This window comes from Pseudomonas sp. S12(2018) (assembly GCF_024355235.1).
In the GTDB taxonomy this organism is placed as follows: Bacteria; Pseudomonadota; Gammaproteobacteria; order Pseudomonadales; family Pseudomonadaceae; genus Aquipseudomonas; species Aquipseudomonas palmensis.
The window spans coordinates 455,197-569,548 of the sequence record NZ_QLAD01000002.1 but is presented as its reverse complement, the minus strand read 5'-3'; the positions used below and the strand labels follow the sequence as shown (position 1 = coordinate 569,548).

General features: G+C 65.6%; 95 protein-coding genes and 1 tRNA gene. 63 read left to right on the top strand and 33 right to left on the bottom strand.

Annotated elements, in window-relative coordinates:
* Nucleotides 1–460 precede the first annotated feature (460 nt).
* The 10 genes from DN388_RS06475 to DN388_RS06430 all read left to right on the top strand — a co-directional run bounded on the left by DN388_RS06475 (nucleotide 461) and on the right by DN388_RS06430 (nucleotide 24,416).
* On the top strand, nucleotides 461–1,588 hold the full coding sequence (locus DN388_RS06475; RefSeq protein ID WP_058541385.1) for a hypothetical protein: 1,128 nt from the start codon (nucleotides 461–463) through the stop codon (nucleotides 1,586–1,588).
* Nucleotides 1,589–1,736: 148 nt separating this feature from the next.
* Nucleotides 1,737–2,972: an alanine transaminase gene (alaC, locus tag DN388_RS06470; RefSeq protein ID WP_043864411.1), complete on the top strand. Its 1,236-nt coding sequence runs from the start codon at nucleotides 1,737–1,739 to the stop codon at nucleotides 2,970–2,972.
* Between the two features lie 179 nt (nucleotides 2,973–3,151).
* Nucleotides 3,152–3,526 carry a YkgJ family cysteine cluster protein gene (locus DN388_RS06465; RefSeq protein ID WP_043864412.1) on the top strand — a complete coding sequence of 125 codons (375 nt, stop codon included), beginning with the start codon at nucleotides 3,152–3,154 and terminating at the stop codon, nucleotides 3,524–3,526.
* A 247-nt stretch (nucleotides 3,527–3,773) separates the two neighbouring features.
* Nucleotides 3,774–18,782: an autotransporter-associated beta strand repeat-containing protein gene (locus DN388_RS06460; protein ID WP_254997786.1), complete on the top strand. Its 15,009-nt coding sequence runs from the start codon at nucleotides 3,774–3,776 to the stop codon at nucleotides 18,780–18,782.
* A 95-nt stretch (nucleotides 18,783–18,877) separates the two neighbouring features.
* Nucleotides 18,878–20,572: a molecular chaperone HscC gene (locus DN388_RS06455; RefSeq protein ID WP_254997782.1), complete on the top strand. Its 1,695-nt coding sequence runs from the start codon at nucleotides 18,878–18,880 to the stop codon at nucleotides 20,570–20,572.
* A gap of 10 nt (nucleotides 20,573–20,582) precedes the next feature.
* Complete coding sequence (locus tag DN388_RS06450) at nucleotides 20,583–22,175, top strand: J domain-containing protein (RefSeq protein WP_078479915.1); 1,593 nt, start codon at nucleotides 20,583–20,585, stop codon at nucleotides 22,173–22,175.
* On the top strand, nucleotides 22,172–22,729 hold the full coding sequence (locus tag DN388_RS06445; RefSeq protein ID WP_043864414.1) for a GNAT family N-acetyltransferase: 558 nt from the start codon (nucleotides 22,172–22,174) through the stop codon (nucleotides 22,727–22,729). Before DN388_RS06450 ends, DN388_RS06445 begins: the two co-directional genes overlap by 4 nt.
* A 73-nt stretch (nucleotides 22,730–22,802) precedes the next feature.
* Nucleotides 22,803–23,351 (top strand): hypothetical protein, encoded by a 549-nt coding sequence (locus DN388_RS06440; RefSeq protein WP_054916297.1) that lies wholly within the window; start codon nucleotides 22,803–22,805, stop codon nucleotides 23,349–23,351.
* Nucleotides 23,352–23,879: a hypothetical protein gene (locus DN388_RS06435; protein ID WP_078479916.1), complete on the top strand. Its 528-nt coding sequence runs from the start codon at nucleotides 23,352–23,354 to the stop codon at nucleotides 23,877–23,879.
* Between the two features lie 15 nt (nucleotides 23,880–23,894).
* Entirely contained in the window at nucleotides 23,895–24,416 is a 522-nt protein-coding gene (locus tag DN388_RS06430) for a hypothetical protein (protein WP_254997775.1), read from the top strand.
* 4 nt (nucleotides 24,417–24,420) lie between these two features.
* On the opposite strand, the gene DN388_RS06425 is transcribed toward DN388_RS06430, so the two are convergent.
* Nucleotides 24,421–24,894 carry a DMT family transporter gene (locus DN388_RS06425; RefSeq protein WP_054916300.1) on the bottom strand — a complete coding sequence of 158 codons (474 nt, stop codon included), beginning with the start codon at nucleotides 24,892–24,894 and terminating at the stop codon, nucleotides 24,421–24,423.
* Between the two features lie 94 nt (nucleotides 24,895–24,988).
* Here DN388_RS06425 and DN388_RS06420 point away from each other — a divergent pair, with 94 nt between their 5' ends.
* Both DN388_RS06420 and DN388_RS06415 read left to right on the top strand, forming a co-directional pair.
* Nucleotides 24,989–25,891, top strand: coding sequence for a LysR family transcriptional regulator (locus tag DN388_RS06420; RefSeq protein ID WP_123752904.1), 903 nt, complete (start codon nucleotides 24,989–24,991; stop codon nucleotides 25,889–25,891).
* Nucleotides 25,892–25,916: 25 nt separating this feature from the next.
* Nucleotides 25,917–26,309: a lysozyme inhibitor LprI family protein gene (locus tag DN388_RS06415; protein WP_043864420.1), complete on the top strand. Its 393-nt coding sequence runs from the start codon at nucleotides 25,917–25,919 to the stop codon at nucleotides 26,307–26,309.
* Nucleotides 26,310–26,382: 73 nt separating this feature from the next.
* On the opposite strand, the gene DN388_RS06410 is transcribed toward DN388_RS06415, so the two are convergent.
* Entirely contained in the window at nucleotides 26,383–27,225 is an 843-nt protein-coding gene (locus DN388_RS06410) for an alpha/beta fold hydrolase (protein WP_058541389.1), read from the bottom strand.
* Nucleotides 27,222–28,304, bottom strand: a complete 1,083-nt coding sequence (locus tag DN388_RS06405; protein ID WP_196932714.1) for a sugar phosphate isomerase/epimerase — start codon at nucleotides 28,302–28,304, stop codon at nucleotides 27,222–27,224. Before DN388_RS06405 ends, DN388_RS06410 begins: the two co-directional genes overlap by 4 nt.
* A gap of 128 nt (nucleotides 28,305–28,432) precedes the next feature.
* On the opposite strand from DN388_RS06405, the gene DN388_RS06400 reads away from it, so the two are divergent.
* A complete protein-coding gene (locus DN388_RS06400; RefSeq protein ID WP_043864423.1) occupies nucleotides 28,433–29,062 on the top strand; it encodes a TetR/AcrR family transcriptional regulator in 630 nt (209 codons plus the stop codon).
* A 29-nt stretch (nucleotides 29,063–29,091) separates the two neighbouring features.
* Nucleotides 29,092–29,637: a sterol desaturase family protein gene (locus DN388_RS06395; RefSeq protein ID WP_254997754.1), complete on the top strand. Its 546-nt coding sequence runs from the start codon at nucleotides 29,092–29,094 to the stop codon at nucleotides 29,635–29,637.
* Here DN388_RS06395 and DN388_RS06390 read toward each other — a convergent pair.
* The gene (locus DN388_RS06390) at nucleotides 29,549–30,472 is read right to left on the bottom strand and encodes a DMT family transporter (protein WP_054916306.1); all 924 of its coding nucleotides are present in this window, start codon (nucleotides 30,470–30,472) and stop codon (nucleotides 29,549–29,551) included. The two genes, DN388_RS06395 and DN388_RS06390, sit on opposite strands and share 89 nt — an antisense overlap.
* A gap of 82 nt (nucleotides 30,473–30,554) precedes the next feature.
* On the opposite strand from DN388_RS06390, the gene DN388_RS06385 reads away from it, so the two are divergent.
* From DN388_RS06385 to DN388_RS06365, 5 genes are all read left to right on the top strand, one after another.
* The gene (locus tag DN388_RS06385) at nucleotides 30,555–31,364 is read left to right on the top strand and encodes an AraC family transcriptional regulator (RefSeq protein WP_058541391.1); all 810 of its coding nucleotides are present in this window, start codon (nucleotides 30,555–30,557) and stop codon (nucleotides 31,362–31,364) included.
* A gap of 70 nt (nucleotides 31,365–31,434) precedes the next feature.
* Entirely contained in the window at nucleotides 31,435–32,022 is a 588-nt protein-coding gene (locus tag DN388_RS06380) for a hypothetical protein (RefSeq protein ID WP_196932716.1), read from the top strand.
* Nucleotides 32,023–32,089: 67 nt separating this feature from the next.
* Nucleotides 32,090–32,608 (top strand): sigma-70 family RNA polymerase sigma factor, encoded by a 519-nt coding sequence (locus DN388_RS06375; RefSeq protein WP_043864428.1) that lies wholly within the window; start codon nucleotides 32,090–32,092, stop codon nucleotides 32,606–32,608.
* On the top strand, nucleotides 32,605–33,579 hold the full coding sequence (locus DN388_RS06370) for a FecR domain-containing protein (protein WP_058541394.1): 975 nt from the start codon (nucleotides 32,605–32,607) through the stop codon (nucleotides 33,577–33,579). The genes DN388_RS06375 and DN388_RS06370 overlap by 4 nt, the downstream gene beginning before the upstream one ends.
* Before the next feature lie 89 nt (nucleotides 33,580–33,668).
* The gene (locus tag DN388_RS06365) at nucleotides 33,669–36,071 is read left to right on the top strand and encodes a TonB-dependent receptor (RefSeq protein ID WP_254997746.1); all 2,403 of its coding nucleotides are present in this window, start codon (nucleotides 33,669–33,671) and stop codon (nucleotides 36,069–36,071) included.
* On the opposite strand, the gene DN388_RS06360 is transcribed toward DN388_RS06365, so the two are convergent.
* The 3 genes from DN388_RS06360 to DN388_RS06350 form a co-directional block, all read right to left on the bottom strand.
* Nucleotides 36,049–36,573 carry a hypothetical protein gene (locus tag DN388_RS06360; RefSeq protein WP_043864430.1) on the bottom strand — a complete coding sequence of 175 codons (525 nt, stop codon included), beginning with the start codon at nucleotides 36,571–36,573 and terminating at the stop codon, nucleotides 36,049–36,051. The genes DN388_RS06365 and DN388_RS06360 overlap by 23 nt on opposite strands.
* A gap of 123 nt (nucleotides 36,574–36,696) precedes the next feature.
* Nucleotides 36,697–37,224: a UPF0149 family protein gene (locus tag DN388_RS06355; protein WP_054916311.1), complete on the bottom strand. Its 528-nt coding sequence runs from the start codon at nucleotides 37,222–37,224 to the stop codon at nucleotides 36,697–36,699.
* Between the two features lie 101 nt (nucleotides 37,225–37,325).
* Nucleotides 37,326–38,045 carry an SDR family oxidoreductase gene (locus DN388_RS06350; RefSeq protein ID WP_043864432.1) on the bottom strand — a complete coding sequence of 240 codons (720 nt, stop codon included), beginning with the start codon at nucleotides 38,043–38,045 and terminating at the stop codon, nucleotides 37,326–37,328.
* 217 nt (nucleotides 38,046–38,262) lie between these two features.
* On the opposite strand from DN388_RS06350, the gene DN388_RS25400 reads away from it, so the two are divergent.
* The 7 genes from DN388_RS25400 to DN388_RS06315 all read left to right on the top strand — a co-directional run bounded on the left by DN388_RS25400 (nucleotide 38,263) and on the right by DN388_RS06315 (nucleotide 45,746).
* Nucleotides 38,263–38,952, top strand: a complete 690-nt coding sequence (locus DN388_RS25400) for a CPBP family intramembrane glutamic endopeptidase (protein ID WP_052504326.1) — start codon at nucleotides 38,263–38,265, stop codon at nucleotides 38,950–38,952.
* Between the two features lie 62 nt (nucleotides 38,953–39,014).
* Nucleotides 39,015–40,226 carry a YeeE/YedE family protein gene (locus DN388_RS06340; protein WP_254997740.1) on the top strand — a complete coding sequence of 404 codons (1,212 nt, stop codon included), beginning with the start codon at nucleotides 39,015–39,017 and terminating at the stop codon, nucleotides 40,224–40,226.
* A gap of 262 nt (nucleotides 40,227–40,488) precedes the next feature.
* Nucleotides 40,489–41,712 (top strand): SfnB family sulfur acquisition oxidoreductase, encoded by a 1,224-nt coding sequence (locus DN388_RS06335; RefSeq protein WP_254997738.1) that lies wholly within the window; start codon nucleotides 40,489–40,491, stop codon nucleotides 41,710–41,712.
* Between the two features lie 9 nt (nucleotides 41,713–41,721).
* Entirely contained in the window at nucleotides 41,722–43,095 is a 1,374-nt protein-coding gene (locus DN388_RS06330) for an LLM class flavin-dependent oxidoreductase (RefSeq protein ID WP_058541399.1), read from the top strand.
* A complete protein-coding gene (locus DN388_RS06325) occupies nucleotides 43,092–43,757 on the top strand; it encodes a methionine ABC transporter permease (protein ID WP_254997735.1) in 666 nt (221 codons plus the stop codon). Before DN388_RS06330 ends, DN388_RS06325 begins: the two co-directional genes overlap by 4 nt.
* Before the next feature lie 92 nt (nucleotides 43,758–43,849).
* Entirely contained in the window at nucleotides 43,850–44,620 is a 771-nt protein-coding gene (locus DN388_RS06320) for a MetQ/NlpA family ABC transporter substrate-binding protein (protein ID WP_043864437.1), read from the top strand.
* A 73-nt stretch (nucleotides 44,621–44,693) separates the two neighbouring features.
* On the top strand, nucleotides 44,694–45,746 hold the full coding sequence (locus DN388_RS06315; RefSeq protein WP_058541401.1) for a methionine ABC transporter ATP-binding protein: 1,053 nt from the start codon (nucleotides 44,694–44,696) through the stop codon (nucleotides 45,744–45,746).
* 38 nt (nucleotides 45,747–45,784) lie between these two features.
* Here the strand turns inward: DN388_RS06315 and ssuD (DN388_RS06310) are convergent, their stop codons facing one another.
* The 6 genes from ssuD (DN388_RS06310) to DN388_RS06285 form a co-directional block, all read right to left on the bottom strand.
* Entirely contained in the window at nucleotides 45,785–46,924 is a 1,140-nt protein-coding gene (gene ssuD, locus DN388_RS06310; protein ID WP_254997733.1) for an FMNH2-dependent alkanesulfonate monooxygenase, read from the bottom strand.
* A 99-nt stretch (nucleotides 46,925–47,023) separates the two neighbouring features.
* The gene (locus DN388_RS06305; RefSeq protein WP_254997731.1) at nucleotides 47,024–48,124 is read right to left on the bottom strand and encodes a sigma-54-dependent Fis family transcriptional regulator; all 1,101 of its coding nucleotides are present in this window, start codon (nucleotides 48,122–48,124) and stop codon (nucleotides 47,024–47,026) included.
* A gap of 9 nt (nucleotides 48,125–48,133) precedes the next feature.
* A complete protein-coding gene (locus DN388_RS06300; protein WP_043864441.1) occupies nucleotides 48,134–49,324 on the bottom strand; it encodes an acyl-CoA dehydrogenase family protein in 1,191 nt (396 codons plus the stop codon).
* The gene (gene ssuD, locus DN388_RS06295; RefSeq protein ID WP_043864442.1) at nucleotides 49,321–50,466 is read right to left on the bottom strand and encodes an FMNH2-dependent alkanesulfonate monooxygenase; all 1,146 of its coding nucleotides are present in this window, start codon (nucleotides 50,464–50,466) and stop codon (nucleotides 49,321–49,323) included. Before ssuD (DN388_RS06295) ends, DN388_RS06300 begins: the two co-directional genes overlap by 4 nt.
* Nucleotides 50,463–51,041 (bottom strand): FMN reductase, encoded by a 579-nt coding sequence (msuE, locus tag DN388_RS06290; protein WP_043864443.1) that lies wholly within the window; start codon nucleotides 51,039–51,041, stop codon nucleotides 50,463–50,465. The genes ssuD (DN388_RS06295) and msuE overlap by 4 nt, the downstream gene beginning before the upstream one ends.
* Nucleotides 51,042–51,279: 238 nt before the next feature.
* On the bottom strand, nucleotides 51,280–52,062 hold the full coding sequence (locus DN388_RS06285; RefSeq protein WP_213606962.1) for a helix-turn-helix domain-containing protein: 783 nt from the start codon (nucleotides 52,060–52,062) through the stop codon (nucleotides 51,280–51,282).
* Nucleotides 52,063–52,155: 93 nt separating this feature from the next.
* On the opposite strand from DN388_RS06285, the gene DN388_RS06280 reads away from it, so the two are divergent.
* Nucleotides 52,156–53,064 carry an EamA family transporter gene (locus DN388_RS06280; protein ID WP_254997730.1) on the top strand — a complete coding sequence of 303 codons (909 nt, stop codon included), beginning with the start codon at nucleotides 52,156–52,158 and terminating at the stop codon, nucleotides 53,062–53,064.
* A gap of 38 nt (nucleotides 53,065–53,102) precedes the next feature.
* Here the strand turns inward: DN388_RS06280 and DN388_RS06275 are convergent, their stop codons facing one another.
* The 3 genes from DN388_RS06275 to DN388_RS06265 are packed head-to-tail and all read right to left on the bottom strand — an operon-like array spanning nucleotide 53,103 to nucleotide 55,698.
* Complete coding sequence (locus tag DN388_RS06275) at nucleotides 53,103–54,005, bottom strand: transporter substrate-binding domain-containing protein (RefSeq protein WP_043864448.1); 903 nt, start codon at nucleotides 54,003–54,005, stop codon at nucleotides 53,103–53,105.
* A gap of 30 nt (nucleotides 54,006–54,035) precedes the next feature.
* Nucleotides 54,036–54,386 (bottom strand): RidA family protein, encoded by a 351-nt coding sequence (locus DN388_RS06270; RefSeq protein WP_254997729.1) that lies wholly within the window; start codon nucleotides 54,384–54,386, stop codon nucleotides 54,036–54,038.
* Between the two features lie 25 nt (nucleotides 54,387–54,411).
* Nucleotides 54,412–55,698, bottom strand: a complete 1,287-nt coding sequence (locus DN388_RS06265; RefSeq protein ID WP_254998171.1) for a D-amino acid dehydrogenase — start codon at nucleotides 55,696–55,698, stop codon at nucleotides 54,412–54,414.
* A gap of 62 nt (nucleotides 55,699–55,760) precedes the next feature.
* Between DN388_RS06265 and DN388_RS06260 the strand changes: the two genes are divergently transcribed.
* A complete protein-coding gene (locus tag DN388_RS06260; protein ID WP_254997728.1) occupies nucleotides 55,761–56,666 on the top strand; it encodes a LysR family transcriptional regulator in 906 nt (301 codons plus the stop codon).
* A 455-nt stretch (nucleotides 56,667–57,121) separates the two neighbouring features.
* Nucleotides 57,122–57,682, top strand: a complete 561-nt coding sequence (locus tag DN388_RS06255; RefSeq protein WP_143516664.1) for a hypothetical protein — start codon at nucleotides 57,122–57,124, stop codon at nucleotides 57,680–57,682.
* A gap of 578 nt (nucleotides 57,683–58,260) precedes the next feature.
* Here the strand turns inward: DN388_RS06255 and DN388_RS06250 are convergent.
* Nucleotides 58,261–58,345: transfer RNA gene (locus DN388_RS06250), tRNA-Leu, on the bottom strand.
* 108 nt (nucleotides 58,346–58,453) lie between these two features.
* Here DN388_RS06250 and queA point away from each other — a divergent pair.
* The 6 genes from queA to DN388_RS06220 all read left to right on the top strand — a co-directional run bounded on the left by queA (nucleotide 58,454) and on the right by DN388_RS06220 (nucleotide 64,549).
* On the top strand, nucleotides 58,454–59,503 hold the full coding sequence (gene queA, locus DN388_RS06245) for a tRNA preQ1(34) S-adenosylmethionine ribosyltransferase-isomerase QueA (protein WP_043864453.1): 1,050 nt from the start codon (nucleotides 58,454–58,456) through the stop codon (nucleotides 59,501–59,503).
* 14 nt (nucleotides 59,504–59,517) lie between these two features.
* Entirely contained in the window at nucleotides 59,518–60,633 is a 1,116-nt protein-coding gene (tgt, locus tag DN388_RS06240; RefSeq protein ID WP_162484886.1) for a tRNA guanosine(34) transglycosylase Tgt, read from the top strand.
* A 51-nt stretch (nucleotides 60,634–60,684) separates the two neighbouring features.
* A complete protein-coding gene (yajC, locus tag DN388_RS06235) occupies nucleotides 60,685–61,026 on the top strand; it encodes a preprotein translocase subunit YajC (RefSeq protein WP_043864455.1) in 342 nt (113 codons plus the stop codon).
* 63 nt (nucleotides 61,027–61,089) lie between these two features.
* Nucleotides 61,090–62,958, top strand: a complete 1,869-nt coding sequence (secD, locus tag DN388_RS06230) for a protein translocase subunit SecD (RefSeq protein ID WP_254997727.1) — start codon at nucleotides 61,090–61,092, stop codon at nucleotides 62,956–62,958.
* Nucleotides 62,959–62,967: 9 nt separating this feature from the next.
* Complete coding sequence (gene secF, locus DN388_RS06225; protein WP_043864457.1) at nucleotides 62,968–63,879, top strand: protein translocase subunit SecF; 912 nt, start codon at nucleotides 62,968–62,970, stop codon at nucleotides 63,877–63,879.
* A 121-nt stretch (nucleotides 63,880–64,000) separates the two neighbouring features.
* Nucleotides 64,001–64,549 carry a glycine zipper 2TM domain-containing protein gene (locus tag DN388_RS06220; protein WP_254997726.1) on the top strand — a complete coding sequence of 183 codons (549 nt, stop codon included), beginning with the start codon at nucleotides 64,001–64,003 and terminating at the stop codon, nucleotides 64,547–64,549.
* Between the two features lie 92 nt (nucleotides 64,550–64,641).
* On the opposite strand, the gene suhB is transcribed toward DN388_RS06220, so the two are convergent.
* The gene (gene suhB / locus DN388_RS06215) at nucleotides 64,642–65,460 is read right to left on the bottom strand and encodes an inositol-phosphate phosphatase (protein WP_043864459.1); all 819 of its coding nucleotides are present in this window, start codon (nucleotides 65,458–65,460) and stop codon (nucleotides 64,642–64,644) included.
* Nucleotides 65,461–65,605: 145 nt separating this feature from the next.
* Between suhB and trmJ the strand changes: the two genes are divergently transcribed.
* The 21 genes from trmJ (at nucleotide 65,606) to DN388_RS06110 (ending at nucleotide 84,216) form a co-directional block, all read left to right on the top strand.
* The gene (gene trmJ, locus DN388_RS06210; RefSeq protein ID WP_043864460.1) at nucleotides 65,606–66,379 is read left to right on the top strand and encodes a tRNA (cytosine(32)/uridine(32)-2'-O)-methyltransferase TrmJ; all 774 of its coding nucleotides are present in this window, start codon (nucleotides 65,606–65,608) and stop codon (nucleotides 66,377–66,379) included.
* A complete protein-coding gene (gene cysE, locus DN388_RS06205) occupies nucleotides 66,380–67,162 on the top strand; it encodes a serine O-acetyltransferase (protein WP_054916605.1) in 783 nt (260 codons plus the stop codon).
* A 154-nt stretch (nucleotides 67,163–67,316) separates the two neighbouring features.
* Nucleotides 67,317–67,808 (top strand): Fe-S cluster assembly transcriptional regulator IscR, encoded by a 492-nt coding sequence (gene iscR, locus DN388_RS06200; RefSeq protein WP_043864462.1) that lies wholly within the window; start codon nucleotides 67,317–67,319, stop codon nucleotides 67,806–67,808.
* A gap of 43 nt (nucleotides 67,809–67,851) precedes the next feature.
* On the top strand, nucleotides 67,852–69,066 hold the full coding sequence (locus DN388_RS06195; RefSeq protein ID WP_043864463.1) for an IscS subfamily cysteine desulfurase: 1,215 nt from the start codon (nucleotides 67,852–67,854) through the stop codon (nucleotides 69,064–69,066).
* Nucleotides 69,067–69,112: 46 nt separating this feature from the next.
* Nucleotides 69,113–69,499 (top strand): Fe-S cluster assembly scaffold IscU, encoded by a 387-nt coding sequence (gene iscU, locus DN388_RS06190; protein ID WP_002552476.1) that lies wholly within the window; start codon nucleotides 69,113–69,115, stop codon nucleotides 69,497–69,499.
* Nucleotides 69,500–69,527: 28 nt separating this feature from the next.
* Nucleotides 69,528–69,851: an iron-sulfur cluster assembly protein IscA gene (gene iscA / locus DN388_RS06185; protein WP_043864464.1), complete on the top strand. Its 324-nt coding sequence runs from the start codon at nucleotides 69,528–69,530 to the stop codon at nucleotides 69,849–69,851.
* Between the two features lie 8 nt (nucleotides 69,852–69,859).
* Complete coding sequence (hscB, locus tag DN388_RS06180; RefSeq protein ID WP_043864465.1) at nucleotides 69,860–70,381, top strand: co-chaperone HscB; 522 nt, start codon at nucleotides 69,860–69,862, stop codon at nucleotides 70,379–70,381.
* Nucleotides 70,382–70,422: 41 nt separating this feature from the next.
* Nucleotides 70,423–72,285, top strand: coding sequence for a Fe-S protein assembly chaperone HscA (gene hscA / locus DN388_RS06175; RefSeq protein WP_254997725.1), 1,863 nt, complete (start codon nucleotides 70,423–70,425; stop codon nucleotides 72,283–72,285).
* Nucleotides 72,286–72,288: 3 nt separating this feature from the next.
* Nucleotides 72,289–72,630: an ISC system 2Fe-2S type ferredoxin gene (gene fdx, locus DN388_RS06170; RefSeq protein WP_043864467.1), complete on the top strand. Its 342-nt coding sequence runs from the start codon at nucleotides 72,289–72,291 to the stop codon at nucleotides 72,628–72,630.
* Nucleotides 72,631–72,644: 14 nt separating this feature from the next.
* Nucleotides 72,645–72,845, top strand: a complete 201-nt coding sequence (gene iscX / locus DN388_RS06165) for a Fe-S cluster assembly protein IscX (protein WP_054916604.1) — start codon at nucleotides 72,645–72,647, stop codon at nucleotides 72,843–72,845.
* 91 nt (nucleotides 72,846–72,936) lie between these two features.
* Nucleotides 72,937–73,362 (top strand): nucleoside-diphosphate kinase, encoded by a 426-nt coding sequence (ndk, locus tag DN388_RS06160; RefSeq protein WP_043864469.1) that lies wholly within the window; start codon nucleotides 72,937–72,939, stop codon nucleotides 73,360–73,362.
* Nucleotides 73,363–73,390: 28 nt separating this feature from the next.
* Nucleotides 73,391–74,539 carry a 23S rRNA (adenine(2503)-C(2))-methyltransferase RlmN gene (gene rlmN / locus DN388_RS06155; RefSeq protein WP_054916603.1) on the top strand — a complete coding sequence of 383 codons (1,149 nt, stop codon included), beginning with the start codon at nucleotides 73,391–73,393 and terminating at the stop codon, nucleotides 74,537–74,539.
* 7 nt (nucleotides 74,540–74,546) lie between these two features.
* The gene (gene pilW, locus DN388_RS06150; RefSeq protein WP_254997716.1) at nucleotides 74,547–75,305 is read left to right on the top strand and encodes a type IV pilus biogenesis/stability protein PilW; all 759 of its coding nucleotides are present in this window, start codon (nucleotides 74,547–74,549) and stop codon (nucleotides 75,303–75,305) included.
* Nucleotides 75,305–76,306 (top strand): RodZ domain-containing protein, encoded by a 1,002-nt coding sequence (locus DN388_RS06145; RefSeq protein WP_253087164.1) that lies wholly within the window; start codon nucleotides 75,305–75,307, stop codon nucleotides 76,304–76,306. The genes pilW and DN388_RS06145 overlap by 1 nt, the downstream gene beginning before the upstream one ends.
* A gap of 3 nt (nucleotides 76,307–76,309) precedes the next feature.
* On the top strand, nucleotides 76,310–77,419 hold the full coding sequence (gene ispG, locus DN388_RS06140) for a flavodoxin-dependent (E)-4-hydroxy-3-methylbut-2-enyl-diphosphate synthase (RefSeq protein WP_043862521.1): 1,110 nt from the start codon (nucleotides 76,310–76,312) through the stop codon (nucleotides 77,417–77,419).
* Nucleotides 77,420–77,447: 28 nt separating this feature from the next.
* Complete coding sequence (hisS, locus tag DN388_RS06135; protein ID WP_054916601.1) at nucleotides 77,448–78,737, top strand: histidine--tRNA ligase; 1,290 nt, start codon at nucleotides 77,448–77,450, stop codon at nucleotides 78,735–78,737.
* Between the two features lie 39 nt (nucleotides 78,738–78,776).
* Nucleotides 78,777–79,418, top strand: a complete 642-nt coding sequence (locus tag DN388_RS06130; protein ID WP_043862519.1) for a tetratricopeptide repeat protein — start codon at nucleotides 78,777–78,779, stop codon at nucleotides 79,416–79,418.
* Entirely contained in the window at nucleotides 79,411–80,562 is a 1,152-nt protein-coding gene (bamB, locus tag DN388_RS06125; protein WP_054916600.1) for an outer membrane protein assembly factor BamB, read from the top strand. Before DN388_RS06130 ends, bamB begins: the two co-directional genes overlap by 8 nt.
* 117 nt (nucleotides 80,563–80,679) lie before the next feature.
* A complete protein-coding gene (der, locus tag DN388_RS06120) occupies nucleotides 80,680–82,143 on the top strand; it encodes a ribosome biogenesis GTPase Der (RefSeq protein WP_043862517.1) in 1,464 nt (487 codons plus the stop codon).
* 145 nt (nucleotides 82,144–82,288) lie between these two features.
* Nucleotides 82,289–83,437, top strand: coding sequence for a pyridoxal phosphate-dependent aminotransferase (locus tag DN388_RS06115; protein ID WP_043862516.1), 1,149 nt, complete (start codon nucleotides 82,289–82,291; stop codon nucleotides 83,435–83,437).
* Nucleotides 83,425–84,216 carry an amidohydrolase gene (locus DN388_RS06110; protein ID WP_043862515.1) on the top strand — a complete coding sequence of 264 codons (792 nt, stop codon included), beginning with the start codon at nucleotides 83,425–83,427 and terminating at the stop codon, nucleotides 84,214–84,216. The genes DN388_RS06115 and DN388_RS06110 overlap by 13 nt, the downstream gene beginning before the upstream one ends.
* Before the next feature lie 78 nt (nucleotides 84,217–84,294).
* Here DN388_RS06110 and DN388_RS06105 read toward each other — a convergent pair whose 3' ends face one another.
* Nucleotides 84,295–86,844, bottom strand: a complete 2,550-nt coding sequence (locus tag DN388_RS06105) for a sulfite reductase flavoprotein subunit alpha (RefSeq protein ID WP_254997684.1) — start codon at nucleotides 86,842–86,844, stop codon at nucleotides 84,295–84,297.
* Nucleotides 86,845–86,950: 106 nt separating this feature from the next.
* Nucleotides 86,951–89,242 (bottom strand): TonB-dependent siderophore receptor, encoded by a 2,292-nt coding sequence (locus DN388_RS06100; protein ID WP_254997681.1) that lies wholly within the window; start codon nucleotides 89,240–89,242, stop codon nucleotides 86,951–86,953.
* 217 nt (nucleotides 89,243–89,459) lie between these two features.
* Between DN388_RS06100 and DN388_RS06095 the strand changes: the two genes are divergently transcribed.
* The 3 genes from DN388_RS06095 (at nucleotide 89,460) to DN388_RS06085 (ending at nucleotide 91,517) form a co-directional block, all read left to right on the top strand.
* On the top strand, nucleotides 89,460–90,140 hold the full coding sequence (locus DN388_RS06095) for a Fe2+-dependent dioxygenase (protein WP_043862512.1): 681 nt from the start codon (nucleotides 89,460–89,462) through the stop codon (nucleotides 90,138–90,140).
* Between the two features lie 3 nt (nucleotides 90,141–90,143).
* On the top strand, nucleotides 90,144–90,926 hold the full coding sequence (locus DN388_RS06090) for a tetratricopeptide repeat protein (protein ID WP_254997677.1): 783 nt from the start codon (nucleotides 90,144–90,146) through the stop codon (nucleotides 90,924–90,926).
* Nucleotides 90,927–91,037: 111 nt separating this feature from the next.
* Nucleotides 91,038–91,517 carry a hypothetical protein gene (locus DN388_RS06085; protein ID WP_043862510.1) on the top strand — a complete coding sequence of 160 codons (480 nt, stop codon included), beginning with the start codon at nucleotides 91,038–91,040 and terminating at the stop codon, nucleotides 91,515–91,517.
* A gap of 66 nt (nucleotides 91,518–91,583) precedes the next feature.
* On the opposite strand, the gene DN388_RS06080 is transcribed toward DN388_RS06085, so the two are convergent.
* A complete protein-coding gene (locus DN388_RS06080) occupies nucleotides 91,584–92,747 on the bottom strand; it encodes a type III PLP-dependent enzyme (RefSeq protein ID WP_254997673.1) in 1,164 nt (387 codons plus the stop codon).
* 620 nt (nucleotides 92,748–93,367) lie between these two features.
* On the opposite strand from DN388_RS06080, the gene DN388_RS06075 reads away from it, so the two are divergent.
* The 3 genes from DN388_RS06075 (at nucleotide 93,368) to DN388_RS06065 (ending at nucleotide 97,382) form a co-directional block, all read left to right on the top strand.
* Nucleotides 93,368–93,856 carry a sigma-70 family RNA polymerase sigma factor gene (locus DN388_RS06075; RefSeq protein ID WP_254997670.1) on the top strand — a complete coding sequence of 163 codons (489 nt, stop codon included), beginning with the start codon at nucleotides 93,368–93,370 and terminating at the stop codon, nucleotides 93,854–93,856.
* 17 nt (nucleotides 93,857–93,873) lie between these two features.
* Complete coding sequence (locus DN388_RS06070) at nucleotides 93,874–94,848, top strand: FecR family protein (RefSeq protein ID WP_054916402.1); 975 nt, start codon at nucleotides 93,874–93,876, stop codon at nucleotides 94,846–94,848.
* Between the two features lie 107 nt (nucleotides 94,849–94,955).
* Nucleotides 94,956–97,382 (top strand): TonB-dependent receptor, encoded by a 2,427-nt coding sequence (locus DN388_RS06065; protein ID WP_043862506.1) that lies wholly within the window; start codon nucleotides 94,956–94,958, stop codon nucleotides 97,380–97,382.
* A gap of 93 nt (nucleotides 97,383–97,475) precedes the next feature.
* Here DN388_RS06065 and DN388_RS06060 read toward each other — a convergent pair whose 3' ends face one another.
* Genes DN388_RS06060 through DN388_RS06045 form a run of 4 tightly spaced genes read right to left on the bottom strand, consistent with a single transcriptional unit; the run spans nucleotide 97,476 to nucleotide 100,913 of the window.
* Nucleotides 97,476–98,630, bottom strand: a complete 1,155-nt coding sequence (locus tag DN388_RS06060; protein ID WP_043862505.1) for a betaine/proline/choline family ABC transporter ATP-binding protein — start codon at nucleotides 98,628–98,630, stop codon at nucleotides 97,476–97,478.
* The gene (locus tag DN388_RS06055; protein WP_043862504.1) at nucleotides 98,627–99,280 is read right to left on the bottom strand and encodes an ABC transporter permease; all 654 of its coding nucleotides are present in this window, start codon (nucleotides 99,278–99,280) and stop codon (nucleotides 98,627–98,629) included. The genes DN388_RS06060 and DN388_RS06055 overlap by 4 nt, the downstream gene beginning before the upstream one ends.
* Complete coding sequence (locus tag DN388_RS06050) at nucleotides 99,277–100,185, bottom strand: glycine betaine ABC transporter substrate-binding protein (RefSeq protein WP_088515319.1); 909 nt, start codon at nucleotides 100,183–100,185, stop codon at nucleotides 99,277–99,279. Before DN388_RS06050 ends, DN388_RS06055 begins: the two co-directional genes overlap by 4 nt.
* A 14-nt stretch (nucleotides 100,186–100,199) precedes the next feature.
* A complete protein-coding gene (locus DN388_RS06045) occupies nucleotides 100,200–100,913 on the bottom strand; it encodes an ABC transporter permease (RefSeq protein WP_054916398.1) in 714 nt (237 codons plus the stop codon).
* A gap of 343 nt (nucleotides 100,914–101,256) precedes the next feature.
* Between DN388_RS06045 and DN388_RS06040 the strand changes: the two genes are divergently transcribed.
* Nucleotides 101,257–102,840 carry a peptide chain release factor 3 gene (locus DN388_RS06040; protein ID WP_043862501.1) on the top strand — a complete coding sequence of 528 codons (1,584 nt, stop codon included), beginning with the start codon at nucleotides 101,257–101,259 and terminating at the stop codon, nucleotides 102,838–102,840.
* A 55-nt stretch (nucleotides 102,841–102,895) separates the two neighbouring features.
* Here the strand turns inward: DN388_RS06040 and DN388_RS06035 are convergent, their stop codons facing one another.
* The 8 genes from DN388_RS06035 to DN388_RS06000 all read right to left on the bottom strand — a co-directional run.
* Entirely contained in the window at nucleotides 102,896–107,659 is a 4,764-nt protein-coding gene (locus tag DN388_RS06035) for a DUF6543 domain-containing protein (RefSeq protein WP_254997645.1), read from the bottom strand.
* Nucleotides 107,660–107,776: 117 nt separating this feature from the next.
* Complete coding sequence (locus DN388_RS06030; protein ID WP_054916396.1) at nucleotides 107,777–108,856, bottom strand: polyamine ABC transporter substrate-binding protein; 1,080 nt, start codon at nucleotides 108,854–108,856, stop codon at nucleotides 107,777–107,779.
* 54 nt (nucleotides 108,857–108,910) lie between these two features.
* On the bottom strand, nucleotides 108,911–109,252 hold the full coding sequence (locus tag DN388_RS06025) for a cupin domain-containing protein (RefSeq protein ID WP_043862498.1): 342 nt from the start codon (nucleotides 109,250–109,252) through the stop codon (nucleotides 108,911–108,913).
* 25 nt (nucleotides 109,253–109,277) lie between these two features.
* Complete coding sequence (locus DN388_RS06020; RefSeq protein WP_054916395.1) at nucleotides 109,278–110,684, bottom strand: FAD-binding oxidoreductase; 1,407 nt, start codon at nucleotides 110,682–110,684, stop codon at nucleotides 109,278–109,280.
* Nucleotides 110,685–110,722: 38 nt separating this feature from the next.
* A complete protein-coding gene (locus DN388_RS06015) occupies nucleotides 110,723–111,556 on the bottom strand; it encodes a nuclear transport factor 2 family protein (protein WP_043862496.1) in 834 nt (277 codons plus the stop codon).
* A 130-nt stretch (nucleotides 111,557–111,686) separates the two neighbouring features.
* Nucleotides 111,687–112,655, bottom strand: coding sequence for a peptide ABC transporter ATP-binding protein (locus DN388_RS06010; protein ID WP_043862495.1), 969 nt, complete (start codon nucleotides 112,653–112,655; stop codon nucleotides 111,687–111,689).
* Nucleotides 112,655–113,623, bottom strand: coding sequence for an ABC transporter ATP-binding protein (locus DN388_RS06005; protein WP_054916393.1), 969 nt, complete (start codon nucleotides 113,621–113,623; stop codon nucleotides 112,655–112,657). The genes DN388_RS06010 and DN388_RS06005 overlap by 1 nt, the downstream gene beginning before the upstream one ends.
* Nucleotides 113,624–113,633: 10 nt before the next feature.
* Nucleotides 113,634–114,352 (bottom strand): ABC transporter permease subunit (locus DN388_RS06000; protein WP_254997636.1); only part of this gene is annotated, 719 nt, incomplete at its 5' end.

Sequence of the window (114,352 nt, the reverse complement as noted above, 5' to 3'; positions counted from 1 at the left end):
AAGTGTCGATATCCATGCTGGATAAGCACATGATTGTCGATTTTCATGTCGGTGTGATTATCCGACATGGATAGCGCTGCGAGCGGCGCCTTCCGCTCTTACAGCGGGTCACTTTTGGCAAACGCCCCAAAAGTAACCAAAAAGGCTGGGCCCTGCATACGGCCCTACGCTTCGCTCCGGGTCCCCTCGCTCCGCACCTGCTCCGGGGGCCGCGCCGCACGGGCGTCCCTGCCCGTCGGCACTTTCCGGGCCATCCATGGCCCTACACCCCACTACGCAGGCGCTCCACTCGGCCTCCTGAAGGGCCAGAAGATCAAAAGCAGATCAAAAGCCTGAGCGCCTCTGGATCGGTGTATGCCAACGGCCGGCAATCCCTCCCACCCGGGCACCACTCCCCGCTGAACACGCAACCCCCGGCATTGCTAGCGTGACGGCTCCCCACCCCAAGGAGCACACCGCCATGAGCATTCTGACCGTTTACTTCTGCGGCACCGGATCGCACCGTTTCGATGACCAGAACCCCAATTTCTGGAACGGCGAACTGGTCGCCACCCTTGCTTCCAACGACCAGAGCCGCGAGTTCGCCAACTGGATCGCCATCGACGGCCCGGGCAGCGGCAACCTGCAGGCCGATGACCTGTTCATCGAAAACAAGGAATACGGCCTCACCGGCACCCTGTTCGGCGCCGGCTGGGAGCAGAACGTGGCCCACGCCCTGCAGGTCATCAAGGGCTCCTGCACCTGGCAGCGCGAAAAACTCACCGAGCAGGACTACAACCGCCTGAAGTCAGCCGGCGTGCCGATCGAGGACGTGAAGAAGGAGGGTTCCTGGTTCTGGCGCCAGTACGACTATGGCGACCGCGGCGTGACCCCGCAGCAACTCCAGGAAGGCATCATCCGCATGCACCGCAAGGACGGCCTGATTCCCGATCAGGTCAACATCGTGGGCTGGAGCCGCGGCGGCATCAGTGCCCACATGCTCGCCAACGCCATGGCCGACGACCCGCAACTGGCCCACGTGCCGGTGAACATCTTTGCCATCGACCCCGTGCCCGGGATCAACAACCTGCAGCCACACCGCCTGCACCTGCGCACCAACGTGAAGGAGTACGTGGGTTTCTTTTCTCGCGACGAGCGCTCCAAGGGCTTCGCCTGCGTCATCCCGTCCACCTACCCCGATACCCGTGTCCACATCTTTCCGCTGCCAGGACGCCACGCCACGCTGGTGGGCAATGCCTCGGCCGATGGCGCCAGTGCCGGCAACGAGCTGCCCGACCCGGGCCTGATCGTGCGCCATTTTGCCGAAACCTGCCTGACCCGCTGGGGCGTGACGCTGCAAAAACGCCTTGAGCTGAGCGAAGGGCAGGTGGCCGACTACCTGGATGCCATGGACCGCGACGATGCCCGCTACAGGGCCATGCGCAAGCACTCCTACACGCTGCTGAGCGAGTCCGAAGGGGAGCATCGGCTGGTCCACCAGGGCGATATGCGCAAGGCTTTCAGCTTCGTGCGCGGGGCCCACATGGCGCCGGAGGAGGGCCTGGATGTGGGGAGCTGGCGCTCGCTGTCGTTCGAGCGTCTGTGCTGACACCCCGGCATCGGTCGCGGCCGCGCTGCGCGGCCCGCGATCGAATCCACTTTACAGGCATTGCCTGCAGGCACTATCTTCTGCCTCGGCCACCGCAGTGGCCAACGTCGCTCGGACGGTTCCGGGCGCTTACGTCCTCGAGGTAACCATGGCTGACCAAGGTTCGCCGCGCCGCTTTGCGCGCATAGATCGTCTCCCCCCCTACGTATTCAACATCACCGCCGAACTCAAGATGGCCGCGCGCCGTCGTGGCGAAGACATCATCGACCTGAGCATGGGCAACCCTGACGGGGCCACGCCGCCGCACATCGTCGAGAAGCTGGTACAGGTCGCCCAGCGCGAAGACACCCACGGCTACTCCACCTCGCGCGGTATCCCGCGCCTGCGCCGGGCCATCTCGCACTGGTACAAGGACCGCTACGACGTCGAGATCGACCCCGAGTCCGAAGCCATTGTCACCATCGGCTCCAAGGAGGGCCTGGCCCACCTGATGCTGGCCACCCTGGACCACGGCGATACCGTGCTGGTGCCCAACCCCAGCTACCCGATCCACATCTACGGCGCGGTGATCGCCGGGGCCCAGGTGCGTTCGGTGCCGCTGGTGCCCGGCGTGGACTTCTTCAACGAGCTGGAGCGGGCGATCCGCGAGTCGATCCCCAAGCCCAAGATGATGATCCTGGGGTTCCCCTCCAACCCCACCGCGCAGTGCGTGGAGCTGGACTTCTTCGAGCGTGTGGTGGCGCTGGCCAAGCAGTACGACGTGCTGGTGATCCACGACCTGGCCTATGCCGACATCGTCTACGACGGCTGGAAGGCCCCGTCGATCATGCAGGTGCCAGGTGCCAAGGACATCGCCGTGGAGTTCTTCACGCTGTCCAAGAGCTACAACATGGCCGGCTGGCGGATCGGCTTCATGGTCGGCAACCCGGAGCTGGTCAACGCCCTGGCGCGAATCAAGAGCTACCACGACTACGGCACCTTCACCCCGTTGCAGGTGGCGGCGATCGCGGCGCTCGAAGGCGACCAGCAGTGCGTGCGCGACATCGCCGAGCAGTACCGCCAGCGGCGCAACGTGCTGGTCAAGGGGCTGCACGAGACCGGCTGGATGGTCGAGAACCCCAAGGCCTCGATGTACGTGTGGGCCAAGATCCCCGAGCAGTACGCGCACCTGGGTTCGCTGGAGTTCGCCAAGAAGCTGCTGGCCGAAGCCAAGGTATGCGTGTCGCCGGGCATCGGCTTTGGCGACTATGGCGATGACCATGTGCGCTTTGCCCTGATCGAGAACCAGGACCGCATTCGCCAGGCGGTGCGCGGCATCCGCCAGATGTTCCGTGCCGATGGCATCGAGGCGCCGAAGGCGGCCAGGGCTTCACGCACGTCGTGATGCACCTCGCCGGCAAGGCCTGCTCCCGTAGGAGCCGGCCTTGCCGACGAAGGGCGCGACACCGCCTTCCGTCGGCCGCCCATATTTCTTTCACTGCCCCCCTTTTCAACGCCACGCCGAAGCATAGAATGATCGTCGGGTTTCTCCCTCCAACGATACTTCTCCCCCCCTCCCAAATCATGTCCGAAAACAATCCTTGTTTGACTTGCGGTGCCTGCTGCGCGTATTTCCGTGTGTCCTTTTTCTGGGGTGAATGCACCTCGGCCGGGGGTGTCGTGCCTGATGAACTGGTGGTGCAGATCAACCCGACCCGGGTGGCGATGATCGGCACCGACGCCAAGCCGTGTCGCTGCATAGGGCTTGAAGGCGAGATCGGCAAGAGCGTCAGCTGTTCGCTCTATGCCCAGCGCTCCAGCCCCTGCCGCGAGTTCGATGCCGCCTGGGTCAATGGCCAGCCCAACGACGACTGCAACGCGGCGCGGGCCGCCCACGGCCTGCCCCCTCTGGAAGCCAACGAGCCGTTCTGGCCCGCCGAAGACCCGGAGGTGGCCTGACCGTTCGTCGGTTGGCTGACGCTGTAAGTTTGACGAGGCCCTGTATTCACGGGGCCCATTGCCAAAGTATTAACACCATTTGACGTAACGCCTTTGCGCAAGGGCTCCGGGAAAGCGGCTACATATTCCAGCACTGGAATCGTAGTCGCCAAGGTCAGGCATTTCGACGTTAGTGTGTGTAGTTTCCACGGCGTACCCGTCGCACGCATTCAAGGAACGAACTGCCTGATCCACGAAGGAGTCGCCCGTGGACAGACGTGCCGTCAAGCTTGCCCCCGCCCGTATTCGCCCCTTGTCGCTGGCCGTGAGCCTGGCCACCGCGGGAATCGCTTTCGGCCTGTTCAGTGCAACGGCCAGTGCCGCCTGTACCCCGCTGATCCCCGGTGCGGGCGCGACGGTCACCTGCACCCCGGGGTTGAACGGCAACGTCAGTTCCTCCGCCAGCAACCTGACCCTTAACCTGAGCAATGGCTCGCAGATCAACGCGCCGTTGCTCGGCACGGCAGTCAACCTGACCGGCAACAACGTCACCCTGAACAACTCGGGCACCATCGACCCCGCATTCCTCGGGATCCTGAGCGGGCTCAGCTCCGGGATCAAGGTTGGCAACTCGGCAGCCAGCACGGTCAGCATCACCAACTTCAGCGGTGGCGTTATCAAGGGCACCACCGGTGTGCTCAGTGCCAGCCTGCTCAACCTCAACGGCCTGGCTCTGAGCGTGCAGAACGGCAACGGTGGCGTTACCACGCTGGTCAACGACGGCACCATCGGTTCATCGAACATTGTCGGCGTCAGCGTGCTGGCCCCAGACGCCCCGGTGGTGGCGGTGTATGGCGGCGGCAGCGTGAACATGACCAACACCGGCACCATCATCGGTCGCGTGGCGTTCCAGGCATCAGGCACTGCCACCGGCAATACCTTTACCAACAGTGGCGCGATCAGTGGCGGCGTGTCGATGGGGGCGAACTCCACCAACCGCTTCAACGCAATCACAGGTTCCAGTGTCAGTAGCGGGGGAGGTGTAGGCGTCGACCTGGGCATCGCCGGCATCAACCTGCTGTATGCGCCTAGCGGCAAGGTCGACGGCGGTGCCGGCGGCAGCAACACCCTGGCCCTGCAGAACGCCATCGGCGGGGGCACCGGTACCGGCGGCACGGGCACGCTTTCGGCCAGCAACTACATCAACTTCAACAACCTGCTCGTGCAGAGCGGCACCTGGACACTCTCCGGCGCGTTGCTCGGGGTCACCAGCACCAGCCTCAACGGCGGCTCGCTGGTGTTCGACGACGCCTCGACCTTCGGCACCGGCACCATCGCGGCCAACGGTGGCGCGCTGGGTGCGGGCGCGGCCAACCTGTCGCTGGCCAACGCCGTCACCCTCGGTGCCGGCGGGCTCGGCATCATCGGCGACAACAACCTGACCCTCACCGGCATCGTCAGCGGTAGCGGCCCCTTGACCAAGACAGGCGCCGGCACCCTGGGCCTGAGCGGGGCCAATACCTATACCGGCGGCACGTTCCTCAATGCTGGCGTACTGTCGCTCGCCAACGCCGCGGCCCTGGGCACCGGCAGTTTGAGCGTTACCGGGGCCGGCAGCCTGCAGGGCTCGGTACCGCTGGTGCTGAGCAACGCTGTGCAGCTGTCGGCAGCGCTGAGCCTGCCCGGCAGCAATGCGCTGACCCTGGGCGGTGTGGTCAGCGGCACCGGTTCGCTGAACAAGACCGGCAGCGGCGACCTGACCCTGGCCGCCAGCAACACCTACAGCGGCGGTACCACGCTGGGCGCCGGCAAGCTGATCCTCGGCAATGCCGCCGCGCTGGGGGGCGGTACATTGACTGCGGCCGCCGGCACCAGCCTGGACACCAGCAGTGCGCTGACCCTGGCCAACGCCATCAGCCTGGGCGGTGCGCTGACCCTCACCGGCAGCAACAACCTGACCCTCGGCGGCGTCATCGGCGGCAACGGCAGCCTGGTCAAGAACGGCACCACCAACCTCAACCTCACGGGCACCAACACCTTCACCGGCGGCCTGCTGCTCAACGGCGGCAGCCTGACCGTAGGCAACGGTGCGGCGCTGGGTACCGGCGCGCTGACCCTGGGCGCCAATGCCAGCCTGGACGCCAGCAGCGCAGTCAACCTCAACAACGCCGTGGTGCTCGGCGCCAACACGCTGAGCCTGCTGGGCACCAGCGCGACCACCCTGGGGGGCGTGGTCAGCGGTACGGGCGGGCTGATCAAGAGCGGTGCGGCCGACCTCACCCTGGGCGCGGCTAATACCTTCGGCGGCGGCGTGCAGTTGCAGGCCGGCAAGCTGATCGTCGGCAACAACACGGCGCTGGGTACCGGCACGCTGGCCGTGGCCGATGGCACCACGCTGGACAGCACCACCTCGGTTGCACTGGCCAATGCCATCAGCCTGGGCGGCAACCTGACCCTGGCCGGCAGCAATGCCCTCACGCTCGGCGGCGTGGTGTCGGGCAGCGGCGGGCTGGTCAAGAACGGCGCCGCGTTGCTCACGCTCAACGGCAACAACAGCTTCCAGGGCGGTGTGACGCTCAATGCCGGCGGCCTGATGGTGGGCGCGGCCAACGCCCTGGGCAGCGGCGCCCTGAACACCACGGGCACCGCCAGCCTGGATGCGAGCGTGGCACTCACCCTGGCCAACGCGGTCAACCTTGGCGCCGACCTGACCGTCGGCGGCACGGCCAATCTTGGCCTGGGCGGCCCGATCAGTGGCGCGGGCGGCGTGATCAAGAACGGCGCGGCCGACCTGACCCTTGCCGGCAACAACACCTACGTGGGCAACACCCGGCTCAACGCCGGCAAGCTGGTGCTCGGCAGCAGCACGGCGCTGGGGCAGGGCGCACTGATCGCGGCGGACGGTACCCGCCTTGACGCCGCCCCGGGCGTGACCCTGGGCAACGCCCTCACGCTCAACGGCGCGCTGACCCTCGACGGTAGCAACGACCTGGCCTTGCAAGGCCTGATCAGCGGCAATGGCAGCCTGATCAAGAACGGCACCACCAACCTGACCCTCAGCGGCAACAACACCTTCCTCGGCGGTACCACCCTGAACGCCGGTACCCTGACCCTGGCCAGTGCCGCAGCGCTGGGCACCGGCGCCCTGACTGTCGGCGGCGCGGCGAGCCTTGCCAACAGTTCACCGCTGGTACTGGCCAATGCCGTGGTCCTCAATGGCGTGCTGACCCTGCCGGGCACCAGCAACCTGACCCTGAACGGCGTTATCAGCGGCGCCTCGGGCCTGAGCAAGAACGGTGCGGCCAACCTGACGCTGGGCGCTGCCAATACCTTCGGTGGCGGCGTGGCGCTCAATGCCGGCACGCTGATCCTGGGCAACAACACCGCACTGGGCACCGGTACGCTGGCTGCTGCCGGCAACACCTCGCTGGACGCCACCAACGCCCTGACGGTGGGCAATGCCGTGACCCTGGCCGGCAACCTCAACCTGCTGGGCAGCAACGCCCTCAACCTCGGCGGCGTGATCAGCGGCGCAGGCGGCCTGACCAAGGCCGGCGGTGCCGACCTGACCCTGAGCGGTGCCAACACCTTCAGCGGCGCCACCAACCTGAACGCCGGCAAATTGATCGTCGGCAGCAACACCGCGCTGGGCACCGGCGTGCTGAACGCAGCCGGCAACACCCAACTGGAGGCCAGCACGGCGGTCAGCCTGGCCAACCTGGTCAACCTGGCCGGCAACCTGGGCATCGGCGGGGCCGCGAACCTGACGCTCAACGGCGTGGTGGGCGGCACCGGCAGCCTGACCAAGACGGGCACGGCCACCCTCGGCCTGAACGCGGCCAATACCTATCAAGGCGGTACCAACCTCAATGGCGGCGGCCTCAGCCTGGGCAACAACCAGGCACTGGGCAGCGGCGCACTGAACGTGGGCGGCGCTGCCACGCTCGACAACAGCGTGGCGCTCAACCTGGCCAACCAGGTGAACCTGAACGCCAACCTGAGCGTTGTCGGCAGCAATGACCTGACCCTGGGCGGTGTGATCGCCGGGGCCGGTCAATTGATCAAGAATGGTGCCGCCACCCTGACCCTCAATGGCCTCAACACCTTCACCGGCGGGACCTTGCTCAATGCCGGCGCGCTGGTGCTGGGCAATGCCTCGGCGCTGGGCAATGGCGCACTGAACGTGACCGGTGCGGCCAGCCTCGACAACAGCGCCAGCTTCGCCTTGGCCAACGCGATCAACCTGGGTGCCAACCTGACCCTGGCCGGCAGCAACGACCTGACCCTGGGCGGCGTGATCAGCGGCGCCGCCGGGCTGGTCAAGAACGGGGCGAGCAACCTGACCCTCAATGGCGTCAACACCTTCCAGGGCGGCACCGTGCTCAATGCCGGCGGCCTGACCCTGGGCAATGCCAATGCCCTGGGCACCGGCGCGTTGACCGTGGCCGGCAACGCCAGCCTGGACAACAGCGCCAGCTTCGCACTGGGCAACAACCTGATACTCAATGCCGACCTGAGCCTGGCGGGCAACAACGACCTGAGCCTGGGCGGGGTGATCAGCGGCACCGGTGGCCTGATCAAGAATGGCCTGGCCGACCTGACCCTGAGTGGCAACAACACTTTCAGCGGCGCGGTCAACGTGCTCAATGGCAGCCTGACCACGGTCGGTGCCGGCGCACTGGGCAATGCCTCGGCGGTGAACGTGGGGCTGGGCGCCAGCCTCAACCTGGGTAACAGCAGCAGCCTTGCCAGCCTCACCGGCAGCGGCAGCGTGAACCTGGGGGCCGGTACCAACCTGAGCGTGGGCGCGGGGGATGCCAGCAGCGTATTCACCGGCGGCCTGGCCGGGGCCGGTGGCCTGATCAAGGTCGGCGGCGGCAGCCTGGAACTGGCCGGCAACAACGGCCTGCTCACTGGCACCACCCAGGTCAATGGCGGCACCCTGAACGTCACCGGTTCGCTGGGCAGCAACCTGGTGCAGGTCAATACCGGCGCCACCCTCACCAGTACCGGCACCGGCAGCGTGCTGGGCGCGGTGACCATCGCCGATGGCGGCCACCTGGCGGCCAACAGCGGCAGCAGCCTGACCCTGGGCTCGCTGGTGCTCAACGCCAACTCCAATCTCGACGTGGGCCTTGGTTCGCCGGCTACCGGCGGCAATGCGCTGATCAAGGTCAACGGCAACCTGACCCTGGACGGCACCCTCAATGTCAGCGACATCGGCGGCTTTGGCACCGGTATCTACAGCCTGATCAACTACACCGGCCAGCTCACCGACAACGGCCTGGTGATCGGCAGCATTCCCGGCAGCGTGCAGCTCGGCGACCTGCAGGTACAGACCTCGATCGGCAGCCAGGTCAACCTGCTGGTCGGTGGCGCCAATGGCAGCGTGCTGTTCTGGGACGGCACCGGCCTGGTCGGCAACGGCGTGATCCAGGGCGGCAACGGCACCTGGGATGCCCTGAGTACCAACTGGACCACGGTCAACGGCACCGGCAACCGTGACTGGAGCAGCAACTTCGCGGTATTCCAGGGCGCCGCAGGCGACGTGCTGGTCAATGGCGCGCAGTCGATCACCGGCCTGCAGTTCGTCACCGATGGCTACCGCCTGCTCAATGGCGTGACCGGCCAGCTGAACCTGGTCAATGGCAGCAATGGCGCCACTACGGTGCGTGTCGATCCGGGTGTGACCGCCACGGTTGGTGTCGCCCTGGGCGGCAGCGGCCTGCTGAGCAAGGTCGACAGCGGCACGCTGGTGCTAAACGCCAGCAACAGCTACAGCGGCGGCACCGCCCTCAATGGCGGCACCCTGGTGGTAGGCAACAACCTGGCGCTGGGCAGCGGTGCGCTGACTGCTGCCAACGGCACCACGCTGGACAGCAACGCCAGCATCGCCCTGGGCAACAGCGTCAACCTGCTCGGCGGCCTGACGGTGGCCGGCAGCAACGATCTGGCCCTGAACGGCAGCATCAACGGCGCCGGCAACCTGACCAAGAACGGCGCTGCCACGCTCACCCTGGGCGGCGCCAACAGCTACACCGGTGGCACCACCCTGGCCGCTGGCCGGCTGCTGCTGGGCAATGACCTGGCCCTGGGCACGGGCGCGCTGCACGTGACCGCTGCCAGCAGCCTGGCAGGCACTACCACGACCAACCTGGCCAACGCCATCGACCTGGGCGCCAACCTGACCCTCGACGGCCTCAACGCCATGACCCTCAACGGCATCGTCAGCGGCAGCGGTGCCCTGAACAAGACCGGCACGGGCAACCTGACCCTCAATGGTGCCAACACCTACCAGGGCGGCACCAGCGTCGGCGGCGGCACCCTCACCCTGGGCAATGGTACGGCACTGGGCAGTGGTGCGCTGAACGTCACCGGCGCGTCCAGCCTGGCGACCAGCACCCCGCTGAGCCTGGCCAACGCGATCAACCTGGGCGCCGACCTGACCCTGCCGGGCACCAGCAACCTGGTGCTCAATGGCGTGATCGGCGGCAGCAGCGGGCTGGTCAAGAACGGTTCGGCCAGCCTGACCCTCAATGGCAACAACACCTATCAGGGCAGCACCAGCCTCGCCGGCGGCACCCTGATCGTCGGCAGCAACACCGCACTGGGCACCAGCACGCTCACTGCACAGGCCGGCACGTCACTGGACGCCAGCAGCGCCGTGACCCTGGGCAATGCCATCGGCCTGCTCGGCGGCCTGACGGTGGTCGGCAGCAACGACCTGACCCTTGCCGGCAACCTCACCGGCAGCGGCGGGCTGAGCAAGAATGGTGGCGCGACGCTCACCCTGTCGGGCAACAACACCCACCTGGGCAACACCTTGCTCAATGGCGGCCGCCTGGTCCTGGGCAGTGACCAGGCGCTGGGCCTGGGTAACCTGGTGGCAGCAGGCGGCACCACGCTGGACAGCAGCCTGGATGTCACCGTGCTCAACGCCGTATCGCTGGCCGGCAACCTGACCGTTGGCGGCACCCACGACATCACCCTGGGCGGCCAGGTCAACGGTGCCGGCAGCCTCACCAAGAATGGCGCGGGCAACCTGACCCTGACCGGTGCCAACGCCTGGCAGGGCGGCACCACCCTGAACGCCGGCACCCTCACCGTGGGCAATGCGCTGGCGCTGGGCAACGGCGGCCTCAGCGTGGGCGGGGCGTCCACCCTGGCCAGCAGCGCTGCGGTGAACCTGGCCAACGCGGTCAACCTGGGCGCCAACCTGACGGTCGCCGGCAACACCGACCTGGGCCTGACGGGCGTGGTCAGCGGCACTGGCGGGCTGATCAAGACCGGTGGCGGCAACCTCGCCCTCACCGGTGCCAACACCTACAGCGGCGGCACCACCCTGAATGCCGGCACCCTCACCGTAGGCAACGCCACCGCACTGGGCAGCGGCGCGCTGACGGTCAGCGGCGCCTCCACCCTGGCCAGCAACACCGCGCTGAACCTGGGCAACGCCATCGGCCTGAATGCCGACCTGACCGTCGCCAACAGCGCCGGCCTGACCCTGGGCGGCGACATCAGCGATGCGGGCGGCCTGATCAAGACCGGCACCGGGGTGCTGACCCTGGGCGGCAACAATACCTACCAGGGCGGTACCGCGCTCAATGCCGGCGGCTTGCTGCTGACCTCGGCCACGGCGCTGGGCAGTGGCACCCTGACCGCCGCCGGCGCCACCACGCTGGACACCAGCACCGCGCTGACCCTGGACAATGCCCTGGTACTGACCGGCAACCTGACCCTGCTCGGCGCGCAGAACCTGGCCCTGACGGGCGCGATCAGCGGCGCGGGCGGCCTGGTCAAGACCGGCGCCAGCGACCTGACCCTGAGCGGCGCCAACACCTACAGCGGCGACACCCTGCTGGGCGCCGGCCGCTTGATCGTGGGCAGCGACAGCGCACTGGGCGTCGGTACCCTGCGCACCAGCAACAACACCATCCTCGATGCCAGCACGGCGGTGACGCTGGGCAATGCGCTGAACATCGTCGGCAACCTGAACGTCGGCGGCAGCAACGACCTGACCCTGAACGGCGTGATCGACGGCCCCGGCGACCTGACCAAGAACGGCGCTGCGACCCTCACCCTCAACGGCAGCAACACCTACAGCGGCGAGACCATCCTCACCGCCGGCACCCTGGTGCTGGGCAATAACAATGCGCTGGGCACCGGGGTGCTGTCGGTCACCGGCAACTCGAGCCTGAACAGCGGCAACAGCGCCGTGGTGGTGAACAACGGCATCGGCCTCAATGCCAACCTCACCGTCAACGGCAGCAACGACTTCGGCCTGGGCGGCGTGATCAGCGGCAACAGCCAACTGATCAAGACCGGTAGCGGCAACCTGACCCTGAGCGGTACCAACACCTATTCCGGTGGTACCAGCCTGGGCGGCGGCACCCTGACCGTCACCAATGGCGCTGCGCTGGGCAGCGGCGCACTGAGCGCGACGGGCACCAGCACCCTGGGCAATACCCAGGCTGTCACGCTGCTGAATGCCATCGCGGTCAATGGCGACCTGACCCTGGACACGGCCGCCAACCTGACCCTGGGTGGGGTTATCAGTGGCTCGGGCAACCTGATCAAGAGCGGCGCCCAGGAACTGGTGGTGTTCGGCAACAACACCTTCAGCGGCACACTCGATATCACCCAGGGCATGCTGACCACCTTGAATAGCAACGCCCTGGGCAATGTCGCCAGTGTCAACCTGGGCAGCGGCACCGACCTGAACCTGAACGGCAACACCAGCATCGGTGCACTCACCGGCAGCGGCACCACCAATATCGGCCTGGGCAGCACGCTGAGCCTGGGCAGTACCAACCTGGACAGCGTCTTCGCCGGTGCCCTGGTCGGCAGCGGCGGCTTGAACAAGGTCGGCACCGGCGTGCTGGAACTTGCCGGCATCAGCAACCTGGGCGGCGCCAGCCAGGTCAGCGGCGGTACCTTGAACGTGTCGGGCGCCCTGAACGGGGGGAACCTGACGGTCAATTCCGGCGCGACCCTGACCGGCAGCGGCAGCGTGGGCGGGCTGACCACCATCGTCAACGGCGGCCACCTGGCCGGCACCAGCGGCACCCAGCTCAGCTTCGGCTCGCTGGCGCTGGCGCCAAACGCCAGCATCGACGTCGCACTCGGCTCGCCCGTCACCGGCGGTACCTCGTTGTTCAGTGTTGCCGGCAACCTGACCCTGGGTGGCACGCTCAACATCACCGATGACGGCGGCTTCGGCAATGGTATCTATCGCCTGTTCGATTACGGCTCGGTGACCAACAACGGGTTGGTGCTGGGCAGCCTGCCGGGCAGCGTCACGCCCGGCGAGCTGCAACTGCAAACCGCGATTACCGGCCAGGTCAACGTGCTGGTCAACTCGCCCAACCTGATCGTGCAGTTCTGGGATGGGGCGGGCACTGTCCCCGATGGCGTGGTGCAGGGCGGCAGCGGCACCTGGAACAGCACCACCACCAACTGGACCGACCTCAACGGCACCGTCAACGACGTCTGGCAGGGGCAGTTCGCGGTGTTCCAGGGCGCTGCGGGCGGCGTGGTCACGGTCGAAGGTGGCCAGGCCGTCAATGCCCTGCAGTTCATCACCGACGGCTACCAGCTGGTCGCCGGCAGCGGCGGCGTGCTCAACGCCGTCAACGGCAACAGTGGCAGCTTTGCGGTACGTGTCGACCCGAACGTGACCGCCACCCTGGGCCTGCCGGTCAATGGCAGCGCGACCCTGGCCAAGCTCGACAGCGGCACGCTGGTGCTCAACGGCGCCAACGGCTACACCGGCGGCACGCAGCTCAATGGCGGCACCCTGGTGGTCGGCAATGACGGCGCGCTGGGCAGTGGCACGCTGACTGCGGCCAATGGCACCACCCTGGACAGCAACAAGGCGGTGAGCCTGGCCAACACCATTGGCCTGCTCGGCCAACTGAGCATTGCCGGCAGCAACGCACTGACGCTGGACGGTGACATCAGCGGCAACGGCGGCCTGCTCAAGGCGGGCGGCGCCAGCCTGACGCTCAACGGCGACAACAGCTACACCGGCCCTACCGCCCTGAATGCCGGCACGCTGGTACTGGGCAGTGACACCGCACTGGGCGTCGGCGCCCTCAACGCGGCCGCGGGCACGCAACTGGACAGCAGCAGCGCGCTGGCGCTGGCCAACACCTTCAACCTGAGCGGCAACCTGACGCTGCTCGGCAGCAACGACCTGACCCTCAATGGCCTGGTCAACGGCGCCGGCAGCCTCACCAAGCAGGGCAGCGGCAGCCTCACGCTCAACGGTGCCAACGGTTTCACGGGCGGTACCGTACTGCAGAGCGGCACCCTGAATGTCGGCAACGCCGGGGCGCTGGGCAGTGGTGCGCTCACCGTCAGTGGCGCCTCCAGCCTGGTCAATGGCAGTGCGCTGTCGCTGGCCAATGCCATCGTGCTCAACGCCGGCCTGACCCTGCCGGGCAGCAACAACCTCACCCTGGGCGGCGTCATCAGTGGCACGGGCAGCCTGAACCACACCGGCAGCGGCGGCCTGACCCTCACCGGGGTGAACACCTACAGCGGCGGCACCCAGCTGGGTGCCGGCAACCTGACGCTGGGCAACGGCTCGGCGCTGGGTAGCGGTGCCCTGAGTGTCAGCGGCACCTCCACCCTGACCACCACCAGCGCCATGACACTGGCCAACGCGGTGGATGTGGGCGGCACGCTCAACGTGGCGGGTACCAACGACCTGACCCTGGCCGGCGTGCTCAGCGGTGCGGGCACCCTGAACAAGAACGGTGCAGCCAACCTCACCCTCAGCGGCAACAACAGCTTCAGCGGCATCCTCAACATTCTCTCCGGCAGCCTCAGCATGGTGGGCAGCGGTGCACTCGGCAACCCGGCCGAGCTCAACCTGGGCAACGGCGCCAGCCTCAACCTGGGCGGCACCACCAACCTGGGCGAGCTCAGCGGCAGCGGCACCGTGAACGTGGGCGCCGGTACCGGCCTGCAAGTGGGCGAGGGCACGTTCGGCGGGGTGCTCAGCGGCACCGGTACGCTGGACAAGACCGGCACCGGCACGCTGACCCTGGGCGGTGGCAATACCCTGAGCGGGGCCACCACCGTCAGCGGCGGCAGCCTCATCGTCAATGGCAGCCTGGCCAGCAGTACCGTCACGGTGAACAGCGGCAGCACCCTGGGCGGCACCGGCAGCCTCGGCGGCGCGCTGACCGTCGCCGACGGCGGGCACCTGTCGCTGCGCAGCGGCGATACCCTGAGCGTCGGCTCGCTGGTACTGGGCGCGGACGCCAACCTGGATGCGGCCCTGGGCGCCCCTGTGGTGGGTACCCCGGCGCTGATCAATGTGGGCGGCAACCTGACCCTGGACGGCAAGCTCAATGTCACCGACCTGGGCGGGTTCGGTGCGGGCGTGTATCGCCTGATCGACTACAGCGGCGCGCTGACCAACAACGGCCTGGCCATCGGCAGCGTGCCCAATGGGGTCATCGCGGGCGATCTGGATGTGCAGACCGCCGTCAACAACCAGGTCAACCTGGTGGTGGGCGGCAGCAACAACAATGTGCTGTTCTGGGACGGCAGCCAGACCGTCGGCAATGGATCGGTCGACGGCGGCGCCGGTGTCTGGAGCGTTGGCGGCACCAACTGGACCGATGCCAACGGAGCGCTCAACCAGGCCTGGAACGGCACCTTCGCGGTGTTCCAGGGCACGGGCGGCGCGGTGACCGTCGATGGTGTGCAGACCGTCAACGGCCTGCAGTTCCTCGACAACGGCTACGTGCTGAGCGGTGACGCGCTGAACCTCACCAACGGTGCCCAGGGCACCGGCAACGTGCGTATCGGCAACGGCGTGAGCGCCACGCTGAACGTGGACATCAACGGCAGCGGCACCCTGGCCAAGCTCGAAGGCGGCACCCTGGTGCTCAACGGCAACAACGGCTATACCGGCGGCACCCAGCTCAACGGCGGCACGTTGGTGGTGGGCAGCAACACCGCCCTGGGCAGCGGCGCGCTGACGGCTGCCGACGGCACCACGCTGGATGCCAACCAGGCCGTGACCCTGGGCAACGCCGTGACGCTCGGCGGTGCGCTGACCATCGCGGGCAGCAATGACCTTGATCTCACCAACCTCGTCAGCGGCAGCGGCAGCCTGGTGAAGAACGGTACGGCCGACCTGACCCTGGCCGGCGCCAACACCTACCAGGGCGGCACGCGCCTCAATGCCGGCAGCCTGACCCTGGGCGACAACGCTGCACTGGGCAGCGGCGCGCTTACGGTGGGTGGCACTGCGCAGCTCGACGGCACGCTTGACCTGCAACTGGGCAACGCCGTCAGCCTGGCCTCGCAACTGACCCTGGGCGGCAGCCACGACCTGGCCCTGAACGGGGTGATCAGCGGCAACGGCAGCCTGGTGAAAAACGGCAATGGCGCACTGCTGCTGAGCGGTGCCAACACCTACAGCGGCGGCAGCACCTTCAACGCCGGCAGCGTGCAGGGCAATACCAGCAGCCTGCAGGGCGCGATCCTCAACAACGCCGCGCTGACCTTCGAACAGGCCAGCAACGGTACCTACACCGGCAACCTCACCGGCAGCGGCACGTTGATCAAGAACGGCAGCGGGCAACTGCTGATGACCGGCAACAGCGGCTTCACCGGCGCCACCACGGTCAACGCCGGCAGCCTGCTGGTCAACGGCAGCCTGGCCAGTGCCACGGTGCAGGTCAACAACGGGGCGACCCTGGGCGGCAGTGGCAACTACGCCGGCACGGTCAACCTGGCCAGCGGTGCGACCCTGGCGGCGGGCAGCGGCGCCACGCCACTCAAGGTCGGTGCGCTCAACCTGGATGCCGGCAGCAATGTCGACCTGGCGCTCGGGCAGGCATCGGCCTCGACCACCGTGGTCAAGGTGGCGGGCGACCTCACCCTTGATGGCACGCTCAACATCAGCAATGCCGGTGGCTTCGGCAGCGGCGTTTACCAGCTGTTCAGCTACGGAGGCAACCTGACCGACAACGGCCTGCTGTTCGGCCTGCTGCCAGGCGGCACCTTGCCAGGCCAACTGACCCTGCAGACGGCCATCGCCCAGCAGATCAACCTGGTGGTACAGGGCGCAGGTGGCGCACTGCAGTTCTGGAACGGCGGCAAGACCAATGCCGACGGCACCATCGGTGGCGGCAGCGGTACCTGGGGCAACGGCACCAACTGGACCGACGTCAACGGCAACCTGAGCGAAACCTGGGATGCGCAGTTCGGCGTGTTCGGTGGTCAGGCGGGGACCGTCACCGTGGCCGGCAACCAGTCCTTCACCGGCCTGCAGTTCCTCACCGGCGGCTACCAGCTGGTGGCCGGCAGCGGCGGCAGCCTGACACCGGTCAATGCAGCCAATGGCGACCTGGCCGCCGTGCGCGTGAACACCGGCGACAGCACGCAGATCTCGGCGCCGCTGGTGGGCGCGGGCGGTATCGAAAAACTCGACGCAGGCACGCTGATCCTGAGCGGCGCCAACACCTACACCGGCGGCACCAGGGTCAGCGGCGGTACGCTGGTGGGCAACACCACCAGCCTGCAGGGCAACATCGTCGACAACGCCAGCCTGGTGTTCCAGCAGGACACCGACGGCCGCTTCAACGGTGTGCTCAGCGGCACCGGCAACACCGTCAAGCAGGGTAGCGGCAGCCTGCTGCTGACCGGCAACCAGCCGTTCAGCGGCAACCTGGCGGTCAACCAGGGCCTGCTGCTGGTGGGCAATGCGGCCAACCCGGGCACGGTGCTCGGGGCCAAGGTCACGGTGGGGGCCGGTGCCGCACTGAGCGGCAACGGCAGCGTGGGCTCGCTGGTCAACAACGGTGTGGTGCAGCCTGACCCGGCCAGTGGGCTCAAGGTCGGCGGCAACTTCACCAACGCCCCGGGCGGCACCCTGCAGGTGGTGGTCGGCAACCCCGCCAGCAGCGGCCTGACCGTGGGCGGCACGGCCAACCTGGGCGGCAGCCTGGTGGTGCTGAACTCGGCACCGGCCTCGGGCAACGCGCAGTACACCGTGGTGACTGCCGGCGGCGGGGTGAACGGCACCTTCACCACCGTGCAGTTGCCGGATACGCCGTTCTACGACACCACGCTCAACTACGGCAGCAACCAGGTCGGCGTCACCATCAGCCGCAACGGCACCAGCCTCGGCGATGTGGCTTCGACCCCCAACCAGCAGGCCGTGGCCGGCGCACTGGGCAGCAGCGGGGCACCGGCGGCGGTACTGGGCGCGGTCATGGCGCAGAACCGTGGTGGCGTTCAGGCGGCGCTGGACAGCCTGTCGGGCGAGATCCATGCCAGTACCGCCAGTGCGCTGATCGAAGACTCGCGCTACGTGCGCGAAGCGGTCAACGACCGCCTGCGCCAGCCAGGCTGCATGCGCGAGGAGGATCCGCGTCGGGCCCTGGCACCGAACGCCAACCAGCTCACCAGCGACGGTTGCCACGACGAGGCCGTGGGCTGGGCGCAGGCACTGGGCACCTGGGGCAAGATGGACGGCAACAGCAACAGCGCCAGCATCGACCGCAACGTGCAGGGCTTCCTGCTCGGGGTGGACCGCAGCCTGAACAGCGACTGGCGCGTGGGCGTGGCCGCCGGCTATACCCGCAGCGACCTGGATGCCAGCGGCCGCCGTTCCGATGCGAGCATCGACAGCTACCACCTGGCCACCTACCTGGGCTACCAGCTCGATGCCTTCTCGGCCCGCGTGGGTGCGGCGTACAGCTGGCACGACATCGAGAGCAAGCGTGACGTCGCCATCGGCAGCTACGACGACCGCCTCAAGGCCAAGTACAAGGCGCGCACCGCGCAGGTGTTCGGCGAGGTGAGCTACGCCATCGAGGCAGGCGGTGTGGCGCTGGAACCGTTCGCGGGCCTGGCCTACGTCAACTACGACAGCGACACTGCACGCGAGAAGGGCGGCGCGGCGCGGCTCAAGGCCAGTGCCGACCAGGACATCACCTTCTCCACCGTGGGCCTGCGGGCGGGCAAGGCGTTCAAGCTGGCCAACGGCAGTACCCTGACCCCGCGTGGCAGCCTGGGCTGGCGGCATGCCTACGGCGACACCAAGCCCGATGCCGACCTGCGCTTCATCGAGGGCGGCGCCGGCTTCACCACCCAGGGCGTGCCGATCGCCCGCGATGCGGCGGTGGTCGAGGCGGGGCTGGACCTGTCGATCGGGCAGGCCGGCAAACTGGGCCTGGGCTATTCGGGGCAGCTGTCCAGCGACACCCGCGACCATGCGGTAACGGTGAGTTTCAGCATGGGGTTCTAGGCGGCGAACGACGATCACGGCGCGTGAAGGCGGTGGCTTGAGCGCAGGTACCTCAAGTACCATCGCCCTCTGATTTGATGAGAGGGAAGTCGCTGATGATCGTCGGTATCGACCTGGGCACGACCCACAGCCTGGTGGCGGTGTGGCGCGATGGCGCCACTGAACTGGTGGCCAACGCACTCGGCCACACGCTCACCCCCAGCGTGGTGGGGCTCGACGACCAGGGCCGGGTGCTGGTCGGGCAGGCGGCGCGCGAGCGCCTGCACACCCATCCGCACCTGACCACCGCATTGTTCAAGCGCTACATGGGCAGCAACCAGCAGGTCACCCTGGGTGGGCGTGCCTACCGCCCCGAAGAACTCTCGGCACTGGTGCTCAAGAGCCTCAAGGAAGATGTCGAGCGTGCCTATGGCGAGCCGGTCACCGAGGCGGTCATCAGCGTGCCGGCCTACTTCAGCGATGCCCAGCGCAAGGCCACCCGCGTGGCCGGCGAACTGGCCGGGCTGCGCGTCGACAAACTGATCAACGAACCCACCGCCGCCGCACTCGCCTACGGCCTGCACCAGCGCGACAAGGAAACCTCGTTTCTGGTCTTCGACCTGGGCGGCGGCACCTTCGACGTGTCGATTCTGGAGCTGTTCGAAGGGGTGATGGAGGTGCGCGCCAGCGCCGGCGACAACTACCTGGGCGGTGAAGACTTCGACCAGTTGCTGCTGGAGCATTTCGTGCAGGCCCAGCAGGGCAACGACTTCCCCGGCGCGACCACGCTGCTGCAGCCGCTGCGCCGCGAGGCCGAGCGTGTACGCCGGCAGCTGGGTCAGGCCCAGCAGGCCGACTTCGTGGTGCGCGTGGAGGGCCGCGAATGGCGCCACGTGTACACCCAGGACGCCCTGGCCGACCTGTTCGCACCGCTGCTGGCACGCCTGCGCACCCCCATCGAACGCGCCCTGCGCGATGCGCGCATCCGCGCCTCGGACCTGGACGAAGTGCTGCTGGTGGGCGGTACCACGCGCATGCCGCTGGTGCGCAAGCTGGCGGCCGGGCTGTTCGGGCGCTTCCCTTCGATCAGCCTCAACCCCGATGAAGTGGTGGCCCACGGCGCCGCCGTGCAGGCCGCGCTCAAGGCCCGGGATGCCGCGCTCGAAGAGGTGGTGCTGACCGACGTGTGCTCCTACACCCTGGGCATGGAAACCGTGCGCCAGGTCGGTGACCGCCACGAGAGCGGGCACTACCTGCCGATCATCGAGCGCAACAGCGTGGTGCCGGTGAGCCGGGTGCAGACGGTGTACACCGTCGGCGACCAGCAGGAGCAGGTGCTGGTCAAGGTGTTCCAGGGCGAGAGCCGCCTGGTGCGCGACAACGTGCTGCTGGGCGTGCTGGAGATTCCGGTGCCACGGCGCAAGGCCGGCGAGGTGGCCCTGGACGTGCGCTTCACCTACGACATCAACGGCATTCTCGAAGCCCAGGTGAGCATCCCGCTGACCGGCGAGCAGCATGCCCTGGTGATCGAGAACAACCCCGGCGTACTCAGCCCCGAAGAGGTACGCGAACGCCTGGCGGCGCTGGCCGAGCTCAAGACCCACCCGCGTGACCAGCAACCCAACACCCTGTTGCTGGCGCGCCTGGAACGCCTGTATCAGGAAAGCCTGGGCGAGGTACGTGAGCTGATCGGGGCCTGGGCCGCGCAGTTCCAGCGCGTGCTGGAAATCCAGGACGAGCGCCAGATCCGCGAGGTGCGCCACGAGCTCGAACAGCGCGTGAATGAACTGGGCCAGGACAGCTGGCGCTGAAGGAGCGGCAATGAGTGACGTGATCGAAGACTGCTGGAGCGTGCTGGCCCTGGCCCCGGGCGCTGATGAACGCAGTATCAGGCGCCAGTATGCGCGCCTGCTCAAGGTGCACCGCCCCGACGAGGACCCCGAGGCCTTCCAGCGCCTGCGCGAGGCCTATGAACAGGCGCTGGCGCGCAGCCGCTGGGCACACGAGGACGATGCAGCGCCAGCGCTGGAATCGGCCGATGTGCCAGCCCCGCAGGCCGCGGCGGTGCACGTCGACGTCGAACCCGCACCCGCCAGGGAGCAACAGGCCCGCGCGCTGCTCGAAGGGCTGGACCCTGCGCAGCTCGACAACCTGTGGCGCCAGGCCGGTGAACTGGGGTGCGAGGCGGCCTTCGAGCAGCAGTTGCTGCAGCGCAGCCTGGATGACGAAACCCTGCGCCTGCCCATCCTGCACTGGGCGGTGCCGAGGCGCGGCTGGTTCACCCCCTGGCAGGCGGTGCCGATCGGCGCGTACCAGGGCGACGAACTGCTGGGCAGCCTCTGGCAAGCCTGCCACGCGCAGTTGCAGCACTATTTGCAGGCGGGCGACGAACAGGCGTTTTTCGCCAGCCTGCAGCACTGGGGCGGGCAGGCCTGGCTGGAGCCCTTCGACCGCCGCGAGCAGTTCCAGGCCATGCTGCTGGAGCTGCTGCACGATCACCCCGGCAGCAGCACCGCGCTGTTCGAACGCGTGTGCGGCTACTTCAACTGGAGCGACGATGACGGTGGCCCCCGGCCCGCGCACCTGTGGCAGGGCCTGAACGAGCGCTGCCGGCGCGATACCTGGTTCGCCCGCCAGCAGGCCCTGGCCGAGCAGTGGCACTGGCACACCAACCCCGAGGGCAATGCGGCCTACCTGCTGCTGCGCAACCTCGAGTTCAAGCAGCAGGTGGCGCTGGCCCAGGGCTTCAGCGAGGCCGACTGGGAAGCCTGTGAGCACCTGACGCAAACCCTGCTCTACCACTACCCCGAACTGCTCGACCAGGTGCCGCACCGCGACCTGTACTTCTGGCGCAGGCTGGCGCCGCGCCCGCTGCATCCGCGCAGCTACCTGCGGGTGATGAGCTGCATGGTGCTGGTGATCGTGCTGTGGCTGGCGGGGCCGGATTTCTTCGCGCACCCCTCCAATGTACTGATTGCCGCCGTGGTGGGCTCGCTGCTGACGGTGCAACTGTCGGCGGTGTTCATGCGTTTCTGGCTGTGGACCGCGCCGAACCTGCTGGCGCTGGACCTGCGCCTGAGCGAATGGCTGATCCCGCGTCGGTTCAACCCCGATGGCGAGCGTCTGCTGCTGCGCCATGGCGTGCCGCGCCTGCTGCTGGCACTGCCGATCTACCCGATGCTGGCCGGTACCCACCCGTGGACCGGTATCGTCGCGCTGACGGGCTACTTCGCTGTCGGGCTGCTTGGACTGTTGCCGTATCAGCCACCACAGGAAGGCGGCCCGGCGTGGCGCCAGCCGTGGGTGACGCTGCACCGGCTCTACGAATTCAACCTGGCCCAGGCCGCGGTGCTGCTGGTAACGGTGGGCGTGGTGGCGTGGTGGCAGGTTCACCCACCAGGAGTAATTTCATGAGTTTGCCTGAAGCTTTCGACACCGCGCTGTGCCTGAACGGGCCGCGCCTGCAACTGCGGCCCATGCAGGCCCGCGATGCCGAGCAGTGGCTGGGGATCATGGCCGACCCCGAGGTGATGCGTTACTGGCACCACGGGCCGTGGCAGACCCTGGACGAAGCCGAAGTGGCCTTGCTGGCCGACCGCGCCGCCTACCTGGCCGGGCGCAGCCTCAAGCTGGGTATCTACCCCCAGGGCAGCGACCTGCTGCTGGGCATGTGCCAGTTCTTCAACATCGACGCCGAGTCGCGCCGCGGCGAAATCGGCTACTGCCTGGCCAGCAGCGCCCAGGGCCAGGGCTACATGGGCGAGGCGCTGGAGCTGTTCGTCGAGTACCTTGCCATCGGCCTGAACATGCGCCGCCTCGAGGCCGAGATCGACCCGCGCAACGGTGCCTCGGCGCGCACCCTCGAACGCATGGGCTTCGAGCGTGAAGGGCTGCTGCGCGAGCGCTGGTGCATCGCCGGCGAGGTGTCGGATTCGGCGTTGTACGGGCTGCTGCTCGAATCGGCCTGAATGACTTGGACAGCGGGGCAGGCGATGGGCTATCGTCGCGCCCCGCTTCCCACCCGGCTGAATGGACTTACTGGTGCGCTTCGATTTCCGCTTGCTGAGCCTGCTGCTGTACCTCGCCTGCCTGTACCCGGAGGCCTGCGCCTGGGGGCACGATTCGGTGCTGCGCGGCATGCACGCGCTGTCGATGGGCTGGCTGGCCGGCGGCCTGTGGTTCGCCAACCCGCTGCTGCTGGGCGCCTTCGCAACCCACCGCAAAGACCCCAAAACCGCTTACCGCCTGGGCTGGTGCGCACTGCTGCTGGCGGGCTCGGCCCTGGCGCTGGGCTGGACCGACTGGTCGCCGATCCCGCCGGCGCCCCACGGCGGGCCTGACGTGCGCACCGGCTACTACCTGTGGCTGGCCTCGATGCTGGCATTCGTGATCGGCCAGCACCGCTACCGGCGCCAGCCCAGGCTTACCCAGCCAGCGCTGGGCTGGCTGCACTGGGTGCTGGTGGCGGGTATCGTGCTGACCATTCCACTGTCGTTCGTCAAGGCCACCGTCGCGCCGGCGCGACCGGTCTACATGAACCTCGGCGAGCCGCCAGCGGCCTGCGACGACTGCGAACTCGGGGTCAACTAGATGCTGGCACTGTTCAAGCGGCATTACGTGGTACTGAGCCTGGCGCTGTACCTGGGCAGCCTGTTTCTGGATGCCGTGCCGGTCAGCGAGGTGACCATGCGCGGCATGCATGTGCTGACCCTCGGCTGGCTGGGTGGCAGCGCCTGGTGGGCCAACCCGCTGCTGTGCCTGGCACTGATGCTGCGGCGCAACCGGCCGCTGCTGTCGCTGTTGGCGGCGGTCGCGGCACTGGTGCTGGCGGCGCAGTGGCTGCCAGTGATCGGCTGGGGCGACAGCGCGCTGGTGCCGCGCAAGGCCAATGGCCAGGCCAACCTGCTCGGCGCCTACTACCTGTGGTTGCTGGCGTTGGCGGCATACGTGGCCGGCCAGTTTCTCAACCGCCGGCAGGCGCCGGGCGGGCCGGGCCAGGGTTGGCTGGCCTGGGTGCTGGTGGCGGCGATCTATGCCACGGCGGCGTTCTCGTTCAGCGTGGGCAGCGGCGCCAATGTCACGCCCCCGGCCCCGGCAATACCCTCCAATTCCATCTGACCTGCGGACATTCCTGTGAAACGTCATTACCTCACGCTCAGCCTGGTGCTGTACGTGGCCTGCCTGTATTTCAATGCCTACTACACCGACAACGGTGCCCACATGAGTTCGGTATGGTTGCTGGTGTACGGGCTGTGGGGCATCCCGTTCCAGATCTATGGCTGGTTTGCCAACCCGGTATTCGGCCTGGCGCTGCTGGCCCATCGCTGGTGGCCGCGGGTGGGGTTGGGCCTGTCGGTGCTGGCGCTGCTGCTGGGGCTGTCGTTCCTGGTGGCGAGCACGGTGCCGGACAACACGCCGCAGTCCTATGATTTCGTGCAACTCACCGCGCTGGGCGTGGGGTACTACCTGTGGATCGGCGCCTTCGTACTGATGACCCTGGGGCAGGCGCTGCACTGTCGTGACCGGCGCGAGGTGCGCCAGGTGCCGCGTCTGCGCGTTGTCGACTGGCTGCTGTTGCTGGTGGTGCTGGGGGTGATCCTGTTCAATGCGTTCCCCCAGCACGGCTACGTGTTCGAGCGCACCCACCCCTGGTGAGCCCTCAACGGTTGGCGCGGGTGCCCCATTGCACCACCAGCATGCCGACGATGATCAGCGCCACCCCGGCGATGCGCAGGCCGTTGACCGGGCGCGATGGCAGGCCCATCAGCCCCCACTGGTCGATGATCAGCGACGAGAGTACCTGGCCGGCGATCACGCACACGATGAAGCCGGCCGCGCCCAGGCGCGGGGTGAGGATCAGCGCCGCGGTGATGTAGGCCACCCCGGCCACGCCACCCAGCCACGCCCACCACGGCGCCTGGCCGAGGTTGGCCAGTTGCGGCAGCGGTGCGCGCATCAGCAGCAGGGCCGGCAGCACCATCAGCACGCTCACCGCCAGCGAGATCAGCGTGGCCCACAGCGGGTGCCCGAGCAGGCGCCCGAGCGCGGCGTTGGCGCCGGCCTGGAACGGCACGGCGGCACCGGCCAGCAGGGCGACAAGCAGCGGTATGGCGACAGCGAGGTTGAGGTTCATGGTGGTTTCCTTCTGGCTATGGAGGGCTTGGTACAGTCTTGGTTATCTGTTTCACTGATGGAAATTCGAATTGTGCACAGGGGCTATTCGCCACATGGATGATCTGCGCCGTATCGACCTCAACCTGCTGCTGACCCTGCATGCACTGCTGGCCGAGCAGCACGTCTCGCGCGCGGCCTTGCGCCTGCACCGCAGCCAGCCGGCGGTGAGCCATGCGCTGGCGCAGTTGCGCGAGATCTTCCAGGACCCGCTGCTGGTGCGCCGTGCGGGCCGCCTGCAGCCCACGTTGCGTGCGCTGGAACTGGCGGCGCCGTTGCAGGATGCCCTGCAGCAACTGGATGCGCTGCTGGGCAGCCCCGGTTTCGAGCCGGCGCGGGCGCGGCGCAGCTTTCGCCTGGCGATGTCGGACTATGGCGCGCGGGTGGTGCTGCCGGGCCTGATGCGCTGCCTGCGCGAGACCGCACCGGGCATCGACCTGGTGGTCAGCCAGGGCAGCCGCGAGGCGATGCTCGGCCAGTTGCTCGATGGCGAGGTGGACCTGGCGCTGGGCGTATTCCCCACCCTGGCCGAGCCGTTGCAGGCCGCCACGCTGTTCGAGGAGGGGTTCGTGTGTGTGGCCGACCGCGCCACGCTGCCGGCCCGTGGCGGGCTGACACTGCCCGCCTGGCTGGCGCGCCCCCATGTGCTGGTGGCGATGCGGCCCGGGGCCGACAACGAGATCGACCAGGCCCTGGCGGCGCTGGGGCAGCAGCGCCGGGTGGTGCTGGCGTTGCCGCACTGGGCGGCGGCCAGCGACGTGCTGGTGGGTACCGACCTGGTGCTGACCGTGGCGCGGCGCAGCGTGCAGAACCTCAAGGCGCTGCGGGGGTTGCGCTGTTTCGAGCCGCCGCTGGCGATTCGCGCGTTCGCCTTTCAGCAGGTGTGGCACGAGCGACGCAAAAAGGAAGCGGCGCACCATTGGTTGCGCGAGCAGGTCATGCGAGCCTGTGCGCCCTAGGCAGTCAGAACAGGAGAGGCAAGCCATGAGTATCAAGCGGATGATGGGGGTTGCGGTGCTGTCGCTGGCGGCAGTTGCGCCGCTGGCGCTGGCGCAGGACAAGACTTCGGCGGCCTACAAGGCCTGCATGGACACCGCGAACACCACGGTGAGCATGAACGAATGCAACAACGCCGAGATCGCCCGCCAGGACAAACGCCTGAACCAGGTCTACAAGAAGGCCATGGCCGCGTTTGGGCCGGTGCAGCAGGGCAAGCTCCGGGATGCGCAGCGGGCGTGGATCAAGTACATCGACAGCAACTGCGATTTCTACTTCACGCAGACCGGCGGCACCATGGACATCCTCAATGGCGGTGGCTGCCGCCTGCGCATGACCTCCGAACGCGCGGATGAGCTGGAGGCATTGCAGGCGCCTTGAACGCCCTTCGCGGGCAATGGCATGCGCTCGATGACAGGCGCGCGCCTTGCTGGCGAAGGCCGCGCCGCAACCCTCAGCGCAGAAACGGCAGCAGGTGCCCGACAAACGCCTCGGGCGCCTCTTCGGTCACAAAGTGCCCGCAGCCCTCGATGATCGCGCCCTGCAACGTGGTGGCGCGCCCCTCCAGGGTTACCCGCGGCGCATCATTGGTTGCCAGTTGCGCCCCGATCGCCAGCACCGGCATGCCCAGTGGCACCTGCCCGCGCTGCTGGTTCTGGCGAATCGTTTCGGGTATCGCGCGGTAGTAGGCAAACCCGCCACGCAAGCCCCCCGGCGCCGAGTACGCCTGCACATAGGTATCCACCGCCACCCGATCCAGGCGCACAGCCCATTTCTCGAACATGAACCTCAGGTACTGCGCTTCGCGCCCGGTAATCAACGCCTCGGGCAGGTCCTGCAACTGGTTGAACATGAAGTGCCACAGGAAGATGTTCTGCTCCGGCGGCGCGAAGATCGACGGCGCCGGCGCCAGGCCCGGAATCACCGCTTCGCTCAGGCACAGCCGGTTCACCACCCCCGGAAAATCGCTGGCCAGGGCATACCCCACCCACATGCCCACATCGTGGCCCACCACGGCATAGCGTTCGTGCCCCAGTTGCCCCATCAGCGCGTGCAGGCGGGCGGCGCAGGTGCCGGTGTCGTAGCCGTCCAGCGGCTTGTCGGAAAGCCCCATGCCGGGAAGGTCCACGGCAATCGCCTGGTAACCGTTGTCGGCCAGGGCCGCCATGACGTGCCGCCAGGTGTACCAGGTCTGTGGCCAGCCGGGGATCAGCAGTACCGGTGCCCCTTCGCCCTGGGTGACGTAGTGCAGGCGCAGGCCGTGCACATGGGCGTAATGGTGAGTGTGCGTGCTCATCGTTGCAGCTCCCCGACAGGGTTGCCTTCAAGGCCGAGCATCCTGGCGATGACCGCCGGCGCCACCGGGGTACCGGCGAAGTCGTCGAACACCGTGTCGGTGACCTGGATGATGTGCCGGTTGATGAACGCCACGCCTTCACGTGCCCCATCGTGCTGGTTTTTCAGGCAGCACTCCCACTCCAGCGTGGCCCAGCCGCTGTAGTCGTATTCGGCCAGCTTGCTGAAGATGCCCTTGAAGTCGACCTGCCCGTCCCCCAGCGAACGGAAGCGTGCGGCGCGCTTGAGCCAGGGTTGATAACCGCCGAACAGGCCCTGCTTGCCGGTGGGCAGGAACTCGGCGTCCTTGACGTGGAACATGCGGATGTAGTCCCGGTAGTGGTCGATGAACGCCAGGTAGTCGAGTTGCTGCAGGATCAGGTGGCTGGGATCGAACAGCATCTTGCAGCGCGGGTGGTGGCCGACGTGTTCGAGAAACAGCTCGAAGCTTGCGCCGTCGTGCAGGTCTTCGGCGGGGTGAATTTCGAAGCACAGGTTGATGCCCTGTTCGGCGCAGGTATCGAGCACCGGCAGCCAGCGCCTGGCCAACTCGGCGAAGGCTGTTTCAACAAGGCCGTCGGGGCGTTGCGGGAAGGGAAAGACGTACGGCCACGCCAGTGCACCGGAAAAAGTCCCCATGTCGCTCAGGCCCAGGCGCCGCGACGCGATGGCCGCGCAGGTGAGCTGGTGCACCGCCCAGGCACTGCGGGCAGCCGGGTCGCCCTGCAGGTGGGCCGGTGCAAAACTGTCGCACAAGGCGTCGTATGCCGGGTGTACCGCCACCAGCTGGCCAAAGAGATGCGTGGTCAGCTCGCTGATCACCAGCCCGTGTTCGGCCAGCATGGCGGTGATGTCGTCGCAGTAGGCCTGGCTGCTTGCGGCTAGCTCGACATCGAACAGACGCTTGTCCCAGGCCGGTATCTGCAACGCCTTGAAGCCCATGTGCGCAGCCCACCGGGCGATGTTGGGCAGTGAGTCGAACGGTGGCTGGTCGGCACTGAATTGCGCCAGATGCAGGCTGGGGCCTTTCAACGTGATCATGTGGAACTCCTATTGTTTGTTGATCGACAAACAATAAGGATGCAGCTTGCGCGTCGTCAAGTATTCTTTGTCTTTCGACAAACAATTGCGGATAATGCCGCCTTCATTCCTGGTTGGAGACTATCGAGATGGCAGGCCGACCACGCCAGTTCGACCGTGAAGCCGCGTTGCGCACCGCCCGGGATGTGTTCTGGGCGCGCGGTTTCGAAGCCACGTCCATGAGCGACCTGGTGGCTGCGCTGGGTATCGCTTCGGCGCGCATCTATGCCGCGTTCGGCTCCAAGGAGCGCTTGTTCAAGGAGGCCATCGAGCTGTATGAGCGCGAAGAGGGCGCATTTTCGACCCAGGCGCTGAGCGAGCAACCCACGGCCTACCAGGCCATCGAGCGGCTGTTGCTCGATGCCGTCGACCTGTACACCCGCCCAGCGGGTCCACTGGGATGCATGGTGGTGTCGGCAGCCACCAACTGCTCGGCCGACAACGACGCCGTGCGTGAATGGCTGGCCGACCACCGCCGCGAAAAAACCTTGTCGATCATTCAGCGCTTGCAGCAGGCGGCCGAGGCGGGCGAGTTGAAACCCGAGGTCGATGTGCAATCGCTGGGCGATTTTTTTGCCACGCTGCTGCATGGGTTGTCGGTGCAGGCCCGCGACGGGATCGCACGTGAGCGCCTGCTCAAGGCAGTGGCGCCGGCCATGCAGATGCTGGCCCTGGCTACCGGTGGGCATGGACCATCGGCCGCCGATCAAATACCCTGACACCGTCATTTCCCAACCCCGTACCGACCATGATTGCCCACTTCGCGATTTTTCTCTGCACCCTGGTCGCCATGGAAGGTGTCGGTTATCTGGCGCACAGGTACGTGATGCACGGCTGGGGCTGGTTTCTGCATCGCTCGCACCACGAACCGCACCTGGGCACGCTTGAAACCAACGATATCTACCTGCTGATCCTGGCCCTGGCCGCGATCACCCTGATCGTGCTGGGCAATGCCGGCCACGACCCGTTGCAGTGGATGGGCGCCGGGGTGGCGGGGTTCGGGTTGATCTACGTGTTGGTGCACGACGGCATCGTGCACCGCCACTGGCCCGCGCGCCCCAGGCCGCGCCACCCCTATCTGCGTCGGCTGTACCACGCACACCTGATGCACCACGCGGTGAAGGGACGCAGGCACAGCGTGTCGTTCGGCTTCCTCTACGCACCGCCCCTGCATGTGCTCAGGCAGCAGCTGCGCGAGCGCCGTGTCAGGCCGGCTCGCTCAGCGCCGGGGCCTTGCTCGGCGGCTTTATCGAGCCAATGTACACCGCCAGCACCGTCACCAGCGCCCCGGTGATCTGCATGGCCGAACTGGCCTTGTCCAGAAACGCCACGTCGATGAAGTAGGTGATCACCGGCTCCAGCAGCAGGATCAGCCCTGCCAGCCCGAGGCTGATGGCACCAATCGAGCGGTTGACCAGCAACCAGCCGACGAACTGCACCAGCACGCCATAGATCACCAGCATGTAGAAGGTCTGCTGGTCGGCGATGGCCAGGCTCTCGCCCCGCAACAGCGCGTACCCCAGCATCACCCCGGCCGCCCACAGGCTCAGGTGCAGCATCTGCGCGATCTTGTCGCCGCCGCCCTGGGGCAGTTGAGTGGTGACTTTCAGGTAGTACACGCACACGGCATAGGCCAGCCCCGACAGCACGCCATAGACCACGCCCTGGATACCCAGCGCGCTGCCCATCTCCGGCAGCAGCAACAGGTACAGGCCGACGAAGGCCAGGCTGATGGAGGCGACGAAATACAGCGACGGTTTCTCTTTGAGCAGGCACAGCCCGAGCAAGGTCATGAAGAACACCTGGCAGTTGGTCAGGATCGAGCCGATGCCCGGCCCGACGATGTAGATGCTGTGGTGCCACAGGATCAGGTCGATGGCCAGGAACACGCCGGCCAGGGCGGTGTAGCGTCGAGCCCTGGGGTGGGCCAGGCGAGCAGGTTGCCTTCTCACCCGCAGCAGCAGGTAGAACAGCACCGAGGCGATCAGCATCCGGTAGAAACCCGCGCCCCCGGCGCCGATATGGGCGAAGGCCACCGCCAGCGCCGACAGGCTGAGCATCAGCCCGCCCAGTGTCAGTTCGACGATGGCCCGGTTGCTGGAGAGGGTGACCCCGTTGGATGACTGCATGGTTTTCTCTGGTCTGTTGCGAAGAAGTCGGGCAAATTTATCCACCCGCCCTGCGCGCGTATTGCACAAAACTGGACAGGCCATGGAGCAACAGGACTTCTCGCGCTTCTGGCGCGTCCCCGAAGGAGGCTGTGAATTGCTGGCGGCGCGCTACAGCGCACGGGCCTTCGGCCGCCATTCCCATGAGCGCTACGCGGTGGGGGTGATCGGTGCGGGCGTGGAGAAGCTCTTCTACCGTGGCACCCAGCACCTGGGCACCGCCGGCAGCATCGTCACCCTGACCCCGGGCGAGATGCACGACGGCGTGCCGGGCAGCGCCGAGGGTTGGAGCTACCGCATGCTCTACCTCGACCCACAGTGGCTCAACCGTGCGGTATTCGAGGGGCGTTTCGGCGACGGGCATATCCACCTGTTCCAGCAGGCGCTGACCCACGACATGGGCTTTGCCCAGGCCTTCCTGCACCAGCATCAGGTGATCGAGCAGTCGTGTTCGAGCCTTGAGCGCGAGAGCGTGCTGCTGCACCTGGTCAGCCAGCTGTTCGAGCGGTGCGGCGGGCCGCAGCCCCGGGCGGTGGCCGACGAACGCGAAGTGGTGCGACGGGTGCGGCAGATGCTCGACGAGCAGTACGCGCAGAACATCGCGCTGAACGACCTGGCGCAGTGGGTGGGGCTCGATCCGCTGTACCTGATACGGGTGTTCAAGAAGAGCGTGGGCGTATCGCCGCACAGCTATCAGATCCAGACGCGGGTGGCGCGGGTGCAGCAGTTGCTGCGCAGTGGCGTGGGCATCGCCGAGGCGTCGCTGCGTTGCGGGTTCTTCGACCAGAGCCACATGACCCGGGCCTTCAAGAAAGTGGTCGGCATCACCCCGGGCTGCTTCCAGCGCGGCTGACTCGTGCAGGAGCCGGCGTTCAGGAGCCGGCCTTGCCGGCGAGACGCCTGGCCCCGACAATGTGTTCCCGATGGATGCTCCACCAAGGAAGGACTTCACCGTGCACCGTATCGCCACGCTGTTGTGCTTGCTGCTCACCCTGGGCGGCTGTACCGAATACAAATGGGGCCATGACTGGAAGCCCGACCGCCTGGGCGGCTGGCAGGACCACACCGACCCCAAGCTGCGCTACGGCGCGTCGCTGGGCGCCACCTGCAACGCCAGCCCGTTGTGGCTCAAGGTGGTGAATCACGGTCAGTCGACCTACCAGTCGCTGTTGTTCATTCCGTTGTTCCCTGACCGCACAGGCGGCGATTACCCCCTGTGGATAACCGTCAACCATCCGGCCCTCAAGGCGTGCAGCTCATCGGCACCGAGCCCGCTGCGGGTGAAGATGGGCGATCAGGTGGTACAGGGCCTGCGCTTTCCCGAGCGGGCGCAGGAGGACGGCACCTGCGTGATCGAATTCGATGACGATCGCTACGCGGCCGATGAGATGTCGATCGAGATCGACCCGGCGGTGCTGCCTTGCACGATCGCCCCCGTGACCCTGAAAAAGGACCGCTACTTCTGCATTCGCAACATGCGCTGGGGCGGCTCGCCCAGTTGCCGCGAGTAGGGCACGGCTTGCAAATCCCAGGGCGAGGGATAAGAATGCGAACAATTACCATTAGTGTGCCCCTCGCATGTCCAACCCGCGCCCGTCCGCCCAGCACCCGTTGCACCTGCTGTACGCCGAACACCATCACTGGTTGCGCGGCTGGCTGGCCCGTCGGCTCAATTCCCACGCCGATGCCGCGGACCTCACCCACGACACCTTCCTGCGTACCCTGACTTCGCCGCACCTGGGCCAGCTGGACGAGCCGCGGGCGTTCCTGTGCATGGTCGCCAAGCGGGTGCTGTACACCTTCTGGCGTCGCGGCGAGCTGGAGCGCGCCTACCTTGAAGCGCTGGCCAACCTGCCCGAGCCGGTGGCGCCGTGCGAGGAAACCCTGGCGGTGCTGCGCGAGGCGCTGGAGGCGGTGGATGCCTTGCTGGCCGGGTTGCCGGCCAAGGTGCGCCATGCCTTTCTGCTCAACCGCCTGGAGGGCCTGACCCACCAGCAGATCGCCGACCAGATGCAGGTGTCGTTGAGCAGCGTCGAGCGCTGGGTGCGGCGCGCCGTGACCCATTGCTACCTGGCGCAACTGGGCGCGGGCACGTGAGCGGCCGCAGCCTGGCAGCGCTGACCCCGGCGGTGCGCGAAGCCATCGAATGGAGCGTGCGCCTGGGCTCGGGGGCGGCGACGGCAGCCGACCGCGACGCTTTCGAGCAGTGGCAGGCGCTGGACGCAAGCCATCGCCAGGCCTGGCAGGCGGTTACCCAGGCCACCCACACACCCTTGAACCCCTTGCTGGAAGTGCCCGGCAGCGCCAGTGCGGCCACCCGCGCCCTGCGCAGCAGCGGGTTGTCGCTGCAGCGGCGCCGGTTGCTGCGCGGCGGCAGCGCCTTGCTGCTGATGCTGGGCCTGCCGGCGTTGTTGACGGTGCAACGGCGCATGCCGCTGGACGCCGTGTTCAGCGACCACTACAGCGGCACCGGCGAGCGCAGGCGCATTCAACTGGCCGACGGCAGCGTGCTGTTGCTCAATGCGCGCACCACCGTGGAGGTGGCGTTCAGTGCCGAAGCCCGGGTGATCCATCTGCGCCACGGCGAGCTGAACATCCAGGTGGCCCGCGACCCGCACCGCCCCCTCGAGGTGGTCACTGCGCAAGGCCGAGTGCGGGCCCTGGGCACGCGCTTCAGTGTCGCCACGCTGGATCAGCGCAGTGCTGTCAGCGTGCAGCAGCACAGCGTGCAGGTGCGTAACCGCGCCGGGCAGAGCATCGTGGTGGACAGCGGGCAGACCCTGCGCTTTGCCGACGATGCACTCTCACCCTTGGGCAATGAGCAAGGCCGCCTGGACGCCTGGATGGAAGGTCGCCTGGAGGTGGACGACGCGTCGCTGGGCAGCGTGATCGATGCCTTGCGCCCTTACCGCTACGGCGTGCTGCGGGTTTCCCCGGCGGCAGCGCAACTGCGCGTGTTCGGGGTGTTCCCGCTGGACGACAGCGACCGCGCCCTGCAATCGCTGGCGCAGGTGCTGCCGATCAGTGTCGAGGCGTTCGGGCCGATCACCCTGATCGACCTGCGCTGAAAAAACATTCCGCCAGGGTGAAGGCTTTTTTCGGCTCGCTGGACATAGCAGGAAACGCCCATTCACTTCCTGCGAGGAAAGCCCTTCACATGCGTCCCCAACTCCTGAGCCCCGCGCGCCTGGCACTGGCTGTCGCGGTTGCCGTTTCTGCCTGCTCCCTCGACCTGAACCGCGCCTGGGCGGACCCAGCCATGCAGCGCTATGCGTTGCCGGCGCAACCGCTGGACCAGGCCCTGCGCCAGATCGCCCGGCAAAGCGCCAGCACCCTGGTGGTGGACCCGGCGCTGCTGCGCGGGCGCCAGAGCGCGGCGGTGAACGGGCAACTGAGCGCCGAGGCAGCGGTGCGCCAGGCAGTGGCGGGCAGCGGCCTGCAACTGCGCGTGACCGACAACGGCACCCTGACCCTGGAGAAGGCCCACAGCAGTGATGCGCTGCAACTGGGTGCCACCAGCATCACCGGCAGTGCGCTGGGCGAGGTCACGGAAAACACTGGCTCCTACACCACCGCCAGCATGGCCACGGCCACCAAGTTCAAGGCCTCGGCCCGGGAAACCCCGCAGTCGGTGACCGTGGTCACCCGCCAGCGCATGGACGACCAGAACATGCAGACCCTGGACGACATCGCCAGCTACACGCCGGGGCTGACCCTGCGCAAGACCGGCGGTGAGCGCCCGCAGTTCTACTCGCGCGGTGCGGCCATCGACAACATCATGGTCGACGGCCTGCCCATCGCCTACGACAGCGACACCCTGGGCACCGCGACCCTGGCGATGTTCGACCGGGTGGAGGTGGTACGCGGGGCTTCCGGCCTGATGGTGGGCTCGGGCAACCCGTCGGGTACCCTCAACCTGGTGCGCAAGCGCCCCACGCTGGCGCCGCAGATCACCCTCACGGCGGCAGCCGGCAGCTGGGACAACTACCGTACCGAAATCGACGCCAGCAGCAGCCTCAATGATGCCGGTACCGTACGCGGGCGAGTGGTGGGCAGCTACCAGGACAAGAACAGCTTTACCGATGCCTACAGCAACCAGCGCCAGTTGCTGTACGGGATCACCGAATTCGACCTGTCGGACGCCACCACGCTGACCCTGGGCGGCTACTACAACCGCGAGGACAACCCCGGCGCGGACTGGAACGGCAGCCCGACCCATGCCGATGGCAGCTTCCTCGACATTTCCCGCTCGTCGCGCTTCAGCCCCGACTGGACCTACTGGGACAAGACCAACAAGAGCTTGTTCGCCGAGGTGGAACATCGCCTGGACAACGACTGGCGCCTGCGCCTGAGCGCCAGCTGGCTGAAGGCCAACCTCGAGATGCTGGGCAGCAGCTACTACCGGCTCGACCCGACCGCCGACGAGCTGCAACTGAATGTGGGGCGCTACTCCTACGAACATACGCAGAAGAGTATCGATGGTTATGCCAGCGGGCCGTTCAGCCTGTTCGGGCGTACCCATGAACTGGTGGTGGGGGCGAGCTACCGCCGCGACGATACCGACGACGGCCCTGGCGGCGGCCCGGATGCGAGCTTCAACTATGTCGTGGACCCCAACAACTTCCACTACAAGGACGTGCCCCGGCCGGCCATCGACTACAACTGGTCGCGCAAGGGCAAGGTGGATCAGTCCAGTGCCTACACCGCCGTGCGTTTCAACCTGCGCGATGACCTGAAGCTGATCCTCGGCTCGCGCCTGGACTGGTATGAGTACCAGCAGCACACCGAGGTCGGGGCCTACGCCTTCGGCGCCGACTACAAGGCCACCCGCGAGGTCACCCCGTATGCGGGGCTGATCTATGACCTGAACGACACCTACTCGGTCTACACCAGCTGGACGCGCATCTTCAAGCCGCAGGAGTACCAGAACAGCAGCGGTGGCCTGCTGGCGCCGGTAACCGGCACCAACTACGAGGCCGGGCTCAAGGCCGAGTACTTCGGTGGTGCGTTGAACGCCAGTTTCGCGCTGTTCCAGCTCGACCAGGAGAACCTGGCCAAGTCGTTGCCGGCAGGTGATTGCCCGACCATGGATGCCTGCTACGAGGCGGCCGGCGAAATTCGTACCCGCGGCCTGGAACTGGAGCTGGGCGGCGAACTGGCGCCGGGTTGGCAGGCGTCGGCCGGCTATACCTATGCGGCGGCCGAGTATGTGAAGGCCACCGGCTCGGCGCAGAAGGGTGACCGCTTCGACAGTGATTCGCCGTACAACCTGTTCAAGCTGGCGACCAGCTACCAGTTGCCGGGCGACCTCGATCAATGGAGCGTGGGCGGGGCCTTTCGCACCCAGAGCCGCACCTATACCAGCTACAGCGTGAAGCAGGGCGGGTACAGCGTGGTCGACCTGATGACCCAGTACCGCGTGACGCCGGCGGTGACGTTGCAGACCAACCTCAACAACGTGGCGGACAAGCGTTACTACCAGAGCATCAGCAACCCGGCCGGGGCCAACATCTTCGGCGAGCCGCGCAATGTGATGTTCACCGTGAAGTGGTCGTTGTGAAGTCGCTGAAGGCGCGGAACAGGCGGGTGCCCACGTAGCTGCGCAGGTGCGGGTGGCGGCTGCGGTGGTAGCAATCCCAGTAGCTGACCATGCGTGCGCGGGTCAGGCTGAAGTAGGCGGGGTTGTCGTTGAAGAAGCGGCCGTAGGCGCTGGCGTCCAGGGTCGGCAGGTTGGCCTCGCACAGCGCCAGCAGCTCGATCACGTATTCGCCGGTGAGCTGGAACACGAACGGGATGACCCACGCTTCTGGTGCCCGAATGATCTGCTGCAGGTAACGCTCGCGCACGTGGCCGTCGGGGTGGCGGGTGAGCAGGCAGGCGTGGATCAGTGACCGGGCTGTATCGGCAGCCGGCAGGTGAAGGCGGTAGGGCAGGGTCAGGGGTTCGCCGTCGAGGGTGACGGCGATGCCCTGGTCACCGTTGGGCAGGTCGAGTTGCCGGGCCAGGTCCTGGACTTCGCGGGCCAGGTGGTGGGGGAAGGCGGCGGTGAGGGTGGTGGGCATGCACTGCTCCGGATTGTTGGGGTATGTGCTGGCGTCATCGCGGGTCAAGCCCGCTCCCACAAGGAACTGCGCCGAACCTGTGGGAGCGGGCTCCACCCGCGATGGGCGGCGCCGCCGCCCGCTTCAGCGCTGCGTCGCCCAATACCCCTGCAACGCCCGCGCCGCGGGCTCGATGGCGGCCACGCGCTGGCGATGCAGCGCCACATCCAGGTCGGCGGGCAGTTCGAAGTTGTCCTGTGCGGCACAGGTCTCGATCACATCCAGTGCCACCTGCTGCGCCGCCGGCAAGGCCGGCCAGTTGGCCAGGCCTGCACCGCGCAGGTAGCCAAAGCACCACTCTTCGGCCAGCGTCAGCGGCTGGCCGTTGTGCTCGGTCTCTTCGAAGCGCGGCGAGAAACGCTGGGCCAGGTTGTTCGCGTGCAGGGTCACCAGCTCGACGAAGCGCTGGCAGTCTGCAGCGCTTTCCCATTCCGGCTGGCGACCACCGAAGATCCCCGGGAACCAGTCGTCGATAGCCACAGGCGCCGGGCCGGACACCAGCGCGGTGAGGTAGCCGTCCAGTTCCGAGGCGTTGAGCACCGAATGGTCATCGCCATACTGCAGCAGGATGTCTTCGATGAACTCGAAGTCGGTGTCGTTGAGCGTCTGCATGAAAAAGGTCCTTCACATAACGGTGGGCGCAGCCAGGCTGCGCGTCAAAGGCGGGAAGGATGGCGCTTTCGCCGGTTTTTATCCAGCGTGCTGATCAGCGCTCAGAAGCGCTCGTCGAGCAGGGCCGGCAAGGTCAGCTCCTTGACGTAGCTGGCCGACGACAGGCTCAGTGCCATGCGCACCACCTGCACCACGTCGTGCACGGGGATCAGCTGGCCTTCGCCGCGTTGCTCGGCCACGTCGCGGGGCGTGCTGAGCGGGTCTTCGGTGTTGAGGTAACCCAGGTTCAGGCAGGTCACGGCCAGGCGTTGCTCGCGGTAGCCTTCGCGCAGCGCATCGGCGATGCCACGCAGGGCGAACTTGGAGGCGCCGAAGGCCACCTCGGGGCGCCCGCTCTGGGGCAGGCCGGAGGTGGAACCGGTGAGGATGATGCGCGGGGTGGCGCTGCGCAGCAGGGTGGGCAGCAGGCGCTTGATCAGCAGCAGGGTGGCGGTGATGTTGCAACTGACGATGGCCTGTACCTGCGCGTCGCTGTCGCCGAGAAAGTCGTAGGCCGGGTCGAAGGCCAGCTCTTCCCAGATGCCGAGGTTGTAGATCAGCGTGTCGAGGCCGTGCTCTGCCACAGCCTGGGCGATGGCGTGCGCGGCGCTGGCCGGCTCGGCCAGGTTGGCTTCGACCCAGTTCAACTGCACGCCGGCCTTGGCGGCGATGCCGTCGGGGCGCGTGCGCGACACGCCGACCAGCGTGTCGCCCGCCTCGCCGAGGCCTTCGATCAGGGCCTTGCCCAGCCCTTTGCTGGCACCGACTACCAGGGTTTTCATGGGGTGATTTCCTTGTCTGCACGGGGAGAGAGCGCGGATGCAAACAGAGGGCGAGGGGAATGGCAAATGGCCGGATGTATCCAGATGTGAATCTACTTGAGCGCTTAGCCTGTAGCAGCCGGCTGCCGGCGATGGGCTGCGCAGCAGCCGCGAAACTCGCCATAATGCGCCCCCCGCCAAGGAGAACGCTGTGAACAACCCCGTACAAGGAAGTCCCGTGACCACCCCTTACATCGCCAGCACCGCCGGCAAGCGCATCGGCCTCGCGCTGCTGGGTCTGCTGCTGTACTTCACCGCGCAGTTCGCCGGCGCCTTTCTGTTCGGCAGTGGCCTGGACTTCACCCTGGCTTTGTTCGGCGCCCACCTGGTGGCGTGTGCAGCCATCGGCGGGCTGTACCTGTTGCTGCGGCGCAACCCGCTGGCCGGGCATGCCTTCAGGGGGGCCAACTTCAGCTACAAGGCCCTCTGGCTCGGCCTGACCAGCGTGGTGGTGGTCTACCTGCTGGCCTACAACTACGCCGCCCTGGTCGACCAGCCCGCCGAGCCGTTCATGCTGCAGTTCATGACCCTGCTCGGTGCCGGTTCGCTGGCCGATCGTGTGCTGCTGACCAGCATGGTCATCGTGCTCGCCCCCCTGGGCGAAGAGCTGGCATTCCGGCATTTTCTGCTCAACCTGTTCCCGTTCCGCAAGCCGCTGTGGGCGGTGGTGGCGATCGTGGTCAGCGCCCTGGCGTTTGCCGCCATCCACCTGCAGTACACCTTCAGGTCGACCGTGGTGCTGTTGTTCATCCTCGCCCTGATGCTGGCCTATGCGCGGATCAGGACCGGCGGCCTGCTGGTGCCCATGGCGATGCATGCCTGCGCCTCGACCCTGGCGCTTGCGATGTACCCGCTGTTCTATCCGTGAGCCCGCACGGTGGCTGGTGACGGTATACTCGCGGCCTGTTCCGTCTATATCCGAGTATCGTCATGGGTCTTTCTCTCTGTGCGGCGCCTGAGCGCCGTCTCGGCGCGCCACTGGTTGCGCTGTCATTGCTGGTGGTCGGCGCCGTCTTCCTGAATGCCAGCGTGGGCATCAAACAGGTGCTGCTGCTGATCGTTGGCGCCGCCCTGGGCCTCACGCTGTACCACGCCGCGTTCGGCTTCACGTCCGCCTGGCGGGTGTTCATCAACGAGCGCCGTGGCGCCGGCCTGCGCGCGCAGATGGTGATGCTGGCCATCGCCGTGCTGCTGTTCTTTCCGGCCCTGGGCGCCGGCACGCTGTTCGGCCAGCCGGTGACCGGGCTGGTGGCGCCGGCCGGGGTGTCGGTGGTGTTCGGTGCGTTCATCTTCGGCATCGGCATGCAGATGGGCGGCGGCTGTGCCTCGGGCACCCTGTTCACCGTGGGCGGTGGCAACGCGCGCATGCTGGTGACGCTGCTGTTCTTCATCATGGGTTCGGTAACCGCAACCCACCACGCCGACTGGTGGTTCGCGCTGCCGTCGTTCCCGGCCACCTCCGTGGTGCAGACCTTTGGCGTGGCCCCCGCGCTGGTGCTTAACCTGGTGGTGTTCGGGCTGATCGCCTGGGGCACGGTGGTGCTGGAGAAGCGTCGCCACGGCGTCCTCGAGGCCCCGGCAGGCAGCCAGCATGAGGGCCTGAGTCGCTTCCTGCGTGGCCCGTGGCCGCTGGTGTGGGGCGCGATCGGCCTGGCGCTGCTGAACTACGCGACCCTGGCACTGGCGGGCCGGCCCTGGGGCATCACCTCGGCGTTCGCCCTGTGGGGCGCCAAGACCCTGAGCGGGCTGGGCGTGGACGTGGGAAGCTGGGCGTTCTGGCAGATGCCGGGCAACGCCAAGGCCCTGGCTGCACCGCTGTGGGAGGACGTGACCACGGTGATGGACATCGGCATCGTGCTGGGTGCGTTGCTGGCAGCAGGCCTGGCCGGGCGCTTCGCGCCGAGCCTGAGGATTCCGATGCGCTCGCTGCTGGCCGCGGTGATCGGCGGCCTGCTGCTGGGCTACGGCTCGCGGCTGGCGTATGGCTGCAACATCGGCGCGTACTTCAGCGGCATCGCCTCGGGCAGCGTGCATGGCTGGCTGTGGCTGGTGGCGGCGTATGCCGGCAACGTGGTGGGGGTGCGGATTCGCCCGCTGTTCTTCGTGGCTGAACGCAAGAGCGTGGCAGCCAGCGGCGGCTGAGGCTGGCGGTACTGCATGGGAACCGGCTCGCAGCAGCCGGTTTTTTCATGCCCGCCCGTTACTGCGAATAGGCGCGCGGTGTACGGGGAGCAACTGACCGCTGTCGTACTGTTGCACTGCGAACAGTTGGCCAACACTTTGTTGCCGTGCATCCAGCCATGCCACTTTATGTTGTGCGTAACTCATTGATTTATAGGTGAAATTCAAGTGGCATGGGTTGTGCTATCTCACGGGTGACTCTGTGTACTCATCGAGATAGACCATGACTGCCACCCCTGTATCTGCCCACTACGACATCCGCCAGCCGGATGCCCACGTCATCCGTGACGATGCCGAAGCCATCGCCATTGCCCATCGGGTTGCCGCGCTGCTGCGCGAAGGCGCGTCCGAGCGCGACCGCAGCCGCCAGGTCCCGGCCGACGTGGTGGATGCGTTCTCCAACAGCGGCCTGTGGGGCATCACCGTACCGAAACAGTACGGCGGGGCGCAGGTGTCCTTCGCCACCCTGGCCGAAGTGATCGCGATCATCTCCGCCGCCGACCCTTCGCTGGGGCAGATACCGCAGAACCACTACTGCCTGCTCGAAGACATCCGCCTGCAGGGCAGCGAAGAGCAGAAGCGCTTCTTCTTCGACCTGGTGCTGACCGGGCACCGCTTTGCCAATGCGCTGTCGGAAACCGGCGGCAAGAACGTCAAGGAGATCCAGACCCGCATCGTGCCCCATGCCGATGGCTACCGCATCGACGGGCGCAAGGGCTACTGCACCGGCTCGTTGTACGCGCACTGGCTGGGGGTGCTGGCGCTGGACGCGCAGGACCGCTCGCAACTGGCCTTCGTGCGCCGCGATACCCCGGGCCTGGTGATCGTCGATGACTGGGACAACATCGGCCAGCGCACCACCTCCAGCGGCACGGTGCTGGCGCAGCAACTGATCGTGCCGGCCTTCAACCTGTTTCCCACCTACCGCTCGTACGAAACCCCGACCCTGGCCGGCCCCTTCGCGCAACTGACCACCGCCGCCATCGACGCCGGCATCGGCCGTGCGGCGCTGGACGACGCCATCACCTTCATCCGCGAGCAGGCCCGCCCGTGGATCGATGCGGGCGTGGAGCAGGCCAGCCAGGACCCGCTGACCATCGTGCAGATCGGCGCGCTGGAGATTCGCCAGGAAGCCGCCGAGGCCCTGCTGGAGCGCGCCGGCAAGGTGCTCGACCGGGCCAGCCTGGCCCCCGACGAGGACTCGGTGGCCCAGGCCTCGGTGGCCGTGGCCAAGGCCAAGGTGCTGACCACCGAAGCGGCGATCGAGGCCAGCAACCGCCTGTTCGAGCTGGGCGGCACGCGCTCCACCCAGGTGCGCCACAACCTCGACCGGCACTGGCGCAACGCCCGCGTGCACACCCTGCACGACCCGGTGCGCTGGAAGTACCACCTGGTGGGCAACTGGGCCTTGAACGGGGCCAAGCCACAGCGTCACGACTGGAACTAGGCCGCCACCATGCCCAAGCAGATACGCCTCAATGCCTTTGCCATGAACACCGTCGGCCACCTGTCGCCGGGCTTGTGGCGCCATCCGCGTGACCAGGCCACGCGCTACACCGACATCCACTACTGGACCGAGCTGGCCAGGACCCTGGAGCGCGGCAAGATCGACGGGCTGTTCATCGCCGATGTGCTGGGCGCCTACGACGTGTACGGCGGCAACGCCGACGAGGCGCTGCGTACGGCTGCGCAGGTGCCGGTCAACGACCCGCTGCAGCTGGTGCCGGCCATGGCCGCCGTCACCGAGCACCTGGGGTTTGGCGTGACCGCCTCGGTGTCGTTCGAGCACCCGTACCCGTTTGCCCGGCGCATGTCCACGCTCGACCACCTGACCCGTGGCCGCGCCGGCTGGAATATCGTCACCTCGTACCTGTCCAGCGGGGCGCGCAACCTTGGCCAGCGCGAGCAGCTGTCGCATGACCAGCGCTACGCCCTGGCCGAGGAGTACCTGCAGGTCTGCTACAAGCTGTGGGAGGCCAGTTGGGAAGACGACGCCGTGCGCGCCGACCGCGCCAGTGGGGTGTATGCCGACCCGGCCAAGGTGCACGGCATCGGCCACCAGGGCGAGTTCTTCCAGGTGCCGGGCTTTCACCTGTGCGAGCCTTCGCCCCAGCGCACCCCGGTGCTGTACCAGGCCGGTGCCTCGACGCGCGGCAGGGCGTTTGCGGCGGCCAACGCCGAGTGCGTGTTCGTTGCTGCGCCGAGCAAGACGGTGCTCAAGAACCAGGTGGCGCAGGTGCGCGCTGCGGCGGTGGCGGCCGGCCGCGCACCGGGCGATATCCTGGTGCTGGAGCAGCTTACGGTGATTGTCGCCCCCACCGATGAACAGGCCCTGGCGCGCCTGCGCGAGTACCGCGAGTACGCCAGCGCCAGCGGTGCGCTGACGCTGATGTCGGGCTGGACCGGCATCGACTTCGCCCAGTACCAGAGCGACCAGGTGCTGCGCGAAGTGCAGAGCGATGCGATCCAGTCGGCGGTGGAAGCCTTCACCCGTGCCGACCCCAGCCGCACCTGGACCACCGCCGAAATTGCCGACTATTGCGCCATCGGTGGCGACGGCCCGGTGCTGGTGGGCTCGGCGCAGACGGTGGCCGACCAGTTGCAGGAATGGGTGCAAGAGACCGACGTGGATGGCTTCAACCTGGCCAGCGTGGTGGCCCCGGAAACCTTCGAGGCGGTGGTCGACCTGCTGGTGCCCGAGTTGCAGGCCCGTGGCCTGTTCAAGCGCGATTACGCCCAGGGCACGCTGCGCAACAAGCTGTTCGACGCAGGTGACCGGCTGGGCGCACCGCACCCGGCAGCCGCGCTGCGCAGGGGCGCTGGGCAATGAGCGAGCTGCTGGCCCATGTCAACTGGCCCGAGGTGGGCCAGGCCTGCCTCGACACCTTGAGCATGCTCGGCGTAGCGCTGGGTTTCACGGTGCTGATGGGGCTGCCGCTGGGGGTGCTGCTGTACCTCACCGGCCAGCGCCAGTTGCTGGCCTCGCCGCTGGTGTACCGCGTGCTGTCGGTGGTGGTGAACGTGCTGCGTTCGATGCCGTTCATCATCCTGCTGATTGTGCTGATCCCGTTCACCCAGGTGGTGGCCGGTACTTCGCTGGGCGTGCCCGGCGCCATACCGCCGCTGGTGATCGGCTGTACGCCGTTCTTTGCGCGGCTGGTGGAAATCGCCCTGCGCGAGGTCGACCGCGGCCTGGTGGAGGCCACCCAGTCGATGGGTGGCAGCACCTGGCAGATCGTGTGGCACACCGTGCTGCCCGAGGCGCGCACCGGCCTGATCGCGGCGGTGACGGTGACCGCCATCGTGCTGGTGGACTACACGGCGATGGCCGGTGTGGTCGGTGGCGGCGGCCTGGGCGACCTGGCGATCCGCTTCGGCTACCAGCGCTTTCAGACCGACGTGATGGTGGTGACCGTGCTGCTGCTGATCGTGCTGGTACAGGTGCTGCAGGTGAGTGGCGACCGCCTGGTGCGGCGCTTCACCCGGCGTTGAATTGTGTTTCCCGTCAGCGGCAGCCGGGTTTCGCTGCCGCCGGCCCACGTATCCCACGGCGGCCAATGTTCTACCTGTTCAGGAGCAAGCCCATGAAGAAGACCCTGGCCGTACTGGCCGCCGTGCTGTCGCTGTCGGCGCACGCCAACGAGAAACTGGTGGTGGGCGCCACCCCGGTGCCGCATGCCGAGATCCTCGAGTTCGTCAAACCGGCGCTGGCGGCCGAAGGCGTGGACCTGGACATCAAGGTGTTCAGCGATTTCATCCAGCCCAACCTGCAACTGGCCGAGAAGAACCTGGACGCCAACTACTACCAGTACCGGCCGTTCCTCGACGAATTCAACGCCACCCGCAAGACCGACCTGGTGCCGGTGGTGGGCGTGCACATCGAGCCTTTCGGTGCGTACTCCACCCGCATCAGGAGCATCGCCGAGCTCAAGGACGGTGCCAGCGTCGCCATCCCCAACGACCCGGTCAACGCCGGGCGTGCCCTGGTGCTGCTGCACGAAGCCGGGCTGCTCACCCTCAAGGACCCGAGCAACACCCTGGCGACCCAGCGCGACATCGCGGCCAACCCAAGGCACCTGAAGATTCGCGAACTCGAAGGCGCGCTGCTGGCCCGTGCGGTGAACCAGGTGGACCTGGCGTTCGTCTTCGCCAACTACGCGCTGGAGGCGGGCATCGATACCAGCAGCGCGCTGATCGTGGAGAAGGGCAAGGACCTGTACGTGGAGTACCTGGTCGCACGCCCCGACAACATCGATGACCCGCGCATCCAGAAGCTGGCCAAGGCGCTGAACTCGCCACAGGTGCGCGACTTCATCCTGACCCGCTACAAGGGCCAGATAGTGCCCGGCTTCTGAGCCCCGGTGGCCCGCGCTGGCGACAGCGCGGGCCTTGGTCGAATCGCATCCTTCGCAGGGCAGGCCTTGATCCATGGTCAGTTTCAATCAACAGCCGCTGGCAGGCGCCGTGCATATCCGCCTGGTGGGGCTCGGCAAGCAGTACCCGGGGCGCGAGCGCACTGTGCATGCGCTGCGCGACATCAACCTGGAGATACGCCGGGGCGAGGTGTTCGGCATCATCGGGCGCAGCGGCGCGGGCAAGTCGTCGCTGCTGCGTTCGCTCAACCGCCTGGAGCAACCCAGCAACGGCCAGGTGCTGATCGACGGCGAGGACATCGCCGGCTACGACACCGCGCAACTGGCCCGCCAGCGCCAGCGCACCGGCATGATCTTCCAGCACTTCAACCTGATGTCGGTGAAAACCGTCGGCGAGAACATCGGCCTGCCGCTCAAGCTGGCCGGCATTGGCCGCGCCGAGCGCGAGCGGCGGGTGAGCGAGATGCTGCAACTGGTGGGCCTGGAGGACAAGCGCGATGCCTTCCCCGCACAGCTGTCCGGTGGCCAGAAGCAGCGCGTCGGCATCGCCCGGGCGCTGGTGCTGCAGCCCGACCTGCTGCTGTGCGACGAGGCGACCTCGGCGCTGGACCCGCAAAGCACCCAGTCGATTCTGGCGCTGCTACGCGATATCAACCGGCGCCTGAACCTGACCATCGTGCTGATTACCCACGAGATGGAAGTGATCCGCGAGCTGTGCGACCGCGTGGTGGTGCTGGAGGCGGGCGAGGTGGTGGAGCAGGGCGAGGTGTGGCGGGTGTTCGGCTGCCCGTGCCACGAGGTGACCCGCACCCTGCTGCGCACCCTGCACCCTGGCGGCGCCCATGACCTGGCCCCAGCCAGCGCCGGCGACTGGCTGCTCGACCTGCATTACACCGGGGCCCGTGGCCAGGCGCCGGAGCTGAGCGCGATCAGCGCGGCACTGGGGTACCCGACCCACCTGGTGCAGGCCAATATCGAGCGTATCCAGGGGCGTATCCTTGGCCGTCTGCGCGTGCGCGTGGAGGCCCCTGAACAGGTGTGTGCGCAGGTGCTGCAGCAGGCCCGTACAGTGGCCGACAGCGTCGAGCGGGTGGCCGCACGGGCCTGAGCCGACCGGCCTGCACCGGGTAGCCCGGGCCCTGCGCGTTACTGGCTGGCGGCGGGCCTGGCCTGGCCGGCACGCACGTCGAAGGCGCCCCCGGTGAAGCCGCCATCCACCGTCACCTTGCTTTTGCCGGGCAGCAGCGGGAACACCAGTTCGGCGAAGCGGTAGGCTTCCTCCAGGTGCGGGTAGCCCGACAGCACGAAGCGGTCCACGCCCAGGGCGACGTACTCCTGCAGCCGTGCCGCCACCGTGGCTGGGTCGCCGACCAGTGCGGTGCCGGCGCCGCCACGCACCAGGCCGACCCCGGCCCACAGGTTGGGCGAGACTTCCAGCCGGTCGCGGCGCCCGCCGTGCAGCGCGGCCATGCGCCGCTGGCCTTCGGAATCCATGCTGGCGTAGTTGGCCTGTGCGGCGGCGATGGTGGCCTCGTCCAGGTGGCTGATCAATTCCTCGGCCGCCGCCCAGGCCTGTTCACTGGTTTCACGCACGATCACATGCAGGCGCACGCCAAACTGCACCGTGCGCCCGTGGCGGGCGGCACGGGCGCGCACGTCGGCGATCTTTTCGGCCACCGCGGCGGGTGGCTCGCCCCAGGTCAGGTAGGCGTCCACATGCCTGGCCGCCAGCTCGTGCGCGGCGGCTGACGAGCCACCGAAGTACAGCGGCGGGTAGGGCGTCTGCACCGGCGCGAAGAAGTTCTGCGCGCCCTCCACCCGCAGGTGCTCGCCGTGAAAGTCGACCTGTTCGCCACTGAGCAGCTGGCGCCACACGGTGAGGAACTCGTCGGCGGCGTCGTAGCGCTGGTCGTGCGCGAGAAACACGCCATCGGCGGCCAGCTCGGTGGCATCGCCGCCGGGCACCACGTTGAGCAGCAGGCGTCCGCCGCTGGCCTGGTCGAGGGTGGCGGCCTGGCGCGCCGACGCGGTGGGGTTGCCCAGCGAGGTGCGCAGGGCCACCAGCAGCTTGAGGCGGTGGGTCACCGGCACCAGGCTGGCGGCGGTGACCCAGGGGTCGAGGCAGCTGCTGCCGGTGGGGATGAGAATGCCGTCATAGCCGAGGTTCTCGGCGGCCATGGCAATCTGGCGCATGTAGGCGTTGGTGGCCGGGCGCCCGCTGGCGGAGTGGCCGAGGTAGCGGGTGTCGCCGGAGGTGGGCAGAAACCAGAAGATATCGAGGCTCATGGAGGGGTGCTCGTTGCAGGAAGAATGGGCCACCGCCCCGGCCGGGACGGCGTGCAACGCAAGGTGGGTGAAGTCGCTGCTTGCTTGGGCAAGTCTGGGTCAGATCGACAGGTTGATGACGCGTGTGGCGTTCGGCTCCGGTGGCGGCTGGCGCTTGTTCACCACCAGTTCGCCGATGCGGATCAGCAGGGCACGGGTGACGTTGCGGCTCAGGCCGAGCAGGCGCGCGGTGTGCACCTGGTTGTAGTGGCAGAAGCGGTAGGCACTGCGCAGCAGCGCCTCCTCGACCTTTTCATGCAGCGCGCCGTGCTCTTCTTCGAACAGCTTCTGAAACGCGCGCTGCAACAGGGCGTTGGCGGATGTGTCCGGGGCGGGTGTGCCCTCGGGCCGCTCGATGCGCAGGTTGGACAGGCGCAGGTCGTCCTGCTGGATCACGCCGTCATGGCAGATCAGCAGGGTGTGGTGGATGACGTTTTCCAGCTCGCGGATGTTGCCCGGCCAGTCGTAGCTGGCCAGCTTGTGCTCGGCCTCGCTGCTCAACTGCACATCGCCATAGCCCAGGCGGGCGCTGTAGCTGGCCATGAAGTGGCGGGTCAGCGGCAGGATATCGCCGGGGCGCTCGCGCAGCGGGTACAGCTGCAGGCTGACCACGTTGAGGCGGTAGAACAGGTCTTCGCGAAAGTGCCCGGCGTTGATCGCCTTTTCCAGCTGCACGTTGGTGGCGGCCAGCACGCGCACGTTGATCGGGATGCTCTTGCGCGACCCCAGGCGCACCACTTCGCGCTCCTGCAGCACACGCAGCAGCTTGACCTGGATGGCCATCGGCAGGTCGCCGATCTCGTCGAGAAACAGCGTGCCGCCGTTGGCTTCCTCGAACCAGCCGGCCTTGGACGCCAGGGCGCCGGTGAAGGCGCCCTTTTCGTGGCCGAACAGTTCGGCCTCGACTAGCGACTCGGAGAACGCCCCGCAGTTGACCGCCACGAACGGCCCGTGGTGGCGCCGGCTGAGGTTGTGGATATGTCGCGCCACCAGCTCCTTACCCGTACCGGTTTCGCCAATGATCAGCACGCTGGCCTCACTCGGCGCGACCTGCTGCAGGTGGGCGAGCAGCGCCTGCGACCTCGGGTCTTCGAACACCTGTGCGGTGGCCCTGATCGAGGTGGCCAGGGTTGGCGATGGCGGGAGCGTCAACAGGTGCATGGGCAGCCCTCAGGAGTAGAAGGACGGGGCGGGCACCGTCCGGTTCAGGGCCCAGTCACCCAGCTCGTGGACCTTGTAGTCCACCGGGTCGTGCAGGGTCTGGGTGCGCAGGTTGCGCCAGTAGCGGTCGAAGCGCAGCGAGGCATGCGTGGCGCGCGCGCCGGTCACTTCGAACAGGCGGTTGCACAGGTCCAGGCCGGTGCGGGTGGCCGCCACCTTGGCCGCCGCGATGGACAGCGCCAGCTGCCCGCGCTCGTCGCTGCTCAGCGTGGGGCCCTTGTGCCAGGCTTCGTCGAGCTGGTTGCAGGCGCGTTCGGCCAGCAGCCGAACGCCTTCCAGGCCCACCCAGAAGTCGCCGTAGTGGCGCAGGATGTACGGGTCTTCGCTGACGTGCCGGGCGTTGGACTTGAACCACGGTCGCCCTTCCTTGAGCGTGTACTGGCGTGCCTCTTCCAGCGCACCTTCGGCGATGCCGAGGAAGATGTGCGCAAAGTGCAGTTGCGCGATCAGCGGGCGCAGGCAGGCGAACGGAGTGCTCAGCGGGCCGGGGTCGAGCAGCAGTTCGGATTCCTCGACGCGCACGCGCTCGAAGGTGGCGCTGCCGCTGTCGGTCTGGCGCTGGCCCATGTTGTTCCAGTCGCCATGCAGGGTGATGCCGGTACGTGCCGTGGGGATGGCGGCGATCAGCAACTTGCCGCCGGCGCTTTCATCCACCGCCGAGGCGATCAGCATTTCCGAGTCGCTGGCGCCGGAGCAGAAGCTCTTCTTGCCCGAGAATTCGCGCCAGCCGTCGTACTTCTTGACCACGGTGCGGGTGTCGAGCGGGTTCAGGGCATTGCCCCAGAACCAGTTCTTGCGGGCGGTCTGCTCGAACCAGGGCTGCCACTGGTCGGGGCTGGAGAACAGGCGCACGGTGGCCAGCATCAGGTGCTGGAAGCCGAACACGTGGGCGATGGAGCTGTCGACCCGGGCGAACTCGCGCACGATGTTCAGGGTTTCGCCCCAGCTGGCGCCCATGCCGCCGAACTGCGTGGGAATGCTCAGGGCCAAGAGGCCGCTGTGGCGAATGGCGTCACGCTCGGCCTTGGGTGTGCCGCCGCGCTCGTCGCGTTCGGCGGCGGTCAGTGCGAACTCGGCGGCCAGCGCGCGCGCGGTCTGCAGCGGGCTGAGCAGGGTGGGTTCCGGTTGCTTGGCACTCATGCGGTCTGCGCCTTGGGCAGCACATCGTTGGCGATCATTTCGCCGAACGGCCCGGTCAGGTTGGTGACGCCGCGCCCGGCCAGGCTGGCGTAGGGTTCTGGCAGCAGCGGGAAGACCAACTCGGCGAAGCGGTAGGCTTCCTCCAGGTGCGGGTAGCCGGAGAAGATGAAGCTTTCGATGCCCAGGTCGGCGTATTCCTTGATGCGCGCGGCCACCTGTTGTGGGTCGCCCACCAGCGCGGTGCCGGCGCCGCCTCGTACCAGGCCCACACCGGCCCACAGGTTGGGGGCGATCTCCAGCTGGTCGCGGCGACCGCCGTGCAGGGCAGCCATGCGCCGTTGGCCTTCGGAGTCGAAGCGCGCGAAGGACTGTTGCGCCGCGGCGATGGTGTCGTCGCTGATGTGCGCGATCAGGCGGTCGGCGGCCTGCCAGGCCTCTTCGGCGGTTTCGCGCACGATCACGTGCAGGCGGATGCCGAACTTCACCGTGCGCCCGTGCCTGGCGGCGCGGGCGCGCACATCGGCGATCTTCTCGGCGACGGCGGCGGGCGGTTCGCCCCAGGTGAGGTACACGTCCAGCTGTTCGGCGGCCAGGTCATGGGCGGCGTCGGACGAGCCACCGAAGTACAGCGGCGGGTAGGGCTTTTGTACCGGTGGGTAGAGCGCCTTGGCGTTCTCGACCTTGAAGTGCTTGCCCTCGAAATCCACCGACTCGCCTTGCAGTACGCGGCGCCAGATACGCAGGAACTCGTCGGTGACCTCGTAGCGTTCGCTATGGCTGAGGTGGATGCCGTCGCCGCGGTTCTCGTCGGGGTCGCCGCCGGTGACCACGTTGATCAGCAGGCGCCCGCCGGAGAGGCGGTCCAGGGTGGCGGTCATGCGCGCCGACACGGTGGGCGAGATGATGCCGGGGCGTATCGCCACCAGGTAGCGCAGGCGTTCGGTCAGCGGCGCCAGGGCCGAGGCGACCACCCAGGAGTCCTCGCACGAGCGGCCGGTGGGGATCAGCACGCCGTGGTAGCCCAGGCCATCGGCGGCCTGGGCGATCTGCTTGAGGTAGTTGAGGGTGACCGGGCGCGCGCCGTCGCTGGTGCCGAGGAAATGACCGTCGCCGTGGGTGGGCAGGAACCAGAACACGTTCATCGTTCGGCCCCGCTGGCGAGCTTGCGCTGGCTGTGGGCGTGGGCGGCGAAGAACGGTGCGGCACGCTCGGCGGCCAGGCTGACACGGGCTTGCAGCACCGGGCTGCTGACCTGGTAGTTCTGCAGGTCGCCTTCGCTGCCATACACGCCGATGGGCAGGGTCAGCGCCTGGAAGAAGCTGAACAGCGGGCGCAGCTGGTGGTCGATCACCAGCGCATGCAGCGGGCTGCCACCGGTGGCGGCCAGCAGCACCGGGGTGTCGATCAGGCTGTCCTGGCCCACCAGGTCGAACAGGTGCTTGAGCAGGCCGGGGTACGAGCCGCGGTAAACCGGCGAGGCGACGATCAGCAGGTCGGCATGCTCGATGGCCTGCAGCTGCTGTTCGACCGTGGCCGGCAGTTCGGCGCGCGACAGGGCGCCGCCTACCGGGCGGGCGATCTCGCTCAGCTCGATGAGCTGGGCGTCGATGTGCAGGTGCTTGCCCAGCTCGGCGACGATCGCCTCGGTCAGTGCCAGGGTGCGTGAGGGGCGATAGGCGCCGCCGGAAACGGCGACGACCTTGAGTGCTGCGGTCATGTGTGCGTCCTGTGGTGTGGCCCTGCGCTCAGAGCGTTACCCAGGCTTGAGCAAGAGCCGTACCACAGTCGCAGGCCCCGTTTTTGCTGGGCCTGGCGCGGTAGTGAGGTGGCAATGGTGTTGGTGCGGGAGGTTTTTGTTGGCTGGCTGTTGCTGGGGCAACAGTTGCTGGGCAGACAGTTGGCTATCTGTGTAGGCCTGGCGCGCTACTGCTTGGGTTGCAGCGAATCGTGTTGCATCAACTTGCCGCGTTGGCGAAGTACTGGCTGGGCGCCGCGCCCAGCACGCGCCGGAACACACTGGTGAACGCACTGGGGCTGCTGTAGCCAAGGTCCGTCGCCACCCGCGTGATCGCCTCGCCATTGCCCAGGCGCACCACCGCCGCCATCAGGCATGCCTGCTGTCGCCATGCCACGAAGCTGATGCCGGTGTGCTGGCGAAACAGCCGGGTGAAGGTGCGCCGGCTCATGCCCACCTGGCGGGCCATGTCATCGATCCCTGTATCCAGCGAGGGCTGTGCCAGCAAGTGCTGGCAGGCCCGGGCGAGCCTGGGCTCGCTGGGCAGCGGTGCATTCAGCGACAGCGCCGGCATGTCGGCAATCTCGTGCAGCAGCAGGTTCATCAGGTAGCCCTCGCGGCTGCCTTCGGCATACAGCGCCGGCACATCCCGGGCGCCCAGCAGCAGTTGGCGCAGCAGCGTCGACACACCGAACACCTGGCAGTGTTCGGGCAGGCCGAGGCGGGTGGCGGCAGGCTGGCGCACATAGGTGTTCAGCATCGTCACCGGGCCGTTCATGCTCATCTCGTGGGGCACGCCTGCGGGCACCCAGATGGCCCGCTGCGGCGGCACCACCCAGTTGCCCTGGCGGGTGAACACCGTGATCACCCCGCAGGCCGCATACGCGAACTGCCCGCGCTGATGGGTATGCAAGGCAAAGTGCTGCCCGTCGTCATAGTCGTTGGCCGTGACCACGGCGTCGCGGGGGGTGTGTTCATAGGGGTCGATGTCGATTTCGCGCATGGCCCGAATTTAATGATCTATGACCTGATAGTGCAAGCGAGCCAGTGTGCTCATTGCGCATAGTGGCGCCCTGACTTTCGGGATAGGTACGCCATGCAAAAGAAACATCTGGCCCTGGCCGTGCTGGTGACGGCGATGTGGGGGTTCAACTTTCCCATCACCAAGCTCGGCCTGGCCGCAATTGACCCGCTGCTGTTGACGGCGTTGCGATTCACCCTGGCGGCGTTGCCGTGGGTGTTCTTCATCCGGCGCCCGGCGGTCGGCCTGGGCTGGGTGGCCGCGTACGGGTTGATCTTTGGCGTGGCGATGTGGGCGTTGATCAACCTGGGAATCGAGCTGGGCGTGCCGCCGGGTACGGCGGCGTTGCTGGTGCAGTTCAGTGCGTTTTTCACCCTGGGTTGGGGCGTGTTGCTGTTTCGCGAACGCCTTGGCGTGGGGCAGGGCGTCGGGGTGGGGCTGGCAGTGCTGGGGCTGGTGTCCATCATCGATGGCAGGCCCGGCGATGGCTCGGTGGTGGGTTATGGCTTGTTGCTGGTGAGTGCGTTCAGCTGGAGTGTGGGCAACGTGATCATCAAGCGCTCGAAGGTGCGCGAGATGTTTGCCTTTGTGGTGTGGGCGAGCCTGTTCGCACCGCTGCCGCTGGTGCTGCTCACCTGGCTGATGCATGGCACCGCGCCGTTCACCGGGGTGGTTGCGCAGGTGGGGTGGGTGGCGGTGTTTTCGCTGATGTTCCAGGTGTATGCGGCGACGCATTTCTGTTACTGGGGGTGGAACCTGCTGCTGCGTGAGTACCCGGTGTCGAAGGTGGCGCCGTTGTCGTTGCTGATCCCGGTATTCGGGGTGGCAGGGTCGATGGTGCTGCTGGGGCACCGGGTGGATGCGCACGAGGCGGTTTCGATCGGGTTGATTCTGGCGGCGCTGGGGGCGGGGTTCGTGAGGTGGCCTGGGCGGGCGCATTCGCCAGCAAGGCTGGCGCTTACAGGGGAGCGCGAGACGGTGTAGGCGCCAGCGTTGTTGCTGAAGGGGCAGGGCACTGATCGCTACTGCACCGGATCACTCACCGGCTTGGCAATGATCGCCTTGAGTTCACTGGTCATCGGGAACTCGAGGTTCAAGCCTTTTGGCGGGATCGGCTGCTCAAACCAGCGCTGGTAGATCCCGTTGATCTCCCCCGAGCTGTACAGCTCGCCCAGTGTCGAATTCACCAGTGCGAGGAATTGCGGATCGTCCTTGCGCACCATGCAGCTGTAGATTTCCCGAGACTGCTCCTCCCCAACCACTACCCACTTGTGCGGATCGCGAGCCTTGGCGCGCTCGCCGTAGAGCAACGCATCGTCCATGTAGAACGCCGCTGCCCGACCGGACTGCAACAGCTGGAAGGCTTCGCCGTGGTCCTTGGCGCTGATCACGAACATGTCGATCTTGTTATCGATGTTGTAGCTCTTCAGATAGCGCTCGTTGGTGGTGCCGGCGGTGGTCACCACGTTCTTGCCGCGCAGGTCGGCGAAGCTCTTGATCCCACTGTCGTTGGCGGTCAGCAACTGGCCTTTTACGTAGATGAAGCCGTAGGAAAACGCCACCTGTTTTTGCCGCTCAGCGGTCACGCCGGTCGAGCCACATTCCAGGTCGACCGTGCCGTTCTGCACCAGCGGAATGCGGGTTTGAGAAGTCACCAGGTTGTACTTGACCTTGAGCTGGGGCGCCGCGAGCTTTTGCTGCACGCGCTCGACGATCTTGTTCGCCAGGTCCACCGAGTAACCCATCGGTTGACCCGAGTGATCGCCCACGTAGGAGAAGGGTACCGACGCATCGCGATAACCCAGGGTAATGCTGTTGGTACTGGCAATCTTGCTCAGGGTCGGCCCCAGCGAGGTTTCTTCAGCCTGCACTTGAGTGCCGAGCAATACGCCCAGGGTGCAGCCGAGCAACGTGATTTTTTGCATTGTTATTCTCCGTTGTGGGTGATGGATTGCTTAGCGGCGGGCCGCGATAACGCTGATTTCGACTCGCACCTGCGGGCGGGCCAGCTCGGCCTGCAAGGTCGTGCGACTCGGTGCCTGGCCAGGCGACAACCAGTCCGACCATACGTAGTTCATCGCCGCGAAATCCTCACCTATGTCCTTCAGGTAAATGGTCGCGCTGAGCAGGTGATCCTTGTCGCTGCCCGCCTCGGCCAACAGCGCGTCGATTTTTGCCAGCACCTGGCGAGTCTGGCCAGCGGCGTCGGTGGCATCACCCGGTACTTGGCCGGAGAGAAACACCAGGTCGCCAAAGATCACGGCAGCGGACAAGCGTGGATTGGTCTGGATGCGGCTGATGGTCATCGGATAGTCCTTCTCTTGGGTAATTTCAGGCCACACGGGGCGCAAAGCCCTGCAGATCAATGGAGGGGCGGCGCTGGCCGATCAGCTCGCCGAGCAACTGCGCACTGCCGCAGGCCAGGGTGAAGCCCAGGGCACCATGGCCGAGGTTGAGCCACAGGTTGCGATACGCGGTTGCGCCCAGCAGCGGCACGCCGCTAGGGGTCGCCGGGCGCATACCGGCCCACTCGATGGCCTGCTCGTAGTCGCCGGCATTGGCGAAGGTGTCACGCGCCTGGCGCTTGATCAGGGCCAGCCGCTTGGGGTCCAGCGCCGGTTCAAAGCCGACGATGTCGACCATGGCCGCTACCCGCAGTTGCTCGCCGATGCGGGCGTAGACGATCTTGCGGTCATAGTCAGTGATGCTCAGGTCCGGGGCCCGGTGGTGGGCGCCGATCGGCACGGTGAGGCTATAGCCCTTGAGCGGGTACAGGGGCAGGTGCACCCCTGGTAACGTCAGCAGTGGGCTGCGATGGCCGGCGGCAATCACCAGATGCTCCACTGGCAGCACTTCATCCCCCAGTTCAATTGCGCTCACCATGCCATTGGCCTGGCGAATACCGGTCACGGCCTGGCCCAGGCGGAACTCGCAACGGCCCGAGGCCCGCAAACGCGCCGCCAGTTGCTGGCAGAAGCCGTGGCAGTCACCGACCTCTTCATCGGGGGTGTAGATCGCGCCGATAAAGGGGGCATCGGCCAGCGCCGGGTCCAGGCGGGCGCAGTCGGCAGACGACAGCACCTGCTGTTGCTGGGGGGCGGCCAGCCTGTGGCGGGCGTGCTCGAAGCTCGCGGTGTTGCGAAAGGTCACCAGCTTGCCATTGCGCCGCCAGTGGAAACCGTCCAGGGCATCGTCTTCGCGCCAGGCCTGCAGGGCGGCCTGGCTGAACAACGCCAGGCGCAGCAGGTGGGCTGCATTGGTGCGGTTGACGGAGGAGCGACAGGCCCCCAGAAAGGACGCCATCCAGCGCCACTGCGCCGGGTCCAGGCGGGGGCGCAGCTTCAACGGTGAGTCACCGCGCAGCATCCAGCCGATGGCCTGCAATGGCACGCCGGCATCGGCCAGGGGCGCCACGTAGCGATAGGACAACTGGCCGCCATTGGCAAAGCTGGTTTCACTGCCCAGCGAATCCCGCGCCTCGACCAGGGTCACCTCAACGCCATCGCGCACCAGTGCGTAAGCCGTTGCCAGGCCAATGACGCCGCCGCCGATGATGCATACACGCTGAGCCATGTCATTCCTTAGCCGTGGTTGAGACGAGACCGAGGTTAGAGCCAGGTGACAGGCGCCGAACAATGAATAAAGATGGTCATCCCATAAACAAAGGTTATGGACTCGCCATGCGCCTTCGCCACATCGAGATCTTCCAGGCCATCCGTCAGACCGGGTCGGTCAGCGCTGCCGCGCAGTTACTGCACGTCTCCCAACCCGCCGTGACCAAAGTGCTGCAACACGCTGAGCAGCATCTGGGTTTCCCGTTGTTTCTACGGGTGCGCGGCAAACTCCAGGCCACCCCGGAAGCGCTGGAGCTGGAGCGTGAGGTCGACAAGGTCACCGAAAGCCTGCAAGGGGTGCGACGCCTGGCCCAGAGCCTGCGCCGCGAGCCGGGCCACAGCCTGCGGATCGGCGCGACCCCGGCACTGGCCCTGTCGTTGTTGCCGCCGGCCATTCATGAATGGACGCAACGCTATCCGGAGATCGCCTGCGAGCTGTCCAGTGCCCATAGCCGCGAGCTGGTGCAGAACCTGCTGATGCGCGAAATCGATGTCGCCCTGACCCTGCAACTACCCGATCACCCGGGGCTCAAGGCCCAGGCGCTGGCCAGTGGGGTGTTGGTGGCGTTGGCGCCGGCCGGTTACTGGCCCCAGGAGGAAGAAGGCCTGCCGCTGCCGCTGCAGGCCCTGGCCGACGCGCCGCTGATCGGGCTGTCCAGTGCCGATCCGCTGTCGGCCCGCCTCGACAGCTATCTCGAGGCGGTAGAGCCGCCGCCACGGGTGAGCATCGCGGTGCAAACCTATTCACTGGCCAGGGCGATGGTCGAATCCGGTGCAGGGCTGGCGGTGATCGATCCCTTCACCGCCCTCAGCGCGTCGCCTGGGGCCACCGCCATTCGCCCCCTGGCTCCAGCGTTGCCGATCACCCTGTACGCGGTGACCCGCGCTGCCGAACCGCCACCGCATACACTGGGCGAGCTGCTGACGATCTTCAGCACTCGTGCGCAGGGGCAATTGGATTGTTGGCGCTGAAGCGTTGACTTGCCAGGGAAGGGGATGAAACCCCAAAGACTAAAAAGCCCGCAGTCAGTGGGCTTTATGGGTGTTGCGTAGTCGTCGTTGGACGGCTATGTACATCGAAATAGTAATGGGTTTGGAAGCCATTCGGTAAGCACATCCAAAACAGAGTTGGGCTGTGATAAGCGATGTGTTTTCCACCGCATACGAAAAACCGTAATTGCTACATTAGAGCGTGCAGATGTAAAAAACCTTGTCATCATTTCATGGGTAGGTCATAAAGCAGAGGGTTTGTTGCGGATGACTGTTGACAGGTATTTCGAAGGAAAGCACTTGAAGAACTCGCATACAAGTTCCAGTCTTAAATATATTGCATCCCCGCGATGTTGGAATGCTGGCGTTTAACTATTGCTCAAATGGTGATAGCATTTTGCCTTACCAGCAAGACTTGGCTCCCGCGATTCAACTGAATGGATAAGGAAAAAATGGAAAAAATTAAAAGCTTTGTGCTGGCATCGTTGGTTGCCGCTTTTGCGTGCACAGCATCAGCAGAAACCTTTGAACACGTCGAGCTTGATAAAGACAGAAGAAGCGTTGAGTATTCTGGACCTATCAATAAGACAATCAGTGCGATTAAAGAACGTAAATGGCTAGGACAAACCAAGGCTATGGATGGTGGGGTCGTGTTCACCCCTTATGTGAATCCCCAATTCGGTAAGAACAATACGGAATCCGGGGGTGCCATTATGGTGACTGCTACATTCTATCTCTATGACAAGCCAGTCAAAGAAGCGTTGATGGTTGCACGTCAAAGTCAAATTCCCGGTTTTGTTGAGTTTTATGGCTATGATTCAAGGGAGCTTCAAATGCATATAAGAATGGTTGACGATGACACCTTTCAATCGTTCGCAAGTGATACGCAATATCGCTCTCCTGAAAAGCTGAATACTTACAAGAAAGTCGACAGTTTTAATAAGAGTAATTACAAGAGCGAGTTGAAGTCTGCCTTGGATGATGGCACTGTTTTTTGAAATGTGTAAACGACAATAAAGCACATCAGTGTTTTTGTTGATTTGAGGTCGATGAAGAGAAGATAGACCGCGTTCGTATAATGGTCGATAACTATCAGGCTGCCTTTCAAGGTGGCCTTTTCAAGGCCTGCTATACAGTTGCCAAGCATTGTTGAATGCTTGATTTGTTCGGTCTTTTAATTTCGATGACAGTCAAATAATGGTTTAATGCAACGAGATATTGTGTCAATGGTAGATTGAAAATATATGTAGGGTTGGATGGTAGTTGTCAAAAATTAAAAGTTAGGGGTAGACCTTGATCGGCGCTGCTATATAAGATTCTATGTGTGCTCAATTTTCATGCTTGAACACGCTCAACCACAAAAAACGACATTGCCGGAGACGCGAAGGTTTTTGAATACCCATAAAATCTATTGATTTTTGTGGGTTTGTATGATCTTTACTTCGCGTGATGTGACGCTTTGGGGCCGCATTTTCCGAGGGAAATGGGTTTGAGAAGAACAGATTTTCTGGATAGAAAAAGGGGTAGAAATTTCTTTCTACCCCTTCTCTAAGTCCTTGATTTACAAGGATTTGTATGGTGCCCCGAGGGAGACTCGAACTCCCACTCCTTTCGAAAACGGATTTTGAATCCGCCGCGTCTACCAATTCCGCCATCAGGGCTTGTGGCGGCGAAGTATAGTGAGGCGCCTACCGTTGGTCAATCAGCTTTCATGGTCAATTTTGCTGCTTTCCGCTAAACTTTGCGGCCCTGTCAAACCGATCACCATCATGCGCGTCGCCGATTTCTCCTTTGAGCTTCCAGATTCCCTGATCGCCCGCCATCCACTGGCTGAACGGCGCAGCAGCCGGCTGTTGACCCTCGACGGGCCTACCGGCGCGCTCGCGCATCGCCAGTTCACCGACCTGCTCGAGCACCTGCGCCCGGGCGATCTGATGGTGTTCAACAACACCCGGGTGATCCCGGCCCGACTGTTCGGCCAGAAGGCCTCCGGCGGCAAGCTGGAGATCCTCATCGAGCGCGTGCTCGACAGCCATCGCGTGCTCGCCCACGTGCGCTCGAGCAAGTCGCCCAAGCCAGGCACCCAGCTGCTGATCGACGGCGGCGGCGAAGCCGAGATGGTCGCGCGCCACGACGCGCTGTTCGAGCTGCGCTTCACCGAAGAGGTGCTGCCACTGCTCGACCGCGTCGGCCACATGCCGTTGCCTCCTTATATAGACCGCCCCGACGAAGGCGCCGACCGCGAGCGCTATCAGACGGTCTATGCGCAGCGCTCCGGCGCCGTGGCCGCGCCCACCGCCGGCCTGCACTTCGATGAAGAGCTGATGGGCAAGATCGCCGAAAAGGGCGTGAGCACCGCCTTCGTCACCCTGCACGTGGGCGCCGGCACCTTCCAGCCGGTGCGCGTGGAGCGCATCGAAGATCACCACATGCATAAAGAGTGGCTCGAAGTGGGCCAGGACGTGGTGGACGCCGTGGCCGAATGCCGGGCGCGCGGCGGGCGGGTGATCGCGGTCGGCACCACCAGCGTGCGCTCGCTGGAAAGCGCGGCGCGCGACGGTACGCTCAAGCCGTTCAGCGGCGACACCGACATCTTTATTTTCCCGGGCCGCCCGTTCCACGTGGTCGACGCCCTGGTGACCAACTTCCATTTGCCCGAATCCACGCTGCTGATGCTGGTTTCGGCCTTCGCCGGTTACCCCGAGACCATGGCTGCCTACGCTGCAGCGGTGGAAAACGGCTACCGCTTCTTCAGTTACGGTGATGCCATGTTCATCACCCGCAATCCGGCGCCACGCGGGCCCGAGGATCAAGCATGAGTCGCACCTGTCGTATGTCCTTCGAGTTGCTGGCCACCGACGGCAAGGCCCGTCGCGGCCGCCTGACATTCCCCCGTGGCGTGGTCGAAACCCCGGCCTTCATGCCGGTGGGCACCTATGGCACGGTCAAGGGCATGCTGCCGCGCGACATCGAGGCCATCGGCGCGCAGATGATCCTGGGCAACACCTTCCACCTGTGGCTGCGCCCGGGCACCGAGGTGATCAAGGCCCACGGCGACCTGCACGACTTCATGAAGTGGCAGGGCCCGATCCTCACCGACTCCGGCGGCTTCCAGGTGTTCAGCCTGGGTGCGATGCGCAAGATCAAGGAGGAGGGCGTGACCTTCGCCTCCCCGGTGGACGGCTCCAAGGTGTTCATGGGCCCGGAAGAGTCGATGCAGGTGCAGCGCGACCTGGGCTCGGACGTGGTGATGATTTTCGACGAGTGCACCCCGTACCCGGCCGATGAAGATGTGGCGCGCATCTCCATGGAGCTGTCGCTGCGCTGGGCCCAGCGCTCCAAGAACGCCCACGGCGACAGCACCGCGGCGCTGTTCGGCATCGTGCAGGGCGGCATGCACCGCAACCTGCGCGAGCGTTCGCTCGAGGGCCTGGACAAGATCGGCTTCGACGGCCTGGCCATTGGCGGGCTGTCGGTGGGCGAGCCCAAGCACGAGATGATCAAGGTGCTGGACTACCTGCCGGGCATGATGCCGGCTGACAAACCTCGTTACCTTATGGGGGTAGGCAAGCCGGAAGATCTCGTTGAGGGTGTGCGCCGCGGCGTCGACATGTTCGATTGCGTGATGCCCACGCGCAATGCGCGCAACGGTCATCTGTTTGTCGATACCGGCGTGCTTAAAATCCGTAACGCGTTCCATCGCCATGATGATTCGCCACTGGATCCGACCTGTGACTGCTACACCTGCCAGAACTTCTCCCGCGCTTATCTGCATCACCTGGATAAATGCGGCGAAATGTTGGGCAGCATGTTGAATACCATCCACAACTTGCGTCATTACCAGCGCCTGATGGCTGGTTTGCGCGAGGCTATTCAACAGGGTACATTGGCCGCCTTTGTCGATGCCTTTTACGCCAAGCGCGGGCTGCCTGTGCCGCCCTTGGATTGATGTTCTGTCGAACCTGACACACGTACAACAACTTGCAACTTGGAGTGCTAAATGAGCTTTCTGATTCCTGCCGCTTACGCGGACGCAGCAGCCCCGGCAGCTGCCGCCGGCCCAGCCGGTACCGGCTTCGAGTGGATTTTCCTGGTCGGCTTCCTGGTCATCTTCTACCTGATGATCTGGCGTCCACAGGCCAAGCGCGCCAAAGAGCAGAAGAACCTGCTGAGCAACCTGCAGAAAGGTGACGAAGTTGTCACCAACGGCGGTATTGCCGGCAAGATCGTCAAAGTGGCCGATGACTTCGTGGTGCTGGAAGTGTCCGACACCGTGGAACTGAAGTTCCAGAAGGGTGCTATTGCCGCGACCCTGCCCAAGGGCACGCTCAAAGCGATCTAAGTTTCAGATTTTCTACAATCGACGGGGCGCGCAAGGCGCCCCGCGTCTTGAACGGGCGGCGTGATGCTGAACAAATATCCTCTATGGAAATACGCACTGATCCTGGCGGTACTGGCGATCGGTTTTATTTATTCCGCTCCCAACCTCTACCCTGACGATGCGGCTATTCAGGTCAGCGGTGCCAGCACGGCGCTGCAGGTCAGCCAGGCCGACCTGGACCGTGCCACCAAGGCACTGGCCGACGCCGGTATCGCGGTCAAGGGTGCAAGCCTGGGCGAGAAGGGCAAGGGCGCACTGGTGCGTCTGGCCAAACAGGACGACCAACTGCCTGCCAAGGACGTTGTGCGCAAGGCGCTGGGTGACGACTACGTCGTTGCACTGAACCTGGCTCCGACCACTCCGCAATGGCTGCGCAACCTGGGTGCAAGCCCGATGAAGCTGGGCCTGGACCTGTCCGGTGGTGTGCACTTCCTGCTTGAAGTGGACATGGACAAGGCCATGGCGGCACGTCTGAAGGTGTACGAAGGCGAAGTCAAAAGCCTGCTGCGCAAGGAGCGTGTGCGCTACCGCAGCCTGCCGCAGCAAGATGGCGGCATTCAACTGGGCTTCTCCGATGACCAGTCCCGCGAACAGGCTCGCAGCCTGATCCGCAAGAATTTCAACGATTTCGAGCTGACCACCACCGAGCGTAACGGCCTGTCGGTGCTGCGTCTGGCGATTACCCCGGCCAAGGTCGCGGAAATCCGTGAATACTCGATCAAGCAGAACCTGACTACGGTACGTAACCGCGTCAACGAACTGGGTGTGGCCGAGCCACTGGTTCAGCGCCAGGGTGCCAACCGCATCGTGGTCGAGCTGCCAGGCGTGCAGGACACCGCCGAAGCCAAGCGTATCCTGGGCAAGACCGCGAACCTGGAGTTCCGTCTGGGTGCCGAGCCGGGTGCGTCCAAGGCCACTACCGAGACCTTCGAGTTCCGTGAGGGCGGTCGCCCACCGGCAGCGGTCGAGCGTGGCCTGATCATCACCGGTGACCAGGTCACCGACGCCCAGGCCAGCTTCGACGAGCAGGGTCGCCCGCAGGTGAACATCCGCCTGGATGGCCACGGCGGCGAGCTGATGAGCCGCTCCACGCGCAGCAACGTCGGGCGCAGCATGGCGGTGATCTTCATCGAACAGCGTCCGGTTACCCGCTACGTCAAGCAGATGGTCGACGGTGTCGAGAAAGACGTGCCGGTGCAGTCGTTCGTGGAAGAGAAGCGCATCATCAGCCTGGCGACCATCCAGTCGCCGCTGGGCAGCCAGTTCCGCATCACCGGCCTGAACGGCCAGGGTGAGTCGTCCGAGCTGGCCCTGCTGCTGCGTGCCGGTGGTCTGGCGGCGCCGATGTACTTCGCCGAAGAACGTACCATTGGCCCGAGCCTGGGTGCCGACAACATCACCAAGGGTATCGATGCATCGCTGTGGGGCATGCTGTTCGTGTCGCTGTTCATCATGGCCATCTACCGTGCCTTCGGCCTGATCGCCACCATCGCCCTGGCGGGCAACATGGTGCTGCTGCTGGCGCTGATGTCGCTGCTGGGGGCTACGCTGACCCTGCCGGGCATTGCCGGTATCGTGCTGACCATGGGTATGGCGGTGGACGCCAACGTACTGATCTTCTCGCGCATACGTGAAGAACTGGCCAATGGCATGTCGGTGCAGCGCGCCATCCACGAAGGCTTCAACCGTGCCTACACCGCGATCGTCGATGCCAACCTGACCACCCTGCTGGTGGGCGGCATCCTGTTCGCCATGGGTACCGGTCCGGTCAAGGGCTTCGCGGTTACCATGTCCCTCGGGATTTTCACCTCGATGTTCACGGCCGTCATGGTCACCCGCGCAATGGTCAACCTGACCTGCGGTGGGCGGGATATCAAGAAGTTGTGGGTATAAGGGGCTGCCATGTTACGTACCATTAACTTCATGGGTGTGCGGAACGTCGCGTTCGGCGTCACCCTGCTGCTGACTGTGCTGGCACTGTTCAGCTGGTTCTACAAAGGGCTCAACTTCGGCCTGGACTTCACCGGCGGTACGCTCATCGAGCTGACCTACGAGCGCCCGGCCAACCTTGGCGAGGTTCGTGAAGAGCTGGTCAGGTCCGGCTTCCACGATGCCGTGGTGCAGAGCTTCGGTGCTACCACCGACCTGCTGGTGCGCATGCCGGGCGACGACCCGATGCTGGGCAACAAGGTGGCCGAGGCGCTGCAGAAGATCAGCACCGACAACCCGGCCACGGTCAAGCGTGTCGAGTTCGTCGGCCCGCAGGTGGGCGAGGAACTGCGTGACCAGGGAGGCCTGGGCATGCTGCTGGCGCTGGGCGGTATCCTGGTCTACCTGGCCTTCCGCTTCCAGTGGAAGTTTGCGGTGGGCGCCATCCTGTCGCTGGTGCACGACGTGATCGTGACCATGGGCATCCTGTCGTTCTTCCAGATCACCTTCGACCTGACGGTGCTGGCGGCGGTGCTGGCGATCATCGGCTACTCGCTCAACGACACCATCGTGGTGTTCGACCGGGTACGGGAAAACTTCCGCGTGATGCGCAAGGCTTCGCTGATCGAGAACATCAACGTCTCGACCACCCAGACCCTGCTGCGTACCGTGGCCACCTCGGTGTCCACCTTGCTGGCGATCGCGGCGCTGCTGTTCTTCGGTGGTGACAACCTGTGGGGCTTCTCGCTGGCACTGTTCATCGGTGTAATGGCCGGTACCTACTCGTCGATCTACATCGCCAACGTGGTGCTGATCTGGCTGAACCTGAACAGTGAAGACCTGATCCCGCCGGTGAAAACCGAGGGTGTGGACGAGCGTCCATAAGGCTTTTTGCCACTGTCCTGAGCGGTACAAGAAGGCGCGAGTATTGAACTCGCGCCTTTTTTTATGCTCCAAGGCTGGGAGAAGCGCGGGCGTGTTCCCGCAGGTAAATCAGGAGGTTCACGTGAACAAGTCAATGCTGGTGGGTGCGGTGCTGGGTGCTGTCGGTGTCACTGCCGGAGGTGCCGTGGCTACCTACAGCTTGGTCAAGGGCGGGCCGCAATACGCGCAGGTGACGTCGGTGCAGCCGGTCAAGCAGACCGTCAAGACGCCACGGGAAGTCTGCAAGGATGTCACGGTGACCCGTCACGCGCCGGTGAAGGATCAGCACCAGATCGCCGGTACCGTGCTGGGCGCCGTGGCAGGTGGGTTGCTGGGTAACCAGATCGGCGGCGGCAATGGCAAGAAGATCGCGACCGTGGCCGGTGCCGTCGGTGGTGGCTATGCCGGCAACAAGGTGCAGGAAGGCATGCAGAACCGCGATACCTACACCACCACGCAAACCCGCTGCAACACGGTCAATGACCTGAGCGAGAAGGTGGTGGGGTACGACGTGAAGTATTCGATTGGCGACAAGGCCGGGCAGGTGCGCATGGAGCGCGACCCGGGTTCGCAGATCCCGCTGGACGAGAATGGCAAGCTGGTACTGACGCAGGCACAGCCTGGGCAGTGATGACCCTTTCGCCGGCCTTGCCGGCGAAGAGGCCCGAAAGCCAGCCACAAAAAAGCACCCCGAAGGGTGCTTTTTTATTGCCCGGCTGAAACTCAGCGCTTCAGCGAAGCCGGCAGGTGCGGCTGGATCGCCGTCAACACCGCCTTGAAGCACTTGATGTTGCCGGCAACGATGTGGCCCTTCTCGAGGAAGTCATGACCACCGGTGAAGTCGCTCACCAGGCCGCCCGCTTCCTGGATCAGCAGTGCGCCTGCCGCCATGTCCCACTCGCTCAGGCCCGACTCCCAGAACGCATCGAAGCGGCCGGCGGCCACGTAGGCCAGGTCCAGGCTCGCGGCGCCGGCGCGGCGGATGCCGGCGGTCTGGCCGACCAGGGCACGGAACATGCCCAGGTAGTTGTCCAGGCCATCCATCTGGTTGTCACGGAACGGGAAGCCGGTACCCAGCAGGGCGCCGTCCAGGCTGGTGCGACCGCTGACGCGCAGGCGGCGACCATTGAGCTGGGCGCCACGGCCACGGCTGGCGGTGAATTCTTCCTGGCGTACCGGGTCGAGGACCACGGCGTGTTCCAGGCGGCCGCGGTACTTGCACGCGATGCTCACGGCAAAGTGAGGAACGCCACGCAGGAAGTTGGTGGTACCGTCGAGCGGGTCGATGACCCACAGGTAGTCCTTGCCTTCTTCGCCGTTGCCAGCGTGCAGGCCGGTTTCTTCACCGTAGATGGAGTGGTTGGGGTACGCCTTGCGCAGGGCGTCGACGATGACTTTTTCCGCCGCGCGGTCGACTTCGGAGACGTAATCCTTGGCGTCTTTCTCATCTACCTTGATGGTATCCAGGCGCTCGATGGAGCGGAAAATCAATTCACTGGCGCTGCGGGCGGCGCGCAGCGCGATATTCAGCATGGGCTGCATGGACGTTTCACCTGGGTCGTTAAAGAAAGCCGAACATTCTAGCAGAAAACTTTGAACGAAGAAGGGCGACATTTGCTTTCATAGCGTAATGCCGGTCGCTTCTGTAAGATTTGCTCCCTTCCTTCCGTGTCTGTGAGCCGTGCCCGTGCTGCCAAGAATTCGTGTCGTCCTGGTCAATACCAGTCACCCCGGCAATATCGGCGGGGCTGCGCGCGCCATGAAGAACATGGGCCTGTCGCGCCTGGTGCTGGTCGAGCCGAACGACTTTCCTTCCCACGAGGCCAGTGCCCGTGCCTCCGGCGCCGATGACGTGCTGGCGGGTGCCGAGGTGGTGGCCACGCTCGAGGATGCGCTGGTGGGCTGCACCCTGGTGGTGGGCACCAGTGCCCGCGACCGGCGCATCCCGTGGCCCCTGCTCGATCCGCGCGAATGCGGCGCCAAGGTCGTCGAGCAGGCAGGCGAGGGTGCCGAGGTGGCGCTGGTGTTCGGCCGTGAACATGCCGGCCTGACCAACGACGAGCTGCAGCGATGTCATTATCACGTGCATATCCCGTCCAACCCGGATTTCAGTTCGCTGAATCTGGCGGCTGCGGTCCAGGTCCTGGCCTATGAAGTGCGCATGGCCTGGCTGGCAGCCGACGGGCAGGCGTCGAAAGTCGAGAAGGTCGAAGTGGCCTCGGTGCGCAGCGCAGAGCTGGCGACCATGGACGAAATGGAGCTGTTCTACCAGCACCTGGAGTCCGCGCTGGTGGACATCGGCTTTCTCGACCCGACCAAGCCCAAGCACCTGATGCCGCGTTTGCGTCGCCTGTACGGGCGCAGCGCGGTGAGTCGATCGGAAATAAGCATTTTGCGCGGCATCCTCACCGAAACCCAGAAAGCGGCCCGGGGCGATGCGCACAAGCGGAAGGATCAGTAAATGTTCGAGCGTCTGCGTGAAGATATCCAAAGCGTTTTCCACCGTGACCCGGCGGCGCGCAATGCCTTTGAAGTGCTGACCTGCTACCCGGGCATGCATGCGATCTGGCTGCACCGCGCGGCGCATGCCCTGTGGGTACGGGACTGGAAGTGGCTGGCGCGGCTGGTGTCCAACTTCGGTCGCTGGATGACCGGCATCGAGATTCACCCCGGTGCAAAGGTAGGCCGGCGCTTCTTCATCGACCACGGCATGGGCATCGTGATCGGCGAAACCGCCGAGATCGGCGATGACGTGACCCTGTACCAGGGCGTGACCCTGGGCGGCACCAGCTGGAACAAGGGCAAGCGCCACCCGACCCTGGAGGACGGCGTGGTGGTGGGGGCCGGCGCCAAGGTGCTGGGCCCGTTCACCGTGGGCGCGGGGGCCAAGATCGGCTCCAATGCGGTGGTCACCAAGGCGGTGCCGGCCGGCGCCACGGCGGTGGGCATCCCGGGGCGTATCATCGTCAAGTCCGACGCCGAGCAGGAGGCCCGGCGCAAGGCCATGGCCGAGAAGATCGGCTTCGACGCCTACGGCGTGAGCGAAGACATGCCCGACCCGGTGGCCCGCGCCATCGGCCAGTTGCTCGACCACCTGCAAGCGGTGGACGGGCGCCTGGAGGACATGTGCGGTGCGCTCAAGAACCTGGGCAGCGACTACTGCGCCAAGGAACTGCCGGCCCTGCGTGACGAAGACTTCGCGGACGTGAAGGCCGACGCCCGCAGCGACGCGTCGACGCATTGACAGAAGGGCGTGCGCTGGCGCGCCCGACTTTGCTACACTCTGCGCCGCCTCTCAGGCGCAATCCCGACTAAAGCAGTAGGTCTTATAGTTGACTTAAATGCTCGGGAATCGCATACTCGCACACATCCCGTAACTCCCGTGGTACCAAATAGCCATGCGACTGACTACAAAAGGCCGATACGCCGTGACTGCCATGCTTGACCTGGCGTTGCACGCGCAAAACGGGCCGGTGTCCCTGGCCGACATTTCCGAGCGCCAAGGCATCTCCCTTTCCTATCTGGAGCAGCTGTTTGCCAAGCTGCGTCGCAGCAGTCTGGTTTCCAGTGTGCGCGGTCCAGGCGGCGGCTACCAGCTGTCGCGCGTGATGGAAAGCATCCAGGTAGCCCAGGTGATCGATGCGGTCAACGAATCGGTCGACGCTACACGCTGCCAGGGCCTGGGTGATTGCCACGCTGGCGATACCTGCCTGACCCACCACTTGTGGTGTGATCTCAGCCAGCAGATTCACGAATTTCTGAGCGGTATCAGCCTGGCTGACCTCGTTACTCGCCGTGAGGTGCAAGAAGTCGCCCAGCGTCAGGACCTGCGCCGCATGGCGGGCCGGACACCGCATCTGGACAAGATTGAGACATCCGCCGTCGAATGACCGTTTCGACTGTGCGATGAGCCCGCCTGATAGGAGATATTCAATGAAGTTGCCGATCTACCTCGATTACTCCGCGACCACCCCGGTCGACCCACGTGTCGCCCAGAAGATGAGCGATTGCCTGCTGGTCGACGGGAACTTCGGTAACCCGGCCTCGCGTTCCCACGTCTTTGGCTGGAAAGCCGAAGAAGCGGTCGAGAACGCTCGCCGCCAGGTCGCCGACCTGGTCAACGCCGACCCGCGGGAAATTGTCTGGACCAGTGGCGCCACCGAGTCCGACAACCTGGCAATCAAGGGCGTCGCGCACTTCTACGGCACCAAGGGCAAGCACCTGATCACCTCCAAGATCGAGCACAAGGCCGTTCTGGACAGCACCCGTCAGCTGGAACGTGAAGGCTTCGAAGTCACCTACATCGAGCCGGGCGCCGATGGCCTGATCACCCCGGCCATGGTCGAGGCAGCCCTGCGTGAAGACACCATCCTGGTGTCGATCATGCACGTGAACAATGAAATCGGCACCATCAACGACATCGCCGCCATCGGCGAACTGACCCGCTCGCGTGGCGTCATGTTCCACGTCGATGCCGCGCAGTCCACCGGCAAGGTCGAGATCGACCTGCAGAAGCTGAAGGTCGACCTGATGTCGTTCTCGGCGCACAAGACCTACGGCCCCAAAGGCATCGGCGCGCTGTACGTCAGCCGCAAGCCGCGCGTGCGTCTTGAGGCCACCATGCACGGCGGCGGTCACGAGCGCGGCATGCGTTCGGGCACCCTGGCTACCCACCAGATCGTCGGCATGGGCGAAGCCTTCGCCATCGCCAAGGAGCTGATGGCCAGCGAGAATCTGCGCATCAAGGCCCTGAGCGACCGCTTCTACAAGCAGGTCGAGAACCTTGAAGAGCTGTACATCAACGGCAGCATGACCGCGCGTATTCCGCACAACCTGAACTTGAGCTTCAACTACGTCGAAGGCGAGTCGCTGATCATGGCCCTCAAGGACCTGGCAGTGTCTTCGGGTTCGGCGTGCACCTCGGCATCGCTCGAGCCGTCCTACGTGCTGCGCGCCCTGGGCCGCAACGACGAACTGGCGCACAGCTCGATCCGCTTCACCTTCGGTCGCTTCACCACCGAAGAAGAAATCGACTACGCCGCGCAGAAGGTCTGCGAGGCCGTGACCAAGCTGCGCGAATTGTCGCCGCTGTGGGATATGTACAAAGACGGCGTCGACATCTCCAAGATCGAGTGGGCTGCGCACTAAGTAGTCGCCAGCAAGAGCGGCTCTCTGATGAGGAAGGAATAGCACCATGGCTTACAGTGAAAAGGTCATCGACCACTACGAAAACCCACGCAACGTCGGCAAGATGAATGCCGAGGACCCGGATGTCGGTACCGGCATGGTCGGCGCGCCTGCGTGCGGCGACGTGATGCGCCTGCAGATCAAGGTCAACGAGCAGGGCGTCATCGAAGATGCCAAGTTCAAGACCTACGGCTGTGGTTCGGCCATCGCTTCCAGCTCCCTCGCTACCGAGTGGATGAAGGGCAAGACCCTGGACGAAGCCGAAACCATCAAGAACACCCAGCTGGCCGAAGAACTGGCGTTGCCGCCGGTGAAGATCCACTGCTCGGTACTCGCCGAGGACGCCATCAAGGCGGCCGTGCGCGATTACAAGCAGAAGAAAGGTTTGCTCTAAGTTCGCCTGTTGCAGGTAAGGAGTCTCGATGGCTATCAGCATGACAGAAGCCGCCGCCAACCACGTGCGGCGCTCCCTCGAAGGACGCGGCAAGGGTGACGGCATTCGCCTGGGCGTTCGCACCACCGGCTGCTCGGGCCTGGCCTACGTGCTGGAGTTCGTCGACGCGCCGGACAGCGAGGACCAGGTGTTCGAAAGTCACGGCGTCAAGGTGATCATCGACCCGAAAAGCCTGGTGTACCTGGACGGAACCGAACTGGATTTCGTCAAGGAAGGGTTGAACGAAGGCTTCAAGTTCAACAATCCCAACGTGCGCGGTGAGTGTGGCTGCGGCGAAAGCTTCAACGTCTGAGGCTGCGCGTGGGTACTCCTTGTCATTTCGCCCTGTTTGACCTGCAGCCGGGCTTTCGCCTGGACCTCGACAAGCTGGCCGCGCGCTATCGCGAGCTGGCCCGCGAGGTTCACCCGGACCGCTTCGCCGATGCCCCCGAGCGTGAACAGCGCCTGGCGCTGGAGCGCTCGGCCGGCCTCAACGACGCCTACCAGACCCTCAGGAGTGCGCCCAAGCGGGCGCGCTACCTGTTGGCGATGGGGGGCCACGAAGTGCCGCAGGAAGTCACTGTCCACGACCCCGAGTTCCTCTTCCAGCAGATGCAATGGCGAGAAGAGCTCGAAGACCTGCAGGACAGTGCCGACCTCGATGGCGTGGCCGCGTTCAAGCGCCGCCTGAAGGTCGCCCAGGAAGCACTCAACGAGGACTTCGCCGCCTGCTGGGAGGATGCTGCGCAGCGTGAACAGGCCGAGCGCCTGATGCGCCGCATGCAGTTCCTCGACAAGCTCGCCTATGAAGTGCGCCAGCTGGAAGAGCGCCTCGACGATTAACCCGGTGGCGCCGTTGGCGACACCCCTGGTATCAGATAAGCATGGCCCTACTGCAGATCGCCGAACCCGGTCAGACGCCACAGCCCCATCAGCGCCGCCTGGCCGTGGGCATTGACCTTGGCACCACCAATTCGCTGGTCGCTGCATTGCGCAGCGGCATTTCCGAACCGCTGCCAGGCGCCGAGGGCCGGGTCATCCTGCCGTCGGCGGTGCGCTATCACGCCAACCATGTCGACGTGGGCTACAGTGCCCGTGACGCGGCCTCCAGCGACCCGCTGAACACCGTGCTGTCGGTCAAGCGCCTGATGGGGCGCGGCCTGGCCGACGTCAAGCAACTGGGCGAGCAACTGCCCTACCGCTTTGTCGGCGGCGAGTCGCACATGCCGTTCATCGACACGGTGCAGGGCCCGAAAAGCCCGGTGGAAGTCTCGGCCGACATCCTCAAGGTGCTGCGCCAGCGCGCCGAAGCCACCCTGGGTGGCGAGCTGGTCGGCGCGGTGATCACCGTGCCGGCGTACTTCGACGACGCTCAGCGCCAGGCCACCAAGGACGCTGCGCGCCTGGCCGGGCTGAACGTGCTGCGCCTGCTCAACGAACCGACTGCTGCGGCTGTGGCCTATGGCCTGGACCAGAACGCCGAAGGCGTGGTGGCCATCTATGACCTGGGCGGCGGCACCTTCGACATTTCCATCCTGCGCCTGACCGGCGGTGTGTTCGAAGTGATGGCCACCGGCGGCGACAGCGCCCTGGGCGGCGATGATTTCGACCATGCGGTGGCCGGCTGGATCATCGAGCAGGCGGGCCTGTCTGCCGACCTCGCCCCCGGCACCCAGCGTCAACTGCTGCAAGCTGCCTGTGCGGCCAAGGAAGCGTTGACCAACAGCGATGTCGTGTCCGTGAGCCATGGCGCCTGGCAGGGCGAGCTGACCCGTGCCGGCTTCGACGCGCTGATCGAACCGATGGTGGCGCGCAGCCTCAAGGCCTGTCGCCGCGCCGTGCGCGACAGTGGCATCGAGCTGGATGAAGTCGAAGCCGTGGTCATGGTCGGTGGTTCCACTCGCGTGCCGCGTGTGCGCGAGGCGGTGGGCGCGTTGTTCGGGCGTACCCCGCTGACCGAGATCGACCCCGATCAGGTGGTGGCCATCGGCGCCGCGATCCAGGCCGATACCCTGGCCGGCAACAAGCGCGACGGCGGCGAACTGCTGCTGCTCGACGTGATTCCGCTGTCCCTGGGGCTGGAAACCATGGGCGGGTTGATGGAGAAGGTGATCCCGCGCAACACCACCATCCCGGTTGCCCGTGCCCAGGAATTCACCACGTACAAGGACGGCCAGTCGGCCATGATGATCCACGTGCTGCAGGGTGAGCGTGAGCTGATCAGCGACTGCCGCTCCCTGGCGCGCTTCGAACTGCGCGGCATTCCGGCCATGGTGGCCGGTGCGGCGAAGATTCGCGTCACCTTCCAGGTCGACGCCGACGGCCTGCTCAGCGTTTCGGCGCGCGAGCTGGGCTCGGGTGTGGAATCGAGCATTCAGGTCAAGCCGTCCTACGGCCTGACCGACGGCGAGATCACTCGCATGCTCAAGGACTCCTTCGAACATGCCGGCTACGACAAGGTGGCGCGCCAGCTGCGCGAGCACCAGGTCGACGCCGAGCGTCTGCTCGAAGCGGTGCAGGGCGCGCTGGACGCCGATGGCGAGCGCCTGCTGGACGCCGAAGAGCGTCTGGCGATCGAACAACAGATGCAAGACTTGCGTGATTTGATGAGCGGTACCGATGGCGCCGCCATCGAGCAGCAGACCAAGCGTCTGTCGCAAGTGACCGATGCCTTTGCCGCCCGTCGCCTTGATTCGACGGTAAAAGCCGCTTTGGCCGGGCGCAACCTGAATGAGATCGAGGAATAACTGATGCCGCAGGTGATTTTTCTGCCCCACGAGAAGTTCTGTCCGGACGGAATGGTGGTGGAGGCCGAAACCGGTAAGTCCATCCTTGAAGTGGCCCATGACAACCACATCGAGATCGAAAGCGCCTGCGGCGGCGTCTGCGCCTGCACCACGTGCCACTGCGTGATCCGCGAGGGTTTCAACTCGCTGAACGAGGCCGACGAGCTGGAAGAGGACTACCTCGACCGCGCCTGGGGCCTGGAGCCCACGTCGCGCCTGACCTGCCAGGCCAAGGTCGGCACCGAGGACGTGACCGTCGAGATCCCGAAATACTCGCTCAACCACGCCGCCGAAGCGCCGCACTGACCGTTGGAGTCATCATGAGCCTGAAATGGGTTGATGTACTTGAAATTGCAATTCAGCTTGCCGAAAGCAAGCCGCAAGTCGATCCTCGCTACGTGAATTTCGTCGAACTGAGCCGCTGGGTGCAGGCCCTGCCCGACTTCAGCGACGATCCGAACCGTGGCGGAGAGAAGGTGCTTGAAGCCATTCAGGCCGCCTGGATCGAAGAAGCCGACTGAGCGCACTCGGCAGGTTAGGCAATCCCCCGGAACCCGCGTATAATTCGCGGGTTTAATTTTTCGCTTCACTTACTGTTTCTGGAGTTACACCATGGCTGTTCAACGTACTTTCTCCATCATCAAGCCTGACGCCGTTGCCAAGAACGTGATCGGCGAGATCACCACCCGTTTCGAAAAAGCCGGCCTGCGCGTCGTTGCCTCGAAACTCAAGCAACTGTCCAAAGCCGAAGCCGAAGGCTTCTACGCCGAGCACAAAGAGCGCGGCTTCTTCGGTGACCTGGTTGCCTTCATGATCTCCGGCCCGGTCGTTGTACAGGTTCTGGAAGGCGAAAACGCCATCGCTCTGAACCGTGAGCTGATGGGCGCCACCAACCCTAAAGAAGCTGCTGCCGGTACCATCCGTGCCGACTTCGCCGAGTCGATCGACGCCAACGCCGTTCACGGTTCGGACTCCGAAGCCGCTGCTGCTCGCGAAATCTCGTACTTCTTCGCAGCTACCGAGGTAACCGCTCGCTAAGCGACAGCTTACGAGTGAGGGTGAATCCATGACGACATCGACTGGTAAAACTAACCTGTTGGGCCTGACCCAGCCGGAAATGGAAAAATTCTTCGAGTCCATCGGGGAGAAGCGTTTCCGTGCCGGCCAGGTAATGAAATGGATTCACCACTTTGGCGTCGATGATTTCGACGCCATGACGAATGTCGGCAAGGCCCTGCGCGAGAAGCTCAAGGCCGTTGCCGAGATTCGCGGCCCCGAAGTGGTCAGCGAGGACATCTCCAGCGACGGCACCCGCAAGTGGGTGGTGCGCGTGGCGTCCGGCAGCTGCGTCGAGACCGTGTACATCCCCCAGGGCAAGCGTGGCACCCTGTGTGTCTCGTCCCAGGCCGGTTGCGCCCTGGACTGCAGTTTCTGCTCCACCGGCAAGCAAGGATTCAACAGCAACCTCACCGCCGCCGAAGTGATCGGCCAGGTGTGGATTGCCAACAAGTCGTTCGGCAGCATTCCCGCCACCATCGACCGCGCCATCACCAACGTGGTGATGATGGGCATGGGTGAGCCGCTGCTCAACTTCGACAACGTGGTCGCCGCCATGCACCTGATGATGGACGACCTGGGCTACGGCATTTCCAAGCGCCGTGTGACCCTGTCCACCTCCGGCGTGGTGCCGATGATCGACCAGCTGGCCAAGCACATCGACGTGTCCCTGGCGCTGTCGCTGCACGCACCCAACGATGCCCTGCGCAACGAGCTGGTACCGATCAACAAGAAGTACCCGCTCAAGATGCTGCTCGAGTCGTGCATGCGCTACATGGCCGAACTCGGCGAGAAGCGTGTGCTGACCATCGAGTACACCCTGCTCAAGGACGTCAACGACAAGCTCGAGCACGCGGTCGAGATGGTCGAGCTGCTCAAGAACATCCCGTGCAAGATCAACCTGATTCCGTTCAACCCGTTCCCGCACTCCGGCTACGAGCGTCCGAGCAACAACGCGATCCGCCGCTTCCAGGACCACCTGCACCAGGCCGGCTACAACGTTACCGTGCGCACCACCCGTGGCGAGGACATCGACGCGGCCTGTGGTCAGCTGGTGGGGCAGGTGATGGACCGCACGCGCCGCAGTGAGCGCTATATCGCGGTACGGCAGCTCAATGCCGACGCCGATATGCCGCAAACCGGCGCGGCGGGCAACTGAGGCCGACATGGGCCTGCGCGCCGCGCTGCCAACCCTGTTGCTGACGCTGCTTGCCGGCTGCGTCGGCAGCGGCAGTTCCGGCCCGCTGCAAAGCGGCAAGGGGCGCGAAGAGGCACGCCAGGCCTATGTGCAACTGGGCCTGGGTTATTTGCAACAAGGTTTGACCGAACGCGCCAAGGTGCCGCTGAAAAAGGCCCTTGAACTGGACGCTCGCGACCCGGCAGCCAATGCCGCGCTGGCCCTGGTGTTCCAGCGCGAGGACGAGCCGGCGCTGGCCGAGGGGTATTACCGCAAGGCCCTGGCTGCCAACCCCGACGACCCCCGTATTCGCAACAATTTTGGCAGTTTCCTGTATGCACAGGGGCGCTATGCCCAGGCGCAGCAGATGTTTCGCCAAGCGGCGGCCGATACCCTGTATCCTGAACGCTCCCGGGTTTTCGAGAACCTTGGCCTGACCGCCATCAAGCTGGGTCAGCGCGAGCAGGCGCGTGAACACCTGCAAAAGGCTTTACGGCTCAACCAGCAGCAACCGCGCGCGTTGCTCGAAATGGCTGAGTTGTCTTACGAAGACAGGCATTATGTGCCGGCGCGCGACTACTACGATCGTTTCAGCCAGCTGAGCGATCACGGCCCCCGCAGCCTGCTGCTGGGTTCGCGCCTGGCAACTGTATTCGAAGAACCTGACAAGGCCGCCGAACTGGGCGTGCAATTACAACGACTTTATCCCGGTACGCCGGAATATCAGCAATACCTGTCGGAGCAATGATGAAAGCGGCGCATCCCGAAGTAGCAGCAGCGACTCGCCAGAATCCCGGTGAGACCTTGCGTCAGGCCCGTGAAAGCAAGGGCTTGTCGCAGGCCGAAGTGGCCCGCAAGCTCAACCTGACCGTGAGTTCCCTGAACAACCTTGAAACCGGCGCGTTCGACAAGCTGCCAGGGCATACCTTCGCCCGCGGCTATATCCGTGCCTACGCCAAGCTGTTCGAGATGGACCAGGCCGAACTGGTGCTGGCCTTCGACCAGGCCACCGGCAGCAATTCCCAGGGCAGCGACGTGCATGCGCTGGGGCGTATCGAAGAGCCGGTACGCCTGTCGCACAACATCCTGCGCATCGTCAGCCTGTTGCTGCTGATCCTGGTGATCGGCGGTGGCTTCTTCTGGTGGCAGGACCAGACCAGCCTGCGCGGCAAGGACCTGGCCAGCCTGGCCATGGAACACGTCGAGGTCGAGAGCGCCGACGGTACCACCCAGATCCACCCGCTGGACGAGCCTGAAGACCAGGCCGTGGCCGAAAGCCAGGAAGCGCCGGCTGCCAGCGCACCGGCCGAGCAGGCCCAGCCTGCCACCGACGAGGCTGCCGCACAGGCCCCGGCCGCCAGCAGCCCGGCGCCAGCTGTGCCTGCCGCACCCGTAACCCCGGCTCCCGTAGCGCCGGCCCCTGCGGCCAGCGCCCCGGCTGTGGCTGCCGCCCCTGCGCCTGCAAACCCCACCACCCCCGCTGCGCCAGCGGCTGCACCGGCTGCCGGCAGCGCCTCGTTGCACATGCAGTTCGTTGCCGATTGCTGGACTTCGGTCACCGACGGCAACGGCAAGGTGCTGGTCAATGCCACCAAGCGCAAGGGCGAGACCCTCGAGCTCACCGGCAAGCCGCCGTTCGCGGTACGCCTGGGTTTTGCCCGTGGCGCACAGATCAGTTTCAACGGCCAGCCCGTCGACGTGGCGCCGTTCACCAGTGGCGAGACTGCTCGCCTGAAGTTGGGACAATAAGTCATGCACGGCGAATCTCCGATCAAACGTCGCGAATCGCGCAAAATCTGGGTAGGTAATGTGCCTGTCGGCGGCGATGCACCCATCGCCGTCCAGAGCATGACCAACACCGACACCAACGACGTCGATGCCACCGTCGCACAGATCACCCGCCTGGTGGATGCCGGCGTCGACATCGTGCGCGTCTCGGTACCGGACATGGACGCGGCCGAAGCCTTCGGCCGCATCAAGCAGCGGGTCAGCGTGCCGCTGGTGGCCGATATCCACTTCGACTACCGCATCGCCTTGCGCGTGGCCGAGCTGGGTGTGGACTGCCTGCGCATCAACCCCGGCAACATCGGCCGTGAAGACCGCGTGCGCGCGGTGGTGGATGCCGCGCGTGATCGCGGCATCCCTATCCGTATCGGCGTCAACGCCGGCTCCCTGGAAAAGGACCTGCAGAAGAAGTACGGCGAGCCCACCCCGGCGGCGCTGGTCGAGTCGGCCATGCGTCATGTGGAGCACCTCGATCGCCTGGACTTCCAGGACTTCAAGGTCAGCGTGAAGGCCTCCGACGTGTTCATGGCCGTCGAGGCCTATCGCCTGCTGGCCAAGCAGATCGTGCAGCCGCTGCACCTGGGCATCACCGAAGCCGGCGGCCTGCGCTCGGGCACGGTGAAATCGGCCGTGGGCCTCGGTATGCTGCTTGCCGAAGGGATTGGCGATACTATCCGCATCTCGCTTGCCGCCGACCCGGTCGAGGAAGTGAAGGTCGGCTACGACATCCTCAAGTCGCTGCACCTGCGTTCGCGTGGCATCAACTTCATCGCCTGCCCGAGCTGCTCGCGGCAGAACTTCGATGTGGTCAAGACCATGAACGAGCTCGAAGGGCGCCTCGAAGACCTGCTGGTACCGCTGGACGTGGCGGTGATCGGCTGTGTGGTCAACGGCCCCGGCGAAGCCAAGGAAGCCCACGTGGGGCTCACCGGCGGCACGCCGAACCTGATCTACATCGATGGCAAGCCGGCGCAGAAGCTGACCAATGACAACCTGGTGGATGAGCTGGAAAAACTCATCCGCCAGAAAGCGGCCGAGAAGGCCGAGGCCGACGCGGCAGTGATTGCCCGCGGTTGACCGACACCGATTTCGTTAAGGATTTACCGTGAGCAAATCGCTGCAAGCCATTCGTGGCATGAACGACATCCTGCCCGAGCAGACCCCGCTGTGGCGCTATTTCGAGAGCACCGTGGCCGGCCTGCTGGACACCTACGGCTATCGCCAGATCCGCACCCCGATCGTCGAGCCGACCGAGCTGTTCAAGCGTTCCATCGGTGAAGTGACCGACATCGTCGAAAAAGAGATGTACACCTTCGCCGACCGCAACGGCGACTCCCTGACCCTGCGCCCCGAAGGCACCGCCGCCTGTGTGCGCGCCGTGCTCGAACACGGCATCAGCGGTGGTGGCCAGGTGCAGAAGCTCTGGTACATCGGCCAGATGTTCCGCCACGAGCGCCCGCAGAAGGGCCGCTATCGCCAGTTCCACCAGATCGGCCTGGAGGTGTTCAACCTCGATGGCCCGGACATCGACGCCGAGCTGATCGTGCTCACCTGGCGCCTGTGGGGCCTGCTGGGCATCCGCGATGCGGTCAAGCTCGAACTCAACAGCCTGGGTACCAGCGAAGCCCGCGGCCGTTACCGTGACGCGCTGGTCGAGTTCCTCTCGGCGCGCCTGGAGCAACTGGACGAAGACAGCCAACGTCGCCTCAAGACCAACCCGCTGCGCATCCTCGACAGCAAGGACGCCAACACCCAGGCGGCGCTGGTGGGTGCACCGAAGCTCGAAGACTACCTGGACGAAGAATCGCGCGTGCACTTCGAGGGCCTCAAGGCTCGTCTGGACGCCGCCGGCATTCCGTTCGTGATCAACACCAAGCTGGTGCGTGGCCTGGACTACTACAGCAAGACCGTGTTCGAGTGGGTCACCGACAAGCTCGGTTCCCAGGGCACCGTATGTGCCGGTGGCCGCTACGACGGCCTGGTCGAGCAGATGGGCGGCAAGCCGACCCCGGGCGTGGGTTTTGCCATGGGCATCGAGCGTCTGCTGCTGCTGATCGAGACCCTGGGCCAGGTGCCCGAGTCGATTTCGCGTCAGATCGACGTCTACCTGTGCGCCTTTGGCGAACAGGCCGAACTCGCCGGGCTGGCCCTGAGCGAGCGTCTGCGTGACCGCCTGCCGGGCTTGCGCCTGCAGGTCAATGCCGGTGGCGGCAGCTTCAAGAGCCAGTTCAAGAAGGCCGACAAGAGCAACGCTCTGTATGCCTTGATCCTGGGGGACGACGAACTGGCGCAACAAGTGGTAGGTTTCAAACCCCTGCGTGGTCAGGGCGAACAACAAAACATTGCCTGGGATGCTCTGGCCGAGCACCTGGAAGCTTCCCTCGCGCAGGCGTGAAGCGGGTCAACAGCCGATTTGGTGAAAAGGAGTATTGGGGTGTCGAGTAGCGATGATGAACAACTGGCCGCATTCAAGGATTGGTGGCAGCGCAACGGCAAACCACTGCTGACCGGTGGCCTGTTGGCGCTGGTGGTAGTGTTGGGCTGGCAGACCTGGCAGAAGTACCAGGGCAACCAGTCCCAAGGTGCTTCGAACCTTTATCAGGCCCTGCTTGAAACCACCCTGACGCCGACCGGCCAGCCGGACATGGCCCAGGTCGCGGACCTGTCGGGCAAGCTCAAGAGCGAGTTCGGCGGCACGGCCTACGCGCAGTACGCCAGCCTGTTCGTGGCCAAGGTCGCGGTCGAGAGCGGCAAGCTCGACGACGCCGCCAGCGAACTGAAAAGCGTGCTCGACAAGCCGGCCGACGCCACCCTGGGCGAAATTGCCCGTCAGCGCCTGGCCCGTGTACTGGCCGCGCAGAACAAGGTCGATGACGCCCTGAAGCTGCTCGATGGCGATGCCGACAAGGCCTTCCTGGCCAGCCGTGAAGAACTCAAGGGCGACCTGCTGGTACAGCTGGGTCGCGCCGATGATGCTCACGCCGCGTATCAGAAGGCCAAGGCCGCGCTGTCGGATGACGCCGCGATCGGTGGCCTGCAACTCAAGCTCGACGACCTTGCCAAAGGGGATGCGTGACGTGATCGGTTGGAAACATGCAGCAGTGCTGGCCGTGGCCCTTCTGGCCGTTGGTTGCAGCAGCAACAGCAAAAAGGAACTGCCGCCGGCCGAGCTGACCAAGTTCACCGAAGAGGTGGTACTGAAGAAGCAGTGGAGCCGTTCGATCGGTGACGGCCAGGGCGAGAGCTTCAACATGCTCGTCCCGGCCATCGAGAACGACCGCATCTACGCCGCCGATGTGACCGGCGTGGTGATGGCGCTGGACCGCATGAACGGCGACGTGATCTGGAAGAAAGACCTCGACCTGCCGGTATCCGGTGCGGTGGGTGTCGGCTACGGCCTGGTCATGCTCGGCACCCTCAAGGGTGAAGTGATCGCCATGGATGCCAGCACCGGCGAAGAAAAGTGGCGTGCGCGGGTCACCAGTGAAGTACTGGCGCCCCCGGCGACCAACGGTGACGTGGTGGTGGTGCAGACCCAGGACGATCGCGTGATCGGCCTGGATGCCAGCACCGGCGACCGCCGCTGGATCTACGAAAGCACCCCGGCTGTACTGACCCTGCGCGGTACCGGTGCGCCGATCGTGACCAACCGCCTGGCCGTGGCCGGCCTCTCGACCGGCAAGGTCGTGGCGCTGGACACCCAGAACGGCGTGCCGGTCTGGGAGCAACGCGTTGCCGTTCCGCAAGGGCGTTCCGAGCTGGACCGCGTGGTGGATATCGACGGCGGCCTGCTGCTGTCGGGCGGTGTGCTGTACGTGGCCAGCTACCAGGGGCGCGTCGCCGGCCTCGAGCTGGAAAGCGGTCGCGTGCTGTGGCAGCGCGATGCCTCCAGCTACGCCGGTGTGGCCCAGGGCTTTGGCAACGTCTACGTGAGCCTGGCGTCCGGTACGGTCGAAGGCATCGACGAGCGTTCTTCGTCGGCGCTGTGGAGCAACGACTCGCTGGCCCGTCGCCAGCTGTCGGCACCGGAAGTGTTCTCCAGCTACGTGGCCGTGGGTGACCTGGAAGGTTACCTGCACCTGCTGAGCCAGGTGGACGGCCGCTTCGTGGGTCGCGAGCGCATCGACAGCGATGGCCTGCGTGCACGCCCGCTGGTGGTAGGTGACATGATTTATGTGTTTGGCAACAGCGGCAAACTCGAGGCGCTGACCATTCGCTGAGTCTATGCTTGAGGCCTGCGGGCCTCGGGCTGCGGCGCCTTCGGGGCGCCGCCCGAACTCCGGCCGCTGCACTGCAGCGGCCTTTGTATTTTTTGAATTCAAGCAGTGGAGAGCCGCATGGTTCCCGTAATCGCCCTGGTGGGCCGACCGAACGTCGGCAAATCTACAATGTTCAACCGCCTGACCAGGACCCGCGATGCCATCGTTGGCGACCTGTCTGGCCTGACCCGTGACCGTCAATATGGCGAGGCGCGCTGGCAAGGGCGCTCCTACATCCTGGTCGACACCGGTGGTATCTCCGGTGACGAACATGGCATGGACGAAAAAATGGCCGAGCAGTCGCTGCTGGCCATCGAAGAAGCCGATGTGGTGCTGTTCCTGGTCGATGCCCGTGCCGGTCTGACCGCTGCCGACCAGATGATTTCCGAGCACCTGCGCAAGCGCAACAAGCGCTCGTTCCTGGTGGCCAACAAGATCGACAACATCGACCCGAACACCGCCATTGCCGAGTTCGCCCCCCTGGGCATGGGCAACGCCATCGGCGTGGCCGGCGCCCAGGGCCGTGGCGTGAACAACCTGCTCGAGGCTGTGCTCAGCGACTTCCCGCGGGACAAGGAAGAAGAAGAGATCGACATGAACGTCGCCGAGGGCGAGGAAGCCGTGCGCATTCCTGGCCCCAGCGAGAAGGATGGCATCAAGATCGCCATCATCGGTCGCCCCAACGTCGGCAAGTCGACCCTGGTCAACCGCATGCTCGGTGAAGACCGTGTGATCGTGTACGACCAGCCCGGCACTACCCGCGACAGCATCTACATTCCCTTCGAGCGCAATGACGAGAAGTACACGCTGATCGACACTGCCGGTGTGCGCAAGCGCGGCAAGATCCACGAGGAAGTCGAAAAGTTCTCGGTGGTCAAGACCCTGCAGGCGATCAAGGACGCCAACGTGGTGATCTTCGTCATGGATGCCCGCGAAGGCGTGGTGGACCACGACCTGAACCTGCTGGGCTTCGCCCTGGAAGCCGGTCGAGCCATCGTGATCGCGCTCAACAAGTGGGACGGCATGCAGCCGGGCGAGCGTGACTACGTGAAGACCGAGCTGGAACGCCGGCTGTTCTTCGTCGACTTTGCCGACATTCACTTCATTTCGGCACTGCACGGCACTGGCGTGGGCAACCTGTACCAGTCGGTGCAGAACTCGTTCAAGTCGGCGGTCACCCGCTGGCCGACCAGCCGCCTGACCCAGATCCTCGAAGACGCGGTCAGCGAGCACCAGCCGCCGATGGTCAACAGCCGTCGCATCAAGCTGCGCTATGCCCACCTGGGGGGTGCCAACCCGCCGATCATCGTGATCCACGGCAACCAGGTGGAGAAGGTGCCCAAGTCCTACTCGCGCTACCTGGAAAACACCTACCGCCGTGTGCTCAAGCTGGTCGGTACGCCGATTCGCATCGAGTACAAGGGTGGCGAGAACCCGTACGAAGGCAACAAGAACACCCTGACCGACCGCCAGGTCAACAAGAAGCGCCGCCTGATGTCGCACCACAAGAAGTCGGCCAAGAAGCGCAAGGACAAGCGCTGATGGTGCGGGAGCCGGCCTTGCCGGCGAAATGGGCAGCGCGGATCAACTGAACCGCGCTTACCCTTTCGCCAGCAACGCTGGCTCCTACAACCTGGCGGTCCAATCCGCTATGCTCGGAGCCTGACCGCGCAGGAAAGAGGGCTCCATGATCAGCAGCAAGTTGCCGAACGTCGGCACCACCATCTTTACCACCATGTCCCAGCTCGCCGTGCAAACCGGCGCCCTGAACCTGTCCCAGGGCTTTCCCGATTTCAACGGCCCGCAAGCGCTGCTGGACGCGGTAGGGCGGCACATCGGTGCCGGCCACAACCAGTATTCCCCCATGACCGGCCTGCCGGCCCTGCGTCAGCAGGTAGCGGCCAAGGTCGCTCGCCAGTATGGCGTGACGGTCGATGCCGACCACGAGGTGACCATCACCCCCGGCGCCACGGCCGCGATCTTCTGCGCCATCCACGCGGTGATCCGCCCCGGCGACGAAGTCATCGTCTTCGACCCCTGCTACGACAGCTACGAACCCGCCGTGGAACTGGCCGGTGGCCGTTGCGTGCACGTGCAACTGGGCGCCGACAGCTTTGCCATCGACTGGCAGAAACTCAGCGATGCGCTGAGCCCGCGTACCCGCATGATCGTCATCAACTCGCCGCACAACCCCAGCGGCGCGCTGATTACCCGTGCCGAGCTGGACCAGCTGGCGGCGCTGATCGCCGACCGTGACATCTATGTGCTCAGCGACGAGGTGTACGAGCACCTGGTGTACGACGGCGCGCGCCACGCCAGCGTGCTGGCCCACGAGGCCCTGTACGCGCGGGCCTTCGTGGTCAGTTCGTTCGGCAAGACCTACCACGTGACCGGCTGGAAGACCGGCTATGTGATCGCGCCGCCAGCCCTGAGTGCCGAGTTGCGCAAGGTGCATCAGTACGTCAACTTCTGCGGCGTGACGCCGCTGCAGTGGGCGCTGGCCGATTTCATGGCCGAGCACCCGGAACATGTCGAAGAGCTGCCGGCGTTCTACCAGGCCAAGCGCGACCTGTTCTGTGGCCTGCTGCAAGGCTCTCGCTTCCAGTTCAAGCCGGTGGCCGGTACGTATTTCCAGCTGGTGGACTATTCGGCGATTCGCCCGGACCTCGACGACGTGCAGATGTCGGTATGGCTGACCCGCGAACACGGCGTGGCGACCATTCCGGTGTCGGTGTTCTACCAGCAACCCATTCCCGAGCAGCGCCTGGTGCGCCTGTGTTTCGCCAAACGCGAGGAGACGCTGCGTCAGGCAGCGGAAAAACTATGCGCGATCTGAGTACATTGCCCAACCTGACCGTGGCGCTGGTGCAGACCAGCCTGGCCTGGCAGGACCGCATGGCCAACTACGAGCATTTCGAGGTGCTGCTGGAGCAGGCCCGCGGCGCGGACCTGATCATCCTGCCGGAGATGTTCACCACCGGTTTTTCGATGGACTCCGAAAGCCTGGCCGAGCCGGAAAACGGCCCCACCTACAAATGGCTCAAGAGCCAGGCCAGGAAGCTCGATGCCGTGGTGACCGGCAGCGTGATCATCCAGGCCGAGGACGGCAGCCACCGCAACCGCCTGCTGTGGGCGCGCCCGGACGGCGAGATCCTGTTCTACGACAAGCGCCACCTGTTCCGCATGGCCGGCGAGCACAAGCATTACACCCCCGGCGAGCGCCAGGTGCAGTTCGAGCTCAAGGGGTGGCGGGTGCGCCCGCTGATCTGCTACGACCTGCGCTTCCCGGTGTGGAGCCGCGATGCACAGGACACCGACCTGCTGCTGTACACCGCCAACTGGCCGGCGGCGCGGCGCCTGCACTGGAACCGCCTGCTGCCGGCACGGGGCATCGAGAACCTGTGCTACGTGGCGGCGGTGAACCGCGTGGGCACCGATGGCAAGGGCTTTGGTTACAGCGGCGACAGCCAGGTGCTGGACTTCCAGGGCGAGAGCCTGCTCAGTGCCGGCGAGGCCGACGGCGTGTTCACCGTGGTGCTGAGTGCGGCGGACCTTGCCGCATACCGCACGCGGTTCCCGGCCAACCTGGATGCCGATACCTTCGACCTGCACTGACCCCTTCGCCGGCAAGGCCGGCGCCTACGGGCATCCACCAGCCCCCTAGGCGCCGGCCTTGCCGGCGAAGAGTGACGCTCAATACACATCCCGCCGGTACCGCCCCAGCTCGATCAACTGCTCAAGCTCTTCAGCCCCCAACACCTCGGCCAGCACCGCATCCACACCCGCCGCCATGCCTTCAAGGCTGCCACAGATATAGATCGACGCTCCCTCCGCCAGCCATCGGCGCAGCTCATCAGCCTGTTCGCGCAGCCGATCCTGCACATACACCTTCTGCGCCTGATCCCGCGAGAACGCCAGGTCCAGCCGCGCCAGTTCACCACTTGCCAGCCAGCCCTGCAGTTCCTCCTCGCACAGGAAGTCATGCGCCCGGTTACGCTCGCCAAACAGCAGCCAGTTGCGTTGCTCGCTGTCCACGATTCGCGCCCTCAGCAGGCTGCGCAACCCGGCCAGCCCGGTACCGTTGCCGATCAGGATCATCGGTGCCGGAGCCGTCGGCAGATGGAAACCGCTGTTGCGGCGCAACCGCACGCTCACGCTCGCGCCCAGCGCCAGGTGTTCGGTCAACCAGCCCGAGCCCAGGCCCAGCGTGCCGTCCGGATGACGCTCCTGGCGCACGATCAGCTCCAGCACACCGTCACTGGCAATCGAGGCGATGGAGTATTCGCGCGCTGCCACCGGGATCAACGCATCCACCAGCGCCTGCGCGTGCAGGCCGATCAGGTGGCCGCGGCTGGCCGGCAACAGCCGCCCGCCCAGTGCATGGTCCAGGCGCTCCTCCAGGCCGTCCACACGCACAAGCGTGTGAGGCTCAAGGCCAAGCCTGTCGAGCAACGCCTTGACCGTCGAACCGGCATTGCGCGGCAGTACATCGACCAGGTCCCCGGCATCCCAGCGCTCTGGCTGCGACGGTTGCAGACCGAGCAAGTACACCGGTGCGCCCTGGCTGCCGGGGTTGAGCAGCTCGCGCCGGGTCAAGGTCCAGGCGCTGAACTGCGGCGGCTGCCAGGCAGACAGCGGCGCTGCGCCGGTCAATGCCGCCAATTGCTGCTGCCATTGCTGCAAGGCAGCAGGATCTGCACTGTCGACTTCCACGGCAGAGAAACTGGCGGTGGCACCGCGAGCCTCCAGCCAGTGCTGCAAGCTGCGCGCAAACCCGCAGAAATGCGGGTACTGGCGGTCTCCCAGTGCGAGCAGGGCGTAGTTCAGGTTACCCAGCGTCCACGGCTGGCCAAGCACCTTGCGCTCGAAGCCGCGGGCGCTGTCCGGCGCCTCGCCGTCGCCAAAGGTGCTGACCACGAACAGCGCGCGTTGCGCCTGCTGCAGATCGGTTTCGGTCAGCGTCGCCAGGGGCTGCACGCGCACCGCCAGGCCCGCCGCCTGCAGTTGCCCGGCGCTCTGCCAGGCCAGTTGTTCGGCGAAGCCGCTCTGGCTGGCAAACCCCACCAGCCATCCGTTGCCTGTGTCGCCGGCCGGGTTCAGGCCCTTGCGCGCCTCGCGTACCTGGCGCTTCTTGCGCCTGCGGTCCAGGTACAGCAGCCAGCCGGTGATGAAGAACAGCGGCATGCTCAGGCTGGCGAGGGTCACCAGGATGCGCCCGGTGAGCCCGAAGTAGCTGCCCACATGCAGGGCATACACGCTGGCCAGCAACTGCGCCTTGAACGACTTGTCGGTGTAGCGATCGTGCTTGCGTACCACGCCGGTGGCCGGGTCCAGGCTCAGGGTGTTGAGCGCGCGCTCGTGCTCGGCGTTGTCGAGCAGGTAGAACAGGGTGGCGGGCTGGCCGCCGGCCGGTGGCAGGCGCAGGTTGTAGGTGCGCAGGCCCGGGCCGGCCGCTGCCTGCAGGCTGGTCCAGATGGCGTCGTAGTCCACCACCAGCGGCGCCGCATCCTTGCCGGGTGCGGGCGGGCGGCCACGGCCTTCGCCGCGCTTGCGCTGTTCGCCTGCGGCCGGTGCATCGCCCAGCAACCGGTTCAGCCCCTCGCGGTACCACTCGTAGGACCAGAACAACCCGGTCAGGGCAAACAGCAGGTAGAACAGCAGGCACCAGGTACCGGCCACCGCGTGCAGGTCCCAGTTGAAGGCACGACCTTTCTTCGCCCAGTCCAGGGTCAGCCAGGTTCGCCAGTTCAGCGCCTGACGCGGCCAGCGCAGGTACAGCCCCGACAGGCAGAAGAAGATCAGCATCAGGGTACAGGCGCCGGTGATCTGCCGGCCGGTGTCGCCCATGGCGAGGAAGCGGTGCAACTGCAGCATCAGATCGAAGAATCCCTGGCCACTGACCGGGGGCTGCAGCTTGCCGGTGTAGGGGTCGGCATAACGCAGGGTGCCGCGGCGCTCGCCCGGCGGTGGGGTGAAGAAGATGCGCGCAGCTTCGTCGCTGCGCACGTTCACCCACAGCATCGACACCTTGTCGCCCTGTTCGGCCTCGACGCGGCGCACCAGTTCGGCCGGCGGCAGCACGCCTTCGTCGCGCACCTGCACCTTGAGCACCTGTGGGTTGAACAGGCGCAGCAATTCGTCCTGGAACGACCAGGTTGCCCCGGTCACTCCCATCAGCGCCAGCACCAGCCCGGCGGTGATGCCGAAGAACCAGTGCAGTTGAAACAGGCTTTTCTTCACCACATCGACCACCTTGTGTTGCGGGTTGCGTGAATGCGCCGCGCATTATGCCTTGATACACAAAGGCCCCGATCACCGAAGTGAACGGGGCCGGGCCTGCCAGCTGCCGTCAGAAGTGGAAGCTGGTGGTCAGCAGCGCCGTGCGACCGGCCGCCTGGTTGGCGTAGTGCGCCGCGTAGGCCTTGTCGTAGTAGACCTCGTTGGTGAGGTTCTGCACGTTCAGCTGCAGGTCGACGTTCTTGGTCAGCTTGTAGCTGGCCATGGCGTCGTAGCGCCAGTACGAATCGACCATCACGCTGTTGGTCACGTTGCCGAACACGTCGTCGACGTAGAAGGCACCACCGCCGAGGGTGAGTTTTGGCGTGACGTTGTAGGTGGTCCACAGGGTCAGGCTGTTGTTCGGCGTGTTGGGCATCTGGTTGCCGTCGTTGTAGCCGTCCACCAGCACACCGCCGACCGACTGCGCGCCACCGTCGACCAGCTTGGCGTCCATGTAGGTGTAGCCGGCGAATACCTGCCAGTCATTGGTCAGCTTGCCGGTGGCGGTCAGCTCCAGGCCATCGACGCGGCTCTTGCCGGCGTTCTGGTAGGTGTTGGCATCGACCAGTACGCGGGCGTTTTCCTTCTCGGTGCGGAAGATCGCGGCGGTCAGGTTCAGACGCTGATCGAGCAGGTCCCACTTGGTGCCGATTTCGTAGTTGGTGGTCTCTTCGGCCTTCAGGTCGCTGGTGGTGGTCGGCGTCAGCAGCGGGTTGCCGTCGCTGCCTTCACCCAGCGAAGCGCCGGCCGGGGTGGCCGAGGTCGCATACGAGATGTACACGCTGCCGTTGTCGGTCGGCTTCCAGGTCAGGCCCAACTGGCCGGTCACGAACTCGCTGGTGTCTTCGGTCTTGAAGCTGGTCGCACCACCCGCCACCTTGGTATTGGCCTTGGTGTCGAAGTGGTCGTAGCGCAGGCCCATGGTCAGCAGCCAGGCCGGGTTCAGCTCCAGGGTATCGGTCAGGTAGATGGCGCGGGTGCTGCTGGTGGTGTCGGCGCCGGCATCGGTACGGGTCACGTCGCCGCCCCAGGCCTCGTTCGGGTTGGGATTGGGGAACGAGGTGCACACACCCGGGATCTGGCCGGTGGCCGAAGAGCAGTTGCCGGAACGGAAGCCGGTGATGTCGTAGCCTTCCTTGGTGGAGGCCTCGCGGCTCAGCTCGATACCGGTGGAGAAGGTGTTCTTGAACCCGCCGATGTACACCTCGCCGAACAGGTCGGTCTGGTTGGTGGTGGTGCGGGTGTTGGCCACGCGGTTGTTCGGGCGGCGCCAGACTTCACCGTTGAGGATGTTGCCCTTGCTGTCGTCGGGCTGGCTGTAGATGAAGTCTTGCAGGGTGTTGCCGTGGCGCAGGGTGTTCTTGAGGGTCAGCGCATCGTTCAGGTCGTGCTCGACGGCGATGGTCGCGATATCGGCACGGGTCTTGTAGAAGTCGCGATCGACCAGGCCGTAGTAGTTGCTGCTGCGGCCGCCATCGTCAGGCTTGTCCGGGTTGGCCGAGGTGCGCCCGGCGGTGCTGCCCGAGCGCAGGCCGTAGGGGATGCCCGAATCCGGCAGGTCGTCGCTCTCCACGTGGTAGTAGTCCAGGCTCACGCGGGTCGGGGTACCCAGGCCGAATACCAGGGACGGGGCCACGCCCCAGCGGTCGTAGTTGACCTCGTCGCGACCGGCCACGTTGCTTTCGTGGCTCATCAGGTTCAGGCGAAACGCTGCGGTGTCGAGGAACTGGTAGTTGCCATCGAAGGTGTAGCGCTTGGTCTGGTCCGAGCCCCAGGTGAAGGCACCGTCGGTGCTGTTGCCCAGGTGGGCCTTCTTGGTCACCAGGTTGATGGTGCCACCGGCTGCACCGCGCCCGCCGATGGTCGAGTTGGGGCCCTTGGCCACTTCAACCGATTCGATGGCGAAGATCTCGCGGGTCTGCGAGCCCACGTCACGCACGCCGTCCAGGTACATCGAGCCTTGCGAGTCGAAGCCGCGAATGAACGGGCGATCGCCCGACGGGTTGCCGCCTTCGCCGGCGCCCATGGTGATGCCCGGCACGGTACGCAGGGCATCCTGCAGGGTCAGGGCGTTGGTGTCCTTGATGACCTGTTGCGGCACCACGGTCACGCTGCGCGGGATGTCCACCAGCGGCGCCGTGTACTTCTGCGACGAGGACTTCTCGACCTTGTAGTCGGTGCTGGCGGTATCGGCCTGGCCATTGATGCTGGTGGCATCCAGCGCGATCGAGCCGCTTGTGGCCGGGGCTGCGTCGGCCGCATAGGCCAGGTGGCCGGCGGACGTGGCGCTCAACGCGACCCCGATGGCAGAAGCAAGCAGGCGTGGTGAACTGACAGCGGTAGGCACGTAATGGCGCGACATCGGAAGGTCCCCAAGGTGTGAAGGCGCCGAAATATAATGTAAACAAATATGAGTAACAATTGAGATCAATTGCTATTCGTACTGAATTTACATTCTTTACACCTTTGTGTGGCGGTTTATGCCTGCTGAAACGTCCCGCCCCTCGCAAGGGGCTTGTACTGGTTCAATAAGAATCAATACCATTGACGCCCTTTAGCCGACCCCTGGTGCCTGCGCCATGCTTTTACACATTCCCGGCCTGTTCACCCGCGAAGAAGTGCAGCGTATTCGCCAGGCGCTGGAGCAGGCCGATTGGGCCGACGGCAAGATCACCGCGGGCTACCAGTCGGCCAAGGCCAAGCACAACCTGCAGCTGCCCGAGGCGCACCCGCTGGCCAAGGAAATCGGCAGCGCGATGATCGAGCGCCTGTGGAGCAACCCGCGCTTCATGTCGGCGGCGCTGCCGTTCAAGGTGTTCCCACCGTTGGTCAACTGCTACCGCGAAGGGGGCAGCTTCGGCTTTCACATCGACAACGCCATCCGCCAGCCGCGTGGCAGCCATGAGCGGGTACGTACCGACCTGTCGTCGACACTGTTCTTCAGCGACCCCGACGAATACGACGGTGGCGAGCTGGAGATCCAGGACACCTATGGCCTGCAGCAGGTCAAGCTGGCGGCAGGCGACATGGTGCTGTACCCCGGCACCAGCCTGCACAAGGTCAACCCGGTAACCCGCGGGGCGCGCTATGCGGCGTTTTTCTGGACCCAGAGCATGGTGCGCGAGGACAGCCAGCGGGCCTTGCTGTTCGAGATGGACAACGCCATCCAGCAGCTCACGGTGGATGTGCCCGACCACCCGTCGCTGATTCAGCTCACCGGCACCTACCACAACCTGCTGCGCCGCTGGGCAGAGGTCTGAGCCGTGACCTTCAACCTGCGTCGCGAAGAACAGGTCGATATCGACCAGTTGCATCAACTCATCGAACACAGTCCGGGCAAGGCGGCCCAGGCCCTGCTGGCGGCTGCCGCGCAGAACGTTGTCGAGGCCCAGCTGCTGCTGGGGCAGATCCTGCTCGACGGGCGTGGCATCGAGCAGGACCCGGCACTGGCGCGGACCTGGTTCGGCATTGCCGCCCGCCAGGGCAGTGCGATGGGGCACAACATGCTCGGGCGCTGCCTGGAGCATGGGTGGGGAGGGCAGGCCGACCTGGCGGCGGCGGCCGGTCACTACCGTGCGGCCGCTGCCGCAGGGCTGGACTGGGGCCAGTACAACCTGGCCAACCTGCTGGCCACGGGGCGGGGTGTGGGCCAGGACCATGCTGCGGCCCTGCACCTGTATCAGCAGGCCGCCCACGCCGGCCACGCCAAGTCGATGAACCTGCTGGGACGTTACCTGGAGCAGGGGCTGGCCTGCGCGGCCGACCGGCACGCCGCCATGCACTGGTATCGTCTTTCTGCCGAGGCCGGCGATTTTCGCGGGCAGTTCAGCCATGCGGCGATCCTCGCCGAGCAAGGCCACATGGAGCAGTCGCTGGTGTGGCTGCAAAAGGCCCTGGAGCAGGGTAACGGCAACTTCCTGCGTGCTGCAGTGGTCAGCCTGGAGCAGGCCGAGCAGCCGCAGATCCAGGCGATGGCGGGGGCCTATCGGCAGCGTCTGGAGCAGGTGTCGCGGCAGGCCACGGAAAGCCTTCACTCTCGGGTTTAGCCTGCCGCCTTTCTATGCTCGATCACTCCCATGCTTCTCAAGGAAGATCGACCATGAACAGCAACCACCGTATTGCCAGTCACCCGGGCCTTGCCTGCGCAGGGGGTCGCCATGAGTGACACCTGGAATTTCTCATTCATCGCCAGCCTCTACTCGGTGACGCCGGGCCACAAGGGCCGTATCGGTATCAGCCTGGTCGAAGGCGGCATCGACAACGATGGCTGGTTGCAGGTGATGACCGACACCCGGCTCATCAAGCCGGTCAATTTTCGTTTCGACTACGTCTCCCACACCGACCGGCGCATTACCTACAACATCTCCAGCTCTTCGGATACCGGGTTCTATCGGGGCGCGGCGGTGGGCAAGAACTTCAATCACTATGTGGGCCTGTTCCCGGGGGGTACCAGCGAGCCCTGGCTGGTCAAGCCCTTGGGGGAGTGGGGCGACCATGACGTGCTGCGACTGAAGCTCTATGACACCTACGAGTGCAGCATCGGCAACTACCGTCACTCCGACGGCATGGATTACCTGAATGTGATCAGCGGGGAGAACCTCGAGTTCGAGGCACATGTACTGCGTGTGCTGAGCTGACCGCGCGGGCCCATGAAAAAAGGCGACGGTAGCAACCGTCGCCTTTCGTGTGCAGCTGACCCGTGGTTACAGGTAGTACGCCTTCAGCGGCGGGAAGCCGTTGAACTCCACCGCGCTGTAGCTGGTGGTGTAGGCACCGGTCGACAGCCAGTACAGGCGGTCACCGATGGCCAGGTTCAGCGGCAGGCCGTACTTGTAGTGTTCGTACATGATGTCGGCGCTGTCGCAGGTCGGGCCGGCGATCACCACCTCTTCCATCTCGCCTTTCTTCTCGGTCCAGATCGGGAACTTGATCGACTCGTCCATGGTTTCGATCAGGCCGGAGAACTTGCCCACGTCGGTGTAAACCCAGCGCTCCACGGCGGTACGCGACTTGCGCGCCACCAGCACCACTTCGCTGACCAGGATGCCGGCGTTGGCGATCAGCGAGCGGCCAGGCTCCAGGATGATTTCCGGCAGGTCGTCGCCGAAGTCTTCCTTGAGAAAGCGAATGATCTCTTCGGCGTAGGTTTCCAGGCTGTTGGTACGGGTGATGTAGTTGGCCGGAAAGCCGCCACCCATGTTGATCAGCTTGAGCACGATGCCGTCTTCTTCCTTCAGGCGCTCGAAGATCACCTTGACCTTGGCGATGGCCGCATCCCACACGCTGATGTCGCGCTGCTGCGAACCCACGTGGAAGGAGATGCCGTAAGGCACCAGGCCCAGGTCGCGGGCCAGGATCAGCAGGTCCATGGCCATGTCGGTCTGGCAGCCGAACTTGCGCGACAGCGGCCAGTCGGCGGTGGTGGAGCCTTCGGTGAGGATGCGTACATACACTTTCGAGCCCGGTGCGGCCTTGGCGATATTGCGCAGGTCGGCTTCGGAGTCGGTGGCGTACAGGCGCACGCCCTTCTCGTAGAAGTAGCGGATGTCCTTGGATTTCTTGATGGTGTTGCCGTAGCTGATGCGCTCCGGGCCGATGCCGCGGGCCATCACCTTGTCCAGCTCGTAGATCGAGGCGATGTCGAAGTTCGAGCCCTTGTCCTTGAGCAGGTCGATGATTTCGACCGCAGGGTTGGCCTTGACCGCGTAGTACACCTTGGCGAATTCGAAACCGGCGCGCAGGTCGTCATAGGCCTGGCTGATCATGGCCGTGTCGATGAGCACGAACGGGGTTTCTTGCTTGTCGGCGAACGCCTTCATTTTGTTGAAGGTATCGCGTGCGAAGTAGTCTTCGACCTGGATCGACATGCTGGGGGACTCCATGGGCAAACTGAATGAATAAGTGGCTGCAACTGAGCGCCCTCCGTATCCCCACTTTGGTTCGCCTACTTCCCAAGGCATGTCGCCGAAAGCAAAAAGGTCAACCGGGTCGCAGAAGCTGCGCAGCGGGTGACCTTGCTGTCTCGTCGTCAGTACTTGAGCCGGATGGATCGTTTCCAGCATGGACGCTCGGCGCGAACTTTAGGACCTGAAGGATTCAAGATCAACAAAAAATCTCGCGTTTTTTCGCTACGCTGACGCACGTTGCAGACACCCCTCGTTTTAACCGACCCGGATGACAGGCAGATGTTCCCGAAGTTTTGCGAAGCGTTAAAAATACCCGCACGTTCGCAGCTTTTGCAGGCCAACTCAGCTAAAACAACGATGGCGTCAACTTCGGCGACGATGGCCCCAAAAGGTTGGGCAAGCGCACGCAAACAGCTTGAACGGGCAGGGCACGGGCACCGTTCGCAGCGGGGCGTGTGTGCATATTTTTAGCCGCTCGCATGGGCGCTGTTGCAGGGCAATCGCTCGGCGGTGATTGCCGGGTTTAATAAGAAACATTACTATTCGCAACCTCCCTCCCGCCTAGCGACGACCCCCGCACCGTGTCTCGACACAAAGGCTTCCTCGACCACTACCATGAGCTGATCGGCACCTGGACCCGCAAGTTGCGCAGTCGTCAGCAGGCCGAGGACCTCGCGCACGATGCCTTTGTGCGGGTGCTGGAAAACCCCGCCCTGCCAGTCGAGAAGCCGCGCGCCTATCTGCACCAGACGGCACGCAACATTGCCGTGGACGGCTACCGGCGCGAAGACCGGCGCCAGGCCCTGGAGCAGGAAGGGCTGGACCTGTCGCCCACCCCGGGCGATGACCCCGAGGCCTATGTGCATGCACTGGAGCTGGCCGACAGCGTGGAACGCGCCCTGGCCGAGCTGCCGCTCAACTGCCGCAAGGTGTTCATCTGGCAGAAGCTCGAAGGCCTGACCCAGGCCGAGATCGCCGAGCGCATGGGCTTGACCAAGAACATGGTCGAAAAGTATATGATCCGCACGCTCCGGCATCTGCGTGAGCACCTGGATGTGTCAACGAGATGAGTCAGGCAAATGTTTTCATGAATCAGGGCACATGCCCCTGCGGCGATGACGCCGTGCGCGACCAGGCCGCCGAATGGTTCGCCCGTGGCCGCGATGCGCCCCTGACGCCCCAGCAGCAGGCGCAACTGCATGCCTGGCTGGCGCAGCACCCCCAGCACAAATATGAATACGACCTGCTCGGGCGCCTGTGGGGCGCGGCCGACCTGCTGCCGCGCGAGCGCCTGCAGGCCTTGTGTGCGCCCGACCCGGTACGCCAGCTGCCGCGTCGACGCCTGTTGCGCCAGGCCCTGGCAGCCAGTGTGGTGGCGGTCGCGGCAGGGCTTGGCTGGTTCGGCTGGCAGCAGCACCAGCTCAATTACCAGGGCCAGATGCAGACCGGCCTGGGCGAGCGTCGCCAGCTCGACCTGCCCGATGGCTCGCGCCTGGAGCTCAACGGCCGCACGCGGGTGCAGGTGAGTTTCAGTGCCGGGCAGCGGGACATTCGCCTGGAGCAGGGCGAGGTGATGTTCAGCGTTGCCCATGATACGGCCCGCCCCTTCGTGGTCAGCACCGGCCATGGCAAGGTCACGGTCACCGGTACGCGCTTCGATGTGCGCCGCGACAGCGAGCAGACCCGCGTGGCGGTCGAGCAGGGTTCGGTGCGCGTGCAGGGCGACGGCCAGGGGCAGGCGCTGCTGAGCGCCGGCCTCGGTTCGCACATCGATGCCCATGGCGCGGTGGCAGCGCCCTATACGGTGGACGCCGCCGCGTTGACCGCCTGGCGCGGCGGCAAACTGGTGTTCAACGATGTGCCGCTGGGCGAGGTGGTGCGCGAGGTCTCGCGCTACCGCGAACACCCGCTGCGCGTGGCTCCCGGCAAAACGGCGGCGCTGCGCCTCAGCAGCAGCTTCAGCACCGATGACACCGACGCCCTGCTGCGCGCCTTGCCCAGCATCCTGCCGGTGGCCATCAAGGCCCATGCCGATGGCTCGCAAGAAATAATCGCAAAATAGATTCAGGTTTTTTTCCCGTTGTTCGTCTTCCTGCCCAACTGCAACTGCCAAGCATTTTCATTCGCAGGCGGTGGCCGATTTTCTGACCCTCAGGACTTCTCGACGACGTGAACAACAACAAGGTTTCCAAACGCTGGCTGCCGCTGGCACTGGCATTGGCCGTCAGCGGCGGCATCGCCAACAGCTACGCCGATTCGGCACCCACCAGCATCCAGATCCAGGCCCAGCCGCTGGCCGCGGCACTGGGCCAGCTGGGCCGGCAGACATCGCTGCAACTGTTCTTCAGCCCCGACCTGGTGGCCGGCAAACAGGCCCCGGCGGTGTCCGGCAACCTGGCCCCCGAACAGGCGCTGCAGGCCCTGCTGCAGGGCAGCGGGCTGACCTACGAGATTTCCCAGGGCACCGTGGTGCTGCACGCGGCGCAGCCAGTGAGCACGGCGCCCGGCACCCTGGAGCTGGCGCCTACCGACATCAGCATGGTCGGCGACTGGCTGGGCGACGCCCAGGAAAGCGTGGTGCAGAACCACCCCGGTGCGCGCACCGTGGTACGCCGTGAAGCCATGGTCGAGCAGGGCGCGCTGAGCGTGCGCGACGTGCTGCGCGGGGTGCCGGGTGTGCAGGTGCAGGACTCCAACGGCACCGGCGGCAGCGACATCGCGCTGAACGTCGGCGTGCGCGGGCTCACCTCGCGCCTGTCGCCGCGTTCCACGGTGCTGATCGACGGCATTCCCGCCGCATTCGCCCCGTATGGCCAGCCGCAGTTGTCGATGGCGCCGATTTCCTCGGGCAACCTGGACAGCATCGACGTGGTGCGCGGCGCAGGCTCGGTGCGCTATGGGCCGCAGAACGTCGGCGGGGTGATCAACTTCGTCACCCGAGCCATCCCCGAGAAGGCCACCGGCGAGCTGGGCACCACGATCCAGACCTCGCGTCATGGCGGCTGGAAGCACATCGAGTCGGCCTTCCTTGGCGGCACCGCCGACAATGGCCTGGGTGCGGCGTTGCTGTACTCCGGGGTCAAGGGCAATGGCTACCGCAGCAGCAACAACAGCAACGACATCGACGACGTGCTGTTCAAGACCCACTGGGCGCTGACCGACCGTGACGAGCTGTCGCTGAACTTCCATTACTACGATGGCAAGGCCGACATGCCCGGCGGCCTGACCCAGGCCCAGTTCGACAAGAACCCCTACCAGTCCGACCGCGACCACGACAACTTCACCGGTCGGCGCAAGGATGTCTCGCTTAAGTACCTGCGCCAGATCGACGACGTGACCCAGTTCGAGGTGCAGACCTACTACACCGACAGCTTCCGTGGCAGCAGCATTGCCGCGCGCGACCAGCAGACGCTGTCGTCGTACCCGCGCAGCTACCACACCTTTGCCGTCGAGCCGCGCCTGTCGCGGGTGTTCGTCACCGGCCCGGCCACCCAGGAGGTCAGCGTCGGTTATCGCTACCTCAAGGAAGCCATGCACGAGCAGGCCACGCGCCTGGCGCTGATCGACAACGTGCCCACCGTAACCCCTGAATCCGACGGCCACGTGTACCAGGACCGTACCGGCGGCACCGAGGCCAGCGCCTACTACATCGACAACAAGATCGACGTGGGCAACTGGACCATCACCCCGGGCGTGCGTTTCGAGCACATCAACACCGACTGGAACGATCGCCCGGTCATGGGCCTGGGCAACAAGCCGGTGGTTGCCAAGAGCCGCAGCGTGACCAGCAACGAACCGCTGCCGGCATTGAGCGTGATGTATCACCTGTCCGATGCGTGGAAGCTGTTCGCCAACTACGAGACCTCGTTCGGCAGCCTGCAGTACTTCCAGCTGGGCCAGGGCGGGCAGGGCGACCAGACCGCCAACGGCCTGCAGGCCGAGAAGGCCAAGACCTACGAGATCGGCACGCGCTATGACAACGGCAACTGGGGCGGCGAGCTGACCGCGTTCTACATCGACTTCGATGACGAGCTGCAGTACATCAGCAACGACGTGGGCTGGACCAACCTGGGCGCGACCAAGCACCAGGGCATCGAGGCCTCGATGCACTACGACCTGGCAGGGCTGGACCCGCGTCTGCAGGGCTTGAGTGCGAACGCCGGCTTCACCTACACCCGCGCCACCTATGAAGGGGCGATCCCGGGCTTCGAAGGGCGCGACCTGCCGTTCTACTCACGCCAGATCGCCAATGCCGGGCTGCGTTACCAGGTGGACCGCTGGACCTGGAATGTGGACGCCTATGCGCAATCCAAACAGCGTGCTCCGGGTACCGGCATGACCAGCAAAGGTGCCTTCACCGGCGACTACATCACCGAACCGACGGCTGATGGGCAGTATGGCGACATTCCGGGGTATGTGACCTGGAGTGCGCGGGGCGGGTATGACTTTGGTGCGCAGCTGTCGAACCTGAAGCTGGCGGCGGGGGTGAAGAACATCTTCGACAAGCAGTTCTTCACCCGTTCCAGCGACAACAATTCGGGGATCTACCTGGGCGAGCCGCGCACGTTCTATGTGCAGGCCAGTGTAGGGTTCTGACAACGCCTTCGCTACGCCGATCGCACAGGCCATGACCTGCCGGACCGGCGTTGTCAGCCTTGTCTGTTCGGCAGTAGATCGCGGTGGAGCTATTCAGGCCACCGTTTCGGCCGGCGACACGATGCTGGTCTTCATGCCCCGCGAACGCCCCGAGCTCAGGTACGCGGCAATCGATTCCTGGGTGACCTCGCCCAGGAACACGTTCTCGGCGTCCAGCACCGGCAACCACGAACGGTTGAACTCGTACATGCGCGACAGCAGGATGCGCAGGTGCTCGTCATGCGCGGCGGTGGCGTTGAACGTGCGCAGGAAGTCCGCGCAGGTGCCCTGCTGACGGTGCAGGTCGCGCCGGCGCACATAGCCCATCGCCTTGTTCTGGCCATCGGTGACCACCACGTAGCGACGGTCATGTTCGTCCATCAGCTCCAGCGCATCGGCCACCGACGTCTCGGGGCTCACCGATGGCGCGTTGTCTGCCGCATCCTCGGCACGCACCAGCAGCAGGCGCTTGAGGGTGCTGTCCTGGCCCACGAAGTTGCTCACGAAGTCATCTGCCGGGTGCGCCAGCAAGGTGTCGGGGTGGTCGATCTGGATCAGCTTGCCAGCGCGGAAGATGGCGATCTTGTCGCCCAGCTTGATCGCCTCGTCGATGTCGTGGCTGACCATGATCACGGTCTTGTTCAATGCACGCTGCATCTCGAAGAACTCGTTCTGGATCATCTCGCGGTTGATCGGGTCGACCGCACCGAACGGCTCGTCCATCAGCAGCAGCGGCGCATCCGCCGCCAGCGCGCGGATCACGCCGATACGCTGCTGCTGGCCACCGGACAGTTCACGCGGGTAGCGGTGCAGGTACTGCTTGGGCTCGAGCTTGATCATGCTCATCAGCTCGCGGGCCCGCTCGTGGCACTTGTGCTTGTCCCAACCGAGCAGGCGCGGCACCACGGTGATGTTCTCCTCGATGGTCATGTTGGGGAACAGGCCGATCTGCTGGATCACATAGCCGATGGTGCGACGCAGCGTCACCGCGTCCAGGTCGGTGGTGTCTTCGCCATTGATCAGCACCTTGCCCGAGGTGGGCGCGATCAGGCGGTTGATCATCTTGAGGGTGGTGCTCTTGCCGCACCCGGACGGGCCGAGGAACACGCAGATCTCGCCTTCGTTGACCGTCAGGCTTACCGAGTCGACGGCCTTTACGTCCTTGCCGTTGCTGTGGAAGGTCTTGCACAGGTTCTGAAGTTCGATCATTTGAGCAGTCCTTTTGGAGTCAGCGAGCGTTGCAGGGCTTGCAGCAGCAGGTCGGCGAAGATGGCCAGCAGGCTCACCAGCACGGCGCCGACCAGCAGCATCGACATGTCGCTGCGGCTGATGGAGGTCAGGATAAGTACGCCAAGGCCACCGGCACCGATGGTCGCGGCAATGGTCATCACGCCGATGTTCATCACCACGGCGGTGCGTACACCGGCCAGAATCACCGGTACCGCAATCGGCAGCTCGACCATGCGCAGGCGCTGGCCGAAGGTCATGCCGATGCCGCGGGCGGCTTCGCGTATGCCGGGCTCGACGTTGGTCAGCGCCAGGTAGGTGTTGCGCAGAATCGGCAGCAGTGAATACAGAAACACCGCGGTGATCGCCGGCAGCGGGCCCAGGCCCTGGCCGAACTTGGAATAGAACGGCAGCAGCAGGCCGAACAGGGCGATCGACGGCACGGTCAGCAGCACCGTGGCGCTGGCCTGCAGAGGCCCGGCAAGCACCGGAAAGCGGGTCATCAGAATGCCCAGGGGCACGCCGATCAGAATGGCCAGGGTGACCGCGATGCCGACCAGGGTGATGTGCTCCCAGGTCAGTTGCAGCACCTGGGCCCAGTCCAGGTGGGCGAAGGTATCAAGCAGACTCATGGTTGCTCCTCGGCAGGTGGATGCTGGCGCAGGTAGGCGGCGGCGACTTTGCTCGGGCTCTGGTGCTCGACGTCCACCTTGGCATTGAGCTGGCGCATGGTCTCGTCATCCAGTTGCTCGGCCAGCGGCTTGAGCAGCCCGGCCAGTTGCGGATGGGCGTCGAGTACGGCCTGGCGCACCACCGGGGCGGCGGTGTAGTCGGGGAAGTAATGCAGGTCGTCGTCCAGCAGCTTGAGGTCGAAGGCGCTCAGGCGCCCGTCGGTGGTGTACACCAGCCCGCTGAACACCTGGCCGTTGCGCAGCGCGGTGTACACCAGCCCGGCATCCATCTGGCGGATGTCGCGGCGGGTGAACTGCAGGTCGTAGGTCTGGGTCAGGCCCACCAGGCCGTCGGGGCGGTTGGCGAACTCGGTGTCCAGCGCCAGTACATGGCTGCGGTCGGGCTCGTCGCGCAGCACCTGATTGAGCTGGCTGATGCTGTTGACCTGCGGGTACTGCTCGGCGATGTTGCGCGGCAGCGCCAGGGCATAGGTGTTGCTGAACTTCGAGGGTGCCAGCCACACCAGGCCCTTCTTCGCGTCCAGCTGCTTGACCCGGGCGTAGGTGGCCTCGGCGCTGTCCATGCGTTCGTCGATATGGTTGTAGGACACCAGCGACACGCCGGTGTATTCCCACACCATGTCCAGTTGGCCGCTTTCCTGCGCGCTGCGCGCCAGGGTGCTGCCCAGGCCGCCGGTGATGCGCACGTCGAAGCCGTGGCTGCGCAGGTACTGCGCGGTGATTTCGGCCAGCACGGTCTGTTCGGTGAACACTCGCGCGCCGAGGCGGATCAGGGGTTTGTCGGCGGCCTGGGCGAATCCTGCGAACAGCAGGGCCGCGCCCAGCAACAAGGCGATTCTTTTCATGGGGGTTCCTTCGCTTAGTTGGCCAGGCCGCGTTCGAGCCAGCGGCGACTGCATTGGCTGACCAGCGCATCGAGCAGCAGGGCGAGCAAGGCCGTGGTGGCGGCGCCCAGCAACAGTTGCGGCTGGTTGTTAAGGGCGATGCCGGGGAATATCAGGCTGCCCAGGCTGTTGGCGCCGATCAGGAACGACAGCGGCGCGGTACCCACGTTGATTGCCAGTGCCACTCGAACGCCGCCGACGATGATCGGTACCGCGTTGGGCAGCTCGACCCGCCACAGCGTCTGGCGCGGGGTCATGCCGATGCCGGTGGCGGCTTCCTTGAGCGAGGCGGGGACGTTTTTCAGGCCTTCGTAGGTGTTGCGCACGATGGGCAGCAGGGAGGCGAGGAACAGCGCGAAGATTGCCGGGCCTGCGCCGATGCCCAGAAAGCTCAGGGCGATGGCCAGAACGGCCAGGGGGGGAACGGTGTTGCCAATGTTGAAGATCTGCATGAAGCGTTCGGCGCGGTCGACCCGGTGCGGTCGACTCAAGGCAATGCCGGCGGGGATACCCACGGCCAGCGCCGCCACCATCGAGCACGCCACCAGCATCAGGTGCGCTTGCAGGTAGAACCACAGATCGGCGCGGTAGTGCGCGATTGTATCGATGCCGATCCAGTGGATCAGCAGGGCCAGGATGACGAGCGCGGCGGCCCATCCCATCAGCCCCTTGCCATAGCGTTTAGCCACAGGCGGACTCCTTTTTTTTGTCGGCGGGCACACTCCCGTGGCGGCTGCCGGTCCAGGCAGCAGGCAGTGTGATCGCGATAAGCAGCGGGTCGCTCCGGTAGAGCGGAACACGCCATGAGCGCAGCCTCGTCAGGCGCATGTTGCCGATGAAACCCACCCTGACGAACGGTTGAAAACCGTATACGTAACATCTCGTAACAGGGCAGTGGACGTCTCCGCAGTCGCAAAGGTTCCCATCCGAAGCGGCATTTGGCCAGCGCAGATCGACCCAGTGGTTCAGTTAGGGGGTGAGTTTGGGCTATAATCGCCGCCCTTTTTTGAATCTCCAGTCAGGCGATTTCCCATGACCAACCAGGCCGCCGAAGTCGCGAAACGCCGCACCTTCGCCATTATTTCCCACCCCGATGCGGGTAAGACCACCATCACCGAGAAGCTGCTGCTGATGGGCAAGGCGATTGCCGTCGCCGGTACGGTGAAATCGCGAAAGTCCGACCGCCATGCCACCTCCGACTGGATGGAAATGGAAAAGCAGCGTGGCATCTCCATCACCACCTCGGTGATGCAGTTCCCGTATCGCGACCATATGGTCAACCTGCTCGATACCCCCGGCCACGAAGACTTCTCCGAAGACACCTACCGCACCCTGACCGCAGTGGACTCGGCGCTGATGGTGCTCGACGGCGGCAAGGGCGTAGAGCCACGCACCATCGCCCTGATGGACGTGTGCCGTCTGCGTGACACGCCCATCGTCAGCTTCATCAACAAACTCGACCGCGATATCCGCGACCCGATCGAGCTGCTCGACGAGATCGAGGCGGTTCTCAAGATCAAGGCCGCGCCGATCACCTGGCCGATCGGCTGCTACCGCGACTTCAAGGGCGTGTACCACCTGGCCGGTGACTACATCATCGTGTACACCCCGGGCCACGGCCACGAGCGTACCGAGGTGAAGATCATCGAGAAGCTCGACTCGGACGAAGCCCGCGCCCACCTGGGTGACGAGTACGAGCGCTTCATCGAGCAACTGGAACTGGTGCAGGGCGCCTGCCATGAGTTCGACCAGGACGAGTTCATCAACGGCCAGCTGACCCCGGTGTTCTTCGGTACCGCGCTGGGCAACTTCGGTGTGGACCATGTGCTCGACGCGGTGGTCGACTGGGCGCCACGTCCGCTGCCACGTGTGGCCCATGAGCGCACCGTGGAGCCGACCGAAGAGAAGTTCAGCGGCTTCGTGTTCAAGATCCAGGCGAACATGGACCCCAAGCACCGCGACCGCATCGCGTTCATGCGCATCTGCTCGGGCAAGTACGAGAAGGGCATGAAGATGCGCCACGTGCGCACCGGCAAGGACCTGCGCATCGGCGACGCACTGACGTTCTTCTCGTCCGAGCGCGAGCAGCTCGAAGAGGCGTTCGCCGGCGACATCATCGGCCTGCACAACCACGGCACCATCCAGATCGGCGACACCTTCACCGAGGGCGAGAGCCTGGGCTTCACCGGTATCCCGCACTTCGCCCCTGAGCTGTTCCGCCGCGTGCGCCTGAAGGACCCGCTCAAGTCCAAGCAGCTGCGCCAGGGCCTGCAGCAACTGGCCGAAGAGGGCGCCACCCAGGTGTTCTTCCCCGAGCGCAGCAACGACATCATCCTCGGCGCCGTGGGTGTGCTGCAGTTCGACGTGGTCGCCAGCCGCCTGAAGGAAGAGTACAAGGTCGAGTGCGGCTACGAGCCGATCACCGTGTGGTCGGCGCGCTGGATCAGCTGCGACGACAAGAAGAAACTCGAGGAATTCAGCAACAAGGCCGTGGAAAACCTGGCCATCGACGGTGGCGGTCACCTGACCTACCTGGCGCCGACCCGGGTCAACCTGGCGCTGATGGAAGAACGCTGGCCGGACGTGAAATTCCGCGCCACCCGCGAACACCACTGAGTTTTCGCACGCCCCCACGCCCGCGCAGCCCCCTGGCTGCGCGGGCGTTTTCGTTTCAGCCCCCCGCCGCCGGTGGGCGATGGCTTGCCTGGCCCAGGCGGTAGACCAGCAGGGTCAGCGAGTCGGCGTTCTTGAGCATGATTCGCGAGCGCACCACCGCATCGTCCAGAAAGCGCTGGCGCGCGACCGCCAGGTCATGGGTGTCGGCGATCTTGAGGATCAGGCTCAGGCCCTTGTTGTCGTCACGGGTGATGTCGCGTCGGGTACCGTCGCGTGAGCGCACCACGAACAGGCGCCGGGCCGGTGAACGGTGAGAGAACGCCTCGTCGTGCTGGCGCCTGAGCCAATCCTGCTGCTCGCCGGGCATGAGCAGGTCGGCAAACGCCAGCGAGGCATCCAGGTAGCGCATGTCGCGTGTGTCATAGGCGATATGGGAGAACTCGTGCAGCAGGCAGTTGGCACGCGCAATGGCATCGGCTTCCTGCCAGGATAGCTCGGGCCTGAGCTGGAGCCTGCCCAGGTAGCTGACGTCGAAATAGGCGTCCAGCAGAAACAGTTGCCGGAGCGGGTCATGGGGCGAGGTGAAGGCGATGCCGGTGTAGTTGCCGATATTGCTGGCCAGGATGTAGCGCCTGGACGTGGCGACCGAATAGTCCTGCGAGGTCATCAGTTCGAAGAGTTTTTCCACCGGTTCGCGTACGCGCTGCAGCAGGGCTTCGTCGGGTTCGACGCCGAAGAAATCGCTGAGGATCGTGCGGGTCTGTGCCGGCATGCGTTGCACCGGGCTGGCCTGCTGCAGGTTGTCCAGGCAGATGCCCAGGTAGTCGAGCGCCGTGCGGTGAGCCTGGCGCAGCATGCGCGCGCGGGCCGGCATGAGTCGCTGGATCTGGCGCATGCCCACGGCCCGGATGACGATATCGTTGCCGGCCATCACCTGACGCGAGGCCCACCCGCCCAGCCTGCCGATGATGCCACCACTTAGCACGGGTATGGCCTGCTGCGGGTCGATCTGCCAGCGGCCGTTGCCTTCGCTGCGCAGGCGTGGCCCTGGTTCGTCGATGCCCGGCGCACTCAGGTGCCAGCGCTGGTCCAGCTGGCGAACGCCGTACACCTTGCCCTCCAGGCAGGCGAACTGCGTCTGGCCATCGACGTCGGTATAGATCTGCTCGCGGCTGGCCAGGCCATCGAGGGACTGCTGCGGCACTTCGTAGGCGGACAGCCGCTGGTGCGACGCCTGCCCCAGGCGCCGCCAGAATTCGCCTTCGTCGGCCGGCAGCGCGCCAGGGCCCTGTTCGCGCACGCCATGCCCGGCCAGCAGGCCCTGCACCAGGGTGCAGGTCAGTTCCGACAAGGCCTGCGCCCAGTCGCCCGAGGGGCGCTCGGCCAATTGCAGCAGCGACAGTTCGCCCTGCCACGCGGCCAGCAGCAGGCCGATGCGGCCGGGGATGAACAGGGTCAGTTGGCTCCAGAGCAGCCCGAGTACCTCTTTCAGGGTGGCCCAGCGGGCTTCGGCGGTACTCACCAGTTGCGTATGGGCCATGCCCTGCAGCAACGCTGCATTGGTCTCGAACAGGTACTGCAGGGCGTTGCCATGCACCGGGCGCCAGGCCAGGGTCACCGGCTGCTGGGCATACAGCGGCAGCTCGAAATCGAATTCGGCGCTGTAGGGCAGGTGGGCCTCGGTGAACCCACCGTGGTCGTAGCGCGGGCGCATCGTGTCGGGCATGCAGGCCAGTATCCGGGCCTGCAGGGCCGGCACGCTGCGAAGCTGCTGCAGCAGGTCGGCCGAACTGCTGAAGGCCTGGAACAGACCGCCGGCCTGGTACGGCGTGTACATCACCACGGGGCCGGGCGCGGGGCTGGCGTACATGAACAGGTACACCCCGGGCACGGTATCGGGGGGCAGGCCGCTGTCGGCGATCAGTTCCAGGGGCACCAGTTGTGCGGCGGGGGCTGGCAGCTGGTCACGGGCGGTGGCGTCGGGCTGCTCGACGACGGCGCGGATGCACTCGACGTCGGCTGCGCCCAGTTGCCCCTGGAGCCGGGCGCGCCACGCCGCCTCCAGCAGTTGCCCCGGCAATTGCCGGCAGAACAGCCGCAGGCGCCTGGGGTAGCTCGCATGGTTGCGGTCCAGTTGCTCGGCCAGCAGCTGGCGATAGCCTTGACCCAGGTCCAGTTCGCGCACCAGCGCCCGCAGGTAGGCGGCATCGATGCGCGCAGGCACGGTCATGTCGCCCTCGAGCGTGATTGCGGTGATGGCGTGGTCCCAGTCGCGGTAATGGTTGAGCGCGTAGTCGACCAGGGTCTGGCGATGCTGGATGCTGGCGGCCGCTTCGCCTGTGGGGACCTCGCCGGTGGGCGGCAACGCGGTGACCCAGCGCGTGGTGGTGATCAACAGCTGGTCGGCAGGGTAGCGGCCGGCCGCGAAGTCCTGGTCCAGGCGGGCCTGGACCCGTTGGCGGGCATAGTCGGTCACCGCCGGGATGTCGAACAGGTAGTCCTGTGATGACGGGCTTTGCAGCAGGTTGCGCCCCAGAACCTGCAGGTAGCCGTACTGTTCGCTGGGGACGGCCTGCGCCAGCCAGTCAGGCAGTTGGGCACGCAGGCGCCGGGCACTGGCCAGGCGCTGCAGACGCTGCAGGTAGCGCAGTGTGCCAGGCGTGTCGAGCGTGCTGCGCAGCAGGTCGGGCAGGTGCGCGGCAGGCAGGCCGCGCCGGGTGAGCCGGTCGAAGGCGCGCACCGTTGCGGCCACGTCGTGTTCGGCCTGCCAGCTCTGCAGGTGGTGCGCAGGTGCGCCTGCCAGCGCCAGCCATTGAAAGCGTTGCGCGGCGGGGTAGCGCGCTGCGACGGCCTGCTCCAGCGCCAGGCGCGAGGTGAATGCGGCAAAGCCCTGGTCGAGGGTCCACAGCAGCCACAGATCGGGCTGTGCCTCGAGCGGCTGGCGGGTCAGCAGCAGGACCTCGCTGCTGGGTGCCTGGTCCAGGGCCAGTTGCCAGGCCCAGGCCGGCGCTGCCGGCGAGGGCGCCGGAAACAGGGCGGCGTGAATCAGCGCGCGTGCCGGGGCTGGCAGCAGGCTGTCGTGGTCGAGCAGGCGGTATTCGAGGGTCAGGGCCAGTTGCCACAGGTGCTTGAGGTACGTGCGTCGCTGCGCTTGATACTGCGTCAGGGCGCTCGCCAGTTGGCTGGCGGTGGCATCGGCGACCTGTGCGACAGCCTGTCGGGCCAGCGCCAGGTCGAGCGCAGGCAAGGCCACAGGCTGTTCGGCCACCACCGGGCCGCTGACCAGCCAGCGTTCATCCAGCGAGGTACCGATACCGCCGAGACGCTGCCACACCAGTTCGGCCAGGCTCAGCCAGGTGCGCCCGGCGCCGGGCTGGCCCAGGCGTACCTGGGGCACTGGCGGGCCCTTGTCCAGCACTGCGGCAAGGGCCTGGTCGAGCCCTGCCGCAGTCACCGTCTCCAGGCCTGGTACCTCTTCGAACAGTGCCTGCGCGTGGCCGGCCAGTGCGCTCACCAGCCGGTTCAGTTCCTCCAGGCCAGCGCCGGCTGCCTGTGCCGACGCTTGCAGCCGGGCCAGGGTGGCCGGGCTGTCGTGGGCGTGGGGCGAGGTGCCCAGGCGTGCGAGTTCGCCGGCCAGTCGACTGTCGAGATCCAGTGCCTGGCGGCATGCCTGATAACCGTCGTGGCCGCTGTCGGGGCGCAGTTGTGTTTCGATGTCCTGTTGCTGGGCGCTCAGCACCTGGCCAACCCAGCTGTCCAGTGCAGGGGCGGCCAGCGGTTGCAGGTGCAGGGCGCTGATGCGCAAGGCGTCCAGTTGGCTCTGCCGCGATGGGCTGACCACCGGGCGCCAGCTGTCGCGCAACCGGGGGTCGGTCAGCGACGATAACAACGCCCGCTTGCTGGCATGGCGCTCCAGCCCGCGTGCAGCACACCAGGTGAACACCGGGCCGGCACGGGTGCCGAGCGTGAGCACGCCCTCCAGCAGTTGGCTGTGGCCTTGCGCGGTAGTGACGTTGAGGCTGAACGCCTGCAGGGACGAGAGGGCCTCGGTGTCCAGCCATTGCAGCAGCGCTGCATGGTCGGTTTCGGCAAGGGCGCCGGCCCAGGCCTGGCGCGTGATCGCCTCGCGCACGCGCGCGCCCATCAGGCGGGCCAGTTGCCGGGCCGGCGTTTCGCTGCCGGCCTTGGCGGTATGCCAGTACCGGTGCAGTTGCCGTTGGCAGTCGCGTGCTGCCGCCAGGCGCTGCGGCGCCGCTGCAGCGGTAGCGGTGGTGGTGGCCAGGGCCTGCTCCCACAACGAGTCGGCTGGCGGCTGGCCCAGTACCTGCTGCTGCAGCTCGCCCAGCGCCTGGCCCTGGCGAGCGGCGATGACCAGCATCAGGTACTCGAACACCTCGTTCTCCAGCCGTTCGACCTGAACATCCACGATGCCGCCCTGGCCTGCCAGCAGGCGATCCCTGGGGGCGATGTAGTGCAGCAGTACGTGCGGGTGGCCGCTGCTCAGCAGTTCAACGAGGTGGTGCTTGAGCTGGGTACGGTCTTCGAAGCGCAGCAGCCCCAGCAACGGGTGGTAGAAAAAAACACGGGGGTGCGTGCTGCGGCTCAGCAGCAGGCTGGCGGTCAGTTCGCTGGCGTGGGCGCTGGCGGTGATCGCGCTCAGGCGGTCGATTCGCGGCGCGTCGGGCCCTGGCGCCTGCAGCCAGCCTTGCAGCCAGCGATGCTCCTCTTCATCGAGGCTGTCTCGGGTCTGTGCCAGGTGATCGGCAAAGCGCTGGCGCAGCGCAATGCGGTGAAAGTACGGCAGGGTCTTCAAGGGCATGGTGTGTGCTCGGCAGTGGGTGGGCGCCGGGCAACGGGCGGGCTGCGCTGTTGCCCCGGCAAGGGCTTCAGGCTGCCGGGGCACACAGGCCGAGGGTGGTATCTATTGCAGGGTGGCTCAGTTGCCGGCCTTGATGCTGGTCCAGATGCGGGTGCGCAGGCGGTCGATCTTGGCCGGCATGGCCTGCAGGGCGAACAGCTTGCCGAGCATGGCATCGGTCGGGTAGATCATGCTGTTGGCCTTGAGCGCCGGGTCCACCAGGCGGTCGGCTGCCTGGTTGCCGTTGGCGTACTGCACATGGTTGCTGATGTCGGCCATCACCTCGGGCTGCAACAGGTAGTTCATGTAGGCATAGCCGGCCTTTTCGTCCGGGGCATCGGCGGGCATGGCGACCATGTCGAACCACATCGGCGCGCCTTCCCTGGGAATCTCATAGCCCACCTTCACCCCGTTTCTGGCCTCTTCTGCACGGTTTCTGGCCTGCAGCACGTCGCCGGAGAAGCCCACCACCACGCAGATATCGCCGTTGGCCAGGTCGCCGGTGTACTTGGAGGAGTGGAAGTAGCTGATGTACGGGCGCACCTTCATCAGCAGGGCCTTGGCCTTCTCGTAGTCGGCCGGGTCCTGGCTGTGGTGCGGCAGGCCCAGGTAGTTGAGCGCGATCGGCAGCAGTTCGGGGCCGTTGTCGAGGATCGCTACACCGCAGCTCTTGAGCTTGCTGATGTTCTCGGGCTTGAAGATCAGGTCCCAGGAGTCCACCGGGGCATTCTCGCCCAGCGCCGCCTTGACCTTGTCGATGTTGTAGCCGATGCCGGTGCTGCCCCACAGGTAGGGGAAGCCGTAGCGGTTGCCCGGGTCGTTGACTTCCAGCGCCTTGAGCAGCACCGGGTTGAGGTTCTTCCAGTTGGGCAACTGGCGCTTGTCCAGCGCCTTGAGCGCCTTGCCCTGGATCTGCCGGGCCATGAAGTGGTTGGAGGGGAACACCACGTCGTAGCCCGAATTGCCGGTCATCAGCTTGCCGTCGAGGGTTTCGTTGCTGTCGAACACGTCATAGGTGGGCACGATGCCGCTGGCGGCCTGGAAGTTCTTCAGGGTGTCGGGGGCGATGTAGCTGGACCAGTTGTAGATTTTTACCGAGTCGGCCGCCTGGGCGATGGAGGCGGCCAGCAACAGCGGGGCGAAGAGCAATGGGCGCATGTCCGGATTCCTTGCTTGGTCTGTTTTTGTCGAAGGAGGCAGGCGATCAAAGGATCAGAAAATCAATACGTAGGTCTTGCGCACGGTCTCGTGGATATCCCAGATACCGGTGCTGTTGGCCGGCAACATCAGTGCGTCGCCGGCTTCTATGGTCAGCGGCTCGCCGCCGTCGGGGGTGAAGGTGCAGCGGCCCTTGATGAAGTGGCAGAACTCCTGCTGCTCGATCTGGCGCCGCCAGCGACCCGGGGTACATTCCCAGATGCCGGTTTCGACGCCGTCGTTGCGCTCCACGCAGGTCACCGAGGTGACCGCCACCGGCTCGCCCAGGGGCACGGCCACCGGGTTTGACTGTTCGAGAGCGACGCTATGGGTGTGCTTGAACTGGGTAATGCGCATGCCGGTGGTCCTGTGCAGGGGGAAGTCAGTGCATCAGGCTTTCCATGAAGTCCGCCACACCGCTGGCCAGGCGCCGGCGCCAGGGGGCGCTGGCCGGGTTGGCGAGGGTCTGGTCTTCGTGGACGAAGCTCTTGATGATCGCGTTGTAGCCGAGCCAGCGGCACGGCTCGGGCTCCCAGCGCGCCAGGCTGTTCAGGCGCGCCGCGGGGTGTACCCAGGGCTGGGCGGTGAGTGCGTTGCGTTGGCCCAGGATCAGCGCCGCCACGGTGCGCCCGCCCAGGTTGCTGGCGCCCACGCCTTCGCCGCCATAGCCACCGGCCAGGGCGATTCCCTGCTCGGCATCGCACAGCATGTGCGGGCGAAAGCGCCGCGCCATGCCCAGGTTGCCGCCCCAGGCGTGGGTGATGTCGACGTTCTTGAGCTGCGGAAACAGCTCGCCGAACAGGTAGCGGCGCAGGCCGATTTCGCTGTCGCTGAGGGTGAAGTCTTCGCGCAGGCGCCCGGCGAAGCGATAGCCGCCGCGGGCGCCGAACACCAGGCGGTTGTCGGCACTGCGCTGGCCGTAGGTGACCTGGCGGCTGTTTTCGCTGAAGGCCTGACCGGCGTTCAGGCCGATCTGCTCCCACACCTGCTCAGGCAGCGGCTCGGTGGCCACCAGCAGGCTCTGTACCGGCAACTGATAGCGCCCCAGCGGCGGCAGCCCGACGGCATAGCCTTCCACCGCCGGCACCACCCACTGGCAGCGCACCTGTGCCTGGGCGGTGCGTACCTGCCCCTTGTGCCAGTCGATGACCGGGCTGTTCTCGTAGAGCTTCACCCCCAGACGCTCGACGGCCCGGGCCAGGCCGCGCACCAGTTTGGCCGGGTGCACGGTGGCCACGTTCGGCGTGTAGATCGCCCCATAGGGCTTGGCGATGCGCAGCTGCGCGGCCAGCTCGACCGGGCTCAGCCAGCGATACTCGGCCTCGTTCAGGCCCTGCCGGTAGAGCTTTTGCAGGTAACTGCGCAGGCTCGCTTCCTGCTCGGGGTAGCGCGCCGCGCAATAAAGGGCGCCGCCCTTGCGGTAGTCGCAGTGGATGCCTTCGCGCTCGAGTACCGTTTCCACTTCGTCGGGGATGCCGTGCAGCAGGTCATAGGCGTCGCGGCGCTGTTCGGGGGAGCAATCGGCCAGCAGGCGGTCTTCGCCCAGCAGGTTGCCCATCAGCCAGCCGCCGTTACGCCCCGAGGCGCCGAAGCCTGCGATGTTGGCCTCGACGATGGCGATGTTCAGGTGCGGTGCCTGGCGCTTGAGGTAGTAGGCGCTCCACAGGCCCGTGTAGCCGGCGCCGATGATGCATACATCCACGTCCAGGTCCTGGCGCAACGCCGGGCGCGCGATCAGCGGCTCGTCAAGCTGGTCCATCCAAAGGCTGATACTGCGCCATGCCTGCATTGTGTTCGGCTCCACATCCGTAACGGTGTGGGCCGATGCTAGGGCTGGGCGGGCGGATTGTCTTGCGTGCGTGTCCGCAGAGAAATCTGTTGCACGTAGGCCTTGGGCGACAGGCCGGTGTGCTGGCGAAAGCACTTGTAGAACGCCGACAGTGAATTGAAGCCGGCGGCGAAGGCCAGGTCATCGACCTTGGGCGCCGGGCCTGCGCGCTCCAGTTCAGCCAGCAGATGCTGCAGGCGGGCCTGGTTGACGTAGCGGTAGAAGCTCTGGCCCAGCACCTGGTTGAGCAGGTAGGAGATCTGGTTGCGGCTGTAGCCGCACTCGCGGGCGACCTGTTGCAGGTCCAGTTGCGGGTCCAGATAGGGCTGGCGACGGGTGAAGTAGTGCTGCAGGTCCTGGGCCATGAAGCTCAGCTGGCGCGGTGACAGGCCCAGGCGGCTGGTGGCCGGGCGCAGGCTGGGGTGGCCGGTGTGGCGTGAAGGCTCGCGCACCAGCGAGGCGTATTCGTTGACCTGCCAGATCAGGCCGTCGCGCACGGTGATGGCCTCGCTGGCACGAAACGCGGTGATGCCGTCGCCGCCGCGCAGCGTTACCTGGTACTGGATGAAGGCGGTGCAGCCGTCGGTGCGGATGCGGTCGCTGTGCACGATGTCCTCGCCGTCCTGGCGCGGCATGCTGGCGGCCACGTATTCGCGCAGCTCGGCCAGGTGCAGTACGCGGTTCTGGAAGAAGTCGTTGTACTGGATGTCGGGGTGATAGAGCGCCATCACGCCGTCGAGGTCGCGGTGTTTCCAGCACAGGTGGTAGCGCAGCACGGTGGCGGCGGTTTCGGCGGTGTGTTCGGGGCCGTCGGGGATCGGGTGTGCGGCCATGGGGCTGGCTCATTGGAGGTAGGAAAGCAGAATACCTGCAGGGCCCTATCGCGGGTCAAGCCCGCTCCCACAAGGACAGCAGTGATCCGTGTGGGAGCGGGCTTGACCCGCGATTGCTGGCGCAGCGGTTCTAGAGAAACTGCTCCGCATAGTGGCACGCCACCTGCCGTGTACCCACCGGCCGGAACGCCGGCTCTTCACTGGCACAGCGCTCGGTGGCATACGGGCAACGCTTGTGGAACGCGCACCCCGGCGGTGGGTTCAGCGGGTTGGGCAACTCGCCCACGATCCTGATCTTTGGCTTGAGCGGGTCGGGGTGAATGGTCGGGGTCGCCGACAGCAGGGCCTGGGTGTAAGGGTGCAAAGGCCTGGCATAGATATCCTCCTTGGGCCCCATTTCCGCCGGGCGCCCCAGGTACATCACCAGTACCTGGTCGGCCACATGCCGCACCACCGCCAGGTTGTGCGAGATGAACACGTAGGCGGTGTTGAACTCCTTCTGCAAATCCATGAACAGGTTCAGCACCTGCGCCTGGATCGACACGTCCAGCGCCGAGGTCGGCTCGTCCGCCACCAGCACCTTGGGTTGCAGCATCATGGCCCGCGCCAGTGCGATGCGCTGGCGCTGGCCACCGGAGAACATGTGCGGGTAGCGCTGGTAGTGCTCGGGCCGCAGGCCCACCTGCTGCATCATCGCCTGCACCTTTTCGCGGCGTTCGGCCCTGGACAGCCGGGTGTTGATCAGCAGCGGCTCGGCCAGTTGGTCACCGACCTTCTGGCGCGGGTTGAGCGAGGCATAGGGGCTCTGGAACACCATCTGCACATCGCGGCGCAGTTGCCGGCGCTGCTGCTTGCTGGCACCGGCCACCTCCTGCCCGGCGATCTGCAACGAGCCCGACGACGGTTCCTCGATCAGGGTCAGGGCGCGGGCCAGGGTCGACTTGCCGCAGCCGGATTCGCCGACCACGGCCAGGGTCTTGCCGGCCTCCAGTTCGAACGACACCCCATTGAGGGCGCGTACCAGGGCATGGCCCTTGAACAGGCCCAGGGACACTTCGTAATGACGGGTGAGGTCACGGGCGGTCAGTACGACGCTCATCACGCCACCTCCTGGTTGAGCGGGTAGAAGCAGCGGGCCAGGCTGTGGGCCTTGGGGTCCAGGCTCGGACGTTGCTGGCGGCAGTGGTCCTGCACGTAGGGGCAGCGCGGCGACAGCAGGCAGCCGTGGGGCCGGTCGTAGCGTCCGGGCACGATGCCGGGCAGGGTCGCCAGGCGCTCGGCGCCTTCGCTGTGCTCGGGGATCGCTGCCAGCAGGGCTTCGCTGTAGGGGTGCGCAGGCACCTCGAACAGCTCGGGCACCTGGCCGACTTCCACTGCCTGGCCGGCATACATCACGCACACGCGGCGGGCGGTTTCGGCCACCACGGCAAGGTCGTGGGTAATCAGGATCAGCGCCATGTCCTGCTCTTTCTGCAGGTTGAGCAGCAGCTCCATGATCTGCGCCTGAATGGTCACGTCCAGCGCCGTGGTGGGCTCGTCGGCGATCAGCAGCTTGGGTTCGCCGGCAATCGCCATGGCGATTGCCACGCGCTGGCTCATGCCGCCGGAGAGTTGGTGGGGGTAGGCATCCAGGCGGCTTTCCGGGGCCGGGATCTCGACCTTCTTCAGCAGCTCCAGCGCACGCTGGCGCGCCGCCTTGCCGCGCAGCCCCAGGTGCTGGCGCAGCACCTCCTCGATCTGGAAACCCACGGTGTAGCTGGGGTTGAGTGCGGTCATGGGGTCCTGGAAGACCATCGCCATGTCCTTGCCGACCACCTTGCGCCGCTGCCGGCCGCTCAGGGTGAGCATGTCGCTGCCGTTGAAGGTCAAGGCGTCGGCGGTGATGCGCCCGGGGGCGTCGATCAGGCCCATCAGCGCCATCATGGTCACCGACTTGCCCGAGCCGGACTCGCCGACAATCGCCAGCACCTCGCCCTTTTCCACGTTCAGGTCGAGGCCGTCGACCACCGGTACCGCCGAGGCGTCGCCGAAGCGCACGCTCAGGTTCTTGATGTGTAGAAGTGACATGGGCTTCTCCTCAGGCGGCATTCTTGAGTTTCGGGTCCAGCGCATCGCGCAGCCCGTCGCCCATCAGGTTGATTGCCAGCACGCTGAGCAGGATGGTCAGGCCCGGCAGGCTGACCACCCACCAGGCGCGTTCGATGTAGTCGCGGGCCGAGGCCAGCATGGTGCCCCACTCCGGGGTCGGCGGTTGCACGCCCAGGCCCAGGAAGCCCAGCGCGGCGGCATCGAGAATCGCCGAACTGAAACTCAGGGTGGCCTGCACGATCAGCGGCGCCATGCAGTTGGGCAGCACGGTGACGAACATCAGGCGCGGCAAGCGTGCCCCGGCCAGGCGTGCGGCGGTGACGTAGTCGCGGTTCAGCTCGCCCATCACCGCGGCGCGGGTCAGGCGCACGTAGGCCGGCAGCGAGACGATGGCGATGGCGATCACGGTGTTGATCAGGCCAGGGCCCAGGATCGCCACGATGGCCACCGCCAGCAGCAGCGAGGGCAGCGCCAGCATCACGTCCATCAGGCGCATGATGGACGGGCCAAGCAGGCGCGGGAAAAACCCGGCCAGCAGGCCCAGCAGCACGCCCGGAATCAGCGAGATCATTACCGATGACAGGCCGATCAGCAGCGACAGGCGCGAACCCTGGATCAGCCGCGAGAGCAGGTCGCGGCCCAGCTCGTCGGTACCCAGCAGAAACTGCCATTGGCCGCCTTCGAGCCATACCGGCGGGGCAGCAGAAA

Coding starts and splice junctions, on each gene's coding strand:
- DN388_RS06475 (WP_058541385.1), top strand. CDS start 461: ATGAGCATTCTGACCGTTTACTTCTGCGGCACCGGATCGCACCGTTTC.
- alaC (WP_043864411.1), top strand. CDS start 1,737: ATGGCTGACCAAGGTTCGCCGCGCCGCTTTGCGCGCATAGATCGTCTC.
- DN388_RS06465 (WP_043864412.1), top strand. CDS start 3,152: ATGTCCGAAAACAATCCTTGTTTGACTTGCGGTGCCTGCTGCGCGTAT.
- DN388_RS06455 (WP_254997782.1), top strand. CDS start 18,878: ATGATCGTCGGTATCGACCTGGGCACGACCCACAGCCTGGTGGCGGTG.
- DN388_RS06450 (WP_078479915.1), top strand. CDS start 20,583: ATGAGTGACGTGATCGAAGACTGCTGGAGCGTGCTGGCCCTGGCCCCG.
- DN388_RS06445 (WP_043864414.1), top strand. CDS start 22,172: ATGAGTTTGCCTGAAGCTTTCGACACCGCGCTGTGCCTGAACGGGCCG.
- DN388_RS06435 (WP_078479916.1), top strand. CDS start 23,352: ATGCTGGCACTGTTCAAGCGGCATTACGTGGTACTGAGCCTGGCGCTG.
- DN388_RS06425 (WP_054916300.1), bottom strand. CDS start 24,894: ATGAACCTCAACCTCGCTGTCGCCATACCGCTGCTTGTCGCCCTGCTG.
- DN388_RS06420 (WP_123752904.1), top strand. CDS start 24,989: ATGGATGATCTGCGCCGTATCGACCTCAACCTGCTGCTGACCCTGCAT.
- DN388_RS06415 (WP_043864420.1), top strand. CDS start 25,917: ATGAGTATCAAGCGGATGATGGGGGTTGCGGTGCTGTCGCTGGCGGCA.
- DN388_RS06410 (WP_058541389.1), bottom strand. CDS start 27,225: ATGAGCACGCACACTCACCATTACGCCCATGTGCACGGCCTGCGCCTG.
- DN388_RS06405 (WP_196932714.1), bottom strand. CDS start 28,304: ATGATCACGTTGAAAGGCCCCAGCCTGCATCTGGCGCAATTCAGTGCC.
- DN388_RS06400 (WP_043864423.1), top strand. CDS start 28,433: ATGGCAGGCCGACCACGCCAGTTCGACCGTGAAGCCGCGTTGCGCACC.
- DN388_RS06395 (WP_254997754.1), top strand. CDS start 29,092: ATGATTGCCCACTTCGCGATTTTTCTCTGCACCCTGGTCGCCATGGAA.
- DN388_RS06390 (WP_054916306.1), bottom strand. CDS start 30,472: ATGCAGTCATCCAACGGGGTCACCCTCTCCAGCAACCGGGCCATCGTC.
- DN388_RS06385 (WP_058541391.1), top strand. CDS start 30,555: ATGGAGCAACAGGACTTCTCGCGCTTCTGGCGCGTCCCCGAAGGAGGC.
- DN388_RS06380 (WP_196932716.1), top strand. CDS start 31,435: ATGGATGCTCCACCAAGGAAGGACTTCACCGTGCACCGTATCGCCACG.
- DN388_RS06375 (WP_043864428.1), top strand. CDS start 32,090: ATGTCCAACCCGCGCCCGTCCGCCCAGCACCCGTTGCACCTGCTGTAC.
- DN388_RS06365 (WP_254997746.1), top strand. CDS start 33,669: ATGCGTCCCCAACTCCTGAGCCCCGCGCGCCTGGCACTGGCTGTCGCG.
- DN388_RS06360 (WP_043864430.1), bottom strand. CDS start 36,573: ATGCCCACCACCCTCACCGCCGCCTTCCCCCACCACCTGGCCCGCGAA.
- DN388_RS06355 (WP_054916311.1), bottom strand. CDS start 37,224: ATGCAGACGCTCAACGACACCGACTTCGAGTTCATCGAAGACATCCTG.
- DN388_RS06350 (WP_043864432.1), bottom strand. CDS start 38,045: ATGAAAACCCTGGTAGTCGGTGCCAGCAAAGGGCTGGGCAAGGCCCTG.
- DN388_RS06340 (WP_254997740.1), top strand. CDS start 39,015: ATGGGTCTTTCTCTCTGTGCGGCGCCTGAGCGCCGTCTCGGCGCGCCA.
- DN388_RS06335 (WP_254997738.1), top strand. CDS start 40,489: ATGACTGCCACCCCTGTATCTGCCCACTACGACATCCGCCAGCCGGAT.
- DN388_RS06330 (WP_058541399.1), top strand. CDS start 41,722: ATGCCCAAGCAGATACGCCTCAATGCCTTTGCCATGAACACCGTCGGC.
- DN388_RS06325 (WP_254997735.1), top strand. CDS start 43,092: ATGAGCGAGCTGCTGGCCCATGTCAACTGGCCCGAGGTGGGCCAGGCC.
- DN388_RS06320 (WP_043864437.1), top strand. CDS start 43,850: ATGAAGAAGACCCTGGCCGTACTGGCCGCCGTGCTGTCGCTGTCGGCG.
- DN388_RS06315 (WP_058541401.1), top strand. CDS start 44,694: ATGGTCAGTTTCAATCAACAGCCGCTGGCAGGCGCCGTGCATATCCGC.
- ssuD (WP_254997733.1), bottom strand. CDS start 46,924: ATGAGCCTCGATATCTTCTGGTTTCTGCCCACCTCCGGCGACACCCGC.
- DN388_RS06305 (WP_254997731.1), bottom strand. CDS start 48,124: ATGCACCTGTTGACGCTCCCGCCATCGCCAACCCTGGCCACCTCGATC.
- DN388_RS06300 (WP_043864441.1), bottom strand. CDS start 49,324: ATGAGTGCCAAGCAACCGGAACCCACCCTGCTCAGCCCGCTGCAGACC.
- ssuD (WP_043864442.1), bottom strand. CDS start 50,466: ATGAACGTGTTCTGGTTCCTGCCCACCCACGGCGACGGTCATTTCCTC.
- msuE (WP_043864443.1), bottom strand. CDS start 51,041: ATGACCGCAGCACTCAAGGTCGTCGCCGTTTCCGGCGGCGCCTATCGC.
- DN388_RS06285 (WP_213606962.1), bottom strand. CDS start 52,062: ATGCGCGAAATCGACATCGACCCCTATGAACACACCCCCCGCGACGCC.
- DN388_RS06280 (WP_254997730.1), top strand. CDS start 52,156: ATGCAAAAGAAACATCTGGCCCTGGCCGTGCTGGTGACGGCGATGTGG.
- DN388_RS06275 (WP_043864448.1), bottom strand. CDS start 54,005: ATGCAAAAAATCACGTTGCTCGGCTGCACCCTGGGCGTATTGCTCGGC.
- DN388_RS06270 (WP_254997729.1), bottom strand. CDS start 54,386: ATGACCATCAGCCGCATCCAGACCAATCCACGCTTGTCCGCTGCCGTG.
- DN388_RS06260 (WP_254997728.1), top strand. CDS start 55,761: ATGCGCCTTCGCCACATCGAGATCTTCCAGGCCATCCGTCAGACCGGG.
- DN388_RS06255 (WP_143516664.1), top strand. CDS start 57,122: ATGGATAAGGAAAAAATGGAAAAAATTAAAAGCTTTGTGCTGGCATCG.
- queA (WP_043864453.1), top strand. CDS start 58,454: ATGCGCGTCGCCGATTTCTCCTTTGAGCTTCCAGATTCCCTGATCGCC.
- tgt (WP_162484886.1), top strand. CDS start 59,518: ATGTCCTTCGAGTTGCTGGCCACCGACGGCAAGGCCCGTCGCGGCCGC.
- yajC (WP_043864455.1), top strand. CDS start 60,685: ATGAGCTTTCTGATTCCTGCCGCTTACGCGGACGCAGCAGCCCCGGCA.
- secD (WP_254997727.1), top strand. CDS start 61,090: ATGCTGAACAAATATCCTCTATGGAAATACGCACTGATCCTGGCGGTA.
- secF (WP_043864457.1), top strand. CDS start 62,968: ATGTTACGTACCATTAACTTCATGGGTGTGCGGAACGTCGCGTTCGGC.
- suhB (WP_043864459.1), bottom strand. CDS start 65,460: ATGCAGCCCATGCTGAATATCGCGCTGCGCGCCGCCCGCAGCGCCAGT.
- cysE (WP_054916605.1), top strand. CDS start 66,380: ATGTTCGAGCGTCTGCGTGAAGATATCCAAAGCGTTTTCCACCGTGAC.
- iscR (WP_043864462.1), top strand. CDS start 67,317: ATGCGACTGACTACAAAAGGCCGATACGCCGTGACTGCCATGCTTGAC.
- DN388_RS06195 (WP_043864463.1), top strand. CDS start 67,852: ATGAAGTTGCCGATCTACCTCGATTACTCCGCGACCACCCCGGTCGAC.
- iscU (WP_002552476.1), top strand. CDS start 69,113: ATGGCTTACAGTGAAAAGGTCATCGACCACTACGAAAACCCACGCAAC.
- iscA (WP_043864464.1), top strand. CDS start 69,528: ATGGCTATCAGCATGACAGAAGCCGCCGCCAACCACGTGCGGCGCTCC.
- hscA (WP_254997725.1), top strand. CDS start 70,423: ATGGCCCTACTGCAGATCGCCGAACCCGGTCAGACGCCACAGCCCCAT.
- fdx (WP_043864467.1), top strand. CDS start 72,289: ATGCCGCAGGTGATTTTTCTGCCCCACGAGAAGTTCTGTCCGGACGGA.
- iscX (WP_054916604.1), top strand. CDS start 72,645: ATGAGCCTGAAATGGGTTGATGTACTTGAAATTGCAATTCAGCTTGCC.
- ndk (WP_043864469.1), top strand. CDS start 72,937: ATGGCTGTTCAACGTACTTTCTCCATCATCAAGCCTGACGCCGTTGCC.
- rlmN (WP_054916603.1), top strand. CDS start 73,391: ATGACGACATCGACTGGTAAAACTAACCTGTTGGGCCTGACCCAGCCG.
- pilW (WP_254997716.1), top strand. CDS start 74,547: ATGGGCCTGCGCGCCGCGCTGCCAACCCTGTTGCTGACGCTGCTTGCC.
- DN388_RS06145 (WP_253087164.1), top strand. CDS start 75,305: ATGAAAGCGGCGCATCCCGAAGTAGCAGCAGCGACTCGCCAGAATCCC.
- ispG (WP_043862521.1), top strand. CDS start 76,310: ATGCACGGCGAATCTCCGATCAAACGTCGCGAATCGCGCAAAATCTGG.
- bamB (WP_054916600.1), top strand. CDS start 79,411: ATGCGTGACGTGATCGGTTGGAAACATGCAGCAGTGCTGGCCGTGGCC.
- der (WP_043862517.1), top strand. CDS start 80,680: ATGGTTCCCGTAATCGCCCTGGTGGGCCGACCGAACGTCGGCAAATCT.
- DN388_RS06115 (WP_043862516.1), top strand. CDS start 82,289: ATGATCAGCAGCAAGTTGCCGAACGTCGGCACCACCATCTTTACCACC.
- DN388_RS06110 (WP_043862515.1), top strand. CDS start 83,425: ATGCGCGATCTGAGTACATTGCCCAACCTGACCGTGGCGCTGGTGCAG.
- DN388_RS06100 (WP_254997681.1), bottom strand. CDS start 89,242: ATGTCGCGCCATTACGTGCCTACCGCTGTCAGTTCACCACGCCTGCTT.
- DN388_RS06095 (WP_043862512.1), top strand. CDS start 89,460: ATGCTTTTACACATTCCCGGCCTGTTCACCCGCGAAGAAGTGCAGCGT.
- DN388_RS06085 (WP_043862510.1), top strand. CDS start 91,038: ATGAGTGACACCTGGAATTTCTCATTCATCGCCAGCCTCTACTCGGTG.
- DN388_RS06080 (WP_254997673.1), bottom strand. CDS start 92,747: ATGTCGATCCAGGTCGAAGACTACTTCGCACGCGATACCTTCAACAAA.
- DN388_RS06070 (WP_054916402.1), top strand. CDS start 93,874: ATGAATCAGGGCACATGCCCCTGCGGCGATGACGCCGTGCGCGACCAG.
- DN388_RS06060 (WP_043862505.1), bottom strand. CDS start 98,630: ATGATCGAACTTCAGAACCTGTGCAAGACCTTCCACAGCAACGGCAAG.
- DN388_RS06055 (WP_043862504.1), bottom strand. CDS start 99,280: ATGAGTCTGCTTGATACCTTCGCCCACCTGGACTGGGCCCAGGTGCTG.
- DN388_RS06050 (WP_088515319.1), bottom strand. CDS start 100,185: ATGAAAAGAATCGCCTTGTTGCTGGGCGCGGCCCTGCTGTTCGCAGGA.
- DN388_RS06040 (WP_043862501.1), top strand. CDS start 101,257: ATGACCAACCAGGCCGCCGAAGTCGCGAAACGCCGCACCTTCGCCATT.
- DN388_RS06035 (WP_254997645.1), bottom strand. CDS start 107,659: ATGCCCTTGAAGACCCTGCCGTACTTTCACCGCATTGCGCTGCGCCAG.
- DN388_RS06030 (WP_054916396.1), bottom strand. CDS start 108,856: ATGCGCCCATTGCTCTTCGCCCCGCTGTTGCTGGCCGCCTCCATCGCC.
- DN388_RS06025 (WP_043862498.1), bottom strand. CDS start 109,252: ATGCGCATTACCCAGTTCAAGCACACCCATAGCGTCGCTCTCGAACAG.
- DN388_RS06020 (WP_054916395.1), bottom strand. CDS start 110,684: ATGCAGGCATGGCGCAGTATCAGCCTTTGGATGGACCAGCTTGACGAG.
- DN388_RS06015 (WP_043862496.1), bottom strand. CDS start 111,556: ATGGCCGCACACCCGATCCCCGACGGCCCCGAACACACCGCCGAAACC.
- DN388_RS06010 (WP_043862495.1), bottom strand. CDS start 112,655: ATGAGCGTCGTACTGACCGCCCGTGACCTCACCCGTCATTACGAAGTG.
- DN388_RS06005 (WP_054916393.1), bottom strand. CDS start 113,623: ATGTCACTTCTACACATCAAGAACCTGAGCGTGCGCTTCGGCGACGCC.